Origin of the sequence: Streptomyces sp. NPDC006923, assembly GCF_040635655.1 — a bacterium.
Lineage (GTDB): Bacteria > Actinomycetota > Actinomycetes > Streptomycetales > Streptomycetaceae > Streptomyces.
Genome location: NZ_JBEYIF010000005.1, coordinates 172254 through 286843, shown reverse-complemented (window position 1 = coordinate 286843; position 114590 = coordinate 172254). Strand labels below are relative to the sequence as shown.

The window sequence follows — 114590 nt, the reverse complement described above, 5'->3', positions numbered from 1 at the left end:
GAGGAACTGCTCGACAAGCTCCACTCCGGCCGCCAGAAGTATTCGTCGATCTTCAACTACCCGACGCTGACCTGGGCCGACGTCGGCGCGATCGGCTGGCTGGTGGACGGCGCGGCGATCACCAACCAGGTCCCGCTGTGCCGCTGCTCGTACGGCCCCTACGCCCGGGCGATGGTCAGGATCTGCAAGGAGGAGTCCTTCCACCAGCGGCAGGGCTACGAGCTGCTGCTCGCCCTCAGCAAGGGGACGCCCGCCCAGCACGCGATGGCGCAGGACGCCGTGGACCGCTGGTGGTGGCCGTCCCTGATGATGTTCGGTCCGCCCGACGACGAATCGGCGCACTCCGCGCAGTCCATGGCCTGGAAGATCAAGCGGCATTCCAATGACGAACTGCGTCAGCGGTTCGTGGACATCTGCGTCCCGCAGGCCGAGGCCCTCGGACTGACCCTCCCCGACCCGGATCTCCGGTGGAACGAGCGAGCCGGCCGGCACGACTTCGGAGCCATCGACTGGGACGAGTTCAAGAACGTGCTGAAGGGCAACGGCCCCTGCAACGAAGAACGGATCACCCAGCGCCGCCGGGCGCACGACGAGGGGGCCTGGGTGCGCGAGGCGGCAGCCGCCTACGCGGCGAAGCGCGCCGCCGAGGCCGCACCCGGCGGAACGCGAACGGAGGCGACGGCATGACCGGATCGACCGACTGGCCGCTGTGGGAGGTGTTCGTACGCTCGCGCCGCGGGCTGTCCCACACCCACGCGGGCAGCCTGCACGCACCGGACGCGGAGATGGCCCTGCGCAACGCCCGCGATCTCTACACCCGCCGCGGCGAGGGCGTCTCCGTCTGGGTCGTGCCGTCCTCGGCGGTCACGGCCTCCTCGCCCGACGAGAAGGACCCGTTCTTCGCGTCCGCCGCCGACAAGCCGTACCGGCATCCGACCTTCTACGAGATCCCGGAGGGGGTGAAGCACCTGTGAGCGGCGCACCGGCGACCCTCACCGCCGCCGCACTGGCCCTGGGCGACGACGCGCTGGTGCTCTCGCACCGACTGGGGGAGTGGGCGGGCCACGCCCCCGTGCTGGAGGAGGAGGTCGCCCTCGCCAATATCGCGCTGGACCTCCTCGGACAGGCCCGGATCCTGCTGTCCCTCGCCGGGGACGAGGACGACCTGGCCTATCTGCGCGAGGAGCGGTCCTTCCGCAATCTCCAACTGGTCGAGCAGCCCAACGGCGACTTCGCGCGGACCATCGCCCGTCAGCTCTACTTCTCCACCTACCAGCTCCTGCTGTACCGGCAGTTGGCGGCCGGGGACAGCGAATTCACCGGACTCGCGGCCAAGGCGGTCAAGGAGGTCGCGTACCACCAGGACCACGCCGAGCACTGGACGCTGCGGCTCGGCGACGGCACGGCCGAGAGCCATGACCGGATGCGGCGGGCCTGCGACGCGCTCTGGCGGTTCACCGGCGAGATGTTCCGCCCCGTCGAAGGACTCGACGTCGACTGGCAGGCCCTGGAGAGCGGTTGGCTGGACTCCGTCACCGCCGTGCTGGAGCGGGCGACACTGCCCCTGCCGGAGGGGCCGCGCTCCGGGGCCTGGACGGCAGGCGCCGGACGGCAGGGCCTGCACACCGAGCCCTTCGGACGGATGCTCGCCGAGATGCAGCATCTGCACCGCAGCCACCCGGGGGCGTCATGGTGACCGGCGGCGCGGCGACGACCGCGGCGGCCGGCACCCCGCCCACGGCGCCGACGCCGCTGGAGACCGAGCTGCGCCGCCTCGCCGGCGCCGTGCCCGATCCCGAGCTCCCGGTGCTGACACTGGAGGAGCTGGGCGTGCTGCGCGACGTCCGGATGTCCGGCCCCGGCAGCGCCCGGGTCGAGCTGACGCCCACCTACACCGGCTGTCCGGCGATCGAGGCGATGTCCTCGGACATAGAGCGCGTCCTGCGTGAACACGGCATCCCCGAGGTCTCGGTCGTCACCGTCCTCTCCCCGGCCTGGTCGACGGACGACATCAGCGCCGAGGGACGGCGCAAGCTCGCCGAGTTCGGCATAGCCCCGCCCCGCCCGCACCACACCGGCGGGCCGGTGCCGCTGGCGCTCGCCATCCGCTGCCCGCACTGCGGCTCGGCCGACACCGAGCTGCTGAGCAGGTTCTCCTCCACCGCCTGCAAGGCGCTGCGCCGCTGCGCCTCCTGCGGCGAACCGTTCGACCACTTCAAGGAGTTGTAGATGTTCCATCCGCTCCGGGTCGGCGAGGTCGAGCGGCTCACGGACGACTCGGTGGCCGTCACCCTCGACGTGCCCCCCGAACTGCGCGAGACCTTCCGGCACCTGCCCGGCCAGCACATCGCCCTGCGCCGCACGGCACAGGGCAAGGAGATCCGCCGTACGTACTCGATCTGCGCGCCCGCCGGCGCCGGCGATCCGGTGCTGCGGGTGGGCATCCGGCTGGTCGAGAGCGGCGAGTTCTCGACATACGCCTTCAAGGAACTCGCGGTCGGTGACACCGTCGAGGCCATGGCGCCGACGGGCCGCTTCGTACTCGAACCGCGCCCCGGGCATTTCGCGGCGATCGTCGGCGGCAGCGGCATCACACCGGTGCTGTCGATCGCGGCCACCCTGCTGGAGCGGGAGCCCGGCGCCCGGTTCTGTCTGATCCGCAGCGACCGCACCGTGGCGTCGACGATGTTCCTGGAGGAGGTCGCCGACCTCAAGGACCGCTGGCCGGACCGTTTTCAGCTCGTCACGGTGGTCTCCCGGGAGGAGCAGCAGGCGGGGCTGCCGTCCGGACGGCTGGACCGGGAGCGGCTGACCGGACTGCTGCCCTCACTGCTGCCGGTGGCCGAGGTCGACGGATGGTTCCTCTGCGGACCGCTGGGTCTGGTCGCGGGCGCCGAGCGCGCGCTGCGCGGTCTCGGTGTCCCCCGGAGCCGTGTCCACCAGGAGATCTTCCATGTCGACGACGGCGCCGCCGCGGTCTCGTCGTCGGCCGCGGCGCGGGTCCCGGCCCGCAGCACCCTCACCGCGACCCTTGACGGCCGCTCCGGCAACTGGCCGGTCCTGGAAGGCGATTCACTCCTGGAGACGGTGCTGCGCAGCCGCTCGGACGCGCCGTACGCCTGCAAGGGCGGGGTGTGCGGGACGTGCCGGGCGTTCCTGGTCTCGGGCGAGGTCCGGATGGACCGCAATTTCGCGCTGGAACCGGAGGAGACGGAAGCCGGCTATGTGCTGGCCTGCCAGTCCCATCCGGCCACCGCCGAAGTGGAGTTGGACTTCGACCGCTGAACCGAGCCGCCTCCGGCCGGGTCCGGGTCGGCCGACCCGGACCGCGCGGACCGGTCTCAGAGGACGAACGCCGGGCCGCCGTTGTCGGTGACCACCGGACGCCCGGCGCCGTCCCAGGCGAGCATGCCGCCCTCCACGTTCACCGCGTCGATGCCCTGCTGCACCAGATACTGGGTGACCTGCGCGGAGCGGCCGCCGACCCGGCACATCACATAGGCCGTGCGGCCCCCGGCCACCGCCTCGGTCACCTCTCCGAAACGGGCCACGAAGTCACTCATCGGGACATGCAGCGCGCCCTCGACATGACCGGCCGCCCACTCGTCGTCCTCCCGGACGTCCAGCACCAGTCCGTCGGACGGGACCGCCGCGACATCGACCGCGGGCAGCGGGGCGGAATTCATGGGCGTTGCCTTCTCTCGTCATGACGGGCGGAAACCAGTGGCCTCCGGAAAACCTACTGCACGAGCCGGGACAGTTCCGTCTCGCGCCCGGCGACCTCCGCCAGCAACTGCTCGGCGATCTCCTCCAGCAGCCGGTCGGGGTCGTCGGGCGCCATCCTGAGCATGGCTCCGATGGCGCTCTGCTCCAGCTCCTGGGCGACCAGCGTCAGCATCTCCTTGCGCTGCGACAGCCACTCCAGCCGGGCATAGAGCTCCTCGCTCTCGCTCAGCCGGGGCGCCCGCGGCGCGGGCCCCGCCGCCCACTCGCCGGCAAGCTCCCGCAGCAGCGGCTCGTCCCCGCGGGCATAGGCGGCGTTGACACGCGTGATGAATTCCTCACGCCGTGCCCGCTCCGTCTCGTCCTGCGCCAGATCCGGGTGCGCCTTGCGCACCAGATCGCGGTAGAGCTTGCGGGCCTCGTCGCTCGGCCGGACCCGCGCGGGCGGGCGTACGGGCTGATCGGTCAGCATCGCCGCCGCCTCCGGCGACAGCCCCTCCGAGTCGAGCCAATCGTGGAAGAGCTCCTCCACACCGGGCATCGGCTGCACCAGCGCCCGGGCCTCGCGGGCCTTGCGCGCGTCCTCGGGATCACCGCTGCGGGCCGCCCGGGCCTCCGCGATCATCGCGTCCAGCTCGTCCAGCCGGGCGTACATCGGGCCGAGCCGCTGGTGATGCAGCCGGGAGAAGTTCTCCACCTCGATCCGGAAGGTCTCCAGCGCGATCTCGAACTCGATCAGAGCCTGCTCCGCGGCGCGCACGGCCTTCTCCAGCCGCGCCTCGGGCCGCAGCGCGTCCGCCGCGTCCGACGCCGCTCCGTGTACCGAGCCCGCCCCGCTCACGCCTGCCGCCTTCGCGCGTCGCGTCGCGTCCGGCACATCTCGTACGTCCTGCTCGTCGTCATTACGGATCGTCAGCTCCCCGGGGCGTCATGCGTCACCCGTCCAGCGTACGGGTGATCGCCGGGGTCCCGGCCCCGCCCCGCGCCGTCACACCCCGAGCTCGGCGGCTATCCGCCCGCTCCTGACGGCTGAGACCAGCTCGGCGTGATCCGCCTCCGTACGGTCCGCGTACGCCACGGCGAAGGCCGCCACTGCCTCGTCCAGCTCCTCGTTCTTGCCGCAGTACCCCGCGACCAGGCGCGGGTCCACGCTGTGCGCGTGGGCCCTGGCCAGCAGCGCTCCCGTCATCCGTCCGTAGTCGTCGATCTGGTCGGCCGGCAGCGCCGTCGGGTCCACGCTCCCCTTCCGATTCCTGAACTGCCGTACCTGATAGGGCCTGCCCGCGGCGGTCGTCCAGCCCAGCAAAGTGTCGCTCACCACCTGCATCCGCTTCTGGCCGAGCACCACGCGGCGTCCCTCGTGCTCCGCCCGCGGCGCCTCGAAGCCGACGGCCGGCAGATGCGGCAGCAGCGCCGACGCCCGCGCCTCCTTCACCTGGAGCACCAGCGGCTCGCCCAGGTGGTCGGCGAGCAGCACCACGTACGAGCGCGTCCCGACGCTGCCGGTGCCGACCACGCGGAAGGCCACATCGTGGATCGCGTACCGCGCGAGCAGTGGCAGCCGGTCCTCGGAGAGGGTGCCCAGATACTCCTCCAGCGACGCCGCCACCGCTGCCGCCTCCCCGTCGGGCACCCGCCGCAGCACGGGCGGCGCGTCGACGAAGCGCAGCGAGGACCCCCCGCCGGAGCCGCTCTCGTCCGGCACCAGCACCGTCGACCTGGCCGCGAACCGCGCGCTGGTGTTCCTGCGGGCCTTCTCCGACACCCGCTCCAGCGTGCCGGCCAGATCACGGGCGTCCGCGTGGGAGACGAGCTCCTCGTCCGCGATCGCGTTCCACGCGTCCAGCGCGGGCAGCTTCGCCAGCAGCCGCATGGTGCGCCGGTAGGAGCCCACCGCGTCGTGCGCGCCGCGCCGGCAGGTGTCCTCGTCCGCGCCCGCCTCTCGGCCGGCCAGCACCAGCGAGGTGGCGAGCCGCTTGACGTCCCACTCCCAGGGGCCGGCCACGGTCTCGTCGAAGTCGTTCAGATCGATGACGAGCCGACCGCGCGCGTCCCCGTACAGGCCGAAGTTGGCGGCGTGCGCGTCGCCGCAGATCTGTGTGCCGATGCCGGTGACCGGGGTGCCCGTCAGGTCGTACGCCATCAGTCCGGCGGCGCCGCGCATAAAGGCGAAGGGAGTCGCGGCCATCCGTCCGACCCGGAGCGGGACCAGACCCGGCACCCGGTCGCGGCTGGACTCCTCGACGGCCCGCACGGCGTCGGGCCGCTGCGCGGCGAACACCACCGAATCGTGCGAGGAGCGCGGCACCCTGGCCCGCAGCGCCTTCCCCAGCCCCTTGGGGGTCCGTGCGTCGACGGGGACCCCTCCGGGGCCCCGCCCGCCCGCCAGACGGTGCACGGCCTCGCCCGTACGCGGCGCGAAGCCCGGCACCACCGGAACGCGTCCGTCTCCGGAATCCGCCCGCCGACCGGGCTCCACCGATTCGACCTCGCCCATGATGTGCGGCCTCCCCCGTGCTCGTGCAACATCAACTGTCCACGACGGTACCCCCGGCCGGGACAGCCGTCTTCCCCTGTGGACAACGGCCTGTGGACAACTCAATGTCCGGCCCCCTCAGCGGCGGAAAGAGCCCCGACCGGCCCCTGTCAGCGGCAGGAAGAGCCCGCCAACCTGGTGCTGCCACGGCCGGTCCTGGTGCGACGGCCCAAGGGCTCGGGGCCCGGAACGGCCCCGCGTCAGCAGCCCTTCTCGGCGCTCTCCCGGAGATAGGACTCGGCCCACAGCGAGAGTTCCTTCAGGGCCGGTTCCATCGCCGCCCCGGCCGCCGTCAGCCGGTACGCGACCCGCAGGGGCGGTCCCTCGTCGACCTCCCGCACGACCAGTCCGGCCGTGCCGAGCTCGGTGAGCCGGTCCGACAGCATGCGTTCGCTGATGCCCGGGATCGCCCGCCGAAGCTCCGCGAAGTAGACCGCCCGCTCCATGAGCACGGAAATGATCGGTCCGGTCCACCGCTTGCCCAGCAGCTCGAAGACGCGCGTGATGCTCACGTCCACCCTCTTGCACGCTTCCTCGCTGTGGTCAGCCATGCCTACAGAGTACCGGCCCCCGTGAAGGAGATGAAAAAAAGTAAGCGACTATGTTATCTATAGGTACGAACGGAAACACCGTCCCCGCGCCACCATCGGTGCGGATCCCCCACGCACCCATGGAGAACGTCATGGCCACGCTTCTGCACATCGACTCCGCCGTCTTCCCCGAGGGCTCCGCCTCGCGCGACATCACCGCCGAGTTCGTCCGCTCCTGGCAGGAACAGCACCCCGAGGGCAAGGTCGTCTACCGCGATCTCGCCGCCACCCCGCTGCCCCACCTGGACGTCACGGCCGTCGTCGCCGGCGCGGAGAACGCGCTGCGCGCCGAGCTCGCCGCCGAGCTGGCCGAGGCGGACGCCGTGCTGATCGGCGCGCCGATGTACAACTTCACGATCCCGTCCACGCTGAAGGCCTGGCTCGACCAGGTGATCATCGTCGGCCACAACGCGGGACCCGACAGCACGCTGGCGAACACCCCGTTCACCATCGTCGCCAGCCGCGGCGGCTCCTACGCGCCCGGCACCCCGCGCGAGGAGTTCGAGTTCGTCCAGACCTATCTGGAGAAGGTCCTGACGGGCATGTTCGGCGCCACCGAGATCGACTTCATCGTGCCCGAGCTCACCCTGGCCCACTCGAAGCCCGAGATGGCCGACTTCATCCCGCTCGCCGAGGCGTCCCGCACAAAGGCGCGCGAAGAGGCGACCCAGAAGGCCAAGGCCCTCGCCGCCCGCCTCGCGGCCTGATTCCGCCACGGGGCGGACCGGGCCGACCGGGCCCTGCCGGTCCGCCCACCTGAGCGATGAGACATGCCTCCCACCGGGCCGAGCCCCGGCGGGAGGCATGTCTCACGCCGGTTTTGCGCCAAGGCGGTCCGGACACGGCCGATGCGCGCGGGACATCAGGACGTAAGGACACAACCAGGACACAATGTCGCAACGAAAAGCCCCGCAGGTCCGAGGACCTGCGGGGCTTCATCGGTGCGCGAGGGGGGAGTTGAACCCCCACGCCCTTTCGGGCACTGGAACCTGAATCCAGCGCGTCTGCCTATTCCGCCACCCGCGCATTGGGTGTGTCGTTCGGTGCCTCACCTGCTGGTGTGTGCTCCTGGCGACATCGAGAAGATTAGCACGGTGACGAGGGTGGATTCACATCCGTTGTTTCGGCTACCCGAAGGGAGACCAGGGAACGAAGGACGGCCGCACCCACTCCTCCTCGGTGGACCCGGGGTGCGGGACACTGTCATGAGTGCGCCTCTACGATCCGTGTGAGAGGTGACACTCATCGACGGGCCAGACAAGGGGAACCAGCCGATTTCCCGACGCGTGGATACGATCAGTAAGCAGTACCAGGACGCCAACGACGGAGGAGGTGCCCCATGGGAGTCATGAAGCGTTTCGAACAGCGTCTCGAAGGTTTGGTCAACGGCACCTTCGCGAAGGTGTTCAAGTCGGAGGTCCAGCCCGTCGAGATCGCGGGTGCCCTCCAGCGCGAGTGCGACAACAACGCGACGATCTGGAATCGCGAACGGACCGTCGTCCCCAACGACTTCATCGTGGAGCTGAGCACGCCCGACTACGAGCGCCTCAGCCCGTACTCCGGCCAGCTCGGTGACGAACTGTCCGGGCTGGTCCGCGATTACGCGAAGCAGCAGCGCTACACCTTCATGGGCCCGATCAAGGTCCATCTGGAGAAGGCCGAGGACCTCGACACCGGTCTCTACCGGGTGCGCAGCCGCACCCTGGCGTCGAGTACGTCACAGGCCCACGCTCCCGAGCGCGGCCCCGCCGCGCACGCCGCCCCCCAGGGCGGCGCTCCCGGCGGCTACGGCTACCCGCCCGCCGCGGTGCCCCCCATGCCGGCCTCCCCGCCTCCCGGCGGCGGCCACTCGCCCGCCGGGGGCCGCGTGCCCCCCGGCCCCGGCGCGACGCACGGCCAGGTACGGCGCTGGATCGAGATCAACGGCACCAGGCACCAGATGTCCCGTGCGACGCTGGTGCTCGGCCGCAGCACCGACGCGGACGTACGGATCGACGACCCCGGCGTATCGCGCCGCCACTGCGAGATCCGCAGCGGAACACCCTCGACCATCCAGGACCTCGGTTCCACCAACGGCATCGTGGTAGACGGACAGCACACCACCCGCGCTACGCTCCGCGACGGCTCGCGGATCGTCGTGGGCAATACCACCATCGTTTTCAGGCAAGCCGAAGGGTGAAGCGGGGGCAATGTCAGAGCTGACCCTGACGGTCATGCGGCTAGGTTTTCTGGCCGTTCTGTGGCTGTTCGTGATCGTGGCCGTCCAGGTCATCCGCAGCGACCTGTTCGGAACACGCGTCACGCAGCGCGGCTCACGCCGCAGCGGCGACGCCCGCCCGCAGCAGGCCCGCCAGACCCCGGCGCCGCCTCAGCAGCGCCAGCAGCAGGGAGCCCGGCAGCGCCGCGGCGCGCCGACCAAGCTGGTCGTCTCCGAGGGCACGCTCACCGGCACCACGGTGGCGCTCCAGGGGCAGACGATCACGCTGGGCCGCGCGCACGACTCAACGATCGTGCTGGACGACGACTACGCGTCCAGCAGGCATGCCAGGATCTACCCGGACCGTGACGGCCAGTGGATCGTCGAGGATCTCGGGTCCACCAACGGCACGTATCTCGACCGGACCCGACTCACCACCCCGACACCGATTCCGCTGGGCGCTCCGATTCGCATCGGCAAGACCGTCATCGAGCTGCGGAAGTAGTACGACAATGAGCGAGCGGAGCGAGCGAGCCGCGGCGGTACCGACAGCGGACCGCGGCAGGCTCCCGACCGGAGGGTGGGCAGTGTGGCTCGAGACCGGCTGGCGCGACAGTCGACGGGCGAGCCGACGGGCGAGGTGCGCATGAGTCTGTCTCTGCGCTTCGCCGCCGGATCGCACAAAGGCATGATCCGGGAGGGGAACGAGGACTCCGGCTACGCCGGGCCCCGGCTGCTCGCCATCGCCGACGGCATGGGTGGCCAGGCCGCCGGCGAGGTCGCCTCCTCCGAGGTGATCTCCACCCTCGTCCAGCTCGACGACGACGTGCCGGGATCGGACATCCTCACCTCGCTCGGCACCGCCGTGCAGCGCGCCAACGACCAGCTACGGGTCATGGTCGAGGAAGACCCCCAGCTCGAGGGCATGGGCACCACGCTCACCGCCCTCCTGTGGACCGGCCAGCGGCTCGGCCTCGTCCATGTCGGCGACTCCCGCGCCTATCTGCTGCGCGACGGCGTACTGACCCAGATCACCCAGGACCACACCTGGGTGCAGCGGCTGGTCGACGAGGGCCGGATCACCGAGGAAGAAGCCACCACCCATCCGCAGCGCTCCCTGCTGATGCGCGCGCTGGGCAGCGGCGACCACGTCGAGCCCGACCTGTCCATCCGTGAGGTCCGCGTCGGCGACCGCTACCTGATCTGCTCGGACGGCCTCTCCGGCGTCGTCTCCCACCAGACGATGGAGGAGACCCTCGCCGGGTACCACGGCCCGCAGGAGACCGTGCAGGCCCTCATCCAGCTCGCGCTGCGCGGCGGCGGCCCCGACAACATCACCTGCATCGTCGCCGACGTCCTGGACGTCGAGTCCAACGACACCCTGGCCGGCCAGCTCAACGACACCCCGGTCGTCGTCGGCGCGGTCGCCGAGAACCAGCACCCGCTGAACACCGCGGAGAACGCCGCCGCGATGCAGACTCCCGCGGGCCGCGCCGCCGGCCTCGGCCGCGCCGTCCCGCAGCAGCCCGCCGGCGCCTTCGGGCCGCCCGGCAGCGGCGACGCGGGCTACGACGGCATGCCCCCCGAGGGCGGCTTCGGCGCCTACAGCGACGAGGACTTCGTCAAGCCCCGCCAGGGCGGCAGGTGGCTCAAGAGATCGTTCTACGTCGTGCTCGCGCTCGCCGTCGTCGGCGGCGGCCTGTACGGCGGCTACCGCTGGACCCAGACCCAGTACTACGTCGGCGCCAACGAACAGCACGTCGCGCTCTACCGGGGCATCAGCCAGGACCTCGCCTGGCTCTCGCTCTCGAAGGTCGAGACCGACCACCCCGAGATCGAACTCAAGTACCTGCCGCAGTACCAGCGCAAGCAGGTCGAGGCCACCATCGCCGAGGGCAACCTCGGCAGCGGACGGGACAAGATCCAGGAACTCGCCGTCCAGGCATCGGCCTGCAAGAAGGACGAGCAGCGCCGGCAGGCGGACCGCGAAGCCGACGTGGTCACCGACGAGGCACAGGCCGGCTCACCGACGACCGGCACGGATCCCTCCGGCAGCACCACCGACACCAAGCCGAAAGCAGCGACTCCCACTCCGGGCCCCAGCCTCTCGGAAGAGGAGCAGAAAGTGGCCTCGAACTGCGGGAAGCAGTAGAAGCCGGCCGTAGGGGGCCTTTCACCACCATGAGCGTTGTCACCAATACGACCACCATCGGCGCGATCGAAGCACCGAGCCGCCGCAACACCGAACTCGGCCTGCTCGCCTTCGCCGTCGTCATCCCGGTGTTCGCCTACCTGAACGTGGGGCTCGCCCTCGACGGCAAAGTGCCCACGGGGATGCTCGGCTACGGGCTCGGCCTCGGCCTGCTCGCCGGCGTCGCCCACCTCGTGGTGCGCAAATTCGCCCCGTACGCCGACCCGCTGCTGCTGCCGCTGGCCACCCTGCTCAACGGCCTCGGGCTGGTGCTGATCTGGCGTCTCGACCAGTCACCGCGGCTCATCCGGCGCGCCGAGCGGCTGTTCGGCTCGTACAGCGCCGACGCGCCCAAGCAGCTTCTGTACTCGGCGATGGGCATCGCGCTCTTCGCGGCCGTGCTGATGCTCCTCAGAGACCACCGCATCCTGCAGCGCTACACCTACATCTCCATGGCCATCGGTCTGGTGCTGCTGATCCTGCCCATGTTCTTCCCCGCCGTGAACGGCGCGAAGATCTGGATCAGCATCGGCGGTTTCACCATCCAGCCCGGTGAGTTCGCCAAGATCGTCATCGCGATCTTCTTCTCCGGCTATCTGATGGTGAAGCGCGACGCCCTGGCCCTCGCCAGCCGCCGCTTCATGGGCCTCTACCTGCCGCGCGGCCGCGACCTGGGCCCCATCCTCGCCATCTGGGGCCTCTCGATCCTCATCCTGGTCTTCGAGACGGACCTCGGCACCTCGCTGCTCTTCTTCGGCCTCTTCGTGGTCATGCTGTACGTCGCCACCGAGCGCACGAGCTGGATCGTCTTCGGCCTGCTGATGTCGGTCGGCGGAGCCGTCGGCGTCGCCTCCTTCGAATCGCACGTCCAGGCCCGCGTCAACGCCTGGCTCGACCCCTTCGCCTGCTACGAGACGGACGGCGCCTGCCAGCAGATCGGCGACGCGCTGCTGTCCTTCGGCTCCGGCGGCACCCTCGGCACCGGACTCGGCCAGGGCAACTCCGACCTCATCGGCTTCGCCGCCAACGCCGACTTCATCCTCACCACCGTCGGTGAGGAGTTCGGCCTCGCCGGCACCATGGCGTTCCTGCTGATCTACGGGCTGATCGTGGAGCGGGGCGTACGCACCGCCCTCGCCGCCCGCGACCCCTTCGGCAAGCTCCTCGCCATCGGCCTCTCCGGCGCCTTCGCCATCCAGGTCTTCGTGGTCGCCGGCGGCGTCATGGGCCTGATCCCGCTGACCGGTATGACCATGCCGTTCGTCGCGTACGGCGGCTCCTCCGTACTCGCCAACTGGGCCCTGATCGGCATCCTCATCCGTATCAGCGACACCGCGCGCCGTCCCGCGCCGGCACCAGCCCCGTCACCCGACGCCGAGATGACCCAGGTGGTCCGACCGTGAACAAGCCGCTGCGACGCATCGCGATCTTCTGCGGGCTGCTCATCCTCGCCCTGCTGGTCCGGGACAACTGGCTCCAGTACGTCCGCGCCGACGAGCTGAACTCGCACGACTACAACCGCCGTGTCCTCATCGAGCGCTACAGCAACGAGCGCGGCAACATCATCGTCGACGGCAAGCCCATCACCGGCTCCGTCAAGACGGACGACACCGACTTCGTCTACAAGCGCACCTACATCGACGGCCCCATGTGGGCCCCCGTCACCGGCTACGCCTCACAGGCCTTCGACGCCAACCAGATCGAGAAGATCGAGGACGGCATCCTCACCGGCAACGACGACCGGCTGTTCTTCGACCGCACCATGGCGATGTTCACCGGCAAGGCCAAGCGCGGCGGCAATGTCGTCACCACCCTCAGCGGCGCCGCCCAGAAGGCCGCCTTCGAGGGCCTCGGGGACAAGAAGGGCGCCGTCGCCGCCATCGAGCCGCAGACGGGCAAGATCCTGGCGCTGGCCTCCACCCCCAGCTACGACCCCGCCTCCTTCGCCGGCAACAGCGACAAGGACACCAAGGCCTGGGTCTCGCTGGACAAGAAGAACAACCCCGACGACCCGATGCTCAACCGCGCACTGCGCCAGACCTACCCGCCCGGCTCCACCTTCAAGGTCGTCACCGCGGCCGCGGCCCTGGAGCACGGCAAGGTCACCGACATCGACGCACCGACCGAGTCACCGCTCCCCTGGATCATGCCCGGCACCACCACGCCGCTGCAGAACGAGGGCAACATCCCCTGCAAGAACGCCACACTCCGCGAAGCGCTGCGCGTCTCCTGCAACACCGTCTTCGGCAAGATGGGCTCGGACCTCGGCAAGGAAAAGATGCTGGAGACCGCGAAGAAGTTCGGCTTCAACGAGGAGCAGTTCGTCCCGGTCCGCGCCTCCGCCTCGATCTTCCCCGAGAACATCGACCCCTCGCAGACCGCGCAGTCCGCCATCGGCCAGTTCGACACCCGCGCCACCCCGCTCCAGATGGCCATGGTCGCCGCCGCGGTCGCCAACGACGGCAAGCTGATGAAGCCGTACATGATCGACCAGCTCGGGGCGCCCAACCTCGACGTGCTCAGCAAGACCGAGCCCGAGGAGCTGAGCCGCCCCCTGACCCCGGAGCACGCACAGATGCTCCAGAGCATGATGGAGACGGTCGTCAAGACCGGCACCGGCGGCAACGCCCAGATCCCGAACGTGACGGTCGGTGGCAAGACCGGCACCGCCCAGCACGGCGAGAACAACAGCAAGAACCCCTACGCGTGGTTCATCTCGTACGCCAAGACGGACAACGGGTCCCCCGTCGCCGTCGCGGTCGTCGTCGAGGACAGCAGCGCCAGCCGTGACGACATCTCCGGCGGCGGCCTCGCCGCCCCCATCGCCAAGAACGTGATGAAGGCCGTCATCGACAGCAAGAAGTGACGCCGGTCACGGCCCACGTCCATAACCGCACAATGCGATACCGGTCGTATATCAGGTGACCGGTACGGGCGGAACGGATACGGCGTGCCCGGTAGCGTATGCGCGAACAGCACACCGCCGGACCACACACCGGTGCGGTCAGGACTGACGGAGAGGGCTGGAACAGTTATGGAAGAGCCGCGTCGCCTCGGCGGCCGGTACGAGCTGGGCTCGGTGCTCGGCCGTGGTGGCATGGCAGAGGTCTACCTCGCGCACGACACCCGGCTCGGCCGCACCGTCGCTGTGAAGACGCTGCGGGCCGATCTCGCCCGCGACCCGTCCTTCCAGGCCCGGTTCCGCCGTGAGGCCCAGTCGGCCGCCTCGCTCAACCACCCCGCGATCGTCGCGGTGTACGACACGGGCGAGGACTACCTCGACGGCGTCTCCCTCCCGTACATCGTGATGGAGCACGTCGACGGTTCCACCCTCCGCGAGCTGCTGCACTCCGGGCGCAGACTGCTGCCCGAGCGCACGCTGGAGATGACCGTCGGCATCCTGCAGGCCCTGGAGTACTCCCACCGCGCGGGCATCGTCCACCGCGACATCAAGCCGGCCAACGTCATGCTGACGCGCACCGGCCAGGTCAAGGTCATGGACTTCGGCATCGCCCGCGCCATGGGCGACTCCGGCATGACGATGACCCAGACCTCCGCCGTCATCGGCACCGCCCAGTACCTCTCTCCGGAGCAGGCCAAGGGCGAGCAGGTCGACGCGCGCTCCGACCTGTACTCCACCGGCTGCCTGCTCTACGAACTGCTCACGGTCAGGCCGCCCTTCGTCGGCGACTCCCCCGTCGCCGTCGCCTACCAGCACGTACGGGAAGAACCGCAGCCGCCGAGCGTCTACGACCCCGAGATCACGCCCGAGATGGACGCGATCGTGCTGAAGGCCCTCGTCAAGGACCCGGACTACCGCTACCAGTCCGCCGACGAGATGCGCGCCGACATCGAGGCATGCCTCGACGGCCAGCCCGTCGCGGCCACCGCCGCCATGGGCTCCGTCGGCTACGCGGGCGGTTACGGCGGCCACGACGAGCAGCCCACCGCGATGCGCCAGGCCGCCCCGGCCGGCCAGACGTCGATGCTCCCGCCGATGAACCCGGACGACGGCGGTTACAGCGGCTACGACGAGCGGCCCGGCAGCCGGCGCCGCCAGAAGAAATCCAACACCTCGACGATATTGCTCGTCGTCGCCGGCATCCTGGTGCTGGTCGGCGCGATCCTGATCGGCAAAGAGGTCTTCGGCGGCAAGGACGAGCCCATCCAGGTCTCCGTCCCGCAGCTCGTCGGCAAGACGGTCGCCGATGCCGAGAAACTCGCGAGCAACGCCAGTGTGAAGATCGCCGAGTCCGGCTCGGAGCGCTGCGAGGTGCCCAAGGGCTCCATCTGCAGCCAGACACCCGCGAGCGGCACGATGAACACGGGCGAGACCATCCAGATCGTCGTCTCCGAGGGCGCCCCGCAGGTCAAGGTCCCCGACGTCGTCGACAAGCAGGAAGAAAGCGCGACGGAGATCCTCCAGGCCGACGACTTCGAGGTCGAGACCAAGCAGGTCGAGTCGGACGAGGACCCCGGCACGGTGCTCAAGCAGGACCCGGCGGGCGGTTCGCAGGCCGAGAAGGGCACCAAGGTCACGCTGACGATCGCCAAGAACACCGAGATCCCGATTCCTCCGGTGGTCGGCCAGTCGTTCGACAACGCCAAGGGGCAGCTCGAAACGCTCGGGTTCACCGTGGTGCGGAACGACGTGGACTCCGACCAGCCCGCCAACCAGGTCGTCAAGCAGACCCCGGAGGGCAACTCCTCGGCCGCCAAGGGCAGCCAGATCACCCTGGAAGTCTCCAGGGGCCCGCAGCAGCCGCAGACAAAGCCCGTCCCGGACCTGCGGCTCAAGACGCTCGGCGAGGCCAAGGCGATGCTTCAGCAGGCCGGCCTGCAACTGGGCAATGTGCAGGGGCCGAAGGACGACAACGCCCGGATCCTCGGCCAGGACCAGCCCGCGGGACAGCAGGTCCCGCCGAACACGCCGATCAGCGTCACGACGGCCGACGGCGGCGGGGGCAACAACGGCGGCGGCTTCTTCGGCGGCCCGACCGGCGGCTGACACGGACAACCGCCCTCGTAGGCACACGAAAGCCCCGGCACCCGAACGCATGGGTGCCGGGGCTTTCGCGTGCGCGGACATCGGGGCGCGGACACCCCCGCAGAGATCCGGCGCGGACATCCGGGCGTCCAAACCATCTCAAGAACCATCGTGTCTTCATATGTCCCGACTCGTTGGGCTGAATGGGGTGGGGTGGCGAACTCCACTCCTGGCCACGCGGCCATCACCCGAAAGAGGGGGCAGGAGAATGATCAACGAGACGGTGCTGCTGGAGTCGAGGACGCTGCGCGACGGCGTCGCCGACCGGACGGATGTGCTCGACCGGGTCAAGGCACTGTCACTGCTGCCGGACGGCATGCATGTGACGACGGCGATGGTCGCCGCGTATTTCCACGTGGGCGTGAAGACGCTTGAGTCACTGGTGGAGGATCACCGGGAGGAACTGGAAGCCAACGGCTACCACGTGTTGACCGGCTCGCAACTGACCCTCTTCAAGAGGGCCTGTGGAATCCAGTCACGGTCCAAAGCCCTCGCGCTCTTCTCCCGCCGCGCCGTCCTGAATGTCGCCATGCTGCTCCGCGACAGCGACGTCGCACGTCAGGTGCGTACCTACCTGCTGGACATGGAGTACCTGGCCCGGACAGGGCCTGTGGAAAACTCTGTCCACAGGCCCCCGAGCGACCTCCATGACCGCAGCGGCACCGACCCGGCCGGCCTGGACGACCGCATCGACCGGCGCATCAGCGAGGTCCTCGGCACGACCGTCGTGCCCATGCTCAACGCCCTCATCGAGACCGCCGGCGAGCAGCGCCGCGCTCTCATCTCGGTCCGGGACGACATGCGGCGCGCGCAAGGAAAGCTCGCCCAACACACCCAGCGGCTGCACCGGCTGGAGCGTGCGCGGGAGCAGCGCCCGCTGGGCGGGGTCATGGCCGCGATGGACGCCATGAACTGGCGGGAGTTCGAGCAGCACATCGCGGGACTGCTGCGCCGCGACGGATGCACCGATGTCCGGGTGCACGGCGGCAGCGGTGATCGCGGCGCGGACATCACCGCGCACACCGCGGACGGCCGGCGCCTTGTCGTCCAGTGCAAGAACTTCGCGCCCCACCGGTCCGTCTGGAGCGGCGAAATGCAGAAGTTCGTCGGCACCATGACGCTCCATCACGCGGAGGCGGCGCTGTACGTGGCGACCTGCCCGTTCTCCCGCGAGGCGCGGGACATCGCCGTTCAGGCCGGGGTGACCGCCGTACACCGGGGTCTGCTGGAGGCCTGGAGCGCGGGGACGGCGCTGAACGTGCTGCGGTAGCCGCGCGCACGACAGAGGCCCGAAGTCGCAAGATCTGGTTGCGGCTTCGGGCCTCGCTCATCGTATCGCTCAGCGCAGCTCCGGCGGGGGCGTTCGGTTTGTGTCGACCTTCTCCGTGCGGTCGAGCTGGGCCCAGACGATATAGCGGTAGTCCGATGTGAAGATCGGTGTACAGGTCGTCAGGGTCAGATAGCGGCCCGGTGTGGTCTTGCCCGACTCCTCGGGGACCGGCTTCAGCACATCGACGTTGTACTTCGAGGTCTTCGGAAGCTCCTTGTAGACCTTGTAGATGTACCAGGTGTCGCGGGTCTCGAAGACGATCGCGTCACCCTTCTTGATCTTGTGGATGTTGTGGAACTTCGCGCCGTGGCCGTCGCGGTGCGCGGCCAGCGTGAAGTTGCCCTTCTCGTCCCAGGGCAGCGCCGACTTGACCGGTTCGGTGTAGTAGCCGGCGATGCCGTCGTTCAGCGACGCCGTGTCGGTGCCCTTCTTGACGAGGACCTCGCCGTTCTTCATCGCCGGGACGTGCAGGAAGCCGATGCCGTCCTTGGAGTCGAAGGTCCGTGGTGTGCCGTCGCGGCCGGGGGCCTGCGCCCAGTGGTGCCGTACGTCGTCGCCCTGCCTGGCGGCCTCGCGGTCGGCCAGGACATTCGTCCACCACAGCGAGTAGGCGACGAAGAGGCCCAGCACCACGCCCGCGGTGATGAGCAGCTCGCCGAAGACGCTGACCACGGCCGCGCCCCGGCTCCGGGGCCGGCGGACCGGCGCGGGAGCCGGCTCCGGGGCCGGCGGTCTCGGTGTGCCGGTCTGCCCGCCGTGCTCGGTCCTCGCTGCCACCGCAACCGTCCCCGTCCCTGTGGTGATGCCGGTCGTCTCAGCCGACGAGAGCGTCGGGCTTGCCCTTGCTGCGTGGCCGTTCCTCGACCATTTTGCCCCATACGATCATGCGATAGGTACTGGTGAACTCGGGCGTACAGGTCGTCAGCGTGATGTACCGGCCGGGCTCCGTGAACCCGGAACCCGGCGGCACCGGACGGATCACGCTCACATTCGACGGCGCGGTCTGCGGCAGGATGCTCGTCATGTCGTACGTGTAGTACGCGTCCTGCGTCTCGACGATGATCTCGTCGCCGGGCTTCAGCCGGTTGATGTAGCGGAACGGCTCGCCATGGGTGTTGCGGTGGCCCGCCACCGCGAAGTTGCCCTCTTTGTCGGAGGGCATCGCCGTCTTGAGGCTGCCCTCGCCGTAGTGGCCGACCATGCCGTGGTCGAGGACCTTCGCCTTGCTGATCCCCTCGGCGATCGGCACCACGACATCCAGCTTGGGGATGTGCATGATCGCGAATCCCTGACCCGGCTCGAAGGCGCCGGGCTGGCGGCCCTTCGCCCAGCCGTCCTGGATCTTGTTCGTCTGCTGCCCCGCGTACTGGTCGGCCCGGACATTCGTCCACCAGAGCTGGTAGGTCACGAACAGCAGCATCAACACACCGAAGGAGATGAAGAGTTCACCGACCGCCCGGCTGGCGATGACGGCCGGGCTCTCCTTGAGCGCCCGCGCGGCGCGGCGCGCCTCGACACGGGAGAGCGTCCTGGTGGGCGCGGGCGGCTGGGCCGGGCCCTGCTCCGCGCCGGCCTGCGGAGTCCCGGAACGCCTGCGGCCCCGGCCGCCCCTGGCCGCCTTGCGGCGTTCGGCGCGCCCGCCGGTACGCGGCTCGGCCTCGTCGCCGTCGGCGCCCGCTCCGGTCACCGAATCGACCGCCCGGTGCACCTCCGCCATCCGGAGGGCGACCGTCCGGTCGTCCAGCGGGAGATCGGGCTCGGCGGGCGCGGCGGGAACCTCCGTGGATATCGGGGCGGGGCCCGCCGGGGCGCCCTGCGCGGCCGTGTAGGGGGTCCCGGGGCCCTGCCACTCCGGCCGGCCGCCAGGCGCTCCCTGGGGCCCCTGAGGGGCCTGCGCCGCCTGCTGCGGGTGGTACTCGCCGGACCACAGGGGCCCCTCGGCGGCTTCCGGTGCCGGCCCCGGTCCTGCGCCCGGCCACGGCTCCTCGCGCGGCGCCCGGTGCCGCGCCTTCCGGACGGGCTCCGGGCGCTGTCCCGGGAGCGGATCGTTCAGCGGGTCCGCCAGACCATCCACCGCCGCCTCGAACGCGTCGGCGTCCCCGTACGCTCCCTGCTCGTACGAGGCTCCGTGACCGGCGTCGTGTTCGGGGCGGAGTGCCGTCACGCGAGCGCCGCCCCGCCAACCACCGGCGCCAGGCCCACCGAACGGCCCACCGCCCCGGGATCGCCGCACTGGGCGAGCCAGTTGGCCAGCATCAGGTGACCGTGCTCGGTGAGGACCGACTCGGGGTGGAACTGCACGCCCTCGACGGGCAGGTCACGGTGGCGTACGCCCATGATGATGCCGTCCGCCGTCCGCGCCGTGACTTCCAGTTCGGCCGGCAGCGCCTCGGGCTCCGCCGCGAGCGAGTGGTAGCGGGTGGCGGTGAACGGCGAGGGCAGCCCGGCGAAGACGCCCTTGCCCTCGTGCGTGACCAGGGACGTCTTGCCGTGCAGCAGCTCAGGAGCGCGGCCGACGACACCGCCGTACGCGACCGCCATCGACTGCATGCCGAGGCAGACGCCGAAGACGGGCACACCCGACACGGCGCAGTGGCGCACCATGTCGACGCACACACCGGCCTGTTCGGGGGTGCCGGGGCCGGGGGAGAGCAGGACGCCGTCGAAGCCGTCCTGGGCGTGCGAGGTGGCCACCTCGTCGTTGCGCAGCACCTCGCACTCGGCGCCGAGCTGGTACAGGTACTGGACGAGGTTGAAGACGAAGCTGTCGTAGTTGTCGACGACGAGGATGCGCGCGCTCATCCGGCGGCCCCCGATCCGTCGACCGTCACATCGTTGAACGGCAGCAGTGGCTCCGCCCACGGGAAGACGTACTGGAACAGCACATAGACGACGGCCAGTGCCAGCACGAGCGAGATCGCCGCCCGCAGCCATACGTTGCCCGGCAGATGCCGCCAGATCCAGCCGTACATGCTGTCCCTTCCGTTCGGTACCGCCCCGGGCGGTACGGCACCAGACTAAAGGGCCTCGGGGTCACATGGGCGGCGCATGGGGCAGCCGTACGGAGGTTCGGGTTTGCTGTTCGTCACAGCCGTCACCCGACCGGCTCCGCGTAGTGCAGATCAGCCGTGCCCGAATAGCCGGGGAGGGTCTCCCTGCCGTCGTCGTCGATCTTCCAGCCGAGGCCGTACGCCTTCACGTAGAGCAGGTAGTTCTGGATGGCCGGTGAGTCGGTGAGAGCCCGGCGGAGCCTGTCGCGGTCACCGACGGCGGTGATCTTGTACGGCGGGGAGTAGACGCGGCCCTGCAGAATCAGCGTGTTGCCCACGCACCGGACCGCGCTGGTGGAGATGAGCCGCTGGTCCATGACCCGGATGCCCCGGGCGCCGCCCTGCCACAGGGCGTTGACGACGGCCTGGAGGTCCTGCTGGTGGATCACGAGGTCATTGGGCTGGGGATCGGGGTAGCCGGGGTTGGCCGTGGCGTTCGGCGGGGCGTCGTCGAGGGTGACGGTGACCGCCTGGCCGGTGAGCCTGTTCGTGCCCACGGCGTCCTCCAGGGCGCGCAGCCTGGCGTTCTCGGCCTCGGTGGAGCCGTCGTCGCGGCGGACGAGGGTGTCGATCTCGCGCCGTACGGCCGCGGTGGTCTCGCCCAGCTCCGCGTTCTTCCGGTCGCGCTCGTGGATCAGGTCGGAGAGCTTCAGCAGCGAGGCGTCGGTCCGGATATTGGTGCCCTTGGCCGTGTTGAAGCTCGTCACGAAGATCAGGCCGGCCAGCGCGAAGACGGCGGCGGTGAGCAGCCGGACCGGCCGCCTGATCGGGCGGCGGACCGGCCCTCGGGGGGAGTCGGCGGAATTGCTCAACGTACCCTTATCTCCTTAGGCGCCGCGGAAGCACTACGCTAACGGACGCCCGGGGGCGGCGGTGTTCCCCCTGCTCTCCGTCCCGGCACCCCGTTACAGTTCCCCTGCGCGGTCACGCAGCGCATCGACAGGAGAGTCCCTCGTGCCGAAGTCACGTATCCGCAAGAAGGCCGACTTCACGCCGCCTCCGGCCCCGAAGCAGGCGACCAACATAAAGCTGACCAACCGGAGCTGGGTGGCTCCGGTGATGCTCGCCATGTTCCTGATCGGGCTGGCCTGGATCGTCGTCTTCTATGTGACCGAGGGCGATCTCCCGCTGGAGAGCTTCGGGAACTGGAACATCGTGGTCGGGTTCGGCTTCATCGCCGCCGGCTTCGGTGTCTCCACCCAGTGGAAGTAGCCGGTCCGTCCGCCTGTCGTCAAGCTCTGCCCTGACTTATCCACAGCGTTGTCCACAGCAGGGGAAAAGGTCTGACGATCTGTGGATAACTCCACGGGATGTTGACGCCGGTGTTACTGCACCGGGTTCTCCGGGCCTCCGCTATCCCCTTGTCGCCGCTGGTCAGACCCATACGGGCGACAAGGGGTACGGATGTTCCACACAGCGTGCACATGATCTGTTTCTCGCTGTGGACAACTTTGTGGGAACGGGCGGTTCTCGTGCCGTCACGCTCCGATGCGGGAGCGCCGGTGTCGGCGGCCCCCGCCCGCCCGCCGCGCTCAGGTCAGCGATGCCGTCCTGACGACGACGATCACGATCGCGGCCGCCAGCACCAGGGCCGTGGTGCCGTACTGCACCAGTGCCCGGTGCTCGCGCGGCGCGTGCATCATGCCGATGGCGATCAGAGTGCCCGCGACCAGGCCGCCCACATGCGCCTGCCAGGCGATGCCCGACCGGAAGCTGAAGAGCAGGTTCAGCACCAGGAGGACGATGACCGGCCGCATGTCGTAGTGGAGCCGGCGCACCACCACGGCGGTGGCTCCGAGCAGCCCGAAGATGGCGCCGGAGGCGCCCAGCGAGGGCCCGTTCGGCGGGGCGATGAGATAGGTGAGAGCGCTGCCCGCCAGGCCCGAGACCAGATAGAGCGCGAGAAACCGCACCCGGCCGAGCGCTGCCTCCAGCGGCCCGCCGAGCCACCACAGGCCGAGCATGTTGAAGGCGATGTGCCACACCTCCTGGTGCAGGAACACCGCGGTGAGCAGGCGGTACCACTCGCCGTCCGCGACACCGACGACCTGGCCGAGCTCGGGGTTGTAGGCGAGGCCGATCAGATCGAGGTCGGAGACGATCCTGCCGTGGTCACCGACGGCGAGCACGGCGACGAACACCGCGACATTGATGGCCAGCAGGATCTTGGTGAGCAGCCGGGGGTCGGCCGCGATCGTGCCGCCGGCGAGGGTGCGCGGCCGGGCGGCGGCCGGCGCGTGCCCCGTACCGGCACCCTGCCGGACACAGTCCGGGCACTGGAAACCAACCGAGGCGTTGACCATGCACTCGGGACAGATGGGGCGCTCGCAGCGGGTACAGCGAATGCCCGTCCGCCGGTCCGGATGCCGGTAGCAGCCCGGAGGGCCCTCGCCTGCGGCGGGCTGTTCCTGGGCTCCATGGCCTTCTGGCGGCTGCTCCATCGGTCCCCTCGGTCGTCGTGGGGCTGACGGCACACAGCGCACCGCCCCGCCCGTCCGGTATGTAACCACTACGGACGGGCAGGGCGGGAAGGTTCCCCGAACCGTGGAAACAGGCCCGGTCCGTCAGCGGGTCTCGACGACGACCGACTCGATCACCACGTCCTGCACCGGGCGGTCGGTGCGCGGGTTGGTCGGGGTGCCGATGATGGCGTCCACGACCTTCTTGCCGGCCTCGCTGCTGACCTCACCGAAGATGGTGTGCTTGCGGGTCAGCCAGGCGGTCGGCGACACCGTGATGAAGAACTGCGAGCCATTGGTACCCGGGCCGGCGTTGGCCATGGCCAGCAGGTACGGCTTGTCGAAGGCGAGGTCCGGGTGGAACTCGTCCTCGAACTCGTAGCCGGGGCCGCCGGTCCCGTTGCCCAGCGGGTCCCCGCCCTGGATCATGAAGCCGCTGATCACGCGGTGGAAGATGGTGCCGTCGTACAGCCGGTCCGTGGTCTTCTTACCGGTCTCCGGGTTGGTCCACTCCCGCTCGCCCTGCGCGAGCTCGACGAAGTTCCTGACCGTCTTCGGCGCGTGGTTCGGCAGGAGCCGGATCTCGATGTCGCCTTGGTTGGTCTTCAGGGTGGCGTAAAGCTGCTCGGCCACGATCTGCCTTCCGTAAGTCTTCTCTGACTCTCACGATCCTCGCACGGAAGGCACACTCGGCGCCCGACCCCTGCCCCGGAAAGGGCTTTGCGCCCGTCTTGGGGTGTTTTCCCCAGGGGCGTCTTCGGGGCCGGCGGGTGTTTTCGGGCCGGCTGAGGCAGGAATCACGAAAAGACCGTCCCCCGGGTCCGGGCAGAACGGTTGGACGGCGCGACCGCGCATAAAGGCGGCCCATGACGGACAGGCGCGGAGTACGGCCGGATCGCCCCCGGACCGGCGCGAGCCGGGACGAGGCGTGGCCCTGTCGTCCACGCATGACGGTATGACGGTTCGACTGTCTGACGGTTCGTTCGACTGTCTGACAGTTCGACTGCTTGACGGTTCGACTGCTTGACGGTTTCCGGGAGTGCGGTGCCCGGGAATCACCCGCGTCGCCTTCCATGACCCGGATGCCCGCACCGCATGCCGGGACCGATCCCGGCAGGCATGATTTCGGAATGGATGGACAGGCGAATTACGGAACGCCACCGAGGAGGATGATCCTGTGACCCGCATGGACAGCGTGCGCGCCGCTACCGGTTCGGCGAAGGAGAGCGTGCAGCACGCCGCGGTAGCGGTGGCCCCTTACGCCGGTACGGCCAAGGAGCATGCCGCTCTATATGCCAACGAGGCGCGCGTACGGCTCGCCCCGACCATGTCCAAAGCAGCCCAGCAGGCGCGAATCCAGTACAGCGCCCATGTGGCGCCCCATGTGCCCCCCAAGGTCGACGACGTGGCTCACCGCGCCCGTACGGCCGCCCGTCAGGCGGCGGAATTCACCGTGCCGCGGGTCGGTCATGTGGTGGCCACCGCGCAGCCGATGGCGGAGCAGGCGGCGGCACGGTCCGCGGCCGCCGTGGCCGCTCTGCGCGGACAGGTCACGGCCAAAGAGATCCAGAAGCTGGTGAGGAAGCACGAGCGGCGGGCCAGGGCAGGACGGCTGGCCAAGGGCCTGACGATCCTGGGCGCGCTGGCCGGCGGGGCCTTCGCCGCCTGGAAGTGGTGGGACAAGCAGGCCAATCCGGACTGGCTGGTGGAACCGCCCGCCGCTACCGAGCCCTCGGAGCGTGAACGGCTGTCGTCCGTCGACGGCAGCAGGGACGGGGTGGATCCGCTCGATCCGGAGGCGCCGGCCAAGGGCACCGGGACGGACACCGACGGTCCGGACCACCCGGGCGATCGTCCCTGATCAGACGCCGTGTGCCGGGCTCGTGCCAGAGGTCGGGGCGCGGGCGTGCCGGCTGTGGAGGGCGCCGGGAGGCCGCAGGATTCCCGGCGCCTCATGCCGCGGTGAGCGCCGTGCGTGCGGCGTAGCCCGTCCCGCGGCGCGCCGTGCCGGTCGCGTAGATGGTTCCGTGTGCCGTGCGGGCGGCGTAGGCGGCGGTCCTGCGTACCGCGTCGGCGGCGTAGGCGGTCCCGTGTGTCCTGCGGGCGTGCATCCCCGTACCGCTCTGTGTCACCGTGCCGCCGCGCACACTCGTGGCGCCGCGTGTACTGGTACCGCTCGGCATGCCCGCCGGCAGGAGGCGGGCCGATGGTGACGAGCCGTGCGCCTCGGCATGGATACGCTGTTTGATCGTCGGCGGCAGTGACCGCCCTCGTTGTGGTGCCCCGCCCCCCGTGGCCCGGTCGGTGGTCTTCTCGCTTCCCTCCGCCATGGCGGGCGCCGGTACCGGCTGCTCCGTCGGCTGCTGTACGGCGTTTCCCGCGGCCGCCGCCGGGGCGGTCAGCCCCAGGGAGGCGAGTACCGCGAAGAACGCGGTGATGAAGACGGTCCACATGTGCTTGACCTTGAAGGCAGCCATGACCCCTCGCTTTCGGGTTTGGGCGATCTATACCTTCCTTATGATGTGGACGCATCTTGAGAATCCACGGAGCGACGCCGCTCGTCCGCAGCTCTTCGGATGAACACCACTCGTACGGTCCAACCGGGCGCCGGCGGGACCCGCAGGGAACAGCGCCGGAGGCCTGCGGCGGACCGGTTCCGGCCCTCGCGGCGCCCCCGTTCCGTCAGGTACCGGCTTCCGTTCCGGGCGGTCCGGCCGACCGGGTGAGGGGAACGGATCGGCGCGGTGGCTCAGCGCGGCCGGTCCGCCCGCGCCCCCGGCGGTGCCAGGCCGCAGGAGCCCGGGCGGCCCGGAGGGCAAAAACCCTCCTGGCCCGCATATCCGGGGGGCCAGGAGGGTTTTCGAGGTGTGGAGCCTAGGGGAGTCGAACCCCTGACATCTGCCATGCAAAGACAGCGCTCTACCAACTGAGCTAAGGCCCCGCGAGTGGGTGGGCATGACCGAGCAGCCGAGAGCCGCCCCTCCATCACCGGGAACCAGCGTACCGGGTGTTTCCCCCTGGTCCCGCAAAAGGATTGGGACTCCCCGTGCGCGACCACGCTCCGTAAGATGCCCCACGAGGTTCGCAGCAGCGAAGCTGCCGCAATGGGGAAGCGATGGGGAGACGCGCATGGACGCCACACAGCAGGAATCGACTGCCAGAGCCAGAGAGCTCCAGCGAAGCTGGTACGGAGAGCCCCTCGGGGGGCTCTTCCGCCGTCTGATCGACGACCTCGGGCTGAACCAGGCCCGGCTCGCCGCGGTTCTCGGACTGTCCGCCCCGATGCTCTCCCAGCTGATGAGTGGTCAACGCGCGAAGATCGGCAATCCCGCGGTGGTCCAGCGGGTCCAGGCGCTGCAGGATCTGGCGGGCCAGGTCGCCGACGGCAGTGTCAGCGCCGGGGAGGCCACGGACCGGATGGAGGAGATCAAGAAGTCGCAGGGCGGCTCCGTCCTCACCGCGTCCAGCCAGACGACGAACAGCTCCGGTGCGCCGACCGTGCGCCGGGTCGTCCGCGAGATCCAGTCCCTCCTGCGGTCGGTCGCGGCGGCCGGCGACATCATCGATGCGGCGGACTCCCTCGCCCCGACCCAGCCCGAACTGGCAGAGTTTCTCCGGGTGTACGGCGCCGGGCGCACCGCGGAGGCGGTCGCCCACTACGAGGCGCACCAGAGCTAGGCCAGGGCCGGGGCGGCAGGCCGCCGGCGGGACAACGGGGAGCGGGCGCGGCGCAATGGGTGAGGTCTTCGCGGGGCGGTATGAGCTGATCGACCCGATCGGACGCGGTGGTGTCGGCGCCGTCTGGCGGGCCTGGGACCAACGCCGCCGGCGCTATGTGGCGGCGAAGGTCCTCCAGCAGAGCGACGCGCACACCCTGCTGCGGTTCGTCCGGGAGCAGGCGCTCAGGATCGACCACCCGCATGTCCTCGCCCCGGCCAGTTGGGCCGCGGACGACGACAAGGTGCTGTTCACCATGGATCTGGTGAGCGGCGGATCGCTCGCCCATGTCATCGGTGACTACGGCCCGCTGCCGCCACGCTTCGTGTGCACGCTGCTCGACCAGCTCCTGTCCGGTCTCGCCGCGGTGCACGCGGAAGGTGTCGTGCACCGCGACATCAAACCCGCCAACATCCTGATGGAGGCCACCGGCACGGCGCGGCCGCATCTGCGGCTGTCCGACTTCGGCATCTCCATGCGCAAGGGCGAGCCGCGCCTGACCGAGACCAACTATGTCGTCGGAACGCCCGGTTACTTCGCTCCCGAGCAGATGATGGGCGCGGAACCCGACTTCCCGGCCGATCTCTTCGCGGTCGGACTTGTCGCGCTGTACCTGCTGCAAGGTCAGAAGCCGGACTCCCAGGCCCTGGTCGAGCACTTCGTCGCCCACGGTACCCCCGGGGCGCCTCAGGGCATCCCCGAGCCGCTGTGGCAAGTCCTGGCGGGCCTCCTCCAGCCCGACCCGAACGCCCGGTTCCGTACGGCCACCGGCGCGCGCAAGGCGCTGACCACGGCTGTGGAACTGCTGCCCGAGCCCGGCGCCGACGACGAGCCGGTCGAGATCTTCGACCAGATCGGTCCGCTGCCCGCCGCGTTCGGCCCCGCCGGTCCCGTCCCGGACCCGCAGCCCTCGGATCCCGGCACCGACCCGCGGGCGGACGGCCGGGGCGAAGGCCCGGTGCCCGTACCGCGGCCGGCCTCCCCCCAGGCAGCCCCCATGCCGCCGCCCGCGCCCTCGTCCATGTCGGAGACCGGCAGCTTCCATCTCCCTCCGCCGCCCGACCGGCAGCCGCCCCCGCGGCCACCTCAGCAGAGTCAGCAGCAGGACTTCGCCCTGCCGCCGCCCGCCCGGCAGCACACCCCGCCCACCCCCCTGCCGGCGCATCAGCTCGCCCCTTTTCCTGCCACCCCGCAGGACCTGTCCCAGGCACCGACGGCGGCGGCCCACCCCGTGGAAGCCCTCACCGGTCCCTACACCGCTCAGGACCCGCAGGTTCCCGCCCAGCCACCGGGCCGGCGCCCGGGGACACCCGCCCGCCACTCCTCCGCGAAACGCCCGGGACCGCCCCCGAAGGTGGCGGTCCCGGTCCTGCTGCTGGCACTGGCCTGTTTCGCGGTGGGCATCTGGGCGCTGACCCAGATCTGAGCCCCGCGTCTCCCCACTACCGCGCGGGCGGCCCGTACTCCCGCGTCCGGGCCTCTTCCGCGCCCCGCCCCGGACCCCGGCCGCCGCGCCGCCGAGCGAGCAGCGTCCAGGCACCGAGCCCGAGCAGCAGCGCGGAGCCCGCGCCGATCCCGGACGCCGCGACCAGCACCATCCGGTCGCTCCTCGCGGCGTCCTCGCTGCTCTGCCCGTTCGAGGCGTCGTCCAGCTTCTCCGGCGTCACCGTGAAGTCCCCGGCGGGCCCCGCGTACCCCGGCCCGCTCTCCGCCCGGCCCCTGACGTTCACCCGCAGCGTCAGCCCGTACGGCCTCTTCCCGAACACCTCCCCGACCTGCGGATTGAGGCTGACTCGCAGGTAGTACCAGCCCGCGAACCGCATGTCGGTGTCACCGCTGCCGGACCCGAAGCGGTTCTCGTACGCCACCGGCGGCAGCGGCTCCAGGGACGTCGTCTTCTGCTTGCCGTCGTACGACATCGAGTCCCTGCTGTCGACCAGGCCCCGCGCCGGGTTGTACAGGGACACGGACACCGCGCCGCTCACAAACCCCGTCCCGCCGGAACTGCCCAGGTCCGCGCTGACGAAAAGCTGCTGCCCCCAGTCCACCGGCACCCGGTAGAAGAGCGAAGCGCCCGGCTCGATCCTGGCCCTCCACTCGCCCTGTGTCAGCCCGGTGGCGTCGTAGAAGCTCGTGCCGCCCTCGCGCACCCTCGGCCCGTCGCCGACCGGCTCGGGAGAGGCACTGGGCCACACCGACGGCGCCTCGGACGGGCCCGCCTCCCGGAGCCCGGGCTCGGACACATGCCGGATCTCCAGGTCCCACGCCTCGGGCGTGGACGCGTCTTTGCCGGTCCGCTCGACGACGACAAAGTACGGGCCCGCCTCCTGGCAGGAAGAGGCGTTCTCGTCGATCAGCCGGTAGGCATAGGCGGCGAGCGGCCGGGGGAACTCCCCGGAGCCGAACCCCGCGTCGTTGGAGCCGCAGTCGTTGCCCTCCCGGTTCTGCACGGAGACCTTGATCTTGTCCCCGTACGCCACCCTGGTGTTCAGCTTCGGCACGGCCACGACGGAGACATAGGCGTTCGTCTTCGCGTCCAGGTCCAGCCGGTAGATCAGCGTGCCGTCCGGGCCGATCGAGTCGCGGTAGGTGGACCCGGCGTCGAGCCGCTCCGCGTCACTCGTGGTCGCCGCTCCGGTGATCCGCACCGCTCCGGGCTGAAAGACATACGGGCTCGGCTCACCGGCCGCCCCCGCCGGCCCCGGCAGCGCCGCCACCGCACATATCGCCACCGCCCCCGCCAGCGCCACCCGGCCCCTGCTGCGCTGCCTCTTCACGCGCTTCCCCTCGGTCGTCCCGGCCGCCCCGCGCCGCCCCGGTCGCGGCGGCCGGTCCATCCTGCCCCGGCCTTCCCGCCGCTGTCTCGCGCCCGCCGAATCAACCCTCCGGGGCGTATCCGCCGGGCCCACCCCGGCCCACCACGGCACCGTTCGCCTCCGCAAGCAAACGCTTCACGCAAGCGAACAGAAACCGCCCCCGCGCGGCCGGCCCCGGACAGCACGAAGCCCCGGCCGCTCGGCGACCGGGGCTCGCAATCGGACTCTGCTGCGTCTCACACACCCGAACCTGCGGGCACGGAGTCGGTCGCCTCCGTCCACAGATCCTGCTCGGCGCGATCCGCCTGGATCTGGCGGTACACGAGGAGCCCGCCGATGGCGGCCAGTGCGACCAAGAGAAGCTTCTTCACCGCGCGACCTCGTCTTTCCTTGGCGTAAGGGACTTCTGGCGCCCGACTATACACACCGACCGATACCGATCGGTGACCTGCCCGCGCCCCGTCCTCCGCCTTCACCAGGGAGAAAGCCCGGCCCGCGCACAGCGGCCCCGGGGCGCCGCCGGACCGTACGGACCGGCTCCGTACCCACACGTTCCGTGAGGGCCGCCCGCCCCCGCGGCGCGCCAGTCCCGATGCCGCGCCGCCCTCCCGGGCCGGGCGCCGCCCCATCGCACCGGACCGCTCCCTCACCCCCGCGGCGGCCTCACGTCGGCGTCGCGGTCAAAGGCCGCCCGGAATTGCGGGAACCGCTCGGACCTCGGATCCAGCAGATCCACCAGAGCGACCAATTGCCGCTGCATTCCCCCGATCCGGGAGACCGCCGGCCCGGCGTCCCGGGCCAGCCGGTCGATGTCCGCCAGCGGCTGCCGGAACCACCGGCCGAAACCCTCGTCCGTGTCGAGCCTCACACAGAACTCCACAAAGCCGAGACACCGCCGCCTGCCCGGCTCACCCTCCGGATGGACCATCAGCTCACCGATCGCCCGCTGATGCGTACGGAAGAGACGCAGTTCGTTGCTCTCCGCGGATATACGGCTCAGCGAAGAACCGATCTCGGAGATTTTGACCATGACATCCCGGTTGATCCGGGAGCGGCCCAGATCGAGGAACTGAATGTCCCGCCGCAGGATCTCCACCCAGCCGAGATACTCGGCGAGGACGAAGACCGTGGAGCGCCGCACATACTCGGCCTCCTCCTCGCTGCCCAGCGTGAGAAACGACGTCAGGAATCCACTCTGCGGCCCCGGCCGCCGGTCGACGACATGACCGCGCAGGATGTTGAACAGCCTGCTCTGCAGATCGAAGGCCGCCCAGGCCAGCGAGGCCCCGTAAGCCTCCATCAGGTTGCGCTGCTCCATGGCCCGCAGGCGCCGCTGCTGCCAGTAACCCAGCAGGGCCGCCACGGACGCGCTGACCACGGCGACCGTCGCGGACACCAGCGTCAGGACATCCATTGACGCGTTCTCCCCCCGGAGGACGGCTCTGCGGCCGCGCCGTACGAACCCGCCGCATCCTAGGCCCTGGGCCCCGTCCGGGCACCGGCGCCGCCCACCGGTGGTGCCGCGCGCACAGCCCGAAAGCGCCTGTCCACAAGGCAGTTGGACCACGGCCGAGAACACCGGAACGGGAAGAGCATCGGATTATCTCCGCACCACCAAGGACCGACGACGGCAGTTGTCCGGCACACACGCCAAAGGCCCCCAGCCATTGACGGCTGAGGGCCTTTACGCGGTGGGGCTAACAGGATTTGAACCTGTGGCCTCATCCTTATCAGGGATGCGCTCTAACCAACTGAGCTATAGCCCCGCGCTGCCCCTGAAGATTAGCGCACTTCAGGGCCAGCCCCAAAATCGATACCCGGCCCTCACTCGTCCTCGGCGAGCGTGAGCTCAACACCGCCCACGAAGCCCGCCGACAGGTTGTAGATGAAGGCTCCGAGCGTCGCCAGCGCCGTGGCCAGCACCACATCGATCACCGCGATGACCGAGGTGAAGATGAGCACCCTCGGCAGCGACAGGAACGACTGCAGATCGAACCCGTTGCCCTCGTTCGAGCCCGTGGCCTCACTGATCGTCCCGCCCACCGTCGAGAACACGCCCATCGCGTCCATGACCATCCACAGCACCGCTGCCGCGACGATCGTGCACACGCCCAGCGCGATGGACAGCAGGAAGCTGACCTTCATCACCGACCACGGATCGGCCTTCGCCACCCGCAGCCGCGCCTTGCGCGTACGGGGTGTCGTCCGCGCACCCGTCCTCGGCTTGCGCACCGCCGAGGCCGACTGCTGCTGACCGCCGGCACCCCGCTGCTGAGCCGCCGGCTGAGCCGGCTGGCCCTGCAGATTCTGCTGTCCGCCATGAGTTCCCCCGCCCTGCGGCGAGGGATACGCCTGCGGCGGGTGGTACGGCTGCGCAGCCTGCTGCGACTGCCCAGATCCATACGTCTCGTACGGAGGCTCTTGCCCCCGGGTATCGGTCACCGTAACCCCCTGGGAGTCCGTGGCAGGGCCACGAGCACCGTTCCCTCCGGAAGCGGCCGATCCGGCGCCCGTGGCTCCACTCACGCTTTACTCCTCGTGCTCCCCGGCCGAAGGCTTGCTGCCCCCGGCGACCTCGGCCGTACCCGCCGATTCGGTCCCCGGGTCATCGCTCCCGTCGACCTCTTCCGCCTCGCGGCCAGCCTCGGCATTACGAGCGATACCGACGACGGCGTCGCGCTTGCCAAGGTTGATCAGTTGGACGCCCATGGTGTCACGGCCCGTCTCCCTGACTTCGTTGACTCGCGTGCGAATCACACCGCCGCCGAGGGTGATGGCCAGGATTTCATCCGTCTCCTCGACCACCAGCGCGCCGACGAGGGAACCACGGTCCTCCACAATCTTGGCAGCCTTGATACCGAGGCCACCACGACCTTGGACGCGATATTCGTCGACAGCGGTTCGCTTCGCGTACCCACCATCTGTAGCAGTGAACACGAACGTACCGGGCCTGACGACATTCATCGAGAGCAGTTCGTCCCCTTCGCGGAAACTCATCCCCTTGACACCCGATGTGGCGCGCCCCATCGGACGCAGCGCGTCGTCCGTCGCGGTGAACCGGATCGACTGGGCCTTCCTGCTGATGAGCAGCAGATCGTCCTCCGCCGACACCAGCTCCGCGCCGATCAGCTCGTCGTCGCCGCCCGCCTCCGTCTCCCGGAGATTGATCGCGATGACACCACCCGCCCGAGGCGAGTCGTAGTCCTTCAGCGGAGTCTTCTTCACCAGACCGGCCTTGGTGGCCAGGACCAGATACGGCACGGCCTCGTAATCACGGATCGCCAGGATCTCCGCGATCCGCTCGTCCGGCTGGAAGGCGAGCAGATTGGCCACATGCTGGCCCCGCGCGTCACGGCCGGCGTCCGGCAGCTCGTACGCCTTCGCCCGGTACACCCGGCCCTTGTTCGTGAAGAACAGCAGCCAGTGGTGCGTCGTCGAGACGAAGAAGTGGTCGACGATGTCGTCTTCCTTGAGCTTCGTACCGCGCACGCCCTTGCCGCCACGCTTCTGCGACCGGTAATCGTCCGTCTTCGTACGCTTCACATAGCCGCCACGCGTGATCGTGACGACGATGTCCTCCTCGGCGATCAAGTCCTCCATGGACATGTCGCCGTCGAAGGGCACCAGCTTCGAACGCCGGTCGTCACCGAACTTCTCGACGATGACGGCCAGTTCCTCGCTGACGATCTGACGCTGCTTCTCCGGCGACGCCAGGATCGCGTTGTACTCATTGATCTTCTGCTGCAGCTCGTCGTGCTCCGCGACGATCTTCTGCCGCTCCAGAGCCGCCAGCCGGCGAAGCTGCATCTCCAGGATCGCGTTCGCCTGGATCTCGTCGATCGTGAGCAGCCCCATCAGGCCCTCACGCGCGATCTCCACCGTGTCACTGCGCCGGATCAGCGCGATGACCTCGTCGATCGCGTCCAGCGCCTTGAGCAGACCCCGCAGGATGTGCGCCCGCTCCTCGGCCTTGCGCAGCCGGAACCGGGTACGCCGGACGATGACCTCGATCTGGTGCGTCACCCAGTGCCGGATGAACGCGTCCAGCGACAGGGTGCGCGGCACACCGTCGACCAGCGCCAGCATGTTCGCACCGAAATTGGTCTGCAGCTCGGTGTGCTTGTACAGGTTGTTCAGGACGACCTTCGCGACCGCGTCCCGCTTCAGGACGACGACCAGCCGCTGTCCCGTACGCGAAGACGTCTCGTCACGGACGTCCGCGATGCCGCCGATCTTCCCGTCCTTGACCAGGTCGGCAATCTTCTGCGCGAGATTGTCCGGGTTGGTCTGGTACGGAAGCTCCGTGACCACCAGGCACTGACGGTTCTGGATCTCCTCGACCTCGACCACCGCGCGCATCGTGATCGAACCGCGGCCCGTACGGTACGCGTCCTCGATGCCCTTGCGGCCCACCACCAGCGCGCCGGACGGGAAGTCCGGACCCTTGATCCGCTCGATCAGCGCGTCGAGGAGCTCCTCATGACTGGCGTCCGGGTGCTCCAGCGCCCACTGCGCACCCGCCGCGACCTCACGGAGATTGTGCGGCGGAATGTTCGTCGCCATACCGACGGCGATCCCGGCCGAACCATTGATCAGCAGATTCGGGAACCGCGCCGGCAGAACCGTCGGCTCCTGATTACGGCCGTCGTAGTTGTCCGTGAAATCGACGGTCTCCTCGTCGATGTCCCGGAGCATCTCCATCGACAGCGGCATCAGCTTGCACTCGGTGTACCGCATGGCGGCGGCCGGGTCATTGCCCGGAGAACCGAAGTTGCCGTTGGAGTCCACCAGCGGCATCCGCATCGACCACGGCTGCGCCAGCCGGACCAGCGCGTCATAGATCGAGGAGTCACCGTGCGGGTGGTACGTACCCATGACGTCACCGACGACACGGGCGCACTTGTAGAAGCCCTTCTCGGGCCGGTACCCACCGTCGTACATCGCGTACAGCACACGCCGGTGGACGGGCTTGAGACCGTCCCGCACGTCCGGCAGCGCACGCGACACGATGACGGACATCGCGTAGTCGAGATACGAGCGCTGCATCTCCGTTTCGAGCCCGACCGGCTCGACCCGCAGCGCCAGGCCCTCCACCGCCACAGCGGCCTCCGGGACCACCGGCGTGTCCGGGCTTTCGGGGGTGTCAGGAGTGTCAGGGGTGTTCTCGTCGGCCATTGCTGGTCAGTATTCCTTTCGGCCTTTTCGAATCCGTCAGCAGAGACCGACTCAGATGTCGAGGAAGCGGACGTCCTTGGCGTTGCGCTGGATGAAGGAACGCCGCGCCTCGACGTCCTCGCCCATCAGCACCGAGAACAGATCGTCGGCCTGAGCCGCGTCGTCCAGGGTGACCTGGCCGAGCACACGGTGATCGATGTCCATCGTGGTGATCCGCAGCTCCTCGGCGTTCATCTCGCCCAGACCCTTGAAGCGCTGGATCGAGTCCTCGCGGATCCGCTTGCCGTTCTGCTTGCCCAGCTCCACCAGGGCGTCGCGCTCCCGGTCGGAGTACGCGTACTCGAAGTCGTCCCGGCCCCACTTGATCTTGTAGAGCGGCGGACGCGACAGATACACGTGCCCCGCCTCGACCAGCGGCCGCATGAAGCGGAACAGGAACGTCAGCAGCAGCGTATTGATGTGCTGCCCGTCGACATCGGCGTCCGCCATCAGGATGATCTTGTGATAGCGGAGCTTCTCGATGTCGAAGTCCTCGTGCACGCCGGTGCCGAACGCCGAGATCAGCGCCTGTACCTCGGTGTTCTGGAGGATCTTGTCGATCCGGGCCTTCTCGACGTTCAGGATCTTGCCGCGGATCGGCAGGATCGCCTGATACATCGGGTTACGGCCCGACTTCGCCGAACCACCGGCGGAGTCGCCCTCCACGATGAAGATCTCGCACTTCGACGGATCGTTCGACTGGCAGTCGCTCAGCTTGCCCGGCAGCGACGCGCTCTCCAGCAGGCCCTTGCGCCGGGTCAGATCACGCGCCTTACGAGCCGCGACCCGGGCCGTGGCGGCCTGGATCGACTTGCGGATGATGTCCGCGGCCTCGTTCGGATTGCGGTCGAACCAGTCCGTCAGATGCTCGTGCACGATCTTCTGCACAAACGTCTTCGCCTCGGTGTTACCGAGCTTGGTCTTCGTCTGCCCCTCGAACTGCGGCTCGCCCAGCTTCACCGAGATGATCGCCGTCAGACCCTCGCGGATGTCCTCACCGGCGAGGTTGTCGTCCTTCTCCCGCAGAAACTTCTTCTCCCGCGCGTAACGGTTGACCAGACCCGTCATCGCCGCACGGAAGCCCTCCTCGTGCGTACCGCCCTCATGCGTGTGGATCGTGTTCGCGAACGAGTACACACCCTCGCTGTACTGCGCGTTCCACTGCATCGCGATCTCCACCGAGAGCAGCCGCTCCCGGTCCTCGGCCTCGATGTCGATGACCGTCGGATGGATCAGCTCACCCTTACGGGAGTTGAGGTACTTCACAAAGTCGACAATGCCGCCCTCATAGAAGTACTTCACCGTGCGGACCCGCTCCTCGTCCGCCTCCTCGACCGTGTCCCCGCCCGCGACCTCGGCACCGGCGACGGCCTTCGCCGACTCCCGCTCGTCCGTCAGCGTCAGGGTCAGCCCCTTGTTGAGGAAGGCCATCTCCTGAAAACGCCGGGACAGCGTCTCGAACGAATACTCCGTCGTCTCGAAGATGTCCGGATCGGCCCAGAACGTCACCGCCGTACCGGACTCGGCCGTCTCCTCGTTCCGCACCAGCGGCGCGGTCGGCACACCGAGCTTGTAGTCCTGCGTCCAGCGGTAGCCGTCACGCTTGACCTCCACCGCCACCTTCGACGACAGGGCGTTGACCACCGAGACACCGACGCCGTGCAGACCACCGGAGACGGCGTAACCACCGCCGCCGAACTTGCCGCCCGCGTGCAGCACGGTCAGCACGACCTCGATGGCCGGCTTGTTCTCCGACGGCACGATGTCCACCGGGATACCGCGGCCGTTGTCGATCACACGCACCCCGCCGTCGGCGAGGATCGTGACGTCAATGGTGTCCGCGTGCCCCGCCAGGGCCTCGTCGACAGAGTTGTCGACGACCTCGTACACCAAGTGATGCAGGCCACGCTCACCGGTCGAACCGATGTACATGCCAGGCCGCTTACGGACCGCGTCCAGGCCCTCCAGCACGGTGATGGCACTGGCGTCGTACGAGGCGGTCACCTCACCGTGCTGACCAGTCGTGGGGGACGGAGTCTTCTCATTGGGGTTGCCGGAATCGGCCACGAAGCGCCCTTTCTGGCACAGCACAGGCCGTTCTCCGAGCAAGCGGGACCGGCTGCGTCGTTCGGCTTGTGTCGACGTGTCCCGCAAGCACAGCGGGATTTCCCGTCAGTCTACCGGTAGCGCCGACCCGAATGAGGGTTTGCCGGTACCTGAGTCCGCATGTGCCGCCCTGGACCAGCGCCTACCGACTCCCCATATTCGGGAAGGGGCTCCAGGAGGCTCACACGGGCATTGAGCGCTTCGGCCTGTCAACCTCCCGCTACGGTGAGGGACGCCTCATCCTCCCCAGGCGAAACCCCAGGTCACCGCGGTACACGAAAGACACAGAAACAACGCCTCAGCCCGGACCGCGACCGACGCCCCCGGACAGCGACGGACCGGCGCGACAACGGGAAACAGGCGCACACGGCGCTCCCGGGAAGCAGCGACACCCCGCCCACGCCCCGACGGACCACCGGGCCGCGACCACCCGGGCCGCACACCGTCAAGACCGCCCCGGCCCCATCAGCCGTACGTGTCCCCAGGACCCTTGCTCCCCGGCGCCCGCAGACGACCGAACCGCTGCGGCGGCCCACCGGGCCCCAACACTTTGATCACCCGCACGGTGCCATGCCCCAGATCCTCATTCAGCCGCGCCACCAGCCGAGGCGCCAGCAACCGCAACTGCGTCGCCCACGCCGTCGAATCGCACTGCACCGTCAGCGCCCGCTCGTCCTCACCCTCGTCATACCGCTGCGGCACACAGTGCTTCGCCACGTCCTCACCGACGATCTGCGACCACCGCCCCATCACCCCACCCACCGCGGCCGGCGCCTCCCAGCCACGCTCCGTGATCAACCGATTGATCGCCGCACCCAACGGCAGCGGATCACGACCATCCGCCCGCGCCCCCGACCGCAGCCCACCGCCCCGCCTGGCCTGCTTCTTCTGCTGCGCGGCAGCACCCCGCGCACGCGCCTGCTCCTTCGCCGCACGCAACGCCACCCGCGCGAGATCCACACCAGACGACTCCACAGGCTCCGGCACCTCGGGCCCCCCAGCCCGCCCCGCGCCGCTCACACCCGCTCCACAGCGCCGTCGGCCACCACAAAACGCGCCCCCGCCAGCACACCCGGCACATCGTCATCCACCGCGGCGGTCACCAGCACCTGCTCACCCGGCGCCACCAGCTCCGCGAGCCGCTCCCGCCGCCGCGCGTCAAGCTCAGCGAACACATCGTCCAGCACCAGCACCGGCTCATTACCCTCAGCACGCAACAAGTCATACGAAGCCAGGCGCAGCGCCAGCGCGAACGACCAGCACTCACCATGACTGGCATATCCCTTCGCGGGAAGCTGCCCCAGCTTCAGCACCAGATCGTCGCGGTGCGGACCGGCCAACGTCACACCCCGCTCGATCTCCTGCTTGCGCACCCCGGCCAGCGCGGCCAGCAGCCGCTCGTACAGCTCCTCGCGCATATCCCCGCCCCCGGCCGAAGAGGCCCCGGCAGCCGCAGAAGCCCCGACAGTCCCGACAGCCGCAGAAGCCTCAGAGGAAGACCGGTACTCCAGCGACACCGGACCACCACCGGGAGCCAACTGCTCATACGCCTTGTCCGCCAGCGGCTGCAGCACCGCGATCAGATCCACCCGCTGCGCCAGCAACTCCGCCCCCACCCGTGCGAGATGCTGATCCCACACGTCCAGCGTCGACAGATCCATCCCGCGCCCGCCGTGCCGCCGCGCCATCGCCGCCGACTTCAACAGGGTGTTGCGCTGCCTGAGGACCCGGTCGTAGTCAGACCGCACCCCCGCCATCCGGGGCGACCGCGCCGTGACCAGCTCGTCCAGAAACCTGCGACGCTCGCCCGGATCACCCTTCACCAGCGACAGATCCTCCGGCGCGAACAGCACCGTCCGTATGATCCCCACCACATCACGGGGCCTGACCTGCGACGAACGATTGATCCGCGCCCGGTTCGCCCGCCCGGGATTCAACTCGAGCTCAACGAGCTGCGAACGCTCGCCCTGGGTCACCGCGGCCCGGATCACCGCCCGGTCCGCCCCCATCCGCACCAGCGGCGCGTCCGAGGACACCCGGTGACTGCCGAGCGTCGCCAGATAGCCGATCGCCTCGACAAGATTCGTCTTCCCCTGCCCGTTCGCCCCCACGAACGCGGTGACGCCCGGGGCAAGTGGAACCTCGACCCGGGCGTACGACCGGAAGTCGGCCAGCGACAAATGCGTGACGTGCATGGATGAACGCAGGCCTCCCTCGGTGTCAGGGCTCTACTTCTTCGACCCGTTCGACTCGACCGCATGGCCGCCGAACTGGTTGCGCAGTGCCGCGACCATCTTCATCTGCGGCGAGTCGTCCTGCCGGGACGAGAACCGCGCGAACAGCGACGCCGTGATCGCGGGCAGCGGCACCGAATGGTCGATGGCCGCCTCGACCGTCCAGCGGCCCTCGCCGGAGTCCTGGGCGAAGCCCCGCAGCTGCTCCAGGTGCTCGTCCTGGTCCAGGGCGTTGACCGCCAGGTCCAGCAGCCAGGACCGGATGACCGTGCCCTCCTGCCAGGACCGGAACACCTCACGGACATCGGTCACCGAGTGGACCTTCTCCAGCAGCTCCCAGCCCTCGGCATAGGCCTGCATCATGGCGTACTCGATGCCGTTGTGAACCATCTTGGCGAAGTGGCCCGCACCGACCTTGCCGGCGTGCACAGAACCGAAGTCACCCTCCGGCTTGAGCGCGTCGAAGACCGGCTGCACCTTCTCCACATGCTCGCTCGCGCCGCCGTACATCAGCGCGTAGCCGTTCTCCAGGCCCCAGACGCCGCCCGAAACACCGCAGTCGACAAAGCCGATGCCCTTGATGCCCAGCTCCACGGCGTGCTTCTCGTCGTCCGTCCAGCGGGAGTTCCCACCGTCCACCACGACATCGCCTGCGGACAGCAGCGCCGCCAGCTCGTCGATCGTGGACTGGGTCGCGGCACCCGCCGGGACCATCACCCACACAACCCGCGGACCCTTGAGCTTGCTCACCAGCTCCTGGAGGCTGTGAACATCGGCGATGTCCGGATTGCGGTCGTATCCGATGACGGTGTGGCCTGCGCGGCGGATGCGCTCGCGCATATTGCCGCCCATCTTGCCGAGACCGATGAGACCGAGCTCCATCAGGCGTTCCTTAAGCGTTGAGGCGATTCGTACCCGGGCCCGAGCCTACGCCGGGGCCCGGCTACTCACCTGTGGGGTCAGCCGCTCAGCCGCACCGGCATGATCAGGTACTTGTACGCCTCGTCCGCCTCGGCGTCGACGGCCGGCCGGCCACTGAGCAGCGCCGGCTTCGTGGACGTCGTGAAGGAGAGCTGAGCGACCGGGGAGTCGATCGCGCTCAGGCCGTCCAGCAGGAAGGTCGGGTTGAAGGCGATCGAGATGTCGTCGCCCTCGAGCCGGGCGTCGACCCTCTCCACAGCCTGTGCGTCGTCGCTGGAGCCCGCCTCCAGGATCAGCACCCCCTGCTCGAAGCTGAGCCGCACCGGGGTGTTCCGCTCGGCGACCAGGGCCACACGCTTGACGGCCTCGACGAACGGAGCGGTCTCGATCACCGCGACCGAGTTGAACTCGGTGGGGAAGAGCGTGCGGTACTTCGGCAGATCGCCTTCGAGCAGCCGGGTGGTCGTACGGCGTCCCGCGCCCTCGAACCCGATGAGTCCCTCACCGGCGCCCGACCCGGAGAGCGCCAGAGTCACCGTGTCACCGCTGGTCAGCGCCTTGGCGGTGTCCAGCAGCGTCTTGGCGGGCACCAGGGCGACGGCGGAGATGTCCGCCGCTTCCGGCTTCCACAGGAACTCGCGCACCGCGAAGCGGTAGCGGTCCGTCGAGGCCAGGGTGACCGTGTCGCCCTCGATCTCGATCCGTACGCCGGTCAGCACCGGCAGCGTGTCGTCGCGGCCCGCGGCGATGGCGACCTGGGAGGCGGCAGAGGCGAAGACCTCACCGGGGACCGTGCCGGTCGCCGTCGGCATCTGCGGCAGCGCCGGGTACTCGTCCACAGGCAGGGTGTGGAGCGTGAACCGCGAGGAGCCGCAGGCCACCACCGCGCGTACACCGTCTGTGGAAATCTCGACCGGGCGGTTGGGCAGGGCGCGGCAGATGTCCGCCAGCAGCCGGCCGGAGACGAGGACGGTGCCGTCCTCCTCGATCTCGGCGTCCACCGAGACCCGCGCCGAGACCTCGTAGTCGAAGCTGGAGAAGCTGAGAGCGCCGTCCTCGGCCTTCAGCAGAAGGCCCGCGAGGACGGGCGCCGGCGGACGGGCCGGAAGGCTACGGGCCACCCAGGCCACCGCCTCCGCGAGTACATCGCGCTCCACCCGGATCTTCACCGGAACCGCCTCCTGCTGTTGCTGGCTCGCCCTGCTGGCCTTCGTCGTCGGCTGTGATGCCGGGGACCAGTCTGACGTACGGCGCCGACAGTCGCTGCGGCTGCGGGTCAAGTCGGTGCGACGAGCCGGGGAGGCCGCCCGCCCAAGTTGTGCACAGGCCCCGCTTCGAAGCGGATTCCTCGTTAACTCTGAGTGGCAGTAGTAGTAGGGCCTGTGGAAACCGTGGATAACGTCATCTGCCCAGGTCAGACCCGATTTTTTGTCCACCGCCCCTGTGGGCGCCGCCCGTGGACAACTCTGCCGATCTGTGGACAGGCGAAAGTTCTGCACACCCGATGCACAGGAGACATGGACTTCTCCCCAGGGCTGTCCCCAGCTTTACCCATGTTCCCCACAGCCCAATCGAGCTTCTTGGTGTGACGCCTTTCACTCGCCCCAGTGATCCCGGGCGTTTCGTTGCCGAACAGTGGACAGGGGTGTGGAGAAGCTGTGGGCAACTTGATCGGCCCTGTGGGCCGCCGGTGGACAAGCAACACGGCGCCCTGTGGAAGACTTTTTCGTCCACAGCCTGTGGAGCACCGTGAGACACAAATCCACAAGGCTCTGACCTGGCCCGATGGCATTACGGCAGGTGCGCCTGTGGACACAGTCTGGACAACTTCATGGTCCCCAGGCTGTGGACGAAGGATTGCTTCCGGATCTGTGGAGAAGACCGTCCCGCCGCCCTGTATTCGAACAGCGGAGTGCGGCGGACGGCACGCCGGGGCGGCCGATCTGGGGGCACGACAGGCCGCAGGGCGCCCCGGGACGGTGTCCCCGAGCGCCCTGCGACAGGTCCGAGCCGGCTGTGTCAGCCGTTCTTGATGCGGTTCGTCAGCTCCGTGACCTGGTTGTAGATGGAGCGCCGCTCGGCCATCAGCGCGCGGATCTTCCGGTCCGCGTGCATCACCGTCGTGTGGTCGCGCCCGCCGAACTGTGCGCCGATCTTGGGCAGTGAGAGATCGGTCAGTTCCCGGCAGAGGTACATCGCGATCTGGCGTGCCGTCACCAGCACCCGGCTCCGGGACGAGCCGCAGAGATCCTCCACCGTCAGTCCGAAGTAGTCGGCGGTCGCGGCCATGATGGCGCCGGCGGTGATCTCCGGGGCCGCGTCCTCGCCGCCCGGGATCAGGTCCTTGAGCACGATCTCGGTGAGGCCGAGGTCCACCGGCTGCCGGTTGAGCGAGGCGAAGGCCGTCACCCGGATGAGCGCGCCCTCCAGCTCCCGGATGTTGCGGGAGATCCGGGAGGCGATGAACTCCAGGACCTCGGGCGGGGCGTTGAGCTGCTCCTGCACCGCCTTCTTGCGCAGGATCGCGATGCGGGTCTCCAGCTCCGGCGGCTGTACGTCGGTGGTCAGCCCCCACTCGAAGCGGTTGCGCAGCCGGTCCTCCAGGGTGATCAGCTGCTTGGGCGGCCGGTCGGAGGACAGCACGATCTGCTTGTTGGCGTTGTGGAGCGTGTTGAAGGTGTGGAAGAACTCCTCCTGCGTGGACTCCTTGCTCGCCAGGAACTGGATGTCGTCGACCAGGAGGATGTCGACATCGCGGTAGCGCTTGCGGAAGGTGTCGCCCTTGCCGTCGCGGATCGAGTTGATGAACTCGTTCGTGAACTCCTCGGAGCTGACGTACCGCACGCGGGTGCCCGGGTAGAGGCTGCGCGCGTAGTGCCCGATGGCGTGCAGGAGATGGGTCTTGCCGAGGCCGGACTCCCCGTAGATGAAGAGCGGGTTGTACGCCTTGGCCGGTGCCTCGGCGACGGCGACCGCGGCGGCGTGTGCGAAGCGGTTGGACGCGCCGATGACAAAGGTGTCGAAGAGGTATTTGGGGTTGAGCCGGGCGTGGGGCTCGCCGGGTCCCGGTGCCGGGGCGGGCTGGGCGCCCAGCGGGCCCGACACGCCGCCGCGGCCGTCGCCGGGGCCGCCGCCGTGGCGGGGGGACCGGGGCTCCGGCAGCTCGTGCCGGTCGCCGTGCTGTTCGTACTGCGAGCGCTCGGGTCCCTGGGGCTGCCGGTAGTCGTGGGACGGCTGAGCGGGCCGGGCGCCGGCGTACGGGTCGCGCTCCTGGTACCCGCCGAGCCGGGGCTGCTGCCAGGAGAGATCCTCCTGGTTGCGCGGCCAGGCGCCGGGGTCGGGGCGCTGCTGCTGGTAGTCCGGGTACGCGGGGCGGACGGAGGGCATGCCATCGTCCGAGGGGCGGTGTCCGTAGCCGTCGTAGGTGTCGCTGGACCGGTCGTCGTGCTGAGGGCCCTGGTAGCGGTGCTGCTGGGGCACGGGCGGGGCCGGCGGGGTGGGCTCGCCGGCGGAGTCGTCGACGGTGATCGCGATCCGGATGGGCCGGCCGCACTCATGGCTCAGGGTCTCGCTGATGAGGGGTGCCAGACGGCCTTCGAGGACGCGCTTGCCCCATTCGTTGGGGACGGCGAGCAGCGCGGTGTCGGCGACGAGGGCGAGGGGCTGGCAGCGCTCGATCCACTGCTTGTCCTTGGGCTCGACGCCCTGCTGGCCCTCCCTGAGGAGCTGCTCCAGCACTCGTGGCCACACTGCGGCAAGATCGGCAGGTACATCAGCCACAAGGCACGCTCTCTCGCAGGTCCCACGAATATGTGGTTCTCGGGACGGGATGGGAAGACCGGCAGGAAACGAAGCCGGAGTTCAGCCACGGTAGTCAGGGCGACCCGCGAGGTTCAAGTTGTTGTCCACAGCCTGTGCACAATGGAGACCGGCGCCGAGCTGGTTTGACCGGATGGCGTAGCCGCGCGTACCGTGACCAGGTCGAGTTGTCGATGGCTGCTGCCGCCTGCCTCCGATGGGCAAGGATCACGATCTGTGGTTGTGAAGCGGTGCACTCGGGCGTAAACGCGAGCTACTCGTGGGCGCACGGTGACAGCCAGGCGATGTCCCGCCACCACACATATCTTTCTGGAGCCCTCGAGTGAGCAAGCGCACCTTCCAGCCGAACAACCGTCGTCGCGCCAAGACCCACGGGTTCCGGCTGCGGATGCGTACCCGTGCCGGCCGCGCGATTCTCGCGTCCCGCCGTGGCAAGGGTCGCGCCCGTCTGTCGGCCTGATCGCCAACAGGTCGTGTCGTGCTGCCTACCGAGTATCGGCTGAGGCGGCGCGAGGATTTCGCGACCGCGGTACGCCGAGGACGCCGGGCCGGACGCCCGCTTCTTGTCGTCCATCTACGCAGCGGTGCCACGGACCCGCACGCGCCTGGGGAGAGCGCTCCCCCGTCGCGTGCGGGTTTCGTCGTAAGCAAGGCTGTGGGTGGGGCGGTCGTTCGCAACCTGGTGAAGCGGCGACTGCGTCACCTGATACGTGACCGACTGCCCGAGCTGCCCCCCGGTAGCCTGGTTGTCGTACGGGCGCTGCCCGGAGCGGGTGACGCCGAATATGCACAGCTGGCCCGAGACCTGGACGCCGCTCTTCGGCGGCTGCTGGGAGGGGGCGCGCGATGAAATACCCGCTGCTGGCTCTGATCAAGTTGTACCAGTGGACGATCAGCCCGCTTCTCGGGCCTGTGTGCCGGTACTACCCGTCGTGCTCACACTACGGATACACGGCCATCGACCGGCATGGAGCGGTGAAGGGCACGGCGCTGACCGCCTGGCGGATTCTGCGGTGCAATCCGTGGTCGCCGGGTGGCGTGGACCATGTCCCACCACGTAAACGCCCGCGTTGGCATGAGCTGCTGCGCAACGCGTGGCGCGGCAGCAAGGGCGGGAACTCCGCCGCCGGCGTGCCTTCCGGGGGACCGGCCCCCGACACCCCCAGTTCGGCCGCAGAGACCTCGCCCGACGCTCAAGGAGCCTGATTAGTGGACACGATTGCCAGTCTCTTCAGCTTTATCACCACACCTGTTTCGTGGGTCATCGTCCAGTTCCACAGCCTGTACGGGGCGATCTTCGGCCCGGACACGGGTTGGGCCTGGGGGCTGTCCATCGTGTCCCTGGTGGTACTGATCCGGATCTGTCTGATCCCGCTTTTTGTGAAGCAGATCAAGTCGACCCGGAACATGCAGGTGCTCCAGCCCAAGATGAAGGCGATCCAGGAGCGCTACAAGAACGACAAACAGCGTCAGTCCGAAGAGATGATGAAGCTGTACAAGGAGACGGGTACGAACCCGCTCTCCTCGTGTCTTCCCATCCTGGTGCAGTCGCCGTTCTTCTTCGCCCTCTACCACGTGCTCTCCGCCATCGCGAGCGGTAAGCAGATTGGTTTCATCAATCAGGGGCTGCTGGACAGCGCCCGCCAGGCGCACATCTTCGGTGCTCCGCTGGCCGCCAAGTTCACGGACGGCAGCGCCAAGGTGGCGTCCCTGAGCGCTTCGGTGACCGATGTGCGGGTCATCACCGCCATCATGATCGTTCTGATGTCGGCGTCGCAGTTCTACACGCAGCGCCAGTTGATGACCAAGAACGTCGACCTGACGGTCAAGACGCCCTACATGCAGCAGCAGAAGATGCTGATGTACATCTTCCCGGTGATCTTCGCTGTCACGGGCATCAACTTCCCGGTCGGTGTGCTCGTCTACTGGCTGACCACCAACGTGTGGACCATGGGCCAGCAGATGTTCGTGATCAACCAGAACCCCACACCGGGCAGCAAGGCGCAGGACGCGTATCTGCAGCGTCTGCTGAAGGGCATCACGGCGCACAGCGACATCCGGTCCCGGCGTAAGCGCAATGTGGTCCGGGCGATTGTGGCCAAGGGCCCCGACCGCAATGACAACGAGCGCAGGTTTATGACCGGCCTGGCGAAGGCGGGCCTGGCCGCGCAGGCCGATGGCACGGTGATCAAGAGCGACACCGCGGCTGTCGAGGCCGAGTCCGGTGGTGCGGCGAAGCGGCAGCAGCCCAAGCGCCAGACCAAGGCGAAGCGGCAGTCAGCCGCCACGCATTCGGGTACGGACGCGTCGACGCAGGCCACGGATTCCGAGGTCCGCGGTGATGCGGCGAAGACTTCGTTGCAGAAGAAGAGCGAGCCGCAGGACACCACGTCCAAGCCGGCGGGCAAGCCCGCTGCCGGTTCCGCACGCCAAGCCAAGCCGGGGCAGCGCAAGGGCCAGCAGCGGCCCAAGCACCCGTCCAAGAAGTAAGAAGGAGTCCATCCGTGACGGAAGGCACCATCTCCGCCGCCGAGGGGGGCGACACCCTGACCCGCCTGGAGCAGGAAGGGGAGATCGCCGCCGACTACCTCGAGGGTCTGCTCGACATCGCTGATCTTGACGGCGATATCGATATGGACGTCGAGGCCGACCGGGCTGCGGTCTCGATCATCAGTGACTCGGCCGGCCGGGATCTGCAGAAGCTCGTGGGACGTGACGGTGAGGTGCTGGAGGCGCTTCAGGAGCTGACGCGGCTCGCTGTGCACCGGGAGACCGGGGACCGCAGCCGGCTGATGCTGGACATCGCCGGCTTCCGGGCCAAGAAGCGTACGGAGCTCGCCGAGCTGGGTGCCAAGGCCGCGGATGAGGTGAAGAGCACCGGTGAGCCGGTGAAGCTGGATCCCATGACGCCCTTCGAGCGGAAGGTTGTGCATGACGCGGTCGCGGCCGCGGGTCTGCGCAGCGAGTCCGAGGGCGAGGAGCCGCAGCGCTTTGTCGTAGTGCTGCCCGCCTGAGCGGTCCCTCGTTTTTTCGGCCCCGTCTGTTTCGCAGGCGGGGCCGATCCTTGTCAGCCTGATAGTCAGCCACCGGTCGGTGGTTCGGTATGGAAGGACGGTTCCCGTGACGGAGACAGCAGAGCTTCCCCCTGCGCCGGACGAGGCACGGACTGTTTTCGGTGAGTTCTTTCCGGAGGCGGTCCGGTACGCGGAGCTGCTGGCGGACGCGGGAGTCAAGCGCGGTCTGATCGGGCCGCGTGAGGTGCCACGGCTGTGGGAGAGGCATCTGCTGAACTGTGCGGTGCTCTCGGAGGTTGTGCCCGAGGACGTCATGGTCTGCGATGTCGGCTCGGGCGCGGGGCTTCCGGGGATCCCACTGGCGCTGGTGCGGCCGGACCTGAAGATCACGCTGTTGGAGCCCTTGCTGCGGCGGACGAATTTTCTCCAGGAAGTGGTCGAGCTGCTGGGTCTGGATCATGTGACGGTGGTGCGCGGGAGGGCCGAGGAGGTCCTGGGCACCTTGCAGCCGGTGCATGTGGTGACGGCGCGTGCGGTGGCTCCGCTGGATCGTCTGGCGGGCTGGGGGGTGCCGTTGCTGCGCCCGTACGGCGAGATGCTGGCGCTCAAGGGCGACACCGCCGAGGAAGAGCTCAAGGGAGCCCGTGCGGCGCTGGGTAAGCTCGGCGTGGTCGGGAGCTCGGTTCTGCATGTGGGCGAGGGGATCGTCGATCCACTGGCCACGGTGGTGCGGGTGGAGGTCGGGGAGAGTCCGGGTGGTGTGCGGTTTGCCACAAAGCGAGCCAGGGCCGCCAGGGCGGGCCGTGCGAGGCGGCGTCGCTGAGCCGTACAGTGCGTACTGTCTCGGTGGATGCTCCATACAAGGTGCCGTATCTACGCACGCGGAGTGTCGTAACGGGGTAGCCCTGTGGCAGATGCATCGTGTTTCACGTGAAACGTCGTTCGCTACTGCAGGGAATTATCAGTCGTGGCCGCGAGGCTGCTACGCCGCGTAGTCGAAAGCCCCTCGTGAGGGGGATGGGGTTGTCCACAGAGGTGGATTCCTCCACAGAACCACGGGCCTCGCTGGTTCACGAACCCGAAAGCATGGCAGGCTCTGTTCATTGCGAGTCTGAAGTCGAGGAGAGTGAATCCTTGCGGTCCGACGCCAACATCGCGGGGCCGATGGCCGATCCGGTCCCCGGTCCCCGCACCGAGTCGGCGGGGGAGGATGTTTCACGTGAAACGCCGCCCCCGATGGACGACACCCCCATTGGTCGCGCTGCCCAGTTGGCGGTGGAGGCACTGGGCCGCGCCGGCGAGGGTCTGCCTCGCCCCGAGCAGACGCGTGTCATGGTCGTCGCCAATCAGAAGGGTGGCGTGGGGAAAACCACCACTACGGTGAATCTCGCTGCTTCCCTGGCGCTCCATGGGGCGCGCGTTCTGGTGATCGACCTCGATCCTCAGGGCAACGCTTCCACGGCACTCGGCATCGACCATCACGCCGAGGTGCCCTCGATCTATGACGTCCTGGTGGAGAGCAAGCCGCTCTCCGAGGTGGTTCAGCCCGTCCCGGATGTCGAAGGTCTCTTCTGTGCCCCGGCCACCATCGATCTCGCCGGTGCGGAGATCGAACTGGTATCGCTGGTGGCACGGGAGAGTCGACTGCAGCGGGCGATCGAGGCGTATGAGCAGCCGTTGGACTACATCCTGATCGACTGTCCGCCTTCCCTCGGTCTGCTGACCGTCAATGCGATGGTCGCCGGCGCGGAGGTGCTGATCCCCATCCAGTGTGAGTACTACGCGCTGGAGGGGCTGGGGCAGCTCCTGCGGAACGTCGATCTGGTGCGTGGACATCTCAATCCCACGCTGCATGTGTCGACGATCCTGCTCACCATGTACGACGGCAGGACGCGGCTTGCCTCGCAGGTGGCGGAGGAGGTGCGGAGTCACTTCGGTAAGGAGGTGCTCCGGACCAGTATTCCCCGCTCCGTGCGTATCTCGGAGGCGCCGAGTTATGGGCAGACGGTGCTGACCTATGATCCGGGGTCCAGCGGTTCCTTGTCGTATCTCGAGGCCGCCCGTGAGATCGCCCTGCGGGGGGTCGGGGTGCACTATGACGTCCAGCAGGCCCATGTGGGCAGCCAGAACAGCCAGCAGAGTATTGCGGAGGGGATCCAGTGAGCGAGCGACGTAGAGGATTGGGGCGTGGGCTCGGTGCGCTGATTCCTGCCGCTCCGCAGGAGACGCAGGTGCCTTCCTCCGGATTGGCTCAGGCCACTCCCGGAGGGGCTCCGGTGCTGACCGCGGAGAGGGGCGTGGCCGCTGCGAAGGTCACATCGCTGCCGCAGGCTCCCACGCCGCCGGACGCGGAGACAGTGGCGCCGGAGCCTGAGGAGGTGTCCGAGCCGGCGGCGGCCGGGGCGCACTTCGCCGAAGTGCCGATCGATTCGATCACGCCGAACCCACGACAGCCGCGTGAGGTGTTCGACGAGGATGCGCTGGCCGAGCTGATCACCTCCATCAAGGAGGTGGGGCTGCTCCAGCCTGTGGTTGTCCGCCAGGTGGGGCCGGAGCGTTATGAACTCATCATGGGTGAGCGGCGGTGGCGGGCTTGCCGGGAGGCCGGTCTGGACCGTATTCCGGCGATCGTCCGTGCCACGGACGACGAGAAGCTGCTGCTGGACGCGCTGCTGGAGAATCTGCACCGTGCTCAGTTGAACCCGCTGGAGGAGGCTGCCGCCTATGACCAGCTCCTCAAGGATTTCAACTGCACGCATGACCAGCTCGCCGACCGGATCGGACGCTCGCGTCCGCAGGTCTCCAACACGCTGCGGTTGCTGAGGCTGTCTCCCTCGGTCCAGCGCCGGGTCGCAGCCGGTGTGCTTTCGGCCGGTCATGCCCGGGCGCTTCTCTCGGTGGACGACTCCGAGGAGCAGGACCGACTGGCTCATCGCATTGTGGCCGAAGGGCTCTCGGTGCGGGCAGTCGAGGAGATCGTGACCTTGATGGGGTCGCGCCCGGAGAGTACTCCCAAGTCCAAGGGTCCCCGGGCCGGAGCGCGGCTGGCGCCGGCGCTGACCGATCTCTCGTCGCGTCTCTCGGACCGTTTTGAGACGCGGGTGAAGGTGCAGCTGGGACAGCAGAAGGGCAAGATCGTTGTCGAATTCGCCTCGATAGACGACCTGGAACGGATTCTCGGTACGCTCGCGCCCGGCGAGGGGCGTGTGCTGGACAAGGGGCTTAGCGCCGAAGGCGCCGACGAGGAGGACCAAGGCTGAGGCGGCCCGGCCGCCAGGCAGGGCGGGCTGTGTTCCATGCTTACCGGAACACAGCCCGCCCTTTGCTGTCTCGCGGTGTGCCGGGAACCTCTGGGTGGATACGATGCGTTCTGGTATGGCGCATCCACCTTCACCCACCTGAGAAGGAGAGCGGGTGCCATGCGATCGGTGAGCCGCAGCCAACTGGTGTCAGCCGGGCTTGGTCTAGGAGTGCTCGGCGGCTTCGTCGGCAGTCTGCTTCGGGAATGGAGTGCGCTGACAGCCGCTCGTGGCGCGGCAGGCAACGGGAGTGAGGATCAGCCTCCATGGGGCGTCGGCTCGAACCGCTTACGCTGGACAACCTTCAGGATCTCCCCAGGCGCTGCCGTGCGTGTGTCTTCTGGGAGCTTGATCCGGTCAGCGGAGAGGCCGCGGTAAAGGCGGGCAGGCCGGAGGTGGAGAAAGAGGCCTGGATCTCGGCTGTTCTGCTGGAGTGGGGGTCCTGCGGCCGGGTCGTGTATGTCGACGATGTGCCGGTGGGCTTTGTTCTGTATGCGCCTCCCGCGTATGTGCCGCGGTCCACGGCTTTCCCGACGAGTCCGGTCTCTCCGGATGCCGTGCAGTTGATGACCGGCTGGATCATGCCGGGTTATCAGGGACAGGGGCTCGGCCGGGTGATGGTGCAGACGGTGGCCAAGGATCTGCTGCGGCGGGACTTCAAGGCCATTGAGGCGTTCGGTGACGCGCGCTGGAAGGAGCCGGCGTGTGTGCTGCCCGCTGATCATCTGCTGGCGGTGGGCTTCAAGACCGTACGGCCGCATCCGGCCTATCCGCGACTGAGGCTGGAGCTGCGGACCACGCTGTCCTGGAAAGAAGACGTGGAGATGGCGCTGGATCGGCTCCTGGGCGCGGTGAAGAAGGAGCCGGCGCTGCGGCCGCTCTGAGGCGGACATCGACAGGAATGAAACTGGCCCATCCCCCGCCGGGGGGATGGGCCAGTTTCACGTGAAACATTGAGTCAGCGGCGCTCGCTCATTCGCCGATGAAGCTCTCCAGGTCGCGCACGAGCGCGGCCTTGGGCTTGGCGCCGACGATGGTCTTGGCGACCTCGCCGTTCTGGTAGACGTTCAGCGTCGGGATGGACATGACGCCGTACTTGGCTGCGGTGGCCGGGTTCTCGTCGATGTTGAGCTTGACGATCTGGATCTTGTCGCCGTGCTCAGCCGCGATGGCTTCCAGCGACGGAGCGATCTGGCGGCACGGTCCGCACCAGGCGGCCCAGAAGTCGACCAGTACGGGCTTGTCGCTCTTGAGGACGTCCTCTTCGAACGAGTCGTCGGTTACATGCTTCAGGTCGCCGGCCACGGCGGCCTCCTTAACTGTGTGGGGTGGGGGTGTGGGTGAGGATGGTCAGACGGTGGCGGTCTTCTCCGGCTCTGCGGACTTCTCGCTGTCGTGCAGGGCGGCGAGGAAGCGCTCGGCGTCGAGAGCGGCGGAGCACCCGGTGCCGGCGGCTGTGATGGCCTGGCGATAGGTGTGGTCCACGACGTCACCGGCGCCGAAGACACCGGACAGGTTCGTCCGGGTCGACGGGGCAGCGACGGTGAGGTAGCCCTCGTTGTCCAGGTCGAGCTGGCCCTTGAACAGCTCGGTCCGGGGGTCGTGTCCCACCGCGATGAAGAGACCGGTCACTGGGAGCTCGGAGGTCACGCCGGTCTTGGTGTTGCGGAGGGTCAGCCCGGAGAGCTTGTGGTCGCCATGGATCTCGGCGACCTCACTGTCCCAGGCGAACTTGATCTTGGGGTCGGAGAAAGCACGGTCCTGCATGGCCTTGGAGGCCCGCAGAGTGTCCCGGCGGTGGACGATCGTGACGGACTTGGCGAAGCGCGAAAGGAAGGTGGCTTCCTCCATCGCGGTGTCGCCGCCGCCGACCACGGCGATGTCCTGGTCCTTGAAGAAGAAGCCGTCACAGGTGGCACACCAGGAGACACCGCGTCCGGAGAGCGTGTCCTCATTGGCCAGACCGAGCTTGCGGTGCTGGGAGCCGGTGGTGACGATCACGGCCTTGGCGCGGTGTACGGTGCCGGCGGTGTCCGTAACCGTCTTGATGTCTCCGGTCAGGTCAACGGCGATGACGTCGTCCGGGACAAGCTCGGCGCCGAAGCGCTCCGCCTGGGCCCGCATGTTGTCCATGAGATCCGGGCCCATGATGCCGTCGCGGAAGCCCGGGAAGTTCTCCACATCAGTGGTGTTCATCAGCGCGCCGCCGGCGGTGACGGCGCCCTCGAAGACCAGCGGATTCAGCGACGCGCGCGCGGTGTACAGCGCGGCCGTATAACCGGCGGGCCCGGAGCCGATGATGATCACATTACGGACGTCGCTCACGGGTTTCTTCCTCGTCTCTGGGGACTGCCTACTGGGGCCGGATCAACGACTTCACCCCATCCAACGGATCCTACGGGTCTGGCATTCCCGAGGTGTCCGGCGGCGCGGAGCAGTCGTCAGTGGCGTGCGTAGGGCCGCAGCAGCAGGAGTTTGCCCTTGCCCGAGGGGGCCTTGTTGACGCAGGTCGCGTCGATCACGTACGCCAGCACCCGAGTGCTGTCGACGGGGTGCGACAGGATCAGGAGATACGCGGGGCTGCCGTGATACACGCCGGTCTCGGCGGCGAGGACGGGGTCGGTGCGGCCGGTGCTGTGCTGAATACACAGCGGCACCTCGGGTACTGGAGTGATCATGGGCGAGTTCGAGGTGCCGCCGCCGTCCCTGTTGGAGGAGTCGCCCCCTCGGCCAGGCGTGCTCGTGAGGCCGGAGTCAGGACCGGGGCTGGGGCCCAGCAGCGCGTGGACGCGGTCCTTGAGCGGGGTCCCGGAAAACACGTCGTTCGCCGCGGTGCGAACCGGCGAGCTCTCCTTCTTGGCCGCGGAAGTGCCGCTGTCCGATGGCCGAAGAGACGGGAGCAGCAGAAGACTCACGCCCACGGCGGCCGCTACGAAGACGAGGCTCAGCAGAGCGCCGGTACCGCGCCATCGCCTGAGGCCGCCACGCCCGGGGCCGGTCGCCGCCCTCGGGCGGCTCCCCGGGCGTTCGGCCCGTCCACCGCGGGCCTTGGCGGATTCCGGGGGTGTGGAATGCGGCGCCGCTGAGGTGCCCGGTACGGAGGAGGTTCCGGCGGCGGACGTGGTTTCACGTGAAACATGCGCGTCCTTGCCGGACACGGTCGCGTCGAGGAACGCTTCCGCGGCCAAGGCGGCATCAATGCGGCCCGCGACGTCGTCGGGCATCCGCGTCGGCCCGGGCAGTGTCCCGAGCAGTTCCCTGATTTCTTCCAAGGAGTCACGGACATCGGCGCAGAGGGCGCAGGTGTCCAGGTGACGGCGCACCTCCGCGGACCGGGACGGTGAGAGCAGGCCCTCGGCGAGGTCGGAGATCTCTGAGACGTCCGGATGCTGAGGTGTGTCGGTCGTGGTCACGCGCGTCCACCTCCGCCCTTCGCCGCAGCCGAATCGCTTGGTCCTGCATCTCGTGGTTCTGGGTCCCGTGGCCCCGATGCCGGTGGGACGGATGCCCCCGGCGTCCGGTTCCTTCCCCGCAGGAGGCCCCTGTCATCCGGGGCGTCGCCTCGCAGATGGACGAGCAGGGGCAGCAGTCTGGCCCGGCCGCGTGCGCAGCGGCTCTTCACCGTGCCTGTCGGTACGCCCAGGACACGTGCGGCCTCCGCCACGGGATAGCCCTGCATGTCGACGAGCACCAGGGCCGCCCGTTGGTCGACGGGGAGCTTGGCGAGTGCCGCCAGGAGTTCACGGTGGAGGTCCTGCCGTTCGGCGGGAGCTGCCGCCGACTCGTGCGGCTCCAGAAGCTGTTCCAGCCGCTCGGTGTCGTCCATGGGGGAGGTCTTCCGGGAGGCGGCTTTCCGGGCCCGGTCGAGGCAGGCATTGACGGTGATGCGGTGCAGCCAGGTCGTCACGGCCGACTGGCCGCGGAAGGTGTGTGCCGCCCGGAAGGCGGAGACCAGGGCGTCCTGAACGGCGTCGGCCGCTTCCTCGCGGTCGCCCAGGGTCCGGAGGGCCACGGCCCAGAGCCGGTCACGGTGCCGCCTGACCAGCTCACCGAACGCATGGGGGTGACCTGTGACGTGAGCGTCCAGGAGGTCCTGGTCGCTCGCGTCGCCGAGCGCGGCACTGTCCAACGGTGATCCCCCTCCCCTGGTCCGGTCAGCTGGTGATCGAGATCTCCGAGACCTTGCCCCGGAAGTTCTTCTCGCCGACCTTCGGGAGATCGGTCAGCCAGACCAGAACGTACCGTGCCTGGACCGGCTTGCCGGGCTTCAGAACGACGTCCTCACCGGATCCTTCGGCAACCTTCTTGAAACCGTTCAGTTCGGTCGGCTGGGAAGACGTGTCCGCGGGCGCCGCCCGCAGCTCCACGGCGGTGGTCCCTCCCAGGAAGGAGACGTCCACCCGGCCGACCTGCTGAGCCCTGCCGAGATCCAGGATGATGCCGACACCGGGCTTCAGACGGCCGAAGTCCGAGCTGTAGTAGCCGTCGGTGTTCCAGAACGTTCCCCGGTCATGGTCGTAGCTGTTCTTTATCCCGGCGGGCTTCTCTGAGCGGTCCTGGCCGAACGGGTCGAAGTCCTGGGCGTTGACGATGGCGACCGGCTTGCCGGGGTTGAGCGCCTTGTTGTCCCCGTCCTGGGTGACCGGCTGAGTGGGGCTGGTGTCGTCCGGCTCCCCGACTTGGTTGATGAGCCGGTCAGCGACCTGCCAGCTCCCGAGGCCCAGGGCGGCGATGAGGAGTGCGGCGACAGTCCACTTCAGAGCCTTGCCCGCGCGGCTCTGCAGGGGCGGCGGCGGCACCGGTGGTGCGGCCACCGCACTGGCGGCTGACTGTGCCCGGCCGTATGTGCCCTGCTGGTAGGTGGTGCGCTGGTATTCGGGTGGGGCGGTGAACGAGGGCTCCGGCGGCCGGACCCGTGGCATCTCGGCGACCGCCGCGGCCAGTTCGTCCGGTGTGGTGCACGGCGGTTCCTGCCGGGAGGCGGTCGCGCCGTCATTGACCAGGGCTCGCATGGCGAGTTCCGACAGACCTCGGTGCACCCCTGCGCGGACCTGGTCGGGAGCGATCAGGCCGACGCCCTTGGGAAGGCCGGAGAGCCCGTAGGCGTCCGTCTCGTACGGCCAGCGCTGCGTCAGCGCGGCGTAGAGAAGCGCCCCGATCGCCTCGGTGTCGGTGCGCTGCGGGCGTTCCGCGCGGATTCCGCGCAGAGCGGCGTTCACGGCGAGGCCGCGGATCCGGTACTGGCCGCTGGAGGTCCGCAGGACCGCGCTCGGAGTCAGGCGGAGGTGGGCGAGCCCTTCGCGATGGGCGGCGGCCATGGCCTGGGAGACCTGGCTGACGAGCTGGTAGGCGTCGTGAGCCTCCAGAGGCCCGGCGGTGAGGAGCGCGGTGAGCTCGACGGCGTCCGGCAGCCATTCGTGGACGACATAGACCAGGTCGTTCTCCTCGACGGCGTCCAGGACCTGGACAAAGCGAGGGTCGCCCAGCAGGGCCGCGGACCTGGCGGCCGCCAGGACGGACCGCGCACGTGGATGATCGGCCGGCAGGAGGTGTACGCCAACGGCGCGGCGCAGCTTCTCGTCGACCGCACGCCAGCTACTGAAACCGTCCAGACGAGTGACGCACTCCTCCAGGCGGTACCGTCTGGCGAGCTTGTGGCCGCTGTGCAGTTCGGGCGTCGCGATGGCCGACTCTGGGCCCGGCCGTTCGCTGCCCTTCTCCGGTGCGGACTTCTCCGCGGTGTCCTGGGCTTTCGCCACCCCGTCGGTCGTGGCCTTGCCCGCCTTGGCGGCCAGCGGTTCATCACCGCTGTTGTCGGCCACGTCGACGGCAGCCGTGCTACGTTCCGCCACCGTCGCTCCTGCCTCCCCATCCGTTGCGCACTATCCAACAGCCAAGCCAATTGTGCCCACAGTTGGACGCTATGCACGACACGCGGCAGCCGTCGAAGGTTGCGCTCGGCCCCGCCGTCTCAGCGTCCGAGACGTCCGCGCACCATACCGACCATGGCGTTGAGCTCTTCGATCCGCATCTTCTTCGCCGCGACGAGGAAGAGACCCAGCAGCACGAGGCCACCGGCCACGAGCGCCGCCAGCGAGGCGAGAGCGCCGCTGCCGAGCGTGTGCAGCGCGGCGTAGGCGACCGCTCCGGCGGCGAGGGACCCGGGAACGGCTGCCAGGCAGAGCCGGGCGTATGTCCGCAGGACGCGTCCGCCGTCCAGATCGCCGCCCAGCCGGTTGCGCAGCCTGCGCCAGGCGACCCCCACGCCGACCGCGTAGGCCAGCCCGTACGAGGCGGCCATTCCGACCACGGCCCAGCGCGAGGGCAGGATCACATAGCAGGCTGCGGAGGCCGCGGCGTTGACGCCGGCGACGATGACCGTGTTGTAGAAGGGCGTCCGGGTGTCCTCGTAGGCGTAGAAGCCTCGCAGCACGACGTACTGCACGGAGTAGGGGATCAGGCCGAGGGCGAACGCCATCAGGATGAAGCCCATGGACCGCGCGGATTCCAGGCCGCTGGAGGAGAACAGCAGGATGGACATCGGCACGCCGAGCGCCAGGAAGGCGAAGGCGATCGGGACGATCGCGACCGCGGAGTTGCGCAGGCCCTGGGAGATGTCGTCGCGCACCGCGCCGGGATCGCCGTCGTGTGCGGCCCGGGAGATCCGGGGCAGCAGTGCCGCCATGACCGAGACGGTGATGATGGCCTGCGGCATGCCCCAGATGAGCTGGGCGTTGCTGTAGGCGAGGATGCCGGTGCCGTCCTTGCCGGACGCCTCACCGGCCGCGGTGGCGAGCTGGGTGACGACCAGTACGCCGGCCTGGTTGGCGAGGACGAACAGCACGGTCCACTTGGCCAGCCTGACCGTCTTGCCGAGGCCGTGGCCCTTCCAGTCGAAGCGGGGACGGAAGCGGAATCCGGTCTCACGGAGGTACGGGATCATCGCGAGAGCCTGGACGGTGAGGCCGAGCAGCGTCCCGATGCCCAGCAGCCGCACACCGTCCGGCGGGATGGTCCGGACAGTCATGTTCGAGTCGGCGGAGGTGCCGTACACCCAGATGAACAGGCCGAACGTGGTGATCATGACGATGTTGTTGAGGACCGGCGTCCACATCATCGCGCCGAACTTCCCGCGCGCGTTCAGGATCTGCCCCATCACCACGTGCACGCCCATGAAGAAGATCGTGGGCAGGCAGTAGCGGGCGAAGGTGACCGCGACATTGTTGGCGGCGGGATCGTCGGCGATGGTGTCCGACATCAGACGGATCAGCAGCGGCGCTCCGTACACGGCCAGGGCCACGATCGCGGCGAGCGCAACGATGACAAGGGTCAGCAGACGGTTGGCGTATGCCACACCGCCGTCCTCGTCGTTCTTCATCGACCGCACGAGCTGCGGTACGAACACCGAGTTGAGGCCGCCGCCGACGGTGAGGATGTAGATCATCGTCGGCAGGGTGTAGGCCACGGTGAAGGAGTCGCCGAGCAGGGCCGCGCCCAGAGCGGCGGTGATCACCAGGCTCCGTACGAAGCCGGTGAGCCGGGAGACCAGCGTGCCGGCGGCCATCAGGGCACTGGACTTGAGCAGGCCGCCGGCCCGGCCGCCGGACTTCTTGGGCGGCGGCGCGGGGGCCGGCTTGGGCTCCGGTGCCGGCTTGGTGTCCTGCTGGTCGCGGTAGAGGTGCGCGAACGCGTCCGTCGGGGCGGCCTCGTCGGCGGCCGACGAGACGAGTTCGTCGACGCCGGTGAACTGGGTGGTCCTCGGGTCGTCCCCGTAGGGGAGGCGGCGGGACGGCCCGTCCGGTTCGGGCGGCGGGGTCTGGGCCCAGATCCGGGGATCGGGAGAGTGCTGCTGTGCGGCCGGCTGCTGGTAGAGCTGCTGCGCCTCCGGATAGGTACCCGGGGGCGGCGGCGGGTGCGAGGCGCGATCGTAGAGCGCCTCGGTCACCGGATCCTGCGTGGAGAGATCTTGTGACCAGTAAGGATCCTGGTTGTAGGCGTCCTGGACATAGGGATCCTGGGCAGGCCGCGGCGAGGGCGGAACCTGGCCTGCCGGATCGCCGCCAGCGCCCGGCCCGCGGTCACCGTCGTACGGCGCGTTCATGGTTACCCCACCTCATCGTCCCCGGCCAACCGGCCACGACATCGCTCAACGGTCCACTTTCTCACCCGCGCCCGACGGCTCCCCGCTTTCCGGTCCGGTGTCCGGTGTCAGGTCACTCGGCTGCTCGGAATCCGTGTTTGTCGGAGCCGGCTCCACGTCCGTGTCCCGCGCACCGCCGGCCTGGCCGCGGTCGTCCGTGGGCCCGACGGCCGCCCTGCGGGCCACCGCCCGCTTGCGCTGGCTGTACATCTTGACGCCGGCGAGGACCAGGAGCAGTACTCCGCCGGCGATGACGAGCATCACAGTGGGCGTGACCTCGGACACCTTCACCTGGAAGGTCATGGAGTCGCCGTACGGCTTGCCGTCCACCGTGTAGAGCTGGGCGGTCACCTGGACCGGACCGTTGGCGTTGCCCGCGCCGGTGAACTTCACCGACTGGCTGTGCCCGCCGTCGATCTTGATCGGCCGCTCCGCGACGGTCCGGTCACCATCGATCTTGAGACGCGTCGGGTTGTCGGACTTGAGGCGCAGCACCAGATTCTCGACACCCTGCAGAAGCTGGTTCTGGACGGTCACGGGGATGGTCGCGCTGCGTCCGGAGAGGGTGAGGACGGACTTCTTGATGAGCCGTACCTCGGCGGTCAGCCTGAGCAGATAGTTGTCCACTGTCGTGCGGTACCGCTGGGCCTCGTCCGGCTCGCCGCGCCAGGACGTCGACATGGCCCGGTCGATCGCGTTGGCGAAGGGAGCGGCCACCCGGTCCGGCGAGCTGAGGATGGCTTTGAAGTTGTCGAGCCGGTCCTGAGTGCCCCGGATCTCACCGAACGCCTCGCTCGGCAGCTCCTGGCCGCGCAGTTTCCCGGGGTACCGCGAGGAGGAGGGCACCTTGGTGGTGGCGTCGTCGTCGGGCCTGGCAGCCGCCGCCGCGATCAGATCGGTGGGCTCCGTCCACCGCTCGGGGTCCAGGCCGTGCAGCGCCCGGGCCATGGACTGCGCCTGGGCGGCCGTGGGCATCCGCTGGGGGGCCACGACGATGCTGCGCTCGTTGTCGGGGACCTGCAGGGTCAGGGCCAGCGTCTGGGCGAGGAACTTCTGGACGGCGATGGTGGAGCTGCCCGCCGATGTCATGTCGCTCTGGAAGGCCGTGGAGAGCCGGGTGTCGGCGACGACGGCCGTGGTCCCGCCGCCGATCGGCCGCGCGGCGCTGGGGGTGTACGGCAGGTTGTCCTGAAGGCTGTCGCTACGGGTGATCACCTTGTGGGCGCCCGCCGAGGTCGCGACGTCCACGATCGACGGGTCGATCGCACCGTCCACGGGCCAGGCGAAGTCCACGGACGGCTTGGTGTGGAGGATGGTCTCCACCGTCTTGCCGGCCACGTCCGTGGCGGGCTGCAGGTGGCTGAGCGCGCCCGAGTCCTTGCCGCGGTGGGCCAGCGACGCCAGGTCCGGGTCGGCGAACGGCAGCGCGACGACCTTACGGCCCTGTACCGCCTTCTCCAGGGCGTTGAGCCACTGATTGGCCACGGCCTGGTGCTTGCCGGGGATCGTGGACCGGCCGCTTCTGACGCGGTAGTCCCGGGTCATCGCGTCGGCGGTGGCGAGCAGATCGGGGTCGATGACCCAGGTGACGGGCAGCTCATTGCCGAGCGAGACCATCTGCTCGAGCCGGCCGCCGGGGGCGAGCTCGGTGGCCAGGTCGTCATTCTCGAAGACGGGGGTCTGCTGATCGTCCGAGCCGGTCTCCGCGGAGAGATGCGTCGTCGAGATCAGCGGCCAGAGAGTGGTGAGCTGGGTCTTCTTCTCCGTGGCCTCGGGCTGCCAGGGCAGGAACGTACGCCGCATACCGAGGACCTGGTCGTACGGCGCGGAGGACGTCTGACCCGTCAGCGAGACACCGAGCTGGTAGACGCCTTCCTCATCGAGCCCGAGCTTGCTGACCGGCACGGAGAGGGAGAAGTCCTGCGGGATGCCGGTGGTGAGTTTCGGAAAGGTGACCTTGTACGTGCCGCCGATCGGGGCCACGGCGCCCGAGGCCCTGGTCGAGCGTTCGGCGGCATCATCGATGGCGGTCCTGCCCGACAGCCTCGGTCCCACCCGCAGATCCACCTGGGCATGCGTGATGGTCTTCTTGCCCTCGTTGGTCACCGTGCCGGAGACGGTGAGGGTGTCGCCCTTCACGGGCGCGCTCGGGGTCAGTGTGTCGAGGGACACATCGACCGTGCGGGAGCCGGTCGCTTTGGTGGGGGCAGGGGCGGCATGAGCCGCAGGGGACGCCGCACCCGCCACCAGACCGGCCAGGAGCGGTGCTCCGGCGATCAGAGAGGCTGTGCGCCGCAGCCACCGGCGGGCAGGAGGGTGACCCGTCCCCTGGAAGTCTGCCGCCTCCGCCACGCGCTCGCCCGTCCCTTGTCATCGTTGTTGCCGTCGGTGGTTGTCGATTAATGCGTCCACGCATGGTAACGATGTGCGCTGTGGCGAAGTGCTGAGGACTGCTCCACATGATCGGAAGAATCTCATGCGCCGCCGGAAACTCGTGCATCGGAGTCCGGGGCCCGGAAACGGGGACGCCCGCGTGAGCTGCGGCACGTACCCTTTTCTGTTGTGCCGAACGCCAATGAAGACAATCCCCGTGCACTCAGTCAGGTGCAGCGCCGCGCAGTCAGCGAACTGCTGCGGGTGTCCCCCGTCGCCGATGATCTCGCGCGCCGATTTCAGGAGGCCGGATTCGGTCTGGCCCTGGTTGGTGGATCGGTACGGGATGCCCTTCTCGGCCGGCTTGGCAATGACCTGGACTTCACGACTGATGCCCGTCCCGAAGATGTTCTGAAGATCGTCAGGCCGTGGGCGGATTCGGTGTGGGATGTGGGGATCGCCTTTGGGACGGTCGGCAGCCAGAAGGACGGCTACCAGATCGAGGTGACGACCTACCGCTCGGAAGCCTACGACCGGACTTCTCGCAAACCTGAGGTGTCCTACGGGGACTCCATCGACGAGGACCTCGTCCGCAGGGACTTCACGGTGAACGCGATGGCCGTCGCGCTGCCCCAGAAGGAGTTCATCGACCCTCACGGAGGGCTGGAGGATCTCTCGGCCCAGGTGCTGCGCACCCCGGGCACCCCTGAGGAGTCCTTCTCCGACGATCCGCTGCGTATGCTCCGGGCCGCGCGTTTCGCGGCGCAACTGGACTTCGAGGTGGCCCCGGAAGTGATCGCCGCGATGAAGGCCATGTCCGAGCGGATCGAGATCGTCTCCGCCGAGCGGGTGCGCGACGAGCTGAACAAGCTGATCCTTTCCGCTCACCCGCGTAAGGGCCTGGCCCTGCTGGTCGAGACCGGACTCGCCGACCGGGTACTGCCCGAACTGCCGGCGCTGCGGCTGGAGAGCGACGAGCACCACCGGCACAAGGACGTCTACGAGCACTCGCTGACCGTCCTGGAGCAGGCGATCGATCTGGAGGAGGACGGCCCGGACCTGGTGCTCCGGCTGGCCGCCCTGCTCCATGACATCGGCAAGCCCCGGACGCGGCGCTTCGAGAAGGACGGCAGGGTCTCCTTCCACCACCATGAGGTGGTGGGCGCGAAGCTGACCAAGAAGCGGATGACCGCGCTCAAGTACTCGAATGAGATGGTGCGCGATGTCTCGCGGCTGGTGGAGCTCCATCTGCGCTTCCACGGCTATGGGATGGGCGAGTGGACGGACTCGGCCGTGCGGCGCTATGTGCGCGATGCCGGTCCGCTGCTGGGACGGCTCCACAAACTGACCCGCTCGGACTGCACCACACGTAATAAGCGCAAGGCGAACGCGCTCTCCAAGGCGTATGACGGCCTGGAGGAGCGCATCGGCCAGCTCCAGGAACAGGAGGAGCTGGATGCCATCCGGCCCGACCTGGACGGCAACCAGATCATGGAGGTCCTTGGCGTCGGCCCCGGGCCGGTGATCGGAGCGGCGTACACGTTCCTGCTGGAGCTGCGGCTGGAGAACGGGCCGATGGAGCGGGACGCGGCCGTCGGAGCCCTCAAGGAGTGGTGGGCCGCGCAGAACTGAAGGGGTGAGGTCATGTTTCACGTGAAACATGACCTGCCGTGCAACGCGGGACGGGATCAGTTCGCGATACTCCGGGGCGGTGTTTCACGTGAAACACCGCCCTTTCGCATCCCCTGCCGTCTCAGTGTGCCTGCCACGCCGGCATAGAGGACGGCAACGGTCACCACCAGCGCCGGGGAGCGGCCGTCCGCTGGGAGCATCAGCGCCGCCACCGCCGCGGCGCCGACGAAGGCGATATTGAAGAGCACGTCATAGAGGGAGAAGACCCGGCCTCGGAACGCGTCGTCCACAGCCGTCTGTACCACCGTGTCGGTGGCTATCTTCGCGCCCTGGGTGATCAGGCCGAGAACGAACGCGGCGGCCAGTGTGGGTATCGCCGCGAAGGGCAGGCCCAGGGCTGGTTCGAGGACGGCGGCGGCCGCCGCGCACGCGACCGTCCATCCGGACGGACCGAGCCGCCCCACCGCCCACGGGGTGAATACGGCGGCGGTGAAGAACCCCGCGCCGGAGAGGCCGAGAGCGAGCCCGAGCAGGGCCAGCCCGTCCGCCTCCTCGTCGGTCCAGGCGTATCTGCAGAGCATCAGCACCATCACCGTCAGCGCCCCGTAGCAGAAGCGCATCACCGTCATGGCGGCCAGCGCTCGGGCGGCGGGCCGCCGCTCCGCGAGATGCCGCAGCCCGCCCGCGAGCTCGCGGGCGGTGGAGGCGAGGGCGGCCCTCAGCCGTGGCTGGGCGAGGGGCCGCTCCGGGCCGAGCAGCTCACGGGCCATCAGGAGTGAGGTGAGCGCCGCACAGAGATAGAGGACGGCGCCCAGCAGCATCACGGCGGCGTCCGAGTCCGCGGCCGTCAGCCGTACAACAAGGGCCAGGCCGCCGCCCGCTGTCGCGGCGAGCGTTCCGGCCGTCGGGGAGAGGGAGTTCGCCAGGACGAGCCGCTCGTCGTCGACGACGCGCGGCAGCGCCGCCGAAAGCCCGGCGAGAACGAACCGGTTGACGGCTGTCACGGACAGCGCCGCGACATAGAAGAGCCAGTCGGGCACGGAGGTCAGGATCAGCGCCGCCGTACAGGCCGAGAGCACGGCCCGCAGCAGATTCCCGTACAGGAACACCTGGCGGCGCTGCCAGCGGTCCAGCAGTACACCGGCGAACGGGCCGACCAGTGAGTACGGCAGCAGCAGGACCGCCATGGCGGAGGCGATCGCGGCGGGCGAGGTCTGCTTCTCGGGAGAGAAGACGACGTAAGCGGCGAGCGCCACCTGGAAGACCCCGTCGGCCGCCTGGGACAGCAGACGGACCGCCAGGAGCCGGCGGAAGGCACTGAGGCGCACGAGCACGCGCAGTTGACGCACGACAGGCATGCGGGCCAGCGTCACACACGCGCTGCCGGCTCATACGAGAAGGGTCACCGGACGCTGTCCGGTGACCCTTCTCGTACGGATGGGAGGCCTGGCTCCAGCGCCCCCGGCTGCGTCCGCCGCAGCGCGCCTCAGCGCTCGACGTCGCCCCGGATGAACTTCTCGACGTTCTCGCGCGCCTCGTCGTCGAAGTACTGCACGGGCGGGCTCTTCATGAAGTAGGACGACGCGGAGAGGATCGGGCCACCGATGCCGCGGTCCTTGGCGATCTTCGCGGCGCGCACGGCGTCGATGATGACACCCGCGGAGTTCGGGGAGTCCCACACCTCGAGCTTGTACTCCAGGTTCAGCGGCACATCGCCGAAGGCACGGCCCTCGAGCCGGACGTATGCCCACTTGCGGTCGTCGAGCCACGCCACGTAGTCCGACGGGCCGATGTGGACGTTGTCGGCACCCAGATCGCGGTCCCGGATCTGCGAGGTGACCGCCTGCGTCTTGGAGATCTTCTTGGACTCCAGACGCTCACGCTCCAGCATGTTCTTGAAGTCCATGTTGCCGCCGACGTTCAGCTGCATCGTGCGGTCCAGGACGACACCCCGGTCCTCGAAGAGCTTCGCCATGACGCGGTGCGTGATGGTCGCGCCGACCTGCGACTTGATGTCGTCGCCGACGATCGGGACACCGGCCTCGGTGAACTTGTCCGCCCACTCCTTGGTGCCGGCGATGAAGACCGGCAGCGCGTTGACGAAGGCGACCTTGGCGTCGATGGCGCACTGCGCGTAGAACTTCGCGGCGGCCTCGGAACCCACGGGCAGGTAGCAGACCAGGACGTCGACCTGCTTGTCCTTGAGGGTCTGGACGACATCCACCGGATTCTCGGGGGACTCCTCGATCGTCTGGCGGTAGTACTTGCCCAGACCGTCGAGGGTGTGGCCGCGCTGGACGGTGATGCCCGTGGACGGCACATCACAGATCTTGATGGTGTTGTTCTCACTGGCGCCAATGGCGTCCGCGAGGTCGAGGCCGACCTTCTTCGCGTCGACGTCGAAGGCGGCCACGAACTCGACGTCCCGCACGTGGTACTCGCCGAACTGGACATGCATCAGACCCGGCACCTTGCCCGCCGGGTCGGCGTCCTTGTAGTACTCGACGCCCTGTACCAGCGAGGCGGCGCAGTTGCCGACGCCGACGATGGCTACGCGAACCGAACCCATTCCGCTTGCTCCCTGTGTGATCTCAGTGTTCCCGATGAGGCCCTGCGCGGATGCGGGGCCTCAGTTGCCCGTGCCGGCGGACGGATCCGGCGATCCGGGACGCTCCGGAGGCGTGCCTCCGGAAGACGTGGCGTCCCGGTGCCGGGGCAGGCCGTCCGCTTCTTCGGATGTGTCGTGCGGAGCGGCGGGATCCCCGGGGGTGGACTGTCTCTGGTCCCGCCCCGCCCGCTCGCTCTCAATGAGCTCGTTCAGCCAGCGCACCTCGCGCTCCACGGACTCCATACCGTGTCGCTGCAGCTCAAGCGTGTAGTCGTCGAGACGCTCGCGTGTCCGGGCCAAGGAAGCGCGCATCTTCTCCAGACGCTCCTCCAGCCGGCTGCGGCGGCCCTCCAGCACCCGCATCCGGACCTCGCGCTCCGTCTGCCCGAAAAAGGCGAAGCGGGCGGCGAAGTGCTCGTCCTCCCAGGCGTCGGGCCCGGTGTGCGACAGGAGCTCCTCGAAGTGCTCCTTACCTTCCGCCGTCAGCCGGTAGACGATCTTGGCGCGGCGCCCGGCGAGTGAAGCGGCGAGCGCGTCCTCCGGAGCGCTGCCCGGCTCTTCGATCAACCAGCCGTTGGTGACCAGCGTCTTGAGACAGGGATAGAGCGTTCCGTAGCTGAAGGCCCGGAAGATCCCCAGCGAGGTATTGAGCCGCTTCCGCAGCTCATAGCCGTGCATGGGGGACTCACGGAGCAGACCGAGGACAGCGAACTCAAGGATCCCCGAGCGTCTGCTCACCCTTCGCCTCCTCCGCTGTCCGGACACTTATGCCGTGCTGATGTATCGACTCGATACATCATGACGATAGAGCGGAGTTCCTGTTGCGACAAGGGGAGACATGGTGAACGGCGTCACATCGCTCATTCTCGGCAAGCAACTTGCCTGATTTGGGGTGAACTTCAGCTCTCGGTGGGTTTTGACCGTGCGTAGTCTGTGCGGCATGCAGACCACCGGGAACCGCGCGGCGCCTCTGAGCGTCAAGACAGTCGGCTTACCGGATGCATGTCGGACAAGCCCGACGCCGGGCTGGCCCGTGTTCATTTCGGGGGGACCGGAACTCAACTGCCGCTTCCAGGCCTATGTGCCTGCCCGAGGAGTAGTCGTTCGATGAGCGAGCACCGTCGCAAACCGCCACAGCCGCAGGGAGGCGGACGTGCTGCGGCCAGGCGTGCTACCCAGCAGCCTTCCGGCCGCCGCGCGGCCCCTTCCCGCGAAGCCGCCTCGGCTTCGCACTCCGACTCCTACGAGGAGGAGCGTCCCTACAGTGGCCGCGCCGAAGCCAGGCGGGCCGCCCAGCGCGGTGGCCGCAGGCGCGGCGCGGAAGGCGGGGGCGCGGGTCATGGCGGACCCGGCGGTGGCCGGCGCGGAGCCGGCGGCCACGACGGCCCGGGCCGGGGCGGCCAGCCGGCCAAGAAGCGGCTGATCGACTATCCGCGCTACGGCAAGTACGGCTGGCGGCGCTGGGTGCCGTCCTGGCGGCAGACCACCGCGCTGAGCATCGGCTTCCTCGGCTCGCTGATGGCCGCGGGGACCATCGCGTACGCCGTCGTGGGGGTGCCCGACGAGAACAAGGCGTCGGAGGCCGAGAACAACGTCTACTACTGGGACGACAACACGCCGATGGTCTCCACCGGCGGTGAGGTCAACCGGCAGATCATCGGGTTCGAGCAGATCCCGAAAGACATGCAGTGGGCGGTTGTCTCCGCCGAGAACAAGTCGTTCTACCAGGACTCCGGCGTCGACCCGATGGGCATCAGCCGCGCCCTGGTGAACATGGCCAAGGGCGGTCAGACCCAGGGTGGCTCCACCATCACCCAGCAGTACGTCAAGAACGCGCTGCTGGGCGACCAGAGCCAGACGGTGAGCCGCAAGTTGAAAGAGCTCTTCATCTCGATCAAGGTCGGCACCGAGATGAAGAAGCCCGACATTCTCGCGGGTTATCTGAACACGTCGTACTACGGACGAGGGGCCTACGGCATCCAGGCCGCGGCCCGTACGTACTACGGCAAGGACGCCAAGGACCTGAACGCGAGCCAGTGCGCGTTCCTCGCCACCCTCCTCAAGGGCGCGACCTACTACGACCCGGCCGGCGCCACGGAGATCGACCCGTCGGCCACCGCCCAGGACAACACCACGCGCGCCACCAAGCGATGGAGGTGGATCCTCGACGAGATGGTGAGGGACAAGCACCTCGACGCTGCCGAGCGCGCCAAGTACACCGACTTCCCGATGCCGCAGAAGCCGAAGAAGAACAACAAGCTGAGCGGACAGATCGGCTATCTGGTCGACCTCGCCAAGGCCAACTTCGTCAACAACAACACGCGCGGCATCACGGCGGACGACCTCACCAGGGGCGGCTACGAGATCCACACGACCTTCAACAAGAAGAAGGTCTCGGAGCTGTTCGAGGCCGTCCAGAAGGTCGAGAAGGCCAATATCGATCCGAAGAAGCGGCCGAAGACCGATACGTTCGTCCAGTTTGGCGGCGCCTCCGTCGAGCCCTCGACCGGAAAGATCGTCGCGATCTACGGCGGCAAGGACGCCACCCAGCACTTCACCAACAACGCGGACCAGACCGGCGCCCAGGTCGGATCGACCTTCAAGCCGTTCGTCCTGGCCGCCGCGATGCAGGACGGGGTCCGCGACCCCAAGGGTGGCGAAGTACAGGGTGAGAACGAACGTACGAAGATCTCGCCGGACAAGGCCCGTTACATCGGCAAGAACAAGCTGAAGATCAAGAACTATGACGGGTCGATCTGGACCAACGAGGAGGGCAAGGAGTGGCTGCAGACCAACGACGGCGACTACTCGCCCCCGACCCCCGACATCGACCTGCGTGAGGCCATGAGGCTCTCCGTCAACTCCCCCTTCGTGCAGTTGGGCATGGATGTCGGCATCCCGCAGGTCAGGCAGGCGGCCATCGACGCCGGTCTGCTGGAGAGCTCCCTCGCCAAGTCCAATGTGCCGTCGTTCTCGATCGGTATCTCCGACCCCAGCGCCATCCGGATGGCCGGCTCCTACGCCACCTTCGCGGCAAGCGGCCAACAGCGGGATCCGTACTCCGTGTCCGAGGTGTTCAAGGGCGGCGAGTCCGTCTACAAGCACAAGGACAAGCCCCAGCGAGCCTTCCCCGCGCAGGTGGCGGACAACGTCACGGACGTGCTGAAGACCGTCGTCGACAAGGGCACCGGTACGAAGGCGCAGCTCACGGGGCGCGATGTGGCCGGTAAGACCGGTACCACCGACGGCAACAAGTCGGCCTGGTTCGTCGGCTACACCCCGCAGCTCTCGACCGCCATCGACATGTACCGGATGGACGACAACGCGGACAGCAAGAACCGCAAGTTCGAGGAGATGTACGGCACCGGAAATCAGGAATCGATCCACGGTGCCTCCTTCCCGGCCGAGATCTGGCACGACTACATGGAGCAGGCGCTGAAGGGACAGGCGCCCAAGCCCTTCCCGAAGCCGGAGCCCTGGGGCGAGGCCGTCTGGGGGGGCGGAGCGTCGCCGACCCCCACGCCGAGCGAGACGCCGAGCGAGACGCCTTCCGAGACTCCTTCGGAGACCCCCTCCGAGTCGCCTTCCGAGTCCGCGCCGACCCCGAGCGACTCCTGTGACAAGTGGTGGGGCTGCGGTGAGACCAGCGGCACCAACCAGGGCGGAGACACCGGCGGCGCCAATCAGGGCGGCGACAACAACGGTTCCGGCGGGGGGGAGCCCAGCATGACCCCCACGTCACCGGGCGGCGAGAACGAGGGCGGCCAGAACGGCGCCAACAACAACGGCGGCATCTTCGGGGGCCCGGGAGGCTGACCGAGCCCGGCTCACGGCATCTGCCAGGAGGGCCGTCGCACCGGCTGCGTACACAGCGTGTACGTACGGTGCGGCGGCCCTCGCCGCGTCCACGGCGGCGTACGGCAGGATGGTCGGCATGCCGAGCACCGAAGAGACAACCGTGCACCAGGACCGGTCCGTCGTGCCGCCCACCCGGCGGGACGAGATCGCCGCGGCCGGCAGCGAGCTGATAGGCGGCCCCGCCGGCCGCTGGGCCTGGTTCGGCAGCAGCCGGCTCACGCCCGTGCGGGTCGTCGCTCTGGTGGCGATCGGCATGTTCGCGCTGGGCATGGCGCAGAAGATGCCGTGTTACGACTGGGCGTGGTTCCGCGGCGCCAGCTCCCAGTACACGCACGCCTGCTACTCGGACATCCCGCACCTCTACCTGGGGCGCGGCTTCGCCGACAACCTCGTGCCGTACTTCGACCGGCTGAACGGCGACATGGAGTACCTGGAGTACCCCGTGCTGACGGGCCTCTTCATGGAGGTCGCCTCCTGGCTCACCCCGGGCGGCTCCATGCAGTACCGCGAGCAGATGTACTGGATGGTCAACGCGGGCATGCTGATGATCTGCGCCGCGGTCATCGCGGTCTGCACGGCGCGCACCCACCGGCGCCGTCCCTGGGACGCGCTGCTGGTCGCTCTCGCACCCGCCTTCGCCCTCACCGCCACCATCAACTGGGATCTGCTCGCCGTGGCGCTCACGGCGGCCGCCATGCTGATGTGGTCACGCGGCCGGGCCCTGGCCTTCGGCATCCTCATCGGGCTCGCGACCGCGGCCAAGCTCTATCCCGTACTGCTGCTGGGACCGCTGCTCGTGCTCTGCTGGCGGGCCGGGAAGTACCGGGAGTACGGAACGGCGCTGCTGGGAGCCGCCGGCGCGTGGCTGGTGGTGAATGTGCCGGTGATGGTGCTGGCGCCCGAGGGCTGGAAGAAGTTCTACACCTTCAGCCAGGAGCGGCAGATCGACTTCGGGTCCTTCTGGCTGATCATCACACAGCGCACGGGACAGTCCCTGGACGTCGGCACCGTGAACACCTCTGCGACGCTGCTGATGCTCCTGGCGTGCGCGGGGATAGGGGCGCTGGCGCTGACGGCCCCGCGCCGCCCGCGCTTCGCGCAACTGGCCTTCCTGGTCGTCGCCGCCTTCATCCTCACCAACAAGGTCTACTCGCCCCAGTACGTGCTCTGGCTGGTGCCGCTGGCCGCCCTGGCCAGGCCGCGCTGGCGGGACTTCCTGGTCTGGCAGGCCTGCGAGGTCATGTACTACCTGGGCATCTGGATGTATCTCGCGTACACGACGAGCGGCGACGCCCACAAGGGCCTGCCGACGGAGGGCTACCAGCTCGCCATCGCCCTGCATCTGCTGGGGACGCTGTATCTGTGCGCGCTGGTCGTACGGGACATCCTGACGCCGGAGCGGGACGGGGTGCGGACCGACGGCTCCGACGACCCCTCGGGCGGGGTGCTGGACGGTGCGGCTGACGTGTTCGTGCTCGGGCAGGCCGCCCACGCGCGGCGAGGGGCCGCACGCGCCGAGGAGCCCGAGGACGGACGGCTGCGGGTCGAATGGGGAGTACGGCCGCCAGGCGCCGCCTGAGGGCCCGTCGGGCCGGGTCGGCCGCCACAGGGGCCGGCCCCGGGCCCCGCCGGGCCCACCGGCGCCGCGTGTGCCGGCTCCGGTGTGGTGATGGTCGGCGGCGGCCGGGTCAGCGGTCGACGATGCGGTCGAACTGTGTCGTCGTGTGCCGTAGATGGGCCACCAGCTCGTCCCCGACCCTGGGCTCCTGGGCGTCCGAGGGCACGAACAGGATGGACACCTGCATGTGCGGCGGTTCGGCGAACCAGCGCTGCTTGCCGTCCCAGACGAACGGCGAGAGGTTGCGGTTGACCGTGGCCAGGCCCGCGCGCGCGACACCCTTGGCACGGGGCATCACACCGTGCAGGGCCTTCGGCGCCTCCAGGCCGACACCGTGGGACGTGCCCCCGGCGACGACCACCAGCCAGCCGTCGGAGGCGGCCTTCTGCTGGCGGTAGCCGAACCGGTCCCCCTTGACGACCTTGGTGACATCCAGAACGGAACCGCGGTACTCGGTCGCCTCGTGGTCCCCCAGCCACAGCCGCGTACCGATGCGCGCGCGGAAACGGGTCTGCGGGAACTGCTGCTGGAGCCGGGCCAGCTCGTCGGCGCGCAGATGGCTGACGAACATGGTGTGCAGCGGCAGCCGCGCCGCGCGCAGCCGGTCCATCCAGGCGATGACTTCCTCGACCGCGTCGGAGCCGTCCGTACGGTCGAGCGGGAGGTGCAGGGCGAAGCCCTCCAGACGTACGTCCTCTATGGCCGCGTGCAGTTGGCCGAGCTCCTCCTCCTTGACGCCGTGCCGCTTCATGGAGCTCATGCACTCGACCACGACACGGGCGCCGACCAGGGCGAACACGCCGTCGACGGACGAGACGGAGCGGATCACACGGTCGGGCAGCGGCACCGGCTCCTCGCCGCGCCGGAAGGGCGTGAGGACGAGCAGGTCGCCGCTGAACCAGTCCTTGATCCGGGCGGCCTCGTAGATGGTCCCCACGGCGAGCGTGTCCGAGCCGAAGCGGGTGGTCTCGTCGGCGAGGCGCTCATGACTGAAGCCGTAGCCATTGCCCTTGCAGACCGGGACCAGGCCCGGGAACTGCTCGATGACCGACTTCTGGTGCGCCCGCCAGCGCGCGGTGTCGACGTAAAGGGAGAGCGCCATGCCGGTCCGGAACCTTTCTCGTGGCTGCGGTGTGTGAAGGATATGGATGGTTGTAGGTATTTGACGGAGTTACGGCTTTCTCCGCCGCTTTGTCATCGCGGTCAGCGGCGCGACATGTAGATGTCGAGCGCCTTGTGGAGCAGTTTGTTGAGCGGGAAGTCCCACTCGCCGATGTACTCGACGGCCTCGCCGCCGGTGCCCACCTTGAACTGGATCAGACCGAAGAGATGATCGGTCTCGTCGAGCGAGTCGGAGATGCCGCGCAGGTCGTAGACGGTGGCGCCCATCGCGTAGGCGTCCCGCAGCATGCGCCACTGCATCGCGTTCGAGGGCCGGACCTCACGCTTGTGGTTGGCGGAGGCGCCGTAGGAGTACCAGACATGGCCGCCGACGATGAGCATCGTCGCCGCCGCGACGTTCTCGCCCTCGTGCCGGGCGAAGTAGAGCCGCATGCGGTTGGGGTCCTCCGTGTTGAGGACGGTCCACATGCGCTGGAAGTACGACAGCGGGCGCGGCCGGAAGTGGTCGCGCTCGGCGGTGATCTCGTACAGGCGCTGCCACTCTTCAAGATCGCCGTAGCCGCCCTGGACGACATCGACACCGGCCTTCTCGGCCTTCTTGATGTTGCGCCGCCACAACTGGTTGAAGCCCTTGAGGACATCGTCGAGCGAGCGGTTCGCCAGCGGGACCTGGAAGACATACCGCGGCTGTACGTCGCCGAAGCCGGCGCCGCCGTCCTCGCCCTGCTGCCAGCCCATCTTCCGCAGCCGGTCGGACACCTCGAAGGCGCGCGGCTCGATGTGCGTGGCCTCGACATCGCGCAGGCGCTTGACGTCGGGGTCCTGGATACCGGACTTGATCGCACCCGCGTCCCAGCGGCGGATGACGACCGGCGGCCCCATCTTCACGGAGAACGCGCCCTGGTGCTTGAGATGCGCGAGCATCGGCTGCATCCACTCGTCCAGGTTGGGGGCGTACCAGTTGATCACCGGTCCCTCGGGGAGGTACGCCAGATACCGCTTGATCTTGGGGAGCTGCCGGTAGAGCACCAGCCCCGCGCCGACGAGCTGGTCGTCCTTGTCGAACCAGCCCAGGTTCTCGGAGCGCCACTCCGTCTTGACGTCAGCCCAAGCCGGGACCTGGCAATGACTCGCCGCGGGCAGGCTCTGGATGTATGCCAGATGCTGCTCTCGGCTGATGGTCCTCAGGGTCAGACTCATGCGGGGCGCTCCTCGGCAGGTGTGTCCCCATGGATACAGGGGCTCCGGCTCTCGCGCCGAAGCCTACTGTGCCGATGGAGCGCCTGGCCTGGCCCGACGGGGGACCCGCCGACCGCGGGCTGTCCCGTAATCGCCGGTGGGACGGTACGCGGCGGTCGGCCGCGGTGTGCCGGGAGGCGGAACGCCACCGGCATATCCGGGCGTATGGGGACGACCTGGCCCCGGGTGAGGCCCCGGTTGCCGTCGCGCGCCGCCGGGGGAGGCGGGAAGGCCGGACAACAGGATCCTTTCGGCCCCTTCAGACCGTGTGATCCGTCACTGGGCTTCGCCTCGCCGAAGCCCAGGGGCGCAACAGGCCCTAACCGACGATCCCGCCGAACAGTCCCCCGTGGGCCATGCCGATGAAGAAACCGACCGCCGAGGCTCCGAGGCCGAGGATGGTCAGGAACCGTTCCCGGGTCGTCACGGAGATGAACTGCGCGTATGCCCCGGTCAGAATGCCCACCAGACCGGCCCACGAACTGAGCAGATGGAGGCTGTCGAAGATCGCCGCGACAATCGCGACGAGACCCAGTACCAGGGTCACCGCGGCCAGGCTGTCCTGGAGCGGATGGCGCTTGCCATCGGTGGCGAAGAGAGACGTGGCGGAGTTCGGTCGCATTGTCTGTGCCATGTGGCACCTCCTGGCCTTGCCGGAAGGCGGCGCATCGTAGCGCCGCACACACCCGATGTGTACAGATTGCGTCCGCGGGCGGCCGGATTTCAACCGGAAGCCGGTGTGCGGGTAGTCTGTACGGTCTGCACCGGTGTCTGCCCTGGCCACAACATGATCGCTCGTACGTCGAGCCGGACTGTCAGTGGTGGCCGATACCGTTGCTCACGCATCACGACCCTCCTGCCACGGAACGACCGTGGCCGCTGAGTCCAAAGGAGGTGGGTTCCACATGCGTCACTACGAGGTGATGGTCATCCTCGACCCCGATCTCGAGGAGCGCGCTGTCTCCCCGCTGATCGAGAACTTCCTCTCCGTCGTCCGTGAGGGCAACGGAAAGGTCGAGAAGGTCGACACCTGGGGCCGTCGTCGTCTCTCTTACGAGATCAAGAAGAAGCCCGAGGGCATCTACTCGGTCATCGACCTCCAGGCCGAGCCTGCGGTCGTCAAGGAGCTCGACCGACAGATGAACCTGAACGAGTCGGTCCTCCGGACCAAGGTCCTCCGTCCCGAGACCCACTGAGCGCCTAGCTCAGAGGTCATCGGGTTCGAGTAGCAGCAAGCAGCCAGAAGCAATCCCCGCCGAGAGGTTCACCCATGGCAGGCGAGACCGTCATCACGGTCGTCGGCAATCTCGTCGACGACCCCGAGCTGCGCTTCACCCCGTCCGGTGCGGCGGTCGCGAAGTTCCGCGTCGCGTCCACTCCTCGTACCTTCGACCGCCAGACCAATGAGTGGAAGGACGGCGAGAGCCTGTTCCTCACCTGCTCGGTCTGGCGTCAGGCGGCGGAGAACGTCGCCGAGTCGCTCCAGCGAGGCATGCGCGTTGTCGTGCAGGGCCGGCTGAAGCAGCGGTCGTACGAGGACCGCGAGGGCGTCAAGCGCACGGTCTACGAGCTGGACGTCGAGGAAGTCGGCCCCAGCCTCAAGAACGCCACGGCCAAGGTCACCAAGACCACCGGTCGCAGTGGTGGCCAGGGCGGTTACGGCGGCGGCCAGCAGGGCGGCGGTAGCTGGGGCGGCGGCCCCGGTGGTGGTGGCCAGCAGGGCGGCGGCGGTGCTCCCACCGACGACCCGTGGGCCACCAGCGCGCCGGCCGGCGGCGGCCAGCAGCAGCCGCAGAGCGGCGGGGGCAATGGAGGCGGCTGGGGCGGAAGCTCCGGCGGCGGCTACTCGGACGAGCCTCCCTTCTAAGGGCGGGTTCGTTCCCCACTTCTTGATCACACAGGAGAAACACCATGGCGAAGCCGCCTGTGCGCAAGCCTAAGAAGAAGGTCTGCGCGTTCTGCAAGGACAAGACCCAGTACGTGGACTACAAGGACACGAACATGCTGCGGAAGTTCATTTCCGACCGTGGCAAGATCCGTGCCCGCCGCGTCACCGGCAACTGCACGCAGCACCAGCGTGACGTCGCCACGGCAGTCAAGAACAGCCGTGAGATGGCGCTGCTGCCCTACACGTCCACCGCGCGATAAGGGAAGGGTGACCGAATCATGAAGATCATCCTCACCCACGAGGTGTCCGGCCTCGGTGCCGCCGGCGATGTCGTCGACGTCAAGGACGGCTACGCTCGCAACTACCTGGTCCCGCGCGGTTTTGCGATCCGCTGGACCAAGGGTGGCGAGAAGGACGTGGCGCAGATCCGCCGCGCCCGCAAGATCCACGAGATCGCGACGATCGAGCAGGCCAATGAGATCAAGGCCCGCCTCGAAGGCGTGAAGGTCCGTCTGGCCGTTCGCTCCGGCGACGCCGGCCGGCTCTTCGGCTCCGTCACCCCGGCCGACCTCGCTTCGGCGATCAAGTCCGCCGGTGGTCCGGAGGTCGACAAGCGTCGCATCGAGCTCGGTTCGCCGATCAAGACCCTGGGCTCGCACCAGGTGTCTGTGCGTCTGCACCCCGAGGTCGCCGCGAAGCTCGGCATCGAGGTCATCGCCGCGTAAGCGCTGCGTACGGCAGAGCATGGAGAGGGCCGCATCCCCCGGGGATGCGGCCCTCTCGCTGTTCCAGAGGGTGCTGCGAGCTCAAGGAGGAAACGAGGAAACGGGCACCGGGGATGTTTCACGTGAAACGCCCCTCTGGATGGACGCCCGCTAACGGGTGGCGCCGGTGATCAGCCAACGGCCGGACCGGGTGCGCAGCCAGAGTGTCAGCATGCGGATCGCCATCATCAGTCCCATCGCCCACCAGAGGGCGGTCAGCCCGCCTCCCAGGGCGGGCACGAGCAGGGCAACCGGGGCGAAGACCGCGAGCGTCACCAGCATGGCGCCAGCGAGATACGGTCCGTCCCCAGCGCCCATCAGCACGCCGTCCAGCACATAGACGATGCCCGCGATCGGCTGAGAGACGGCCACCACCAGCAGGGCAGGCAGCAGGGTGTCCCGCACCGCCTGGTCGCCGGTGAACAGCGGGATGAACAGCGGGCGCCCGAGCACGATCAGAGCACCGAGCACCACACCGCACGCGACTCCCCACTGCACCATGCGACGGCATGCCTCCCGGGCGCCCGTGGTGTCGTCGGCGCCGAGACAACGGCCGATGATCGCCTGTCCCGCGATGGCGATCGCGTCGAGCGCGAAGGCCATCAGGCTCCACAGCGACAGAATGATCTGGTGGGCGGCGATGTCCCGGTCGCCAAGACGTGCGGCGACGGCGGTGGCGATCATCAGGACCGCTCGGAGCGAGAGAGTGCGCACAAGCAAGGGCGTTCCTGCCTGGGCGCTGGCCCGTATGCCCGCCACATCGGGGCGCAGCGAGGCGCTGTGCCGACGCGCTCCTCGCACGACGACCACCAGATAGACGGCGGCCATGGCGCACTGGGCGATCACCGTGCCCCAGGCGGAACCGGCGATGCCCAGCCCGACGCCGTAGACGAGTACACCGTTGAGCGCCGCGTTGGCACCGAACCCGCCGAGCGCGACATACAGAGGTGTGCGGGTGTCCTGGAGCCCGCGCAGCACTCCGGTGGCGGCCAGCACGACCAGCATGGCCGGGATGCCGAGGCTGGATATGCGGAGATAGGTGACGGCGTAGGGGGCTGCCGTGTCCGACGCCCCGAACAGGCCGACGAGCCAGGGTGCGGCGGGCAGGGTGATGGCGATGACCGCGGCGCCGAGCAGCAGTGCGAGCCAGATGCCGTCCATCCCCTGACGGATGGCGGCTGGGAGATCCCCGGCGCCGACGCGCCGGGCCACCGCGGCCGTGGTGGCGTAGGCGAGGAAGACGAAGACACTCACCGCGGTGGTCAGCAGGGCTGCCGCGATGCCGAGCCCGGCCAATTGCGGCGTGCCCAGATGGCCCACGATCGCACTGTCGGCCATCACGAAGAGCGGCTCGGCGACGAGGGCGCCGAAGGCCGGCACGGCGAGCGAGATGATCTCTCGGTCATGCCGTCGCTGTCTTGTCCTGGATGCCGTGGGGGCCTGCGTCATGCGCTCAATCTAATCTTCCACAGGTAAGAGACGCAATACGGGTTGAGTCCTTACGTGTCGACGGTGTGGAGACTCTGTCGTGCGTCGTTTGTTCTGATCTTGGTCCAGCCGGGAAAGTTTTTCTCCCCCACAGCCAGTGGATGGAAAAAGGCCAGCTCAGAGGGGGTGCGCCGGGGTGAATATGACTTTGTCCACAGTGCTGTCCCCCGGTCCGTGCACAGGTTCACGGGACTTCTCCACAGCATCTGGTCCGTCGTCCACATGGCCTGTGGATAACCAGATTGGCTGACGGTGCCCGCGGGCCTACCGTGGACCGGCGTCCGACGCGCCGGAACCGGAGTCAGGCCTCTCGTTTTGTCTGTGTCGTGCCGTAAAAAGAATGGCACGGCGAGGTCCGCGGCGCGGACGTGAGGAGGTGGCCGGTGAGCATCCCCGAGCCATTGGACGACCCCTGGACCGATACCGGCCCCAGTGACCGTCTGCCTGTCTCCCGGCAGCGCCGTGGGGAGGGGCGGGGCCGCGAGGAGCAGCACGAGCGCGGCCGTGACAACGCGGCCTGGGACAGCGGATCCTCGGGTTTCGAGCGGGTGCCGCCGCAGGACCTCGACGCCGAACAGTCCGTCCTCGGTGGCATGTTGCTGTCCAAGGACGCCATCGCCGATGTTGTGGAGATCATCAAGGGACACGACTTCTACCGCCCCGCCCACGAGACGGTTTTCCAGGCGATTCTCGACCTCTACGCCAAGGGGGAGCCGGCCGACCCGATCACGGTGGCGGCCGAGCTGACGAAGCGCGGTGAGATCACCCGCGTCGGCGGGGCCTCTTACCTGCACACGCTCGTCCAGTCGGTGCCCACCGCGGCCAACGCCTCGTACTACGCGGAGATCGTCCACGAGAGGGCGGTGCTGCGACGGCTCGTCGAGGCCGGCACCAAGATCACGCAAATGGGATACGCGGCCGACGGAGACGTCGACGAGATCGTCAATGCCGCCCAGGCCGAGATCTACGCCGTCACCGAGCAGCGAACCAGTGAGGACTACCTGCCGCTCGGCGACATCATGGAAGGCGCACTGGACGAGATCGAGGCGATCGGTTCGCGCAGTGGAGAGATGACCGGTGTGCCCACCGGTTTCACCGATTTCGACTCTCTCACCAACGGTCTGCACCCCGGTCAGATGATCGTCATCGCGGCCCGCCCCGCCATGGGTAAGTCCACCCTGGCTCTGGACTTCGCCCGTGCCGCTTCCATCAAGAACAACCTGCCCAGCGTGATCTTCTCGCTGGAAATGGGGCGCAATGAGATCGCGATGCGTCTGCTGTCGGCGGAAGCGCGCGTGGCGCTGCACCATATGCGTTCCGGCACGATGACGGACGAGGACTGGACCCGGCTGGCCCGCCGTATGCCGGACGTGTCACAAGCGCCGCTCTACATCGACGATTCGCCGAACCTCTCGATGATGGAGATCCGCGCGAAGTGCCGCCGGCTCAAGCAGCGGAACGATCTCAAGCTGGTGGTCATCGACTACCTCCAGCTCATGCAGTCCGGCGGTTCGAAGCGGGCCGAGAGCCGACAGCAGGAGGTGTCGGACATGTCGCGAAACCTCAAGCTTCTGGCCAAGGAACTGGAGCTGCCGGTCATCGCGCTCTCCCAGCTCAACCGTGGACCCGAGCAGCGTACGGACAAGAAGCCGATGGTCTCCGACCTGCGTGAGTCGGGTTCCATCGAGCAGGACGCGGACATGGTGATCCTGCTGCACCGCGAGGACGCGTACGAGAAGGAGTCGCCCCGGGCGGGCGAGGCCGACCTCATCGTGGCCAAGCACCGTAACGGCCCGACGGCGACGATCACGGTGGCGTTCCAGGGCCACTACTCACGCTTCGTGGACATGGCACAGACCTGATCCCGCTCGTTGTAGGGCCTCATGTTCCGTGTCGGAATCTCACGGTCGATGTCGGATGGATGTCGGATACGACATCGCTGTGAGACTGGCCAGGCTTTAAAGCCGAATTCGCTCAAACGTGTGGACGCTCCAAGCTCTCTTGGCGAACGTACCGCCGTACGGCCCAGGCTGTCACCGACTGCTTGATCGCATCGAGCCTGATGCTGCGGGAGTGGGGGTGCTTATGCCAGTTAAGTCGGCAATGGTGTGTTTCCGTACATCGGGCCGGGAGTTCGAAGACGAGCCGTGGGAGAGCGTCAGCGGCGCGACGTTAGCGACAGCGTCTCCATGGCGGACATTCCGGTGGTACGACGGCCAGAAGCACTACTCGGGCACCTACTGGTCGTCGACCATGCGTGACCACGTGATTTACGAGTCGCGGCTTGAACTTGCTCGACTGCTGTTTGACGACTTCGACCCATCTGTCCGCCGAATCCTTGCCCAGCCCTTCCTGCTGAAAGCCGAAGTGGAAGGCAAGGTTCGCAAACACATCCCGGACTACCTGCTGATCAGCGAGGACGGTCCGGTCGTGGTCGACGTCAAGCCGAGGCACCGGGTGGCCAAGCCAGAGGTGGCATTCACTTTTGACTGGACGCGACGGCTGTTGGAGACACGCGGATGGCGATACGTCGTGTGGAGCGAACCTGCGTCGGCGGAACTTGAGAACCTTCGATTCCTCGCCGGGTACCGACGCGACTGGCTCTTCGATGGTCTCCTGCTCGACGAACTTCGAGCGATGGGGCTGGACCGCCGGACACTTGGCGAACTCGATGACGCACTTGCCGGACGGGAACCGGAGGAGGTCCGAGCTGGGGTCCTTCACCTTCTCTGGCGTGGCGAACTGGTCACCGACTTGAGTACCCCGCTCAGCGGTCATCACGTTCTGAAGGTTCCGAAGTGAGCTGGGCCGGAATCCGCGTGGGAGTTGGTACACGGTTCCGCTATGACGGCGAGACCGTTGAGGTAGTCGAGCTGGCGATCACCGCGAACGGCAACGAGGCGGTACTGAAGAATGGCCGCGGGAAGCTGCTGAGACTGGCAGTGAAGGAACTGCTGCTGTCTGACCGAGCTCGTGTGATCCCGGATGCTCCGGGACCGTCCGGTGACGACGACGAAGACGTCGCTGGTGTCGTGCTGAGCCAGCTGTCGAAAGCCGAGCAAGACGGACTACGAGAGCGGGCAGGCCACGTCCGGGAAGTCCTCACCGGTTACCGGGTGGGTGCTCCGGAGCTGGCGGCGGAAGGAGAGCCGAGGCCGGAATACTCGCCTGACCTCCCCCTCGGCCAGCGCTACGCGAGCAAGGCCGCTGAAGTCGGCGTCACCGTCCGTACTGTCGAGCGCTGGGTTCGGGACTTCCGCCGTGGGGGCGAGGCGAGCTTGGCGGCTGCCGGGCGACCCGCACGTGGGCGGGCCACGAAACTGGATGACCGGTGGGTGGAGACAGCCACGGAGGTCATGGTCGAGCACGCCAAGGAGTCCAAGCCGTCCCGCACGCTGGTGATCGAGCGGACCCGAGCACGGGTGGTCGCACGGTTCGGTCCGGATGTCGTCCCGCAACCCAGCCGGGCTACGGCCTTCCGGCTGCTTGAGGAGTTGGAGGACCAGCACCCGCTCTTCCGGCTGAGTGCGAAGCGGAACCGGGACATCGCTGGCCGGCCCAATGGGCCTTATGGCAAGTTGCGGCCGACCAGGCCGGGCGAGTATCTCCTGATGGACTCCACCCGGCTGGACGTTTTCGCCTTCGACCCATTCACGCTTCGATGGGTGCAGGCCGAGCTCAGCGTCGGCATGGACTGGTACACCCGCTGCGTCACCGGCATCCGCCTCACCCCGGTGTCGACGAAGGCGGTGGACGTCAGCGCGGTGCTCTACCAGTCGTTCCGGCCCAGGCCGGCTGGGAAGGACTGGCCGCGCTACGCGGTCTGGCCCGAGCACGGCATCCCACGGACGGTCCTCGTGGATACGGCTGTCGCCGAAGGGGCTGGTGCAGCTGGCCCCATTCTGGTTCCAGAAACCCTGGTCATCGACCACGGAAAGCAGTACGACTCCGAGCATCTGACCAGCGTCTGCAGGCGGATGGGCATCTCGATCCAGCCTGCGAGGCTACGGACGGGCCGTGACAAAGGGCCAGTCGAAAGATTCTTTCGCACCCTGCGCGAGGGCCTGCTTCAAGCATTGCCCGGCTATAAGGGGCCGGACGTCCATTCCCGGGGGGAGAACCCCGAGGACGACGCCTTCTTCTTCCTGCATGAGCTGGAAGCGATCATCCGTGAGTGGGTCGCGGCGGTCTACCACCATCGACCGCACACGAGTCTGGTCGACCCGGGCCTGCCAGGGCTGCGGATGTCCCCCGCCGCAATGTTCGAGCACGGCATGGCCCGGGCGGGTTACATCGAGGCCCCCAGAGACCCCGACCTCGCCTACGAATTCCTGAAGACCGAATGGCGCACGATCCAGCACTACGGAGTCGAGATCGGCCGTCGCCGCTACAGCGGCCCCGGCCTCAAAGGCCTCAGCCATGTCCGGAGTCCCTACAAGGGTCCGGTCGAGAACGGATGGCCCTTCCAGGTCGACCCCGACGACATCACCCGCATCTACGTCCGGGACCTGGACCGTCGCTGGCGCACCCTGACCTGGGAACATGCGCCCACGGCCGGTATGCCGCTGAGCGAGGATGCTCTCGCCTTCGCCCGGAAACTGGCTGCTGCGAAGTATCGCTTTCCTGACGACCGTCTCGCGGTCGCCGACCTATTGGAGCGCTGGAACCTCGGCCTGGGCACAACGCTGGCAGAGCGGCGGATGGCCCTGCGGCTATCGCGAGAGCAAGCGGCCATCGAACTACCCGAGTCCGACGAGTCAGTCGTCTCGCTGCCCTCAGTCCGCAAAGCCCTGGGGGACAAAGAGGGCTCGTCCCACGAGGAGCCGGAGGAGATGGAGCCGGCCGAGACGGGTGATGACGACGAGGCCGACTTCGAAGTCCTCGTCGAAGAGGACGATTTCTACGCCGACGCACTGGAGGACGTGTGACTGACCCGCTCCCGCTGGGCCTGGGGAATCTGGCGTTGTCGCGGAAGGAGGACTTCAAGGAGTTCGCCAACGCTCCGCGTCGCGAACAGCCCAGGTTGCTGACGAGGGCAGAGCTGAAAGCTCTGACCTCTGAGGCGAGAGCCGTCTACGACCGACTGCGCCGGGAGTGGCATGCCAACCTCGGGCCGATCAGGACGCAGCAACTGGCCGATCTTCACGAGGATTTGTGGGACATCGTCGACAGCAATCAGCAGGATGGCGACAAGGCCAAGGGCGCCGTGGCTGTCGACGCCTTTCCCGGCCTCGGGAAGACGACCTCGGTGCTGGCGTTCCTCCGTGAGTTCCACCACCGGGAGATCGCCGAGAACGGTGAGTTCACAGCCCAGGGACACGAACGGCTTCCGGTCTGCCGGGTTGGACTGACCGGCAATACCGGCATGAAGGACCTCAACCGTGCCATTCTGGAATTTTTTGGCCATGCCGGACGTAACCGCGGAACAGCCGCCCAGATGGGCCAGCGGGCCCTGGACTGCGTGTTGTCCTGCGAAGTGCGCGTCCTTGCCCTCGACGATCTGCACTTCCTGAAGTGGCGCAACACCAGCGGCATCGAGGTCAGCAACCACCTGAAGTGGATCGCCAACGAGTTCCCCGTGACCTTGCTGATGATCGGCGTCGGACTCGCAGAGAAGGGCCTGTTCAGCGAAGGAACTACTTCTGGTGACACAGCCCTGGCCCAGACAGGCCGGCGCACGACTCGACTGGACATGCAGCCCTTCACCATCAAGAACGAGGCGGGCCGCCGAGAATGGAGGAAGATGCTTCTCGCCCTGGAGAAGCGAGTGGTCCTGGCCGACAAGTACCCCGGCATGCTTGCGGACGATCTTTCCGACTACCTCTTTGCCCGCAGCACCGGGCATATCGGCTCGCTGATGACACTGATCAACCGGGGCTGCCAGAGAGCCGTCCGCAGCGGCACCGAACGCCTCGACCGTGACCTGCTCGACCGAGTGAAGAACGACGAGGCATCCGAGAATGCTCGCAGGGAGCTCGAAGCAGCCCTGGACAAGCGACGACTCACCAGCCGGCCCCGATCCAGCAACCGGAAAGCCGCGTGACGTCCGGCCTGCGGACTCTCCCGATCAGAGTCGCGCCGCTGCCAGGAGAAGCCCTGGACTCCTGGCTGGAGACTCTGGCCCACCGCAGCATGGTCAGCTTCCGCGAGATCCTGATCGCCTTGGGACTGCCCGGCCGGCGCGACGGCAACCTCCCTGACCTCACCCGCTACCTCGAGCCGGAGCAGGCCGAGCAGGCCGCGGTCGTCAGCGGAGTCCCCGCTGACCGGTTGCATGCGATGACGTTGCGCCAGTACGACGGCCATGCGCTCGTACTGCACCCTCACCGCCGGACGGTGAACCGCATGCAGCTATGGGGCCGAAACGGCTCCCGATACTGCCCCCAGTGCCTTCACGAACACGACGGCCGCTGGCAGTTGCGCTGGCGCCTCCCCTGGAGCTTCGCTTGCACTCGGCACCGGATCCTGCTGCCGCACGCCTGTCCCTCTTGCAACCAGCGCACCCGCCACGGCCGAGTCAGCATCTTCCGTGATCTTCCACCCCATCAGTGTCCTACGACGCTGAAACCGTCAGGGGTGCTCTGCCAGACGGACCTCACCCTGGCCCCCGCTGCCGCCCTTCGCGAAGACAGCCCAGTACTGGCGTCGCAGCGCTGGATCAACGACCTGCTGGACCGAGTCGAACAGGGACAAGCACAGTCCCTCCCCGCACTCCGAATGATCTTCAACGACCTGCGTGCGCTGGCCTCCTGGGTCTTGCGCATCGCGGAACCCGACGACTTCCCGACACTTGATCCGCATGTCGAGCAGGCATGCCAGGACTACGCCGGAGACGGCCAGTTCTCGCCCAGCTCGGCGGCAGTGACCGCAGGCGGACTCACCCGCGCCGTCCACATCCTTCAACAGGGCTCCGACAAGGCAAACATCGCCACGCTGCGGACCCTCCTCGAACGAGACGGTGAACGACTTGACCTCATGCCGCTGGGTGACATCAACAGGCGCTGGAGAGGGCACTCCACTGCCCTGCAACAACTGATCTGGCAGGCCATGGACACCCGCATGGCGAACGTAGACCGGCTCCGCTTCCGAAGCTGCACCACTCGCCCGCGCCCACCCCACAAGATGAACGAGACCCTGACCGCCGCACGGGCCGGCCGAGTCCCACAATTACTCTGGCGTGGATGGACTGCTCGCTTCCTGCCCGCCGCCGGCGTCCGGAACATCGGCAACTTCCGCGCGGCCCTGGCCGTCGCACTCCTACTCCCCGGAGCATCCAAACGTCACTTCGATCCCCTGATCAGCATGCTCGGCCACCAGGCGCAACTCGACGTCCACTACACGCTCGCCGAGCTTGCCCAGCAGGGCCACGACGGAGTCCTCACCGGGCTCTGCGAGATCGCCGACTACCTGGACACCCAGCCCGTCCCCATCGACTACGAACGTCGCCGCGGGCTGACAGGCGAGGGCCTCTTGCCCGCTGATGACTGGGTTTCGATTTGCACACAGACCGGTGTCCACTCGGGACAGGAAACGCGGTTGCTGTCTGTGCGCCGCTACCTCTATCAGCGCATCACCGGAAATGATCTCCGGCAGGCGCCAGGGTTGCTCCGGATCACGACCGCCGAGGCGGCGGGAGGCGTCGCGGTGGTTCCCTTCCGGATCACCGCCGCCCTCCTGGGAACTCTCGACGAGTACGGCGAGAACTACCTACGGGGTTTGGGCATCGACGAACCGCTGGCCTGGGAGCCTCCAGCGGACCTTGCCGCTGGACTCTGCCTGCCCGGCGGACCAGTGGACGTGAGACGAGCACACCGTCTCATCTGCGATGAGGGCCGAGCGCCCGCCGTCGCGGCGAAGGAGATGGGCGTCGCTCTCGAGAGCATCCGCCATTGCTTCGAGCAGCACCCACCCAGCAGCCCCTGGCCCTCCAAAAGCGGCGGATCTTGGGTTGACCCCAGCAGGCCCGTTGCCCGACGGTCCCGGCTTGCCGCAGCTCAAGCGCGTCAACAAGCACATACCGTGCTCACCGACGAGTTCCTGCGAAGCGAGTACCTCGACGCGCGGAAGACGGTCAGAGAGATCGCCTCAGGGACCCGTCTCCCCAAGAGACTCATCAGCGAGGTACTCAATCAGTCCGGCCTCATCGCTAGCCGAGAGCCATCGAGGAAGCTGATCGTCGATGAGCAGTGGCTCCGAGAGCAGTACACCCGGCAGGCCCGGACCCTGGCCAGCATCGCAACCGAGCTGGACACGAGCCCAACGACCCTCACACGACACCTTCGGGCCGTTGGCATCGAACTCCGTCCACGCGGCGGACAGCGGGCCGTGAGCCGAACGGAACTCGAATCAGTACCGCCGCTCATCAGACCGGCCCTCACAGATCGGCGCTGTTGGGGCCGCCTCCAGCGGTTTCGAGCAGCGATGGAACATCGCACCCTCGCCGAGGCCTCACGCCACCTCGGCACCACCCGCTCGGTCCTTTACACCCAGTTTGCCGCACTGGAAAGGGATTTGGGCGTCCAGCTCTACGTCCGCCCCCGCAGGGGCGAGTCCCTCCGCCCCACCCAGGCTGGACAAGCCGTGATGGACGCTCTGACGGACAGCGAAGGCGCTCGACCAGGCGGCAACACTATCGAAGACGGCATTCCTCCCGCCTCCAGGCAGAACCCATGACCAGTCGATCGTCGACGGACGGCTATCGAACTGGACCGCACTCATCGACCAGAACGGTCGGCTCCGACAGGAAGACGTTCGGGTCGACGGGCCCATAGGCAACATTGAACGTGTCGAGCCAGTACGACCAGTCCCGTATTCCGGCGGCGCTACTGAACCGATAGTTCAACTGCCAACGGACCCACTGCCCCGGGACCAGACGCACCGCCGGCGGCCGCCGCGGGCGAGGCGGCAATCCGAACAACGGCTCCACACGCGCCAGCACGCGAAGCCGATCGCCCTCGTCTCGCAAGCTGAGTCCGACCTGGCGCAAGTCCCTCTTGCTCTCGTGCGGCTCGAAACCGTCACGCTCGGACATCTGGATGACCTGGGCGAAGGAAGACGCCGCTGGTGACACCAGGAACCCCGTTGGCGCTGCATTCCTGCGGGCAGCAGCCTCACCGCCCCTGGAGTACTTCGTCCAGGACGTCCTGATCCACTGCACCGTGATCTCCACTGGAACCGCCTTTCGCCTGGGACACTACGTCGACCACAGCCTGCACGGCACCCTGCTTTCGGCGCGCTGCCCGGCGGCCCGGAAGATTCCGGCTGAGATGGACCTATTGCACAGCGCTAGAGTCCGACAGCGGAGGAGGCGAAGATGTCACTGAACAAGAAGGGTTCCCGGCGCATAACCGTTGACGGGATCGAGTACCGCTGGCGGATCCGCAGGAAGCCCTCCTACATGCAGGGACTCTGCTGGACACCGATGACCTACGCGGTCGAAGCGGCCAGCGGCAGCCAGCCGGGCACGACCTTGATCGTCACCAGCGGGCAGGCCCATCCCAGCAACTGGGTGGGCGTTGAGGCAGAGCCCATTCGCCCAGCTCACGTTGCTGCGAGCATTCGGGAAGCGCGGAGCCAGGGCTGGGATCCGATGGTTGCCGGTTCTCCGTTCCATCTCGACCGATCCGCGGGATTCATCCCCCAGCCATGAGAGATAGTGCAGAAGCTCAGCGGACCCTGGATGAACTGCCTCAGAGGCTTCAGACCTGGTTCGACGAGCACGAGGAACGCCTGAGATCGTGTGGAATCACGGGTGGCGTCCAGCGATCGCCTGAGGACGGCCGAACCAAGACGAGCACCTGGGTGACGCTGGAAACGGATGACCAAGTCTCCATGCTCATCGTCTGGAGCAGCGGTGAAGCGGAACTTGAGTGCGGGGACGTGGCAACAGATCGGGTTCGTCGGCAGCATCGTGATCTCCGCACCCTGGAAGAGCTTCTCGACGCCATCGAGACCATCTGCGAGTGGATCCAAGCGACGGGCGAAGCAACTCCCGGATAGGTGACCTGATCATCCGAGTTGCGGAGCCTCTCCGGTTTCGAACTGCGAGCCGATGTTGTTCCACATGAAAGCGTCCCGCCAGTCCCCCCTGCCAGCAGCCCAGCCGAGCATCGCCGTCAGGACCTTCTTCTGGGAGATTGTCCGCGTTTGGTAGTGTTCGGTGGCAACGCCGTCCCGATATTCGAGTTGGTACGTGTTGTCGTCGCGCAGCAGTACCTGGACATACCAGTTGCCCTCCACGCCATCCTCTACGCGCTCCAGAACCAGATGTGCGTTCCCGCGATGGAGGCTGGCCAGCATCGTTCCTATCACCGGCTTCGACGGCTTCTTCACCACGCGCCCAGCCTCAGTCGTCGCGATCAGCATGGGCGTAATCCTCCAGCATGGCTCTGACATCGCCGCGGTGGAGGATTCGATGGCTCCGTCATCACCCGTGTCGGAGTGGGAAGGCCAGGACCCCGAGCAACTTAGCTCCGAGGAGTTCGGGGAAATCTGGGGTCCTGCCCGTCGCCAGATTTGCATCCCGGCCCCGCTGACCTCTCGGCCTTGCGGAGGCTTCTTGGCATCATCTCGGCATGACCCCGACCCTTCCGCACACCGTCCGAGCCGTCGACACCCCTCAGCTCCTGGACCTGGCCCAAGAGGCTACCATGCACGGCTTCAGTCAGCGCCTGCCGGTCGACTGGCTCCAAGAGCACCTCGCTGCCGAGGCGACGCACTACCTGTTCCCTACGCTCATACAGCGGCTCACGCACCGTCTCGATGTGCCGCTGCAGTGGAGATGCCAGCAACTGCTGACCGTCAGGACCGGCGAACAGATCTGGGGATTGCTCGATGTCCTTCCCGACACCTTCGACAGGATCCCGGAGACCTTGGACGCGGCGTCCAAGAAGGACATCGTCAGCCGCATCGAGCATGCAGTGACCGTGCGCGAGTGGTCGGAGCGGACGGCTCCAGATACCGGTCCTGAAGAAATGCCACGGACCTGAGACACGGGCACCCCGACACGGGCTGAGACAGCGCAGAAAGTTGCTGGTCAGGGACTGGCGCGTTCACTTCTCGGGTGATTGGCCGATTTGCCGATCACGCAGGTCGTTGGCGGTTCCCGCGACAGCTGGACCGCAGTCGGCCTTCAGAGCGCCTACCACCAAGGCGATCGCGTGCTCGGCCGTGTCCGCCTCGCCGATCACAGTGCCCCGGGAGGGACCGCAAATGCGATAGCGACCGTCGCTCAGCGGATCGACGAACGGCACGTTCCATGAGTACGGGAATCCGGTGCAGGTCGTGAAGTGAAGTGACCAGTGGCTGGTGAACGGATACAACTACCGCAACTTCGGTTCGGCCGAAGCCGTTTCGGCGAGCGCCAGGGTCTGGCGGGCGAGGCCGAGCCGGCGTGCCTCCTGGCGCAGATCCTCCAAAAGGAGCCGCCACTGCGCGGTGACTGCTTCGGCTGGACCGCGCTCATGCGCCTCGGCTAGCTCGCTCACCTCGACGAAGGGGGCAGCCTCCTCGATCTCGCGGAGCATGGCCCCTTTTCGCCAACCTGCCGCAGCTCGGGCCAGCTCTCCCAGATCGGAGGTCGAGCCCGAGAGTAGCTGAACGCCTCGACACAGGCCATTGATGTTGAACCAGCGGCTCTCCGACCCGATGAAGATCCAGCAGGCTTTCCGGCCAGGAGCCGTGCTGGCGACGCCAGCTGTCCGCAGCGGATCCGAATCGTTGCTCAGCACCGTGCCGAGGGTGAGCCCCTGCTCGGCGGCAGCCACCTCCAGGGCCGCGGCCAGACTGCCGGCAGCCACGAGATCGGGATAGAGACCAGGGTCTGCACGAGCGGGTTCGTGTCGAGCAGTGCGCGGGGTGTTTGAGGTCACCGCCGGAGTCTGCCGTCTGCGGTGAGGAAATGGCCACCGTCGTGAGACGGACCTCCCATGCCACGCGGTGAGACTGGTCGCAGAGCAGCAGGTCAGCGCGGTCCCCTATGACATGAGCCGCGAGATCCTACAGCTCGTAGGGGTTCCGATGTCGTGTCGCTACTCACGGCTGGTGCCGGATGGAAGTCGGATCCGGCATGACGCCGAGACACACGGGTCGGGCCTGTACCTCGTTCGCTTCGGACGCCGACGCCCGGAAGGCCGAGGCCGCGCCGGGAACAGCCGGTCCGGCCGGCACGGTTGCATCGACCGGGGGGCCGGCGCCGCACGGGCGGGGACACGGAGACCACAGGTCGTCCGAGCCCACAAGGATCCGGGCCCCAAGGTCGCGGTATGCCCGCCGCGGACTCGGACCACGACATATTTCCGCAGGAGGAATGTTCTATGACTGACCGGCCCTTGACGCTCATGGCAGTACACGCCCACCCCGACGACGAGGCCACCGGTACCGGAGGGGTCCTCGCGCGGTATGCGGCGGAAGGCATCCGCACGGTTCTGGTGACGTGTACCGACGGCCGTTGCGGTGACGGACCGGGGGGTGTCAAGCCGGGCGACCCCGGGCACGATCCGGCGGCGGTCGCCTTGATGCGCCGTCAAGAACTTGAGGCGAGCTGTGACGTGCTGAAGGTCAGCGATCTGGAGACATTGGACTATGCCGACTCCGGGATGATGGGCTGGCCGGGCAACGACGCCCCCGGAGCCTTCTGGCAGACCCCCGTGCAGGAAGGCGCCGCCCGACTCGCGGAACTCATGCGGCACTACCGACCTGATGTGGTCGTCACCTACGACGAGAACGGCTTCTACGGCCACCCCGACCACATCCAGGCCCACCGCATCACAATGGCGGCGCTGGAGATGACCGCGCTGACACCGAAGGTGTACTGGACCACGATGCCCCGCTCCGGGATGCAGCGGTTCGGCGAGATCATGCGCGAGTTTCACGAGGACGCGCCGGAACCGGATCCTGCCGAGGCCGCCGCGATGGCCGAGATCGGCCTCCCCGACGACGAGATCACCACGTGGGTGGACACCACCCCGTTCAGCGGTCAGAAGTTCGACGCGTTGGCCGCGCACGCCAGTCAGGGCGAGAACATCTTCTTTCTCAAGATGGGCAAGGAGAAGTTCGGCGAGCTGATGGGCGTGGAGACCTTCGTACGTGTCCAGGACGCCACCGGCGCGGCCGTACCCGAGAACGATCTCTTCGCCGGACTGCGCTGACCCGCCCGTCCGGCCGGCCGGGAAAGCGCATCACCGCACGGCGGGTCGTCCGCTGCCGGCTCTTCCGCCGCGTCAGCGGCCTTCCCGCCGAAAGCAGCCCCCGGCCACCTCGGCGTCAACGACGCCAGTCCCCAGCAACGAGCGGCCAGAGAGATTCTTGCGGAGGAAGGGACAAGGCGGGGAGTTCACCGAGCACAGGGCCCTCCCCCCTGCCTGGCTGTCACGCCGTGTCGAAGTCCATCCCCCGGGAGATTTCCTCCCACTCGGCGAGCTCGGCCCGCACGGAGTCCAGGTGCGCGGTCAGGAAGTCGACCGCGTCGCCGCCGAGAGCAAGGCGGAGCGGGGGCTTCTCGGCGTCCAGAGCCAGCCGGATCGCCGCCGCGGCCTTCGCCGGGTCGCCGGGCTGGCTGCCGTCGCCGCCCCGCACCATCTGCCGGGTCGCGCCGACCTTCTCCAGGTACGCCGGGTTCTCCTCGGAGAAATACGCCGCGCCCTTGCCGAACAGGTTGGTACGGAACGCGCCGGGCTCCACGATCAGCACCTTGATACCGAACGGCGCCACCTCGTCGGCCAGGCCCTCCGACAGTTGCTCCAGCGCCGCCTTGGTCGCGCTGTACGCGGAGAACCCGGCGAAGGACAGTTGCCCGCCGAAGCTGCTGATGTTCACGACCGACCCACTGCCCCGCTCCCTCATCTGCGGCAACAGTGCCCGGGTCAGACGCGCGGGGCCGAATACATGCAGCTCGAACAGGTCACGCAGCTCCCGGTCCGTGGTCTCCTCGAACGCCCCTACCTGGGTGCGGCCGGCGTTGTTCACCAGCACGTTCACCCTGCCGTAGCGGGCCAGGACGTCGGCGGCCACCCCATCGATCCGCTCGCCATCGGTGACGTCCAGGCTGATCGCCTCGACACGGTCCGGGTACGCGGCGACCAGGTCGTCCAGCGCCTCGGTTCGCCGGGCGGTGCCGATCACTGTGTCACCGGCGGCGACCGCGGCCTCCGCGATGGCCCGCCCGAAACCACTGCTCGCGCCGGTGATCAGCCAGACCTTGGCGTCCTCGCTCATCTTCATCTCCCTCGTCAACTGCCGTTCGGGGACAGCCCCGTCGACAGGTCCATCCTTCGTCAGGTACCGGGACGGCGTCCAAGTCCCGTTGTGATAGCCAGGAGTCATGAACGTCCATGGGCGTGACCTGAACTACTTCACCTCGGTCGCCGAGGAATTGAGCTTCACCCGCGCCGCCGAGCGGCTTTTCGTCTCCCAACCCACCCTGAGCAAGCAGATTCGGATGCTGGAGAAGCAACTGGGCGTGGTCCTGTTCGAACGGGATCAGCGGTCAGTGCGATTAACCGCGGTGGGGGAAGCCTTGTTACCGCACGCCCGTGCGGTACTGGCCGCCTGGGGAGCCGCGGAGGCGGCGGTGGAGGAGGCGAAGACCGCCGAGCGGCGCACCCTGGTGATTGGCATGTCCACCAGCCCGGGCCGCGGGCTGCTGCCCGCCCTGCGGACCCGCCTAGTCTCCCGGCATCCGGACGCGCGGTCCGTCCTGCGCCAGGTCAACTGGGCCGATCCCAGCGCCGGATTGGCGGATGGATCCAGCGACGTCGCCTTCGTCTGGCTGCCACAGCCGGACGGTGACCGTTACCAGTACGCGGTGGTGGCCCGCGAGCCTCGGCTGGTCGCGCTCCCGGACGGACACCCCCTGGCGGCGCGGGCCACCTCCGACCCCGAGGGAAAGGTGGACTTCACCGACCTGCTGGAGGAGCCCTTCCTCGCCCTCCCCCCGGAAGCCGGCCCGCTGCGGGACTACTGGCTTGCCCTGGACGCCAGGGACGGTCGACAGCCGCGGATCGGCGGGGTGGTGGCCAGCGCCGAGGAGACCCATGAGGCGGTCGCCGGCGGCCAGGGGGTGGCACTGCTGGCCGCCGGCAACGCCCCGCTGCTCGTCCGGGACGAGGTGATCGCCGTGCCGGTGCGGGGTATTTCCCCGTCTCACCTGGCGGTGGCCGCACGCCAGGATGACAAACGGACGCTGGTTCTCGCCTACCTTGCCGCTGCGCGGGAGGTAGGGGCCACAACCGGTTGATGAGGCGCCCGGAGCGTGGTTGATCTCGCCCGGCCTTGCTCGCACGGCAGCCACCCGCGCCGCGCCTGCTCGTACTACCGCGCGCTGCCCGCGAGCGCCGAACAGATCCGGGAAGCCGCCGGTGGGAGCCGGCGACCGTACGCGCCATGGCACCCCGGCCCGTCCCGTGGGCAGAGCGCAAGAACAGCGACTGCGGCCGATCGCCGATCAACCGATTCAATCCGCCGACTCCGCGTCGCGCGAAAAGTGGTCGACTCGACGGACCGGCGACGGTAGATGTGTCTCATGACCTCACCGTGTGAAGAACTGCTGCCCACCACCCAACGAGCCCTGCTGCACCGCATCGCCGTCGCGCAGGCCGAAGGGCGCGCGCCTTCGCTGGTCGCGGCGGTGGCGCGGGAGGGGCGGATGGTGTGGGCGGGCTCCCGCAGTTCTGTGGACGGGCACGCTCCGGACGCCGGCACCCAGTACCGCATCGGCTCGATCACCAAGACCTTCACGGCTGTGCTGGTGCTGCGGCTGCGTGACGAGGGGCTGATCGATCTCAATGACCCGCTGGAGAAGCATCTTCCTGGCTCGGGCGTCGGTGAGGCCACCATCGCTCAGCTTCTCGGCCACAGCGCGGGACTGGGCGCGGAGACACCGGCGCCCTGGTGGGAGCGGACACCTGGCACGCTGCGCCCCGAACTCGCCGATGTGCTCGGTGAGCGGCCCGTGCTGCACCCCGTCGGCCGGCGTTTTCACTACTCCAACCCGGGTTACACACTGCTCGGTTCGCTGGTCGAAGCCGTCCGGGGGGCGTCCTGGGAGGAGGTGTTGCGGCGCGAGGTTCTTGAGCCGCTGTCCTTGGATCGTACGACCTGTCGGCCGGTCGCTCCGTACGCCGGGGGCTGGGCCGTGCATCCCTGGGCCGATGTGATGCTGCCCGAGCCGAGCGAGGATCTCGGGCTGATGGCCCCGGCCGGTCAGCTCTGGTCCACCGCCGCTGATCTCTGCCGCTTCGCCGTCTTTCTTGCCGATGGTGACGAGAAGGTCCTGAGCGCCGCGTCCGTAAGGGAGTTGCGGACGCCGTCCGTGCCGCCCGAGCCGGACGCCTGGGACAGCGGCTATGGGCTCGGGACCCAGATCCTCCGCCAGGGTGGCCGGACGCTGAGTGGGCACACGGGTTCGCTGCCGGGCTTTGTCGCCGGTCTGTGGGTGAGTGTGACGGACGGCGTGGCCGCTGTGGTGCTGGCCAATGCGACTTCCGGGCCCCTCGCCGGGTCGATCGCCGCCGATCTTGTCGCCATCGTGGCGGACGCCGAGCCGCGGATTCCCGAGCCATGGCGGCCGTTGCCCGAGGTCGACCGGACGCTGCTGGATCTCACCGGGCCGTGGTACTGGGGCACTCGCGCTTTCGGTCTGAGGCTGACGGCGGACCGCGGCTTGGAACTGCGAGCGCTGCGCGGCGTCGACCGTGGCTCCCGGTTTGTCGCCCAGTCCGACGGTAGCTGGACCGGGCTCGACGGCTACTACGCGGGGGAGACCTTGCGCGTGGTGTCTCGGGCGGACGGCTCGGTGAGCCATCTCGACCTCGCGTCGTTTGTCTTTACCCGTGAGCCGTATGACCTTCGGGCTGATGTGCCCGGCGGTGTGGACAAGGAGGGCTGGCGGGGCTTGCCTCTGTGAAACGAGCCAGATGTTTCACGTGAAACAGTCGCGGCATGCCGCCTTGGCCCCGATGGCCGGGGCGGCTCCCCGATCGGGATCGGTCAGCGGATGCCAGACGATCTCGCCGTCCGCGCGTTCCCCGGCCACCCCACTCTTGGATCAGAGCTGGAGCTTGAATCCCACATGGGAGGCGGTGAAGCCGAGTCGCTCATAGAAGCGATGGGCGTCGGTGCGGCTGGCGTCCGAGGTCAGCTGGACCAACTGGCAGCCCTGGCGCCGGGATTCGCCGACCGCCCACTCGACAAGCAGCGTGCCGAGCCCACTGCCACGCACATCGGCGTGGATACGTACGGCCTCGATGACCGAGCGAGTGGCACCGCGCCGGGACAGTCCCGAGATGATCGTGAGCTGCAGCGTCCCGACCACCCGGTCGCCACGCACGGCCACCATCACGTGCTGGTTCGGGTCGCGGGCCAGCCGCTCATAAGCGGCGCTGTACGGGGTGAGGTCGTCGGGAGACTCGCGCTGCGCCCCCAGCGGGTCGTCCGCCAGCATCGCCACAATGGCGGGCAGATCATCGGGGGCGGCGGGCCGTATCTCCAGATCGCTCATGATCCGCAGACTACGCCGGACCGCCCTAGGCGGGGACCCGTAGCTCCTCGACGGCCCGGACCAGGGGCGCGAGCTCGGAATTCTTGGCTGCTTCGTCGAGGGCCTCGCGCAGCGCCTTGTCATTGGTGGGGCGGGCTTCGCCGAGCAGGGTCAGACCGTCCTGGGTGACATCGGTGTAGATACCGCGGCGGTCCGTGTCGCACAGATACCGGGTGAGCAGGCCCCGGTCCTCAAGGCGCGTGACCAGCCGGGTGGTGGCGCTCTGGCTGAGGACGACGGCGTCGGCGACTTGCTTCATCTGGAGATGGCCACCCGGTCCGTCGTGCTGGCGGCTCAGAACGTCGAGCAGAGAGTATTCACGGACACTCAGATCGTGCCCCGCCTGGAGCGCACGCTCAATATGCGCCTCGATTCTCCCGTGCAGAAGAGAGAGCGCCACCCAGCCCTGGGCAAGAGCGGTGAGCGCCGGGTCCGTCGCTGTCATGCGTCTGTCCTCCATCGGCCGGAGCGGCTCTGCTTCAAGAGTAGAGGAACAGCGCAATATACGGCGTATGCAATTATTGCTTCCGCTTCCACCCGTCAGCCCGTTGCCAGACTGAGCGGTGCGAACCGCCTGGTCCAGTCACCCGGCAGCTCCGGGATGCCATACGTCATCACAGTGGTGCTGATACCGGCCTCCAGACCGTTTTCCTTCAGCCAGGTCAGCAATCCCTGGTGGCGTACGTCGACATCCATTCGTACCGGCCGGGCCGAATCCATGGCCAGGGAGCAGACCAGCGCCTTTGCGGTCTCCACGTCCGGGGCGACCAGCGGGCCGATGACATCCGTCTCCGGGGTGGGCCAGGCCGCCGCGTATCCGATGATCGCGGAGCCGTTGTCCGCGACCCGGAGCCGGTCCGCGAAGGCGGGGAGGCGCGCGACCATGGGAGTGCGGTCCACACCGAAAACCTCCGCGTCCAGACGCGCGAGGACTGGCAGGTCCCCGGGGGTCGCCGGGCGGGTCGCCGGCAATGGCTCGCGCCCAGGGGTACGGAACTGGCCATGGACCCTCTCGGCTTCTCCGGAGTCGGTGAAGCCGAGCTGCTGGTACAGCGGCCGGCCGTATGGGGTGGCATAGAGCGCGAGCGGCGTGTCCCCGGCCTCACGGAGCACATGGGCCATCAGCCGTCGCCCCAGTCCCTGCCGGGCGTGTCTTCCGGCGACGAGCATCATGCCGATGGCAGCGAGGTCCGGGCCGAATGATGTGACGACGCATACGGCGGCCAGGCCCTTGGCGGCTGGATCGTCGATGCCGTATCCGGTGCCCGCTGTCAGGAGCAAGCCCCACTTGTGATCTTCGCGCGCCCAGCCTCGATCCTCGGCGAGATCTGCGCAGAGTACGAGATCCCCCCTGGTCAGCGGCCTGATCGGCAGTTCGGAGAGCGGTGTCGGCATGAAGATCAGGCTGTCGGACTCAGTGATCGTTCGTCCAGCCCTTTACGGGAAGTGGCCGAGATTTGAGGAAGGAAGCGCTGGATGGGCGAGCCTGACCGGTGGGTAGGTGTTTGCGTGGTTTCACGTGAAACAACGGCGCCTTTCGGATGGATGAAGGGTGTCCGCTGGTGAGGCAGGCCGCGCATACTAACCTCGGCGTACATGGCAAGCGCACGCAGACTGCATCTTTTCGACCTTGATGGAACGCTCATCCGGGGCTCAGCCGCAGCCGTGGAGATCTCCCGGCAGCTTGGGCTGGGTACCGAAATCGCCGAGCTGGAGAGCGAGTTCCTGTCGCGGGGACTTGCGCCGGACGAGTTCGCCGTGCGGGCCCGGGAACTGTGGGCCGAACTCACCCCGGGGCAGTTGTCGGCCGCCTTTGACGGCGCACCCTGGCTGGACGGGATCCGCGAGGTCTGGGCAGACATCCGGAAACAAGGGGATTACTGCGCTGTTATCTCCCTCTCGCCCGACTTCTTTGTCGCGCGGCTGCTCGACTGGGGAGCGCATGCCGCGCACGGTTCTCGCTGGCCGGTTCTGCCTTTCACCGAGCCGGTCGACCGGGCGGGCATTCTCAACGCGGCTGCCAAAGTGAAGATCGCGGAACGGCTGTGCGCGGAGTTCGGGGTGAGGCTGGACCACTGTGTTGCGTATGGTGATTCCATGTCGGATGCGGAGATCTTCACAGTGGTCCCCAGGACGGTGGCGGTGAATGCGGACCACCACCTGTCAGGGCTCGCCTCACACTCGTACACGGGAGGCGATCTTCGCGAGGCCTACGAACTGGTGCGCCTACGGCAGTGACTGGGAAGCCGTCAGCAGTAATACGCTGACCCGGAGGTGTCGCGAAAAACGTGGCGGGAAGCCGGGAATGAGCACAGGGTCAATGCAGCCTAACGCTAAAGCGGTGCGGATGCCCGGACTTCACGCTCTTTGTCCCGCATGATGAGGCTGCATGCCATGCTGCGACGACGGGAACTGCGGACAATGTCACACTCCTCCCCATCCTGCCCGACTTGGGGGTCTGGCGGAGGTAAATGTTGGCGGCCAACAGTCCTCGTCAGAGCGGGGAATTGCTAGCGTATTCCGGGCCGGCAGAAGTGCGGGACCGACCGAAAGATGTTCGAGGCGAGGCACACCATGGACGCTCCGACCACCACGTCGGCCGACAAGGGCACTTCAGGAGAGAGCGGAGGGGGCGGCTGGTTCGCCCCCCGTAAGGCACCGGGCGGCGAAGGCCGGCCGGGCTCCGGGGCGACGCCTGGGCCCACAGGCCGTGGTGAGGCGGCGGGAAGGGACCGAATATCCGTCCCGAGCCGCTCACTCGCTTCCATACGCCCGGTGGGCTCCGGGGCGTCCCGTCCCGTACCGCCACGGCGTGAGAGTCCCGGGGGCCATGAGTCCCCGGCGGATCCGGTCTCCCGCCGGCCGGCGCCACCGGACGATGTCCCCGATGCCTTCCGCCCCCGGAACAAGGGCCTTCGTGGTGACGGCCCGGCCGCTCATCCACCGGTGCACGAGGGTCCCGGCGCGACCGCGGGCAGCGGCGGGCCCGCCTCCGAAGCAGCCGCGGAAGCCGCCGTACGGTCCGCAGGCGCGCGTCCTGCCCCCGCGCGGCCCGACTCCGGGGAGCCACCCGCCGCGCCGCCCGCGGCCGGGCCGGGCGTCGCCGCCGGGCCCGAGGTCGCGCCGCGTCATGGCACGCCGTCGCCATCGGGAGCGTCCGTCTCGGCCGCGCTGCCCCCGGAGGCCCCTGCTCCGCAACCGGCCGCCGCTGCCGCCCAACCAGAGGCCCCTGCTTCACAACCGGCTGCCGCGGCCCCCCGACCGGCCGCCGGTCAGGGTGCCTCCGCCACCGACCGCCAGGCGTCCCCCGACGCGATCCTCATCCGCCGCACCCTGGCCGAGATCGCCCCTGTCGCGGACCAGGTCACCTCCTACTTCTACGCGCTGCTCTTCGTCCGCCACCCGGACCTGCGCAACCTGTTCCCCGTCGCCATGGACGCCCAGCGTGACCGGCTCCTCAAAGCGCTGCTCACCGCCGCCGAACACATGGACTCACCGGCGGTCCTCACCGACTACCTCCGGCAACTCGGACGAGGACACCGGAAGTACGGCACCCAGGCCACGCACTACCCCGCTGTCGGCGAGGCCCTCATCGGCGCGCTGACCCGCTATGCCTCCACCACCTGGGACGACGCCACCGAGGACGCCTGGGTCAGGACGTACACCACCATCTCGCAGATCATGATCGACGCGGCGGCCGAGAACGAGTCGCACGCTCCCGCCTGGTGGCAGGCCGAGGTGGTCTCGCACGAACTCCGGACCTCCGACATCGCCGTGGTCACGGTCCGCCCCGACCAGCCGTATCCCTTTCGCGCCGGGCAGTACACCAGCCTGGAGACCCCCTGGTGGCCGCGCGTGTGGCGGCACTACTCCTTCGCCTCGGCGCCCCGTCCGGACGGTCTGCTCTCCTTCCATGTCAAGGCGGTCCCCGCAGGCTGGGTGTCCAACGCCCTGGTGCATCACGCCCGCCCCGGCGATGTCCTCCGCCTCGGTCCTCCGGCCGGCTCCATGACCGTCGACCACAGCACGGACAACGGCCTGCTCTGCCTGGGCGGAGGCACCGGTATCGCCCCCATCAAGGCGCTGATCGAGGACGTCGCCGAGCATGGGCACCGGCGTCAGGTCGAGGTCTTCTACGGAGCGCGCAGCGATCAGGACCTGTATGACATCGACACGATGCTGCGGCTGGAGAGCGTGCACCCCTGGCTCGCGGTGCGCGCGGTGGTCGCGGAGGGGCCCAGCCTGGGCCTCACGGGACAGCTACCGGAAGCGGTGCGCGACTACGGCCCCTGGCATGAGTACGACGCCTATCTGTCCGGCCCGCCAGGCATGATCCGCAGCGGGCTCGACGCGCTCAGGGGCGCCGGTATCCCGTCGGATCGGATCCGCCACGACTCCCTCGATGAACTGGTCAGGGCCTGACGGTCCTGTCCGGTCGATCATCCGAGGTCGGGGGCGTGCATCGCCCGCACACCCTCGATATTGCCGTCCAGGTAGTGGCGCAGGGACAGCGGTACGAGATGGACGGCGGCGATGCCGACCCGGCTGAACGGCACGCGGACGATCTCGTACTCCCCGCACGGCTCCTCGATCTCGGGGCCGTGCCGGAGCGAGGGGTCCATCGACTCCAGCCGGCAGACGAAGAAGTGCTGTACCTTCACGCCGGCCACGCCGCCCTCGGCGATGTGCTCGACGGTGTCGACGAAGCAGGGCACCACGTCGATGATCTTGGCTCCGAGCTCCTCGTCCACTTCCCGGTGGAGCGCGTCGACGACCGTGGCGTCCCCCGCCTCCACCCCGCCACCTGGGGTGATCCAGTAGGGATCCACCCCGGGCTTGGTGCGTTTGATCAGGATCAGGTCGTCGCCGTCGAGCAGGATGGCGCGTGAGGTGCGCTTGACCACGGGCCGTTCGGTCATGGGAAGAGGTTGGCCCGTGACACCCGTTCTGAAACTTTCGCCGGCTCCGCCGTCACCAGTCCACCGCAGCGCGCAGCAGCCACTCGTGCGCCCGCGCGACCGGCGGGAGGGAGAGTGTCCCGGCGCGTACGACCAGGAAATACGTCCGCAGCGGCGGCACCGGCGGATCGAGCAGGGCGACCACTTCTCCGCGCTCCAGCGCCGCCTCGCAGAGATAACGCGGCAGCACGGCCAGGCCCGCTCCCGCCGCCGTGCACTCCAGGACGGCGCGCAGATCCGGGGCGATCACGGTCGCCGCGGCGGCGGGCCGGGTGTCGAAGACGGCCGCCCAGTAGCGGGAGACAAACGGCAGTGATTCATGCACCTCCACCACCGGTAGGTGCTCCAGCACCACATGCCCCTCGCGCAGCACGTTGTGCCCCAGACGCGCCGCCCAGCGCGGCGCGGCGACCAGTACGTGCTCCTCGTCGCAGAGCGGAGTGGCGGTCAGCAGTCCGCCGCGTGGCCGGGCCGTGGCGATGGCCAGATCATGATGTCCGGCAGCCAGCCCCTCCAGGGTTTCCTCGGCGTTGCCGAAGAAAGACGTGCGCAGCGCCAGTCCCTGGGCGGTCAGCGGGGCGAGCGCGGGAAGCGCCCGCAGGGAGGTGAACTCCGGCGGTCCTGCCAGATGCAGCGTGCGGGCACCGGATTCCTCGTCGAGGCCGGTCTCGGCGATCTCGATCAGCGCGTCGAGATGAGGGGCGGCCCGGTGGGCGAGTTCGTCGCCGATCGTCGTGGGCGTCACACCCCGGGCCTGGCGCAGAAAGAGCGGCCGGCCGAGCTGCCGTTCCAGTGTCCGGATCTGGCCGGTCACCGCGGGCTGCGAGAGGCCCAGCAGGGCCGCCGCGCGGGTGAAGGAGCCGGCTCGGTGCACGGTGACAAAGGTGCGCAGCAGAGCCAGGTCCATGTCCCGCGCTCCTCGTCCCCGCAGCGTCTTCGAGCGGTCAACTATAAATAAGTCGATAGCTTGCTGTCGCTACTGTGATTGGACACTGACGCAGAGTCAACTAGCCTTGGGCGAGTGGTTCTCCGCGCGTGGAACCTGGGACGGTCCGAGCCACGAGGGGGGAGGCTCGGACCGTCCGGCGCACGGGGGGTGTGTTGTCACTACCCGCCCTAACGCCCCGGGGCTCAGCACGCCGCTTCGTCCAGGGCGCGCAGCACGTCCGCGATCAGGTCCTCGGTGTCCTCGGCTCCGACGGAGAACCGGATGAAGCCCTCCGGTACGGCGTCACCGCCCCACCGGCCGCGCCGCTCGGCGGTGGACCGTACGCCGCCGAAACTCGTCGCGTCGTCCACCAGCAGCAGCCCGTCGAGAAAACGCTCGGCCCACTCCCGGCCGGGCAGGACGAACGACACCACGGACCCGAAGCGCCGCATCTGCCGCGAGGCGACGGCGTACGAGGGATCACTGGGCAGCCCGGGATAGCGCAGCCCGCTCACCTCGTCGCGCCCCTCCAGAGCCCGGGCCAGCTCCAGCGCGCTCGCGCACTGCCGGTCGGCGCGTAGCTGGAGAGTGGCCAGCGAGCGGTGCGCGAGCCAGGCCTCCATCGGCCCGGGGATGGCCCCGACGACCTTGCGCCAGCGCCGGACATCCGCCGCCAGTTCGGGATCGGCGCAGGTCACATGGCCGAGCAGGATATCGCCATGGCCTGTCATGCCCTTGGTGTCACTGGCCACCGAGAAGTCCGCGCCCAGTTCCAGCGGACGCTGGCCGAGCGGGGTGGCGAGGGTGTTGTCGACGGCGACGAGCGCGCCGGCGGCATGGGCCTCGCTCACCGCGTGCCGTATGTCGCAGACGTCGAGCCCGGGGTTGGACGGTGTCTCGATCCAGAGCAGCCGGGCGCCGTCGAGGAGCCGTAGCTGGGCATCGCCCCCGGTCGGCGCGGTCCGCACCGCCACGCCGTAGGCCTCAAGGCGCTCCCGCAGCAGTGGCAGGGCCTGATATCCGTCGTCCGGCAGGACGACCGCGTCGCCGGCCCGGAGCTGGGAGAAGAGCACCGCGGAGATCGCGGCCATCCCGGAGGCGAAGGCTATGGTCTCCACCGGCTGCCCCGGCGCCTCCAGCTCGCCGATGGCCCGTTCCAGATGGGTCCAGGTCGGGTTCTCGTCCCGGCCGTAGGTGTACGGCCCGGTCGGCTCGCCCGGCAGATGGAAGTGGGCGGCGAAAACCGGCCCCGGCAGGGTCGGTTCGTACTTCACCGGGTCAGGAAGCCCCGCCCGTACGGCCCGTGTGCCGTCCCCGATGGTCATGACGCCTCCACGATCGTGTTTCTCACGGTGGCGAGCAGCGCGCGGCTCGCCATCTCCACCGTCCGGCGGCGGATGTCGCCGGCGCGGTTCTGGCAGGTGTGACACATAGGACTCACAGGGCCGTCAGTCCTTGTCGTCGGGGAGTACGACATGCAGCGCCCACGACACGATCGAGATGATCAGAGCACCGAGGACCGCGGTCCAGAAGCCTTCGACATGGAAGCTCAGGTCCAGCTTGCCCGCGAGCCACGAGGTCAGCAGCAGCATCAGGGCGTTGATCACCAGGGTGATCAAGCCCAGGGTGAGTATGAACAGCGGCAGCGTCAGCAGCTGCACGATCGGCTTGACGACGAAGTTCACCAGGCCGAAGAGGAGGGCGACGAGCACCAAGGTCAAAGCCTTCTTGCCGGTGCTGTCACCGGTGAGGTCGATGTCCTGGATCAGCCAGATCGCGACTGCCAGCGCAGCGGCGTTGGCGATCGTCTTGACTACGAAATTCTTCATGTGTCTGATCGTGGCATGAAGGCATTCCGACTGGATGAGCTGGAGGCGGAGCGTGCCGCCAACGACGGGGCATATCTGCAGTTTGTGCGGGAACGCAACATGTCTGTGGGGCTGTACGCGCTGGACGCCGGGGAGACCGACCCGCAGCAGCCGCACCGGCAGGACGAGGTGTACCTCGTGGTGAGCGGCCGTGCGTCGATCACTGTGGGGATGGAGACGACCCACGTCGGCCGGGGCAGCGTCGTCTACGTACCGGCCGGAGTCGCGCACAAGTTCCACCACATCACGGAGGATCTGCGGGTGATGGTCGTGTTCTCGCCGCCCGAGGGGTGAGAGCGATCCCAGCCCCCGCTCGAACTGCCCTGCCTCCCCGACCCTCAGGTCCGTCTCAGGGTGGGATCAGGGAAGAGCGGGGGACGCGAGTCCGCCGCGGACGCCTCCTCGCCTCTAGCATCTGGTGAGTAGGGCAGATGTCTGACGTATCGGGTGAAGCGAGGTAGCGACGATGGCGGTTCGGGACATTTTCACGGGAATGCCGTGGTGGGTGAAGTGGATCGCGGTGCCCCTGATCGCCATCGTCGTGTTCGGCGGACTGATCGTCAGCGTGGTCGCGTTTGTGATCGGCATCCTCTTCAAGCTGCTGCTCTTCGTGGCTCTGGTGGGGGGACTGATCTACGTCGTGAGGAAGTTCATGTCGTCCTCGTCGTCCCGCGGCGACTGGTAAGAGGCTGACAGTCAGTGCGGCCGTTAGCCCGAGCGGGGGAAAGGTGAACGGCAAACCAACTCAGGCCCCGGCCTGGCCCTAGAGTGACTGCTCTCGCCGCGCTCCGGGAAGATCGCATTCGCGCTGACCACAGGTTTAATGCGATTTTCCGGGCGGGGCCTCAGGATTCCTCGGGTCCGCCTCAGAGCTCCTTCGGTCCCTTGGTCCCCAGGGGTGCGGCGGGCGCGCGGGGGCGGCCCCCGCGGGCGGGCCCCTGCCCGTCAGCACGCCTGGGGATGACCTTTGGCCACAGCAACAAGAACCGCAGCCCCTACCCTGATCGGATCGGTGCAGCGAGCGCTGCGACTGCTGGAGTCCGCGGGCTCCCATCCGGACGGAGCCCCCGCGAAGCAGCTCGCCCGCGAGGCCGGTCTGCCGCTTCCCACTGCCTATCACCTGTTGCGCACGCTGGCGCACGAGGGCTATCTCCGTCGTGAGCGGGGCGTCTTTGTTCTCGGCGAGGCGGCGGAGAATCTGGGGCACGGCGGAGCGCTGCAGAATCGTCGCAGCAAGATCGCTGATTCGATCGGCCACTGGCGGGACACCATCGGGGCCCCGGTCTACTTCGCGCTCTACCACGAGGGCGAGATCGATCTGATCGCCGTCGCCGACAGCCCCTCGGCCCCCGCGGTCAACGAATGGGCCGACTTCCGTGAGACGGCGCATGCCCACGCGATCGGGCTGTGTCTGCTGAGTCAGCTCGACGACGAGTCACGGCGCGATCATCTGGACCGTCACCCTGTCCGCCCCCTCACGTCCCACACCGTGCCGGACCGGAACGCCCTGCTGAGACGCCTCGGCTCCCTGGGGCGCATGGAGCCCGTCGTGGCACGGCAGGAGTACGCGCTCGGCACACTCTGCGCGGCCGTTCCGGTCACCGCCGGAACCACTGCCGCCACAGTGGCCATTTCTCTACCACTCGATCAGCAGCAGAGACTGCTCCCTGCGGCAGAATGGTTACGCAGGGAGATCGGTTGCATGCTGAGCGCGTTCGCCTTCTCTATCAGTATCTGAAAAATTACTCCTTGTGATCCGCTAGCGCGTACAGGACTATTGCGTCAAGGTCCGCATGGATCATTCCCAGCCACGCTTTATCTACTCCGGGGTGCACGATGCGCGAGTCGGTCCAGGCCGAGGTCCTGATGAGCTTCCTCGTCTCCGAGGAGCTCTCGTTCCGGATTCCGGTGGAACTCCATTACGAGATGGGGGATCCCTACGCGGTGCGCATGACCTTCCATCTCCCCGGCGACGCTCCCGTCACCTGGACCTTCGGCCGCGAATTGCTGCTCGACGGCATCAACACACCCAGCGGGGACGGTGACGTACGCATCGCGCCGACCGTGCCCGAGGACCTCTCCGACGTACACATCCGCCTCCAGGTCGGTGACGACCGCGCGCTCTTCCGCGTGAGCGCGGCGCCGCTGGTGGCCTTCCTCGACCGGACCGACCGACTGGTTCCACTCGGCCAGGAGCGCACGCTCGGCGACTTCGAGGGCAGTCTGGAGGAAGCGCTCGGCCGCATCCTCGCCGAGGAGAACGCCGGCTAGGTGTACCGGCCCGTGAGGTTGGGGACGCGGTCGGCCTGAAGCGCACCGTACGGACCTGCTATTTCTTGTGGCGCCGGCCCCTGCCCTCGGCTCCGGACACGCGTGCGCTCTGTCCGGGCAGGGAAGGGGCCGACGCGGAGCCCGTGGACCCGGGCTCCGGGCTCCCGGAAGGCCCGGACCGGTCGGCGGAGACCACCAGCGCGGCCAGAGCCGTTGTCACCGGCACCGACGCGACCAGGCCGATCGAGCCCACCAGGGTGCGCACGATCTCCTCCGCCACCAGCTCGCTGTTGGCGACGGTGCCCACGCCCGACCGCGCGATCGAGAACAGCAGCAGAAGAGGCAGTGCCGCGCCCGCGTAGGCGAGTACAAGCGTATTGACCACCGAGGCGATGTGGTCCCGGCCGATCCGGATCGCCGCCCGGTAGAGCGCGCGCGGCCCCATCGACGGATCCGCCTGATGCAGCTCCCAGACCGCTGAGGTCTGCGTCACGGTCACATCGTCCAGTACGCCGAGCGAACCGATGATGACGCCGGCCAGCAGCAGACCACTCATATCGATCCCTGGATAGAGACCGTGGATCAGTCCGGTGCTGTCGTCGGTGTTGCCGGTCAGACTCGCCCAGCCGATGAAGAGCGATCCCAGCAGTCCGATCAGTAGGAGCGAGATCAGAGTGCCCAGGACGGCGACCGAGGTGCGCGCCGTGAGCCCGTGGCACATATAGAGCGCGATCAACATGATCGCGCTCGCCCCGACCACGGCCACGACCAGCGGATTCGAGCCCTGCAGTATCGCGGGCAGGATGAACAGCGTCAGTACGGCGAACGAGACGGCGAGCGCGACGAGCGCCATCACCCCTCGCATCCGGCCCACCACGACAACCGCGAGAGCGAAGATCCCGGCCAGCAGAGCCATGGGGAACTCGCGGTTCACATCGGTCACGGAGTACTGGAGATCATGGGGCGCGTCGGGTGCGTATGCCACCACCACGCCTTGTTTCACGTGAAACTGCCGGGGCGCGTCCGGCTGGACGATCTCAATAAATGTCCGCCCTTTCTCCTTGCCGGTCGTGACCTCGATCGCGGCCTTCGTGCAGTCTCCTGTCTCCGTCGGCCGGGGCGCATCGCCCGGCGGCGTCGACGCGGGGATCTGGGAGGCGTTGACGTCCTTGCAGTCGACCTGCTCGATCTGCACCACCCTGCCCTGCTGGGTCTGCCGGTCGAAGCCGACACCGCTGCGTTCGTGCGAGGGCGCGCCACCCGGCCAGAGCACGGCGAGGCCGACGACTACCGCAGCCGCGAAGGGAATCAGGACCGCCGCGATGACCTTGCGGAGGTGCCGGGAGACCGGTTCTGCGGGCCCATGACTGTGCGAGTGGCCATGAGGCTGACGAGTCTGCTGGGGTGAGGTCACCCCTGAATCATCGCAAGAAGGAAGAGGCCCTCTGTTCAGCGCGCCCGATGGAGCGCTAGCGTGGAGGCACCTTTGCACACGCGGGAGCTCGGAGCACCGGGCTGAGAGGGCGCTGATGGTGTGGTCCCGGGGGACATCCCCTGGACACCTTCGCTGCGCCGACCGCTGAACCTGTTACCGGGTAATGCCGGCGTAGGGAGTAGGTCTCATGACCGTTCAGGACGCACACACGTCTGCCTCCGACTCGGGGAATCCGAGCGGGGCCGAAAGGTCCATCGGCTGGCACAAGGGATATGTCCGGGGCTCGCGCCCGGACATCCAGGTGCCGGTCCGCCAGGTGCACCTCACCAATGGCAAGGACGTGACGCTGTACGACACCTCGGGGCCGTACACCGATCCCACCGTCGAGACCGATGTACGCCGCGGTCTCGTCCCACTGCGGGAAAACTGGATCATCGAGCGCGGGGACACCGAGGAGTACGCGGGCCGTCCCGCTCGCCCCGAGGACGACGGGCTCAAGCACACCTCACCGCGCGGAGGGCTGCGCAACCTCGACGCCGTCTTCCCCGGCAGGCCCCGTCAGCCGCGCCGGGCACGGAACGGGCAGCCGGTGACACAGCTCGCCTATGCCCGCCGCGGGGACATCACCCCGGAGATGGAGTACGTCGCGATCCGGGAGAATGTGCCGCCGGAGGTCGTCCGCGAGGAGATCGCCGCGGGCCGCGCCGTCCTGCCCGCCAATGTCAATCACCCGGAGATCGAGCCGATGATCATCGGCAAGCGGTTCCTGGTGAAGGTCAACGCCAATATCGGCAACTCTGCGGTCACCTCCTCCATCGAGGAGGAGGTGGACAAGATGACCTGGGCGACCCGCTGGGGCGCCGACACGGTCATGGACCTCTCCACCGGCCGCAATATCCACACCACGCGTGAGTGGGTGCTGCGCAATTCCCCCGTCCCCATCGGGACGGTGCCGCTCTACCAGGCGCTCGAAAAGGTCGACGGCAGGGCCGAGGAGCTGACCTGGGACATCTACAAGGACACGGTCATCGAGCAGGCCGAGCAGGGCGTCGACTACATGACGGTCCACGCCGGTGTACTGCTGCGGTATGTGCCGCTGACGGCCCGCCGCAAGACGGGCATCGTCTCCCGCGGCGGCTCGATCATGGCTGCCTGGTGCCTGGCGCACCACAAGGAGTCGTTCCTGTACGAGAACTTCGAGGAGCTGTGCGAGATCCTCGCGTCGTACGACGTGACGTACTCCCTCGGTGACGGGCTGCGGCCCGGCTCCATCGCCGATGCCAACGACGAGGCGCAGTTCGCCGAGCTGCGCACGCTGGGCGAGCTGAACTCGGTCGCCAAGCGGCTGGGCGTACAGACGATGATCGAAGGCCCGGGCCATGTCCCGATGCACAAGATCAAGGAGAACATCGACCTCCAGCAGGAGATCTGCGAGGAGGCGCCGTTCTACACGCTCGGTCCGCTGACGACCGATGTGGCGCCGGCGTACGACCACATCACCTCCGGCATCGGTGCCGCGATGATCGCCTGGTGGGGCACGGCGATGCTCTGCTACGTGACCCCCAAGGAGCACCTCGGGCTGCCCGACCGTGACGACGTCAAGACGGGCGTCATCACCTACAAGATCGCGGCGCATGCGGCGGACCTGGCCAAGGGCCACCCGGGCGCGCAGGACTGGGACGACGCCCTCTCCGACGCGCGCTTCGAGTTCCGCTGGGAGGACCAGTTCAATCTGGCTCTCGACCCGGACACGGCCAGGGAGTTCCATGACGAAACCCTCCCGGCCGAACCGGCGAAGACCGCGCACTTCTGCTCGATGTGTGGCCCCAAGTTCTGCTCGATGAAGATCTCGCAGGACATCAGGGCCCGGCACGGCGGTGACATGGAGACCGCCGAGATCGAGGCCGGTATGGCGGAGAAGTCCAAGGAGTTCGCCGCGGCCGGCAACCGCGTGTATCTGCCGCTGGCGGAGTAGGGCCTGCCCCCTCCGGGACCACGGTGTCTCCGGCCCGCGCCACAGCGGGCCGGAGACACGAAGTCGTGGCGAGCCGGCGGCACCGGATCGTCGGCGGGCCGGTGGGTACGCGGCTCTTGGACCGGCCGTGGTCAGCGGCGGCCGCGAGCCGGGAGCCGCTACTCCGGCTTGTGCTCCGGGCCGCCGAAATCGGGGCTGGTGAAGTCCGGGCTGGTGAAGGACGGGCGCTGGCCCGCGGTGGAGCCTTTGTCCGGACTGCTGAAATCGGGCCGGCTGTAGCCCATCCTGGGAAGGTGGCGCACTGTGCGGGGCGGCCCCGGTACGGCGGGGTCGGCGCTCGGATCGGCCAGGGCGGCCCGCAGAAACGGCAGAACGCCGCGTTCCAGCAGGGCGTGTCGCCAGGCTTCCCGCGCGCGGGCCACCTCGTCCGGCAGCTCGCCGTCCGAATCCTCCGCCGGGAGCTGGGTGGCACCGTTGCGCACGGCTGTGATCAGCAGACCCACCGCGGCCGCCAGGATGCCGATCGCGGTGACGGCGGCGAAGAACCAGCCGACGGCGAGCAGGGTGTCGGCGAAGGCGGGCGGCGGGCTGAGTGCTTTGAGGAGATAGCCGACGAGCAGGAAGATCGCCGCGGCGGTACCTCCGAGGACCGGGACCAGGACGGTGATGACGGCCGTCAGCCCCGCACCGGAGACGGTCGCGCCGCCCTCGGCGGGGTCGAGTACGGAACCGCGGACCGAGTCCGGCGAGGCGGGCGAGCGGGACTCCTCGCGCACCCCGGTGTAGTGCTCGTACTCGGCTGCGGCGGCCGTGGTTATCAGTGCCGTGGCGTTCAGGGCCATGGTGCGCAACTGCTCGGTGTTGAGCCGCTTTCCGACCGCGGCGAGATCCGGGCGGTCGTGTGCGTGGCGCAGCGCGTCGTCGAGGATCCGCTCGAAATCGACGCGATCCTCGCTCAGCAGGTGCGGAGCGCTTTTCATGTGCATCCCCCGATGCTCCGTAGGGCCGGTCGGCCCACGTGTAGCGGGCAGTTGGCGAAAGCGGAGGAGAGCCTGCTACGGATACGCCGATGGTAGAGCTGTTTTGGCGTGCGGTGACAGGGGGTTTGCGGAAATCACCCGCCGCGCGTTTTCAGTTGTGCAGGGGAAGCTGGACCACCAGCAGTTTTCCCGCCATGGTCACTCCACCGTCCATCGCGATGGCAAGTCCGTCGGCGTAGACGTGGGGCCCTTCCACCACCGGTCCCCTGTCCTCTTCGCCGTCCGGGGCGTCCTCGGCGCCGACTTCGCCGAGCAGATAGGGAATGGGGCTGTGGCCGTGGACGACGCGCTCTCCGCCGTACTGGGAAAGCAGTTCCTGGACGGCTTGTGGGCCGCCCTCGTCACGGAACGCGAAGCGTTTGGTGAGCTTGCGGAACAGATCCCAGCATTCGTCGGCGTCGTTGCGGGTGAGGATCTGATGGACGGTGTCGTTGACGTCCTCGATGGTGGACCCGTAGTCCAGATAGGCGGTGGTGTCGGAGTGCATGAAGAGGTGTCCGTCCTCCTCGACCACCGCGTCGAGCCGGGACATCCACTGCAGATGGACGTCCTGCAGGCGCTCCATGTCGGCTCTCTGGCCGCCGTTGAGCAGCCAGGCCGCCTGGAAAGTGGCGGTGCCCGCGCCGGAGTTGACGGGTGTGTCGCCGAACCGCTTGGCGCCGATGAACAGGAGTTCGTGATTGCCCATCAGGGCCTTGCAGTAGCCGCCGGCCGCGGCGGCCTCCGCGGAGAGCCGCATGACGAGATCGATGACGCCGATGCCGTCGGGGCCGCGATCGGTGAAGTCGCCCAGGAACCAGAGGCGGGCGGTGCCCGCGGCCCAGTGGCCCTCGGGGTCGACGAGGCCCTGTTCGGCGAGGGAGTCGAGGAGTTCGTCGAGATAGCCGTGGACGTCACCGACGACATAGAGGGGCCCGAGGCTGCCGGACCCGGCCGCCTCGGCGGCGACACGCACCTGGACGGTGTCCCCGCGGTTGATCACCGGGAGATCGCGTTCGGTGGGTGTGTAACCCTCCGGCAGTTCGTCGTCCGGGATGGCGTTGCCGGGATGCCCGGTGAGGCTGCCGGACGCCGGGACGGACTGCTCGGGCTGCCCGGACTGCACGGGAACCTGTGCGTACGGCGGGACGCGGAAGTCGCGCAACGTCGCCGTCCGCACCGCGGATCCCTGGCCGGCCCCCTGTGTCATCGACCCCTCCACCACCGTCGCGCCGCCGTACACCTCTCAGGCCCGCCTGATCGGATGGGGCTGAGCCCATCGGAGGCAGGGGAAGGTCTGTGGTGTCGTGCGCCCATCATAGGAACGCCGCTCCTCCTGTGTGACGCACCAGGGGTGGTGAATCCGATTGCACTTGTGGTTCACCGGCTGTTTTGGCGCCGATCGCCCGAAATGAGAAAGGTCTGGCCTTCGGTGGGGCGCCCGGGGGAGGAGTGTGACTCCCCCGGGCGCCGCTCAGTCGATCGCGGGGGACCTGGGGGCGCTGACCGTGGTGCGTGGCGGGCGCCGTTGGGAGGAGGTCCGGACGATCAGTTCGGTCGGTATCACCTGTTCGACCGGCCGGTCGGTCTCGATGCCCTCGATGGCGTCGATGAGGAGCTGGACGACGGCGGTGCCGATACGGCGCGGTTTGAGCGACAGCGTCGTGATGGGCGGTTCGGTGGCGGCGTAGACGGTGGACTCGCTGCAGCAGACCAGCAGCAGGTCCTCGGGTACGCGCAGTCCGTACCGCCGGGCGGCGGCGAGCAGATCGGTGCCATTGGGGTCGAAGAGCCCGTAGACGGCGTCGGGGCGGTCGGGACGGGCCAGGAGCCGGTCGGCGGCGACAGCCCCGGCGCACGGGTCGTGGGCGGGGTAGGACTCGTAGACCGGGTCCTGGCCGACGCGTTCGCACCAGCGCAGATACGCGGTGGTGGAGAGCCGGGTGTAGGTGTCCGTGGTGGTGCCGGTGAGCAGGCCGATCCGGCGGGCTCCGGCGGCGGCGAGGTGGTCGAGCAGGTCGAGGACGGCCGCCTCGTGGTCGTTGTCGACCCAGGCGGTGACGGGAAGGGTGCCGGCGGGCCGGCCGTCGGAGACGACGGGCAGTCCCTGGCGGACGAGTTCGGTGACGACGGGGTCGTGGTCGGACGGGTCGATGACGACGGTTCCGTCGAGTGCGACATTCGACCAGACGTCATGGCGGGAGGTGGCGGGGAGGATGACGAGGGCGTAGCCGCGGGCGAGCGCGGCGGAGGTCGCGGCCCTGGCCATCTCGGCGAAGTAGGCGAACTCGGTGAAGGTGAAAGGTTCATCCCCGTACGTCGTCACGGTGAGGCCGATGAGCCCCGATTTGCCGGTACGGAGGGTTCGGGCCGCCGCGGACGGCCGGTAGCCGAGGCGCTCCGCGACTTCTCGGACATGGCGTCGGGTGGCGTCGGGTAACCGCCCCTTGCCGTTGAGCGCGTCCGAGACAGTCGTGATGGAGACACCGGCGGCGGCGGCAACGTCCCGGATGCCCGCTCGACCTTGCCGGCTTCCCCGGCGCGTTGTGTCCGTCCGGCTCACCTGGTGTTTCCCTGCTGCTGTCATGGCGAGCCGATAGTAGGGCTCGGGCGGACGGTTGGGACGGTCACACATTCACCTGGTAGCAGGCACGTTTCTGCATGATCCAAAGCACTGGGCGACCTTGGAATTCGGCAAGGTTGCGGGGTGTAGCTATGTTCTGCCATGCGTCGAGGGGTGTGGACCTGTCGATAGGTCCATGTTTCGAAGAGGTCTCAACTCACCTCTACGAGGGACGCGCGCCACGGCGCGCGCCACCGGCGCCCCTCAAGATGGCGAGCGCCTCCTGGCTCGGCGCCGCACTTTCCCCGGGTCTCTTCCACGGCGTCGCTCAATCCTCGGCACAGGCCATTCGCAGGGGCCGCGAATCCTCATAGGGTGAGGAGTATTGAGGTTGCATGGACCCGTGAACGGCCGAGGAGGACCTGCGGTGAGTGATACGAGCCCCAAGCTGCGCGCCGAACTGAACGGCATCCCCATGTACAAGCCGGGCAAGCCGGCGGCGTCCGGCGGTCCTGTCGCGTACAAGCTGTCCTCCAACGAGAACCCGTATCCGCCGCTGCCCGGAGTGATGGAGCAGGCGATCTCGGCCGCCGGGGTGTTCAACCGCTATCCGGACCTGGCCTGCACCGGCCTGATCAACGAACTGGCCGAACGCTTCGGGGTGCCGGCGTCGCACCTGGCCACCGGCACCGGGTCGGTGGGGGTCGCCCAGCAGTTGCTGCAGGCCACGGCTGGCCCCGGTGGCGAGGTCATCTACGCCTGGCGGTCCTTCGAGGCGTATCCGATCATCACCCAGATCTCGGGCGCGGCGTCCGTCAGAGTGCCGCTGACCCCGGCCGAGGCGCACGATCTGGACGCCATGGCCGGGGCGATCACCGACCGGACCCGGCTGATCTTCGTCTGCAACCCCAACAACCCGACCGGGACGGTGGTGCGCCGGGCCGAGCTGGAACGGTTCCTCGACCGGGTGCCCGACGATGTGCTGGTGGTGCTGGACGAGGCGTACCGCGAGTTCAACCGCGACGCCGAGGTGCCGGACGGGGTCGACATCTACCGCGACCGCCCGAATGTCGCCGTGCTGCGTACCTTCTCCAAGGCGTACGGGCTGGCCGGTCTGCGAGTCGGTTTCGCGATCGCGCGCGAGCCGGTGGCGGAGGCCCTGCGCAAGACCGCGGTGCCCTTCGGTGTGAGCCATATCGCCCAGGAGGCGGCGGTCGCCTCGCTGCACGCCGAGGACGCGTTGCTGGAGCGGGTCGGCGCGCTCGTGACGGAGCGGCAGCGGGTCCATGAGGCCCTGTCCGGCCAGGGCTGGACCGTGCCCGAGACCCAGGCCAACTTCGTCTGGCTCCGGCTCGGGGAGCGCACGCTCGACTTCGCGGCGGCCTGCGAGGCGGCCGGCGTGGTGGTACGGCCCTTTGTGAACGAGGGCGTGCGGGTCACGATCGGTGAGCCCGAGGCCAATGACATCTTCCTGGGGGCCGCCGAGGCGTTCCGTAAGGAGCTGTAGCCCGGCCGGGGCCGAGCCGGGGCGGTGTGATCAGGGGCGGTCTCGTCGAGGCCGCCCTTCGGCGTCTCGCCGGTCCTCCCGTGCGGAGCCCCCGGGCGCCGGACGGCCGGGGGCGTGTCCTGAGGCACCCCCCCCGCACAAAGATCCGGAAAGGGGTGCGACATAATGCTTGTGAATGTGAACGCGTTCACAAGCTCACCCTGATTTCTGGCGCTTCGTCCGGGATGAAAGGGGTGAACCGGCTGTGGACACGGCGACGTAAGGAGAGATGACGTGGACCTCGCTCTGGCGCCGGAGACCCTGGCGCGCTGGCAGTTCGGCATCACCACCGTCTACCACTTCCTCTTCGTCCCGCTGACGATCTCGCTCGCCGCGCTGACCGCGGGGCTGCAGACCGCGTGGGTCCGTACAGAGAATCCCAAGTACCTCAAGGCCACGAAGTTCTGGGGCAAGCTCTTCTTGATCAATATCGCCATGGGTGTCGTCACCGGCATCGTGCAGGAGTTCCAGTTCGGAATGAACTGGTCCGACTACTCACGATTCGTCGGCGACATCTTCGGCGCCCCGCTCGCCTTCGAGGCGCTGATCGCCTTCTTCTTCGAATCCACCTTCATCGGCCTGTGGATCTTCGGCTGGGACAAGCTGCCGAAAAAGATCCATCTGGCCTGCATATGGATGGTCTCGATCGGCACGCTCCTCTCCGCCTACTTCATCCTGGCGGCCAACTCCTGGATGCAGCACCCGGTCGGTTTCCGGATCAACGAGAAGGCCGGACGGGCCGAACTCACCGACTTCTGGGCGGTGCTCACCCAGAACACCGCACTGACCCAGTTCTTCCACACCCTGACCGCCGCCTTTCTCGTCGGCGGGGCCTTCATGGTCGGGATAGCGGCCTTCCATCTGGCCCGCAAGAAGCACATCCCGGTGATGCGCACCTCGCTGCGGCTGGGCCTGGTCACCGTGGTGATCGCGGGACTGCTCACCGCCGTCAGCGGTGACTTCCTGGGCAAGGTCATGTTCAAGCAGCAGCCGATGAAGATGGCCGCGGCGGAAGCGCTGTGGGACGGCGAGGCGCCCGCGCCGTTCTCCGTGTTCGCCTACGGAGATGTCGAGAAGGGCCACAACAGCGTCGCCATCGAGATCCCCGGGCTGCTGTCCTTCCTCGCCAACGACGACTTCAGCTCTCATGTCCCCGGCATCAACGACGTCAACAAGTCCGAGCAGCAGAAATTCGGCCCCGGCGACTACCGCCCCAATATCCCCGTCGCCTACTGGGGCTTCCGCTGGATGATCGGCTTCGGCATGACGTCCTTCGCCATCGGTCTGCTCGGGCTCTGGCTCACCCGCAGGAAGTTCCTGCTGCCACCCGCGCTGCGGACGGGCGAGGACGAGGTACCGCGTCTGGTGCTCTTCAGAAGCAAGGCGCTCAGCCCGAAGTTCGCCCGGTGGTACTGGATCACGGCCCTCTGGACGCTGCTCTTCCCGCTGATAGCCAATTCGTGGGGCTGGATCTTCACCGAGACCGGACGCCAGCCAT

The 114590-nt window shown here is 68.3% G+C and carries 105 protein-coding genes, 3 tRNA genes and 1 riboswitch (2 of these 109 cut by a window edge); of the genes, 52 read left to right on the top strand and 56 right to left on the bottom strand.

Features of this window, described 5'->3' with window-relative positions; all coding sequences use genetic code 11:
* The 5 genes in view from paaA to ABZ707_RS12390 are tightly spaced (each overlapping or abutting the next) and all read left to right on the top strand, a layout consistent with a single transcriptional unit that may run on beyond the window.
* Positions 1–687, top strand: partial view of a 1,2-phenylacetyl-CoA epoxidase subunit PaaA gene (gene paaA / locus ABZ707_RS12410; RefSeq protein WP_360172030.1) — the 3' portion only. Its footprint begins 321 nt before the window's first position; only the last 687 of its 1008 coding nucleotides appear in the window; its start codon lies beyond the left edge, outside the window; its stop codon occupies positions 685–687.
* Complete coding sequence (gene paaB, locus ABZ707_RS12405; protein ID WP_360172027.1) at positions 684–974, top strand: 1,2-phenylacetyl-CoA epoxidase subunit PaaB; 291 nt, start codon at positions 684–686, stop codon at positions 972–974. The genes paaA and paaB overlap by 4 nt, the downstream gene beginning before the upstream one ends.
* Entirely contained in the window at positions 971–1696 is a 726-nt protein-coding gene (paaC, locus tag ABZ707_RS12400; RefSeq protein ID WP_360172024.1) for a 1,2-phenylacetyl-CoA epoxidase subunit PaaC, read from the top strand. The genes paaB and paaC overlap by 4 nt, the downstream gene beginning before the upstream one ends.
* A complete protein-coding gene (paaD, locus tag ABZ707_RS12395) occupies positions 1690–2229 on the top strand; it encodes a 1,2-phenylacetyl-CoA epoxidase subunit PaaD (RefSeq protein ID WP_360172021.1) in 540 nt (179 codons plus the stop codon). The genes paaC and paaD overlap by 7 nt, the downstream gene beginning before the upstream one ends.
* A complete protein-coding gene (locus tag ABZ707_RS12390; RefSeq protein WP_360172018.1) occupies positions 2230–3285 on the top strand; it encodes a 2Fe-2S iron-sulfur cluster-binding protein in 1056 nt (351 codons plus the stop codon).
* A gap of 56 nt (positions 3286–3341) precedes the next feature.
* On the opposite strand, the gene ABZ707_RS12385 is transcribed toward ABZ707_RS12390, so the two are convergent.
* The 4 genes from ABZ707_RS12385 to ABZ707_RS12370 form a co-directional block, all read right to left on the bottom strand.
* Positions 3342–3686 carry a rhodanese-like domain-containing protein gene (locus ABZ707_RS12385; RefSeq protein WP_360172015.1) on the bottom strand — a complete coding sequence of 115 codons (345 nt, stop codon included), beginning with the start codon at positions 3684–3686 and terminating at the stop codon, positions 3342–3344.
* A 53-nt stretch (positions 3687–3739) separates the two neighbouring features.
* Entirely contained in the window at positions 3740–4564 is an 825-nt protein-coding gene (locus tag ABZ707_RS12380; protein ID WP_360172012.1) for a J domain-containing protein, read from the bottom strand.
* 147 nt (positions 4565–4711) lie between these two features.
* Complete coding sequence (locus tag ABZ707_RS12375) at positions 4712–6220, bottom strand: DUF2252 domain-containing protein (RefSeq protein ID WP_360172010.1); 1509 nt, start codon at positions 6218–6220, stop codon at positions 4712–4714.
* Between the two features lie 239 nt (positions 6221–6459).
* Entirely contained in the window at positions 6460–6810 is a 351-nt protein-coding gene (locus tag ABZ707_RS12370; RefSeq protein WP_360172007.1) for a helix-turn-helix domain-containing protein, read from the bottom strand.
* A 131-nt stretch (positions 6811–6941) separates the two neighbouring features.
* Here ABZ707_RS12370 and ABZ707_RS12365 point away from each other — a divergent pair, with 131 nt between their 5' ends.
* Positions 6942–7556 (top strand): NAD(P)H-dependent oxidoreductase, encoded by a 615-nt coding sequence (locus ABZ707_RS12365; RefSeq protein ID WP_360172004.1) that lies wholly within the window; start codon positions 6942–6944, stop codon positions 7554–7556.
* Between the two features lie 235 nt (positions 7557–7791).
* Here the strand turns inward: ABZ707_RS12365 and ABZ707_RS12360 are convergent.
* Positions 7792–7875, bottom strand: a tRNA-Leu gene (locus tag ABZ707_RS12360).
* 313 nt (positions 7876–8188) lie between these two features.
* On the opposite strand from ABZ707_RS12360, the gene ABZ707_RS12355 reads away from it, so the two are divergent.
* From ABZ707_RS12355 to ABZ707_RS12325, 7 genes are all read left to right on the top strand, one after another.
* Positions 8189–9028 carry a DUF3662 and FHA domain-containing protein gene (locus ABZ707_RS12355; RefSeq protein ID WP_360172001.1) on the top strand — a complete coding sequence of 280 codons (840 nt, stop codon included), beginning with the start codon at positions 8189–8191 and terminating at the stop codon, positions 9026–9028.
* Between the two features lie 10 nt (positions 9029–9038).
* Positions 9039–9551 (top strand): FHA domain-containing protein, encoded by a 513-nt coding sequence (locus ABZ707_RS12350; RefSeq protein ID WP_319679210.1) that lies wholly within the window; start codon positions 9039–9041, stop codon positions 9549–9551.
* A gap of 141 nt (positions 9552–9692) precedes the next feature.
* A complete protein-coding gene (locus ABZ707_RS12345; RefSeq protein ID WP_360171998.1) occupies positions 9693–11198 on the top strand; it encodes a PP2C family serine/threonine-protein phosphatase in 1506 nt (501 codons plus the stop codon).
* 29 nt (positions 11199–11227) lie between these two features.
* Positions 11228–12640 carry an FtsW/RodA/SpoVE family cell cycle protein gene (locus ABZ707_RS12340; RefSeq protein WP_360171995.1) on the top strand — a complete coding sequence of 471 codons (1413 nt, stop codon included), beginning with the start codon at positions 11228–11230 and terminating at the stop codon, positions 12638–12640.
* The gene (locus ABZ707_RS12335; RefSeq protein ID WP_360171992.1) at positions 12637–14103 is read left to right on the top strand and encodes a penicillin-binding protein 2; all 1467 of its coding nucleotides are present in this window, start codon (positions 12637–12639) and stop codon (positions 14101–14103) included. Before ABZ707_RS12340 ends, ABZ707_RS12335 begins: the two co-directional genes overlap by 4 nt.
* Before the next feature lie 168 nt (positions 14104–14271).
* Positions 14272–16245, top strand: coding sequence for a Stk1 family PASTA domain-containing Ser/Thr kinase (gene pknB, locus ABZ707_RS12330; protein WP_360171989.1), 1974 nt, complete (start codon positions 14272–14274; stop codon positions 16243–16245).
* A gap of 247 nt (positions 16246–16492) precedes the next feature.
* Complete coding sequence (locus ABZ707_RS12325) at positions 16493–17554, top strand: restriction endonuclease (protein ID WP_360171986.1); 1062 nt, start codon at positions 16493–16495, stop codon at positions 17552–17554.
* Positions 17555–17623: 69 nt separating this feature from the next.
* Here the strand turns inward: ABZ707_RS12325 and ABZ707_RS12320 are convergent, their stop codons facing one another.
* The 5 genes from ABZ707_RS12320 to ABZ707_RS12300 all read right to left on the bottom strand — a co-directional run bounded on the left by ABZ707_RS12320 (position 17624) and on the right by ABZ707_RS12300 (position 21476).
* Positions 17624–18391: a class E sortase gene (locus tag ABZ707_RS12320; RefSeq protein WP_360171983.1), complete on the bottom strand. Its 768-nt coding sequence runs from the start codon at positions 18389–18391 to the stop codon at positions 17624–17626.
* A 37-nt stretch (positions 18392–18428) separates the two neighbouring features.
* Positions 18429–19778, bottom strand: a complete 1350-nt coding sequence (locus tag ABZ707_RS12315) for a class E sortase (RefSeq protein ID WP_360171980.1) — start codon at positions 19776–19778, stop codon at positions 18429–18431.
* On the bottom strand, positions 19775–20416 hold the full coding sequence (locus tag ABZ707_RS12310; protein WP_360171977.1) for an aminodeoxychorismate/anthranilate synthase component II: 642 nt from the start codon (positions 20414–20416) through the stop codon (positions 19775–19777). Before ABZ707_RS12310 ends, ABZ707_RS12315 begins: the two co-directional genes overlap by 4 nt.
* On the bottom strand, positions 20413–20586 hold the full coding sequence (locus tag ABZ707_RS12305) for a hypothetical protein (RefSeq protein WP_319679219.1): 174 nt from the start codon (positions 20584–20586) through the stop codon (positions 20413–20415). The genes ABZ707_RS12310 and ABZ707_RS12305 overlap by 4 nt, the downstream gene beginning before the upstream one ends.
* A gap of 122 nt (positions 20587–20708) precedes the next feature.
* Positions 20709–21476, bottom strand: a complete 768-nt coding sequence (locus ABZ707_RS12300; protein WP_360171973.1) for a DUF881 domain-containing protein — start codon at positions 21474–21476, stop codon at positions 20709–20711.
* Between the two features lie 142 nt (positions 21477–21618).
* Between ABZ707_RS12300 and crgA the strand changes: the two genes are divergently transcribed.
* Positions 21619–21876: a cell division protein CrgA gene (gene crgA, locus ABZ707_RS12295; RefSeq protein ID WP_360171970.1), complete on the top strand. Its 258-nt coding sequence runs from the start codon at positions 21619–21621 to the stop codon at positions 21874–21876.
* Positions 21877–22196: 320 nt separating this feature from the next.
* Here the strand turns inward: crgA and ABZ707_RS12290 are convergent, their stop codons facing one another.
* Entirely contained in the window at positions 22197–23105 is a 909-nt protein-coding gene (locus tag ABZ707_RS12290; RefSeq protein ID WP_360171967.1) for a rhomboid family intramembrane serine protease, read from the bottom strand.
* Positions 23106–23228: 123 nt separating this feature from the next.
* Positions 23229–23756, bottom strand: a complete 528-nt coding sequence (locus tag ABZ707_RS12285) for a peptidylprolyl isomerase (protein WP_360171964.1) — start codon at positions 23754–23756, stop codon at positions 23229–23231.
* A gap of 544 nt (positions 23757–24300) precedes the next feature.
* Between ABZ707_RS12285 and ABZ707_RS12280 the strand changes: the two genes are divergently transcribed.
* On the top strand, positions 24301–24984 hold the full coding sequence (locus tag ABZ707_RS12280; RefSeq protein WP_360171961.1) for a DUF5324 family protein: 684 nt from the start codon (positions 24301–24303) through the stop codon (positions 24982–24984).
* Positions 24985–25075: 91 nt separating this feature from the next.
* Here the strand turns inward: ABZ707_RS12280 and ABZ707_RS12275 are convergent, their stop codons facing one another.
* Both ABZ707_RS12275 and ABZ707_RS12270 read right to left on the bottom strand, forming a co-directional pair.
* Positions 25076–25600, bottom strand: coding sequence for a DUF6344 domain-containing protein (locus tag ABZ707_RS12275; RefSeq protein ID WP_360171958.1), 525 nt, complete (start codon positions 25598–25600; stop codon positions 25076–25078).
* A gap of 391 nt (positions 25601–25991) precedes the next feature.
* Positions 25992–26064, bottom strand: a tRNA-Ala gene (locus ABZ707_RS12270).
* Between the two features lie 188 nt (positions 26065–26252).
* On the opposite strand from ABZ707_RS12270, the gene ABZ707_RS12265 reads away from it, so the two are divergent.
* Together ABZ707_RS12265 and ABZ707_RS12260 are read left to right on the top strand one after the other, a co-directional pair.
* Positions 26253–26801: a DNA-binding protein gene (locus tag ABZ707_RS12265; protein ID WP_360171955.1), complete on the top strand. Its 549-nt coding sequence runs from the start codon at positions 26253–26255 to the stop codon at positions 26799–26801.
* Between the two features lie 55 nt (positions 26802–26856).
* On the top strand, positions 26857–28266 hold the full coding sequence (locus tag ABZ707_RS12260) for a protein kinase (protein ID WP_360171952.1): 1410 nt from the start codon (positions 26857–26859) through the stop codon (positions 28264–28266).
* Between the two features lie 16 nt (positions 28267–28282).
* On the opposite strand, the gene ABZ707_RS12255 is transcribed toward ABZ707_RS12260, so the two are convergent.
* From ABZ707_RS12255 to dnaA, 12 genes are all read right to left on the bottom strand, one after another.
* Positions 28283–29617 carry a hypothetical protein gene (locus tag ABZ707_RS12255; protein WP_360171949.1) on the bottom strand — a complete coding sequence of 445 codons (1335 nt, stop codon included), beginning with the start codon at positions 29615–29617 and terminating at the stop codon, positions 28283–28285.
* Positions 29618–29892: 275 nt separating this feature from the next.
* Positions 29893–30027, bottom strand: a complete 135-nt coding sequence (locus ABZ707_RS12250; protein WP_003958712.1) for a DLW-39 family protein — start codon at positions 30025–30027, stop codon at positions 29893–29895.
* Between the two features lie 275 nt (positions 30028–30302).
* Positions 30303–31070, bottom strand: coding sequence for a hypothetical protein (locus tag ABZ707_RS12245; RefSeq protein WP_360171946.1), 768 nt, complete (start codon positions 31068–31070; stop codon positions 30303–30305).
* Between the two features lie 278 nt (positions 31071–31348).
* A tRNA-Ile gene (locus ABZ707_RS12240) sits at positions 31349–31422 on the bottom strand.
* 58 nt (positions 31423–31480) lie between these two features.
* Complete coding sequence (locus ABZ707_RS12235) at positions 31481–32098, bottom strand: DUF3566 domain-containing protein (RefSeq protein WP_360171943.1); 618 nt, start codon at positions 32096–32098, stop codon at positions 31481–31483.
* 87 nt (positions 32099–32185) lie between these two features.
* On the bottom strand, positions 32186–34831 hold the full coding sequence (gene gyrA / locus ABZ707_RS12230) for a DNA gyrase subunit A (RefSeq protein ID WP_319681707.1): 2646 nt from the start codon (positions 34829–34831) through the stop codon (positions 32186–32188).
* Between the two features lie 51 nt (positions 34832–34882).
* A complete protein-coding gene (gene gyrB, locus ABZ707_RS12225) occupies positions 34883–36961 on the bottom strand; it encodes a DNA topoisomerase (ATP-hydrolyzing) subunit B (protein WP_360171939.1) in 2079 nt (692 codons plus the stop codon).
* Positions 36962–37441: 480 nt separating this feature from the next.
* Complete coding sequence (locus ABZ707_RS12220; RefSeq protein WP_360171936.1) at positions 37442–37996, bottom strand: DciA family protein; 555 nt, start codon at positions 37994–37996, stop codon at positions 37442–37444.
* A complete protein-coding gene (gene recF / locus ABZ707_RS12215; RefSeq protein WP_360171933.1) occupies positions 37993–39171 on the bottom strand; it encodes a DNA replication/repair protein RecF in 1179 nt (392 codons plus the stop codon). The genes ABZ707_RS12220 and recF overlap by 4 nt, the downstream gene beginning before the upstream one ends.
* Positions 39172–39204: 33 nt before the next feature.
* Positions 39205–40092, bottom strand: coding sequence for a phosphogluconate dehydrogenase (NAD(+)-dependent, decarboxylating) (gene gnd, locus ABZ707_RS12210; protein ID WP_360171930.1), 888 nt, complete (start codon positions 40090–40092; stop codon positions 39205–39207).
* A 77-nt stretch (positions 40093–40169) separates the two neighbouring features.
* Complete coding sequence (dnaN, locus tag ABZ707_RS12205; RefSeq protein ID WP_319681712.1) at positions 40170–41300, bottom strand: DNA polymerase III subunit beta; 1131 nt, start codon at positions 41298–41300, stop codon at positions 40170–40172.
* 850 nt (positions 41301–42150) lie between these two features.
* A complete protein-coding gene (gene dnaA / locus ABZ707_RS12200; protein ID WP_360171926.1) occupies positions 42151–43911 on the bottom strand; it encodes a chromosomal replication initiator protein DnaA in 1761 nt (586 codons plus the stop codon).
* A 361-nt stretch (positions 43912–44272) separates the two neighbouring features.
* Between dnaA and rpmH the strand changes: the two genes are divergently transcribed.
* The 9 genes from rpmH to ABZ707_RS12155 all read left to right on the top strand — a co-directional run bounded on the left by rpmH (position 44273) and on the right by ABZ707_RS12155 (position 51147).
* The gene (gene rpmH / locus ABZ707_RS12195) at positions 44273–44410 is read left to right on the top strand and encodes a 50S ribosomal protein L34 (RefSeq protein ID WP_003949374.1); all 138 of its coding nucleotides are present in this window, start codon (positions 44273–44275) and stop codon (positions 44408–44410) included.
* An 18-nt stretch (positions 44411–44428) separates the two neighbouring features.
* Complete coding sequence (gene rnpA, locus ABZ707_RS12190; RefSeq protein ID WP_360171923.1) at positions 44429–44800, top strand: ribonuclease P protein component; 372 nt, start codon at positions 44429–44431, stop codon at positions 44798–44800.
* Positions 44797–45156, top strand: a complete 360-nt coding sequence (yidD, locus tag ABZ707_RS12185; RefSeq protein ID WP_360171920.1) for a membrane protein insertion efficiency factor YidD — start codon at positions 44797–44799, stop codon at positions 45154–45156. Before rnpA ends, yidD begins: the two co-directional genes overlap by 4 nt.
* A 3-nt stretch (positions 45157–45159) precedes the next feature.
* Positions 45160–46440: a membrane protein insertase YidC gene (gene yidC, locus ABZ707_RS12180; RefSeq protein WP_360171917.1), complete on the top strand. Its 1281-nt coding sequence runs from the start codon at positions 45160–45162 to the stop codon at positions 46438–46440.
* A 14-nt stretch (positions 46441–46454) separates the two neighbouring features.
* Entirely contained in the window at positions 46455–46964 is a 510-nt protein-coding gene (locus ABZ707_RS12175) for a R3H domain-containing nucleic acid-binding protein (protein ID WP_319681717.1), read from the top strand.
* 106 nt (positions 46965–47070) lie between these two features.
* A complete protein-coding gene (gene rsmG, locus ABZ707_RS12170) occupies positions 47071–47787 on the top strand; it encodes a 16S rRNA (guanine(527)-N(7))-methyltransferase RsmG (protein WP_360171913.1) in 717 nt (238 codons plus the stop codon).
* 263 nt (positions 47788–48050) lie between these two features.
* Entirely contained in the window at positions 48051–49127 is a 1077-nt protein-coding gene (locus ABZ707_RS12165) for a ParA family protein (protein ID WP_360171910.1), read from the top strand.
* Positions 49124–50224 (top strand): ParB/RepB/Spo0J family partition protein, encoded by a 1101-nt coding sequence (locus ABZ707_RS12160; RefSeq protein ID WP_360171907.1) that lies wholly within the window; start codon positions 49124–49126, stop codon positions 50222–50224. Before ABZ707_RS12165 ends, ABZ707_RS12160 begins: the two co-directional genes overlap by 4 nt.
* A 305-nt stretch (positions 50225–50529) precedes the next feature.
* Complete coding sequence (locus ABZ707_RS12155) at positions 50530–51147, top strand: GNAT family N-acetyltransferase (protein WP_360171904.1); 618 nt, start codon at positions 50530–50532, stop codon at positions 51145–51147.
* Positions 51148–51235: 88 nt separating this feature from the next.
* Here ABZ707_RS12155 and trxA read toward each other — a convergent pair whose 3' ends face one another.
* The 7 genes from trxA to ABZ707_RS12120 all read right to left on the bottom strand — a co-directional run bounded on the left by trxA (position 51236) and on the right by ABZ707_RS12120 (position 60755).
* A complete protein-coding gene (gene trxA / locus ABZ707_RS12150; protein ID WP_041987383.1) occupies positions 51236–51568 on the bottom strand; it encodes a thioredoxin in 333 nt (110 codons plus the stop codon).
* A gap of 45 nt (positions 51569–51613) precedes the next feature.
* The gene (gene trxB, locus ABZ707_RS12145; RefSeq protein WP_360171900.1) at positions 51614–52588 is read right to left on the bottom strand and encodes a thioredoxin-disulfide reductase; all 975 of its coding nucleotides are present in this window, start codon (positions 52586–52588) and stop codon (positions 51614–51616) included.
* 116 nt (positions 52589–52704) lie between these two features.
* Positions 52705–53676 (bottom strand): zf-HC2 domain-containing protein, encoded by a 972-nt coding sequence (locus tag ABZ707_RS12140; protein WP_360171897.1) that lies wholly within the window; start codon positions 53674–53676, stop codon positions 52705–52707.
* The gene (sigM, locus tag ABZ707_RS12135) at positions 53673–54392 is read right to left on the bottom strand and encodes an RNA polymerase sigma factor SigM (RefSeq protein ID WP_360171894.1); all 720 of its coding nucleotides are present in this window, start codon (positions 54390–54392) and stop codon (positions 53673–53675) included. Before sigM ends, ABZ707_RS12140 begins: the two co-directional genes overlap by 4 nt.
* 25 nt (positions 54393–54417) lie before the next feature.
* Positions 54418–56115 carry a protein kinase family protein gene (locus tag ABZ707_RS12130; RefSeq protein ID WP_360171891.1) on the bottom strand — a complete coding sequence of 566 codons (1698 nt, stop codon included), beginning with the start codon at positions 56113–56115 and terminating at the stop codon, positions 54418–54420.
* Positions 56116–56234: 119 nt separating this feature from the next.
* Positions 56235–58364: a murein biosynthesis integral membrane protein MurJ gene (murJ, locus tag ABZ707_RS12125; RefSeq protein ID WP_360171888.1), complete on the bottom strand. Its 2130-nt coding sequence runs from the start codon at positions 58362–58364 to the stop codon at positions 56235–56237.
* A 45-nt stretch (positions 58365–58409) separates the two neighbouring features.
* Positions 58410–60755, bottom strand: a complete 2346-nt coding sequence (locus ABZ707_RS12120) for a DUF6049 family protein (protein WP_360171885.1) — start codon at positions 60753–60755, stop codon at positions 58410–58412.
* 210 nt (positions 60756–60965) lie between these two features.
* On the opposite strand from ABZ707_RS12120, the gene ABZ707_RS12115 reads away from it, so the two are divergent.
* Positions 60966–62408, top strand: a complete 1443-nt coding sequence (locus ABZ707_RS12115; protein WP_360171882.1) for a CCA tRNA nucleotidyltransferase — start codon at positions 60966–60968, stop codon at positions 62406–62408.
* 56 nt (positions 62409–62464) lie between these two features.
* Here the strand turns inward: ABZ707_RS12115 and ABZ707_RS12110 are convergent, their stop codons facing one another.
* The 3 genes from ABZ707_RS12110 to ABZ707_RS12100 all read right to left on the bottom strand — a co-directional run bounded on the left by ABZ707_RS12110 (position 62465) and on the right by ABZ707_RS12100 (position 65754).
* Positions 62465–63766, bottom strand: coding sequence for an MFS transporter (locus ABZ707_RS12110; protein WP_360171879.1), 1302 nt, complete (start codon positions 63764–63766; stop codon positions 62465–62467).
* Between the two features lie 128 nt (positions 63767–63894).
* Positions 63895–64977, bottom strand: a complete 1083-nt coding sequence (locus ABZ707_RS12105) for an inositol-3-phosphate synthase (RefSeq protein ID WP_360171876.1) — start codon at positions 64975–64977, stop codon at positions 63895–63897.
* Between the two features lie 60 nt (positions 64978–65037).
* Positions 65038–65754, bottom strand: coding sequence for a helix-turn-helix transcriptional regulator (locus ABZ707_RS12100; RefSeq protein WP_360171873.1), 717 nt, complete (start codon positions 65752–65754; stop codon positions 65038–65040).
* A 369-nt stretch (positions 65755–66123) separates the two neighbouring features.
* Between ABZ707_RS12100 and ABZ707_RS12095 the strand changes: the two genes are divergently transcribed.
* Positions 66124–68832, top strand: a complete 2709-nt coding sequence (locus ABZ707_RS12095; protein ID WP_360171870.1) for a transglycosylase domain-containing protein — start codon at positions 66124–66126, stop codon at positions 68830–68832.
* Between the two features lie 118 nt (positions 68833–68950).
* The gene (locus ABZ707_RS12090; RefSeq protein ID WP_360171867.1) at positions 68951–70453 is read left to right on the top strand and encodes a glycosyltransferase 87 family protein; all 1503 of its coding nucleotides are present in this window, start codon (positions 68951–68953) and stop codon (positions 70451–70453) included.
* Positions 70454–70562: 109 nt separating this feature from the next.
* Here ABZ707_RS12090 and ABZ707_RS12085 read toward each other — a convergent pair whose 3' ends face one another.
* The 3 genes from ABZ707_RS12085 to ABZ707_RS12075 form a co-directional block, all read right to left on the bottom strand.
* A complete protein-coding gene (locus tag ABZ707_RS12085; RefSeq protein ID WP_360171864.1) occupies positions 70563–71594 on the bottom strand; it encodes an alanine racemase in 1032 nt (343 codons plus the stop codon).
* Positions 71595–71695: 101 nt separating this feature from the next.
* A complete protein-coding gene (locus ABZ707_RS12080; protein WP_360171861.1) occupies positions 71696–72814 on the bottom strand; it encodes a peptidoglycan bridge formation glycyltransferase FemA/FemB family protein in 1119 nt (372 codons plus the stop codon).
* A gap of 358 nt (positions 72815–73172) precedes the next feature.
* Positions 73173–73487 carry a hypothetical protein gene (locus ABZ707_RS12075; protein WP_360171858.1) on the bottom strand — a complete coding sequence of 105 codons (315 nt, stop codon included), beginning with the start codon at positions 73485–73487 and terminating at the stop codon, positions 73173–73175.
* Between the two features lie 271 nt (positions 73488–73758).
* On the opposite strand from ABZ707_RS12075, the gene rpsF reads away from it, so the two are divergent.
* The 4 genes from rpsF to rplI all read left to right on the top strand — a co-directional run bounded on the left by rpsF (position 73759) and on the right by rplI (position 75466).
* Positions 73759–74049 carry a 30S ribosomal protein S6 gene (rpsF, locus tag ABZ707_RS12070; RefSeq protein ID WP_006604399.1) on the top strand — a complete coding sequence of 97 codons (291 nt, stop codon included), beginning with the start codon at positions 73759–73761 and terminating at the stop codon, positions 74047–74049.
* 74 nt (positions 74050–74123) lie between these two features.
* On the top strand, positions 74124–74720 hold the full coding sequence (locus tag ABZ707_RS12065) for a single-stranded DNA-binding protein (RefSeq protein WP_360171854.1): 597 nt from the start codon (positions 74124–74126) through the stop codon (positions 74718–74720).
* Positions 74721–74764: 44 nt separating this feature from the next.
* Complete coding sequence (rpsR, locus tag ABZ707_RS12060) at positions 74765–75001, top strand: 30S ribosomal protein S18 (protein WP_003967857.1); 237 nt, start codon at positions 74765–74767, stop codon at positions 74999–75001.
* A gap of 18 nt (positions 75002–75019) precedes the next feature.
* Positions 75020–75466 (top strand): 50S ribosomal protein L9, encoded by a 447-nt coding sequence (gene rplI, locus ABZ707_RS12055; protein WP_319681738.1) that lies wholly within the window; start codon positions 75020–75022, stop codon positions 75464–75466.
* 150 nt (positions 75467–75616) lie between these two features.
* Here rplI and ABZ707_RS12050 read toward each other — a convergent pair whose 3' ends face one another.
* The gene (locus tag ABZ707_RS12050) at positions 75617–76954 is read right to left on the bottom strand and encodes an MATE family efflux transporter (protein WP_360171850.1); all 1338 of its coding nucleotides are present in this window, start codon (positions 76952–76954) and stop codon (positions 75617–75619) included.
* Positions 76955–77394: 440 nt separating this feature from the next.
* Here ABZ707_RS12050 and dnaB point away from each other — a divergent pair, with 440 nt between their 5' ends.
* The 5 genes from dnaB (at position 77395) to ABZ707_RS12025 (ending at position 85666) form a co-directional block, all read left to right on the top strand.
* Positions 77395–78855, top strand: coding sequence for a replicative DNA helicase (gene dnaB, locus ABZ707_RS12045; RefSeq protein WP_360172577.1), 1461 nt, complete (start codon positions 77395–77397; stop codon positions 78853–78855).
* A 139-nt stretch (positions 78856–78994) separates the two neighbouring features.
* On the top strand, positions 78995–79795 hold the full coding sequence (locus ABZ707_RS12040; RefSeq protein ID WP_319681741.1) for a TnsA-like heteromeric transposase endonuclease subunit: 801 nt from the start codon (positions 78995–78997) through the stop codon (positions 79793–79795).
* Positions 79792–81921 carry a Mu transposase C-terminal domain-containing protein gene (locus ABZ707_RS12035; protein WP_360171847.1) on the top strand — a complete coding sequence of 710 codons (2130 nt, stop codon included), beginning with the start codon at positions 79792–79794 and terminating at the stop codon, positions 81919–81921. Before ABZ707_RS12040 ends, ABZ707_RS12035 begins: the two co-directional genes overlap by 4 nt.
* Positions 81918–83036, top strand: a complete 1119-nt coding sequence (locus tag ABZ707_RS12030) for an ATP-binding protein (RefSeq protein ID WP_360171844.1) — start codon at positions 81918–81920, stop codon at positions 83034–83036. Before ABZ707_RS12035 ends, ABZ707_RS12030 begins: the two co-directional genes overlap by 4 nt.
* On the top strand, positions 83033–85666 hold the full coding sequence (locus tag ABZ707_RS12025) for a TniQ family protein (protein ID WP_360171841.1): 2634 nt from the start codon (positions 83033–83035) through the stop codon (positions 85664–85666). Before ABZ707_RS12030 ends, ABZ707_RS12025 begins: the two co-directional genes overlap by 4 nt.
* A gap of 22 nt (positions 85667–85688) precedes the next feature.
* Here ABZ707_RS12025 and ABZ707_RS12020 read toward each other — a convergent pair whose 3' ends face one another.
* On the bottom strand, positions 85689–86162 hold the full coding sequence (locus ABZ707_RS12020; protein ID WP_360171838.1) for a hypothetical protein: 474 nt from the start codon (positions 86160–86162) through the stop codon (positions 85689–85691).
* Between the two features lie 144 nt (positions 86163–86306).
* Between ABZ707_RS12020 and ABZ707_RS12015 the strand changes: the two genes are divergently transcribed.
* Positions 86307–86642 (top strand): hypothetical protein, encoded by a 336-nt coding sequence (locus ABZ707_RS12015; protein WP_360171835.1) that lies wholly within the window; start codon positions 86307–86309, stop codon positions 86640–86642.
* A gap of 359 nt (positions 86643–87001) precedes the next feature.
* Here the strand turns inward: ABZ707_RS12015 and ABZ707_RS12010 are convergent, their stop codons facing one another.
* Positions 87002–87358 (bottom strand): hypothetical protein, encoded by a 357-nt coding sequence (locus tag ABZ707_RS12010; RefSeq protein ID WP_360171832.1) that lies wholly within the window; start codon positions 87356–87358, stop codon positions 87002–87004.
* Positions 87359–87567: 209 nt separating this feature from the next.
* Between ABZ707_RS12010 and ABZ707_RS12005 the strand changes: the two genes are divergently transcribed.
* Positions 87568–87981, top strand: coding sequence for a hypothetical protein (locus tag ABZ707_RS12005; RefSeq protein ID WP_360171829.1), 414 nt, complete (start codon positions 87568–87570; stop codon positions 87979–87981).
* A 63-nt stretch (positions 87982–88044) separates the two neighbouring features.
* Here ABZ707_RS12005 and ABZ707_RS12000 read toward each other — a convergent pair whose 3' ends face one another.
* Positions 88045–88314: a DUF6193 family natural product biosynthesis protein gene (locus tag ABZ707_RS12000; protein WP_360171826.1), complete on the bottom strand. Its 270-nt coding sequence runs from the start codon at positions 88312–88314 to the stop codon at positions 88045–88047.
* Entirely contained in the window at positions 88315–88791 is a 477-nt protein-coding gene (locus ABZ707_RS11995) for a hypothetical protein (protein ID WP_360171823.1), read from the bottom strand.
* A gap of 516 nt (positions 88792–89307) precedes the next feature.
* Between ABZ707_RS11995 and ABZ707_RS11990 the strand changes: the two genes are divergently transcribed.
* On the top strand, positions 89308–90141 hold the full coding sequence (locus ABZ707_RS11990) for a PIG-L family deacetylase (protein WP_360171820.1): 834 nt from the start codon (positions 89308–89310) through the stop codon (positions 90139–90141).
* Positions 90142–90361: 220 nt separating this feature from the next.
* Here ABZ707_RS11990 and ABZ707_RS11985 read toward each other — a convergent pair whose 3' ends face one another.
* A complete protein-coding gene (locus tag ABZ707_RS11985) occupies positions 90362–91207 on the bottom strand; it encodes an oxidoreductase (protein ID WP_360171817.1) in 846 nt (281 codons plus the stop codon).
* Between the two features lie 106 nt (positions 91208–91313).
* Between ABZ707_RS11985 and ABZ707_RS11980 the strand changes: the two genes are divergently transcribed.
* A complete protein-coding gene (locus tag ABZ707_RS11980; RefSeq protein WP_360171814.1) occupies positions 91314–92228 on the top strand; it encodes a LysR substrate-binding domain-containing protein in 915 nt (304 codons plus the stop codon).
* A 285-nt stretch (positions 92229–92513) separates the two neighbouring features.
* Entirely contained in the window at positions 92514–93896 is a 1383-nt protein-coding gene (locus tag ABZ707_RS11975; protein WP_360171811.1) for a serine hydrolase domain-containing protein, read from the top strand.
* Positions 93897–94037: 141 nt separating this feature from the next.
* Here the strand turns inward: ABZ707_RS11975 and ABZ707_RS11970 are convergent, their stop codons facing one another.
* The 3 genes from ABZ707_RS11970 to ABZ707_RS11960 all read right to left on the bottom strand — a co-directional run bounded on the left by ABZ707_RS11970 (position 94038) and on the right by ABZ707_RS11960 (position 95924).
* Positions 94038–94490 (bottom strand): GNAT family N-acetyltransferase, encoded by a 453-nt coding sequence (locus tag ABZ707_RS11970; RefSeq protein ID WP_360171808.1) that lies wholly within the window; start codon positions 94488–94490, stop codon positions 94038–94040.
* 25 nt (positions 94491–94515) lie between these two features.
* Positions 94516–94974: a MarR family transcriptional regulator gene (locus tag ABZ707_RS11965; protein ID WP_360171805.1), complete on the bottom strand. Its 459-nt coding sequence runs from the start codon at positions 94972–94974 to the stop codon at positions 94516–94518.
* A gap of 95 nt (positions 94975–95069) precedes the next feature.
* Positions 95070–95924: a GNAT family N-acetyltransferase gene (locus tag ABZ707_RS11960; RefSeq protein ID WP_360171802.1), complete on the bottom strand. Its 855-nt coding sequence runs from the start codon at positions 95922–95924 to the stop codon at positions 95070–95072.
* A gap of 201 nt (positions 95925–96125) precedes the next feature.
* Between ABZ707_RS11960 and ABZ707_RS11955 the strand changes: the two genes are divergently transcribed.
* Together ABZ707_RS11955 and ABZ707_RS11950 are read left to right on the top strand one after the other, a co-directional pair.
* Positions 96126–96767, top strand: a complete 642-nt coding sequence (locus ABZ707_RS11955; RefSeq protein ID WP_360171799.1) for an HAD-IB family phosphatase — start codon at positions 96126–96128, stop codon at positions 96765–96767.
* Between the two features lie 315 nt (positions 96768–97082).
* On the top strand, positions 97083–98951 hold the full coding sequence (locus tag ABZ707_RS11950) for a globin domain-containing protein (RefSeq protein ID WP_360171796.1): 1869 nt from the start codon (positions 97083–97085) through the stop codon (positions 98949–98951).
* 17 nt (positions 98952–98968) lie between these two features.
* Here the strand turns inward: ABZ707_RS11950 and ABZ707_RS11945 are convergent, their stop codons facing one another.
* From ABZ707_RS11945 to ABZ707_RS11930, 4 genes are all read right to left on the bottom strand, one after another.
* Positions 98969–99448, bottom strand: coding sequence for an NUDIX hydrolase (locus ABZ707_RS11945; RefSeq protein WP_360171793.1), 480 nt, complete (start codon positions 99446–99448; stop codon positions 98969–98971).
* Positions 99449–99500: 52 nt separating this feature from the next.
* Positions 99501–100394, bottom strand: a complete 894-nt coding sequence (locus ABZ707_RS11940) for a LysR family transcriptional regulator (protein ID WP_360171790.1) — start codon at positions 100392–100394, stop codon at positions 99501–99503.
* A 224-nt stretch (positions 100395–100618) separates the two neighbouring features.
* Entirely contained in the window at positions 100619–101740 is a 1122-nt protein-coding gene (locus ABZ707_RS11935; protein WP_360171787.1) for a cystathionine gamma-lyase, read from the bottom strand.
* A gap of 123 nt (positions 101741–101863) precedes the next feature.
* Positions 101864–102244: a phage holin family protein gene (locus ABZ707_RS11930; protein ID WP_360171784.1), complete on the bottom strand. Its 381-nt coding sequence runs from the start codon at positions 102242–102244 to the stop codon at positions 101864–101866.
* A gap of 15 nt (positions 102245–102259) precedes the next feature.
* Between ABZ707_RS11930 and ABZ707_RS11925 the strand changes: the two genes are divergently transcribed.
* The 4 genes from ABZ707_RS11925 to ABZ707_RS11910 all read left to right on the top strand — a co-directional run bounded on the left by ABZ707_RS11925 (position 102260) and on the right by ABZ707_RS11910 (position 104554).
* On the top strand, positions 102260–102577 hold the full coding sequence (locus ABZ707_RS11925; RefSeq protein ID WP_319681760.1) for a cupin domain-containing protein: 318 nt from the start codon (positions 102260–102262) through the stop codon (positions 102575–102577).
* A 172-nt stretch (positions 102578–102749) separates the two neighbouring features.
* A complete protein-coding gene (locus tag ABZ707_RS11920) occupies positions 102750–102968 on the top strand; it encodes a DUF5326 family protein (RefSeq protein ID WP_360171781.1) in 219 nt (72 codons plus the stop codon).
* A gap of 282 nt (positions 102969–103250) precedes the next feature.
* Positions 103251–104021: a helix-turn-helix domain-containing protein gene (locus ABZ707_RS11915; protein ID WP_360171778.1), complete on the top strand. Its 771-nt coding sequence runs from the start codon at positions 103251–103253 to the stop codon at positions 104019–104021.
* A 98-nt stretch (positions 104022–104119) separates the two neighbouring features.
* Positions 104120–104554 (top strand): SsgA family sporulation/cell division regulator, encoded by a 435-nt coding sequence (locus ABZ707_RS11910; protein WP_360171775.1) that lies wholly within the window; start codon positions 104120–104122, stop codon positions 104552–104554.
* A 58-nt stretch (positions 104555–104612) separates the two neighbouring features.
* Here ABZ707_RS11910 and ABZ707_RS11905 read toward each other — a convergent pair whose 3' ends face one another.
* On the bottom strand, positions 104613–105968 hold the full coding sequence (locus ABZ707_RS11905) for a YibE/F family protein (RefSeq protein WP_360171772.1): 1356 nt from the start codon (positions 105966–105968) through the stop codon (positions 104613–104615).
* 70 nt (positions 105969–106038) lie between these two features.
* Positions 106039–106184, top strand: a riboswitch (TPP riboswitch).
* Here ABZ707_RS11905 and thiC point away from each other — a divergent pair.
* Complete coding sequence (gene thiC, locus ABZ707_RS11900; RefSeq protein ID WP_360171769.1) at positions 106177–107964, top strand: phosphomethylpyrimidine synthase ThiC; 1788 nt, start codon at positions 106177–106179, stop codon at positions 107962–107964. (Overlaps the previous riboswitch by 8 nt.)
* A gap of 158 nt (positions 107965–108122) precedes the next feature.
* Here the strand turns inward: thiC and ABZ707_RS11895 are convergent, their stop codons facing one another.
* From ABZ707_RS11895 to ABZ707_RS11885, 3 genes are all read right to left on the bottom strand, one after another.
* Complete coding sequence (locus ABZ707_RS11895; RefSeq protein ID WP_360171766.1) at positions 108123–108950, bottom strand: hypothetical protein; 828 nt, start codon at positions 108948–108950, stop codon at positions 108123–108125.
* A 145-nt stretch (positions 108951–109095) separates the two neighbouring features.
* Complete coding sequence (locus tag ABZ707_RS11890; protein ID WP_360171763.1) at positions 109096–110193, bottom strand: metallophosphoesterase; 1098 nt, start codon at positions 110191–110193, stop codon at positions 109096–109098.
* 264 nt (positions 110194–110457) lie between these two features.
* The gene (locus ABZ707_RS11885; protein ID WP_360171760.1) at positions 110458–111570 is read right to left on the bottom strand and encodes a LacI family DNA-binding transcriptional regulator; all 1113 of its coding nucleotides are present in this window, start codon (positions 111568–111570) and stop codon (positions 110458–110460) included.
* Positions 111571–111973: 403 nt separating this feature from the next.
* Here ABZ707_RS11885 and hisC point away from each other — a divergent pair, with 403 nt between their 5' ends.
* Together hisC and ABZ707_RS11875 are read left to right on the top strand one after the other, a co-directional pair.
* Positions 111974–113053, top strand: coding sequence for a histidinol-phosphate transaminase (gene hisC / locus ABZ707_RS11880; protein ID WP_360171757.1), 1080 nt, complete (start codon positions 111974–111976; stop codon positions 113051–113053).
* Positions 113054–113326: 273 nt separating this feature from the next.
* Positions 113327–114590, top strand: the 5' portion of a protein-coding gene (locus ABZ707_RS11875; RefSeq protein WP_360171754.1) for a cytochrome ubiquinol oxidase subunit I. 245 nt of this gene lie beyond the right edge of the window; the window shows 1264 of its 1509 coding nt (coding positions 1–1264); it begins with the start codon at positions 113327–113329; the stop codon falls past the right edge of the window.

What these genes read in the sequence shown, in the direction of transcription:
- ABZ707_RS12155 (WP_360171904.1), top strand. Translation starts at nt 50,530, where the DNA reads ATGGGGCGTCGGCTCGAACCGCTTACGCTGGACAACCTTCAGGATCTC.
- ABZ707_RS12385 (WP_360172015.1), bottom strand. Translation starts at nt 3,686, where the DNA reads ATGAATTCCGCCCCGCTGCCCGCGGTCGATGTCGCGGCGGTCCCGTCC.
- rpsF (WP_006604399.1), top strand. Translation starts at nt 73,759, where the DNA reads ATGCGTCACTACGAGGTGATGGTCATCCTCGACCCCGATCTCGAGGAG.
- ABZ707_RS11965 (WP_360171805.1), bottom strand. Translation starts at nt 94,974, where the DNA reads ATGACAGCGACGGACCCGGCGCTCACCGCTCTTGCCCAGGGCTGGGTG.
- recF (WP_360171933.1), bottom strand. Translation starts at nt 39,171, where the DNA reads ATGCACGTCACGCATTTGTCGCTGGCCGACTTCCGGTCGTACGCCCGG.
- ABZ707_RS11925 (WP_319681760.1), top strand. Translation starts at nt 102,260, where the DNA reads ATGAAGGCATTCCGACTGGATGAGCTGGAGGCGGAGCGTGCCGCCAAC.
- rpsR (WP_003967857.1), top strand. Translation starts at nt 74,765, where the DNA reads ATGGCGAAGCCGCCTGTGCGCAAGCCTAAGAAGAAGGTCTGCGCGTTC.
- murJ (WP_360171888.1), bottom strand. Translation starts at nt 58,364, where the DNA reads ATGAACGCGCCGTACGACGGTGACCGCGGGCCGGGCGCTGGCGGCGAT.
- ABZ707_RS12110 (WP_360171879.1), bottom strand. Translation starts at nt 63,766, where the DNA reads ATGCCTGTCGTGCGTCAACTGCGCGTGCTCGTGCGCCTCAGTGCCTTC.
- ABZ707_RS11910 (WP_360171775.1), top strand. Translation starts at nt 104,120, where the DNA reads ATGCGCGAGTCGGTCCAGGCCGAGGTCCTGATGAGCTTCCTCGTCTCC.
- ABZ707_RS12245 (WP_360171946.1), bottom strand. Translation starts at nt 31,070, where the DNA reads ATGGATGTCCTGACGCTGGTGTCCGCGACGGTCGCCGTGGTCAGCGCG.
- ABZ707_RS12365 (WP_360172004.1), top strand. Translation starts at nt 6,942, where the DNA reads ATGGCCACGCTTCTGCACATCGACTCCGCCGTCTTCCCCGAGGGCTCC.
- gnd (WP_360171930.1), bottom strand. Translation starts at nt 40,092, where the DNA reads ATGGAGCTCGGTCTCATCGGTCTCGGCAAGATGGGCGGCAATATGCGC.
- ABZ707_RS11970 (WP_360171808.1), bottom strand. Translation starts at nt 94,490, where the DNA reads ATGAGCGATCTGGAGATACGGCCCGCCGCCCCCGATGATCTGCCCGCC.
- ABZ707_RS11945 (WP_360171793.1), bottom strand. Translation starts at nt 99,448, where the DNA reads ATGACCGAACGGCCCGTGGTCAAGCGCACCTCACGCGCCATCCTGCTC.
- ABZ707_RS12065 (WP_360171854.1), top strand. Translation starts at nt 74,124, where the DNA reads ATGGCAGGCGAGACCGTCATCACGGTCGTCGGCAATCTCGTCGACGAC.
- ABZ707_RS12340 (WP_360171995.1), top strand. Translation starts at nt 11,228, where the DNA reads ATGAGCGTTGTCACCAATACGACCACCATCGGCGCGATCGAAGCACCG.
- ABZ707_RS12260 (WP_360171952.1), top strand. Translation starts at nt 26,857, where the DNA reads ATGGGTGAGGTCTTCGCGGGGCGGTATGAGCTGATCGACCCGATCGGA.
- ABZ707_RS12075 (WP_360171858.1), bottom strand. Translation starts at nt 73,487, where the DNA reads ATGGCACAGACAATGCGACCGAACTCCGCCACGTCTCTCTTCGCCACC.
- ABZ707_RS12165 (WP_360171910.1), top strand. Translation starts at nt 48,051, where the DNA reads ATGGCAGGCTCTGTTCATTGCGAGTCTGAAGTCGAGGAGAGTGAATCC.
- ABZ707_RS12090 (WP_360171867.1), top strand. Translation starts at nt 68,951, where the DNA reads ATGCCGAGCACCGAAGAGACAACCGTGCACCAGGACCGGTCCGTCGTG.
- ABZ707_RS12095 (WP_360171870.1), top strand. Translation starts at nt 66,124, where the DNA reads ATGAGCGAGCACCGTCGCAAACCGCCACAGCCGCAGGGAGGCGGACGT.
- ABZ707_RS12355 (WP_360172001.1), top strand. Translation starts at nt 8,189, where the DNA reads ATGGGAGTCATGAAGCGTTTCGAACAGCGTCTCGAAGGTTTGGTCAAC.
- ABZ707_RS12080 (WP_360171861.1), bottom strand. Translation starts at nt 72,814, where the DNA reads ATGAGTCTGACCCTGAGGACCATCAGCCGAGAGCAGCATCTGGCATAC.
- ABZ707_RS12275 (WP_360171958.1), bottom strand. Translation starts at nt 25,600, where the DNA reads ATGGCTGCCTTCAAGGTCAAGCACATGTGGACCGTCTTCATCACCGCG.
- ABZ707_RS11920 (WP_360171781.1), top strand. Translation starts at nt 102,750, where the DNA reads ATGGCGGTTCGGGACATTTTCACGGGAATGCCGTGGTGGGTGAAGTGG.
- ABZ707_RS12105 (WP_360171876.1), bottom strand. Translation starts at nt 64,977, where the DNA reads ATGGGTTCGGTTCGCGTAGCCATCGTCGGCGTCGGCAACTGCGCCGCC.
- ABZ707_RS12015 (WP_360171835.1), top strand. Translation starts at nt 86,307, where the DNA reads ATGTCACTGAACAAGAAGGGTTCCCGGCGCATAACCGTTGACGGGATC.
- ABZ707_RS12310 (WP_360171977.1), bottom strand. Translation starts at nt 20,416, where the DNA reads ATGAGCGCGCGCATCCTCGTCGTCGACAACTACGACAGCTTCGTCTTC.
- thiC (WP_360171769.1), top strand. Translation starts at nt 106,177, where the DNA reads ATGACCGTTCAGGACGCACACACGTCTGCCTCCGACTCGGGGAATCCG.
- ABZ707_RS12350 (WP_319679210.1), top strand. Translation starts at nt 9,039, where the DNA reads ATGTCAGAGCTGACCCTGACGGTCATGCGGCTAGGTTTTCTGGCCGTT.
- ABZ707_RS12345 (WP_360171998.1), top strand. Translation starts at nt 9,693, where the DNA reads ATGAGTCTGTCTCTGCGCTTCGCCGCCGGATCGCACAAAGGCATGATC.
- gyrA (WP_319681707.1), bottom strand. Translation starts at nt 34,831, where the DNA reads ATGGCCGACGAGAACACCCCTGACACTCCTGACACCCCCGAAAGCCCG.
- ABZ707_RS11975 (WP_360171811.1), top strand. Translation starts at nt 92,514, where the DNA reads ATGACCTCACCGTGTGAAGAACTGCTGCCCACCACCCAACGAGCCCTG.
- ABZ707_RS11960 (WP_360171802.1), bottom strand. Translation starts at nt 95,924, where the DNA reads ATGCCGACACCGCTCTCCGAACTGCCGATCAGGCCGCTGACCAGGGGG.
- paaD (WP_360172021.1), top strand. Translation starts at nt 1,690, where the DNA reads ATGGTGACCGGCGGCGCGGCGACGACCGCGGCGGCCGGCACCCCGCCC.
- ABZ707_RS11980 (WP_360171814.1), top strand. Translation starts at nt 91,314, where the DNA reads ATGAACGTCCATGGGCGTGACCTGAACTACTTCACCTCGGTCGCCGAG.
- ABZ707_RS11890 (WP_360171763.1), bottom strand. Translation starts at nt 110,193, where the DNA reads ATGACACAGGGGGCCGGCCAGGGATCCGCGGTGCGGACGGCGACGTTG.
- ABZ707_RS12050 (WP_360171850.1), bottom strand. Translation starts at nt 76,954, where the DNA reads ATGACGCAGGCCCCCACGGCATCCAGGACAAGACAGCGACGGCATGAC.
- ABZ707_RS12375 (WP_360172010.1), bottom strand. Translation starts at nt 6,220, where the DNA reads ATGGGCGAGGTCGAATCGGTGGAGCCCGGTCGGCGGGCGGATTCCGGA.
- ABZ707_RS12085 (WP_360171864.1), bottom strand. Translation starts at nt 71,594, where the DNA reads ATGGCGCTCTCCCTTTACGTCGACACCGCGCGCTGGCGGGCGCACCAG.
- ABZ707_RS11930 (WP_360171784.1), bottom strand. Translation starts at nt 102,244, where the DNA reads ATGAAGAATTTCGTAGTCAAGACGATCGCCAACGCCGCTGCGCTGGCA.
- ABZ707_RS12005 (WP_360171829.1), top strand. Translation starts at nt 87,568, where the DNA reads ATGACCCCGACCCTTCCGCACACCGTCCGAGCCGTCGACACCCCTCAG.
- ABZ707_RS11940 (WP_360171790.1), bottom strand. Translation starts at nt 100,394, where the DNA reads ATGGACCTGGCTCTGCTGCGCACCTTTGTCACCGTGCACCGAGCCGGC.
- ABZ707_RS12325 (WP_360171986.1), top strand. Translation starts at nt 16,493, where the DNA reads ATGATCAACGAGACGGTGCTGCTGGAGTCGAGGACGCTGCGCGACGGC.
- ABZ707_RS12290 (WP_360171967.1), bottom strand. Translation starts at nt 23,105, where the DNA reads ATGGAGCAGCCGCCAGAAGGCCATGGAGCCCAGGAACAGCCCGCCGCA.
- rplI (WP_319681738.1), top strand. Translation starts at nt 75,020, where the DNA reads ATGAAGATCATCCTCACCCACGAGGTGTCCGGCCTCGGTGCCGCCGGC.
- paaB (WP_360172027.1), top strand. Translation starts at nt 684, where the DNA reads ATGACCGGATCGACCGACTGGCCGCTGTGGGAGGTGTTCGTACGCTCG.
- ABZ707_RS11895 (WP_360171766.1), bottom strand. Translation starts at nt 108,950, where the DNA reads ATGCACATGAAAAGCGCTCCGCACCTGCTGAGCGAGGATCGCGTCGAT.
- pknB (WP_360171989.1), top strand. Translation starts at nt 14,272, where the DNA reads ATGGAAGAGCCGCGTCGCCTCGGCGGCCGGTACGAGCTGGGCTCGGTG.
- ABZ707_RS11935 (WP_360171787.1), bottom strand. Translation starts at nt 101,740, where the DNA reads ATGACCATCGGGGACGGCACACGGGCCGTACGGGCGGGGCTTCCTGAC.
- ABZ707_RS11885 (WP_360171760.1), bottom strand. Translation starts at nt 111,570, where the DNA reads ATGACAGCAGCAGGGAAACACCAGGTGAGCCGGACGGACACAACGCGC.
- ABZ707_RS12390 (WP_360172018.1), top strand. Translation starts at nt 2,230, where the DNA reads ATGTTCCATCCGCTCCGGGTCGGCGAGGTCGAGCGGCTCACGGACGAC.
- ABZ707_RS11950 (WP_360171796.1), top strand. Translation starts at nt 97,083, where the DNA reads ATGTTCGAGGCGAGGCACACCATGGACGCTCCGACCACCACGTCGGCC.
- yidD (WP_360171920.1), top strand. Translation starts at nt 44,797, where the DNA reads ATGAAATACCCGCTGCTGGCTCTGATCAAGTTGTACCAGTGGACGATC.
- ABZ707_RS11985 (WP_360171817.1), bottom strand. Translation starts at nt 91,207, where the DNA reads ATGAGCGAGGACGCCAAGGTCTGGCTGATCACCGGCGCGAGCAGTGGT.
- ABZ707_RS12370 (WP_360172007.1), bottom strand. Translation starts at nt 6,810, where the DNA reads ATGGCTGACCACAGCGAGGAAGCGTGCAAGAGGGTGGACGTGAGCATC.
- ABZ707_RS11955 (WP_360171799.1), top strand. Translation starts at nt 96,126, where the DNA reads ATGGCAAGCGCACGCAGACTGCATCTTTTCGACCTTGATGGAACGCTC.
- ABZ707_RS12305 (WP_319679219.1), bottom strand. Translation starts at nt 20,586, where the DNA reads ATGTACGGCTGGATCTGGCGGCATCTGCCGGGCAACGTATGGCTGCGG.
- ABZ707_RS11990 (WP_360171820.1), top strand. Translation starts at nt 89,308, where the DNA reads ATGACTGACCGGCCCTTGACGCTCATGGCAGTACACGCCCACCCCGAC.
- ABZ707_RS12265 (WP_360171955.1), top strand. Translation starts at nt 26,253, where the DNA reads ATGGACGCCACACAGCAGGAATCGACTGCCAGAGCCAGAGAGCTCCAG.
- ABZ707_RS12010 (WP_360171832.1), bottom strand. Translation starts at nt 87,358, where the DNA reads ATGCTGATCGCGACGACTGAGGCTGGGCGCGTGGTGAAGAAGCCGTCG.